The organism is Oscillospiraceae bacterium MB08-C2-2, assembly GCA_035621215.1.
Lineage (GTDB): Bacteria > Bacillota > Clostridia > Oscillospirales > Ruminococcaceae > WRAV01.
Map to the genome: position 1 here is coordinate 2,133,471 of CP141729.1, position 115,343 is coordinate 2,248,813.

General features: G+C 52.2%; 114 protein-coding genes and 1 tRNA gene (2 of these 115 cut by a window edge). 49 read left to right on the forward strand and 66 right to left on the reverse strand.

Annotated elements, in window-relative coordinates; translation table 11 throughout:
* Positions 1-141 carry the 5' end (the start) of a DUF4118 domain-containing protein gene (locus U6B65_09475; GenBank protein WRS26573.1) on the reverse strand. 1,416 nt of this gene lie to the left of the window's left edge, so only the first 141 of its 1,557 coding nucleotides appear in the window; it begins with the start codon at positions 139-141; its stop codon lies off the left edge, out of view.
* 231 nt (positions 142-372) lie between these two features.
* Here U6B65_09475 and atpB point away from each other — a divergent pair, with 231 nt between their 5' ends.
* From atpB to U6B65_09525, 10 genes are all read left to right on the forward strand, one after another.
* The gene (gene atpB / locus U6B65_09480) at positions 373-1,068 is read left to right on the forward strand and encodes a F0F1 ATP synthase subunit A (protein ID WRS26574.1); all 696 of its coding nucleotides are present in this window, start codon (positions 373-375) and stop codon (positions 1,066-1,068) included.
* Positions 1,069-1,141: 73 nt separating this feature from the next.
* Positions 1,142-1,399: an ATP synthase F0 subunit C gene (atpE, locus tag U6B65_09485; protein ID WRS26575.1), complete on the forward strand. Its 258-nt coding sequence runs from the start codon at positions 1,142-1,144 to the stop codon at positions 1,397-1,399.
* 50 nt (positions 1,400-1,449) lie between these two features.
* Complete coding sequence (locus U6B65_09490) at positions 1,450-2,013, forward strand: ATP synthase F0 subunit B (GenBank protein ID WRS26576.1); 564 nt, start codon at positions 1,450-1,452, stop codon at positions 2,011-2,013.
* Positions 2,013-2,480, forward strand: coding sequence for an ATP synthase F1 subunit delta (gene atpH / locus U6B65_09495; protein WRS26577.1), 468 nt, complete (start codon positions 2,013-2,015; stop codon positions 2,478-2,480). The genes U6B65_09490 and atpH overlap by 1 nt, the downstream gene beginning before the upstream one ends.
* Positions 2,477-3,985, forward strand: a complete 1,509-nt coding sequence (gene atpA, locus U6B65_09500) for a F0F1 ATP synthase subunit alpha (GenBank protein WRS26578.1) — start codon at positions 2,477-2,479, stop codon at positions 3,983-3,985. Before atpH ends, atpA begins: the two co-directional genes overlap by 4 nt.
* Positions 3,986-4,014: 29 nt before the next feature.
* Positions 4,015-4,860 carry an ATP synthase F1 subunit gamma gene (atpG, locus tag U6B65_09505; protein ID WRS26579.1) on the forward strand — a complete coding sequence of 282 codons (846 nt, stop codon included), beginning with the start codon at positions 4,015-4,017 and terminating at the stop codon, positions 4,858-4,860.
* A gap of 17 nt (positions 4,861-4,877) precedes the next feature.
* Positions 4,878-6,266 (forward strand): F0F1 ATP synthase subunit beta, encoded by a 1,389-nt coding sequence (gene atpD, locus U6B65_09510; GenBank protein ID WRS26580.1) that lies wholly within the window; start codon positions 4,878-4,880, stop codon positions 6,264-6,266.
* Between the two features lie 22 nt (positions 6,267-6,288).
* Positions 6,289-6,735, forward strand: coding sequence for an ATP synthase F1 subunit epsilon (gene atpC / locus U6B65_09515; protein WRS26581.1), 447 nt, complete (start codon positions 6,289-6,291; stop codon positions 6,733-6,735).
* Positions 6,732-6,956: an AtpZ/AtpI family protein gene (locus tag U6B65_09520; protein WRS26582.1), complete on the forward strand. Its 225-nt coding sequence runs from the start codon at positions 6,732-6,734 to the stop codon at positions 6,954-6,956. Before atpC ends, U6B65_09520 begins: the two co-directional genes overlap by 4 nt.
* Positions 6,953-7,372 (forward strand): ATP synthase subunit I, encoded by a 420-nt coding sequence (locus tag U6B65_09525; protein WRS26583.1) that lies wholly within the window; start codon positions 6,953-6,955, stop codon positions 7,370-7,372. The genes U6B65_09520 and U6B65_09525 overlap by 4 nt, the downstream gene beginning before the upstream one ends.
* Positions 7,373-7,562: 190 nt before the next feature.
* Here U6B65_09525 and hflX read toward each other — a convergent pair whose 3' ends face one another.
* The 5 genes from hflX to U6B65_09550 all read right to left on the reverse strand — a co-directional run bounded on the left by hflX (position 7,563) and on the right by U6B65_09550 (position 13,674).
* Positions 7,563-8,822: a GTPase HflX gene (gene hflX, locus U6B65_09530; protein ID WRS26584.1), complete on the reverse strand. Its 1,260-nt coding sequence runs from the start codon at positions 8,820-8,822 to the stop codon at positions 7,563-7,565.
* Between the two features lie 190 nt (positions 8,823-9,012).
* Positions 9,013-10,179, reverse strand: coding sequence for a phosphoglycerate dehydrogenase (locus tag U6B65_09535; protein WRS26585.1), 1,167 nt, complete (start codon positions 10,177-10,179; stop codon positions 9,013-9,015).
* Between the two features lie 43 nt (positions 10,180-10,222).
* Positions 10,223-11,305, reverse strand: coding sequence for a 3-phosphoserine/phosphohydroxythreonine transaminase (gene serC / locus U6B65_09540; GenBank protein ID WRS26586.1), 1,083 nt, complete (start codon positions 11,303-11,305; stop codon positions 10,223-10,225).
* 252 nt (positions 11,306-11,557) lie between these two features.
* Positions 11,558-13,021, reverse strand: a complete 1,464-nt coding sequence (locus U6B65_09545; protein WRS26587.1) for an ATP-binding cassette domain-containing protein — start codon at positions 13,019-13,021, stop codon at positions 11,558-11,560.
* Positions 13,022-13,041: 20 nt separating this feature from the next.
* Complete coding sequence (locus U6B65_09550; protein ID WRS26588.1) at positions 13,042-13,674, reverse strand: NERD domain-containing protein; 633 nt, start codon at positions 13,672-13,674, stop codon at positions 13,042-13,044.
* Positions 13,675-14,046: 372 nt separating this feature from the next.
* Here U6B65_09550 and U6B65_09555 point away from each other — a divergent pair, with 372 nt between their 5' ends.
* Both U6B65_09555 and U6B65_09560 read left to right on the forward strand, forming a co-directional pair.
* Positions 14,047-14,562, forward strand: a complete 516-nt coding sequence (locus U6B65_09555; GenBank protein ID WRS26589.1) for a DUF4358 domain-containing protein — start codon at positions 14,047-14,049, stop codon at positions 14,560-14,562.
* A 22-nt stretch (positions 14,563-14,584) separates the two neighbouring features.
* Positions 14,585-15,340 carry a heparan-alpha-glucosaminide N-acetyltransferase gene (locus U6B65_09560; protein ID WRS26590.1) on the forward strand — a complete coding sequence of 252 codons (756 nt, stop codon included), beginning with the start codon at positions 14,585-14,587 and terminating at the stop codon, positions 15,338-15,340.
* A gap of 12 nt (positions 15,341-15,352) precedes the next feature.
* Here the strand turns inward: U6B65_09560 and U6B65_09565 are convergent, their stop codons facing one another.
* Positions 15,353-15,550, reverse strand: coding sequence for a hypothetical protein (locus U6B65_09565; GenBank protein WRS26591.1), 198 nt, complete (start codon positions 15,548-15,550; stop codon positions 15,353-15,355).
* Positions 15,551-15,574: 24 nt separating this feature from the next.
* A complete protein-coding gene (locus tag U6B65_09570; protein WRS26592.1) occupies positions 15,575-16,285 on the reverse strand; it encodes a helix-turn-helix transcriptional regulator in 711 nt (236 codons plus the stop codon).
* 169 nt (positions 16,286-16,454) lie between these two features.
* Here U6B65_09570 and U6B65_09575 point away from each other — a divergent pair, with 169 nt between their 5' ends.
* Together U6B65_09575 and U6B65_09580 are read left to right on the forward strand one after the other, a co-directional pair.
* Positions 16,455-17,102: a histidine phosphatase family protein gene (locus U6B65_09575; GenBank protein WRS26593.1), complete on the forward strand. Its 648-nt coding sequence runs from the start codon at positions 16,455-16,457 to the stop codon at positions 17,100-17,102.
* 367 nt (positions 17,103-17,469) lie between these two features.
* On the forward strand, positions 17,470-18,549 hold the full coding sequence (locus tag U6B65_09580) for a DUF975 family protein (protein WRS26594.1): 1,080 nt from the start codon (positions 17,470-17,472) through the stop codon (positions 18,547-18,549).
* 208 nt (positions 18,550-18,757) lie between these two features.
* On the opposite strand, the gene U6B65_09585 is transcribed toward U6B65_09580, so the two are convergent.
* From U6B65_09585 to U6B65_09595, 3 genes are all read right to left on the reverse strand, one after another.
* Positions 18,758-18,922 carry a CopG family transcriptional regulator gene (locus U6B65_09585; GenBank protein WRS28934.1) on the reverse strand — a complete coding sequence of 55 codons (165 nt, stop codon included), beginning with the start codon at positions 18,920-18,922 and terminating at the stop codon, positions 18,758-18,760.
* A 116-nt stretch (positions 18,923-19,038) separates the two neighbouring features.
* Positions 19,039-19,563: a nucleoside recognition domain-containing protein gene (locus tag U6B65_09590; protein WRS26595.1), complete on the reverse strand. Its 525-nt coding sequence runs from the start codon at positions 19,561-19,563 to the stop codon at positions 19,039-19,041.
* A gap of 137 nt (positions 19,564-19,700) precedes the next feature.
* On the reverse strand, positions 19,701-20,276 hold the full coding sequence (locus tag U6B65_09595) for a nucleoside recognition domain-containing protein (protein WRS26596.1): 576 nt from the start codon (positions 20,274-20,276) through the stop codon (positions 19,701-19,703).
* 390 nt (positions 20,277-20,666) lie between these two features.
* Between U6B65_09595 and U6B65_09600 the strand changes: the two genes are divergently transcribed.
* Positions 20,667-20,918, forward strand: a complete 252-nt coding sequence (locus U6B65_09600; GenBank protein WRS26597.1) for an AbrB/MazE/SpoVT family DNA-binding domain-containing protein — start codon at positions 20,667-20,669, stop codon at positions 20,916-20,918.
* 124 nt (positions 20,919-21,042) lie between these two features.
* Here the strand turns inward: U6B65_09600 and upp are convergent, their stop codons facing one another.
* The 7 genes from upp to U6B65_09635 all read right to left on the reverse strand — a co-directional run bounded on the left by upp (position 21,043) and on the right by U6B65_09635 (position 27,966).
* Positions 21,043-21,675, reverse strand: coding sequence for a uracil phosphoribosyltransferase (gene upp, locus U6B65_09605; protein ID WRS26598.1), 633 nt, complete (start codon positions 21,673-21,675; stop codon positions 21,043-21,045).
* A gap of 34 nt (positions 21,676-21,709) precedes the next feature.
* Positions 21,710-22,153 (reverse strand): ribose 5-phosphate isomerase B, encoded by a 444-nt coding sequence (gene rpiB / locus U6B65_09610; protein ID WRS26599.1) that lies wholly within the window; start codon positions 22,151-22,153, stop codon positions 21,710-21,712.
* On the reverse strand, positions 22,150-22,842 hold the full coding sequence (gene tsaB / locus U6B65_09615) for a tRNA (adenosine(37)-N6)-threonylcarbamoyltransferase complex dimerization subunit type 1 TsaB (GenBank protein ID WRS28935.1): 693 nt from the start codon (positions 22,840-22,842) through the stop codon (positions 22,150-22,152). The genes rpiB and tsaB overlap by 4 nt, the downstream gene beginning before the upstream one ends.
* Complete coding sequence (gene tsaE, locus U6B65_09620) at positions 22,842-23,270, reverse strand: tRNA (adenosine(37)-N6)-threonylcarbamoyltransferase complex ATPase subunit type 1 TsaE (GenBank protein WRS26600.1); 429 nt, start codon at positions 23,268-23,270, stop codon at positions 22,842-22,844. Before tsaE ends, tsaB begins: the two co-directional genes overlap by 1 nt.
* Before the next feature lie 37 nt (positions 23,271-23,307).
* Positions 23,308-24,975: a formate--tetrahydrofolate ligase gene (locus tag U6B65_09625; GenBank protein WRS26601.1), complete on the reverse strand. Its 1,668-nt coding sequence runs from the start codon at positions 24,973-24,975 to the stop codon at positions 23,308-23,310.
* Between the two features lie 39 nt (positions 24,976-25,014).
* The gene (locus U6B65_09630) at positions 25,015-26,628 is read right to left on the reverse strand and encodes a CTP synthase (protein WRS26602.1); all 1,614 of its coding nucleotides are present in this window, start codon (positions 26,626-26,628) and stop codon (positions 25,015-25,017) included.
* 168 nt (positions 26,629-26,796) lie between these two features.
* Entirely contained in the window at positions 26,797-27,966 is a 1,170-nt protein-coding gene (locus U6B65_09635; GenBank protein ID WRS26603.1) for a HAMP domain-containing sensor histidine kinase, read from the reverse strand.
* Between the two features lie 486 nt (positions 27,967-28,452).
* Here U6B65_09635 and gap point away from each other — a divergent pair, with 486 nt between their 5' ends.
* The 4 genes from gap to U6B65_09655 all read left to right on the forward strand — a co-directional run bounded on the left by gap (position 28,453) and on the right by U6B65_09655 (position 31,306).
* Positions 28,453-29,472 (forward strand): type I glyceraldehyde-3-phosphate dehydrogenase, encoded by a 1,020-nt coding sequence (gene gap / locus U6B65_09640; GenBank protein ID WRS26604.1) that lies wholly within the window; start codon positions 28,453-28,455, stop codon positions 29,470-29,472.
* A 228-nt stretch (positions 29,473-29,700) separates the two neighbouring features.
* A complete protein-coding gene (locus U6B65_09645; protein ID WRS26605.1) occupies positions 29,701-30,069 on the forward strand; it encodes a sulfite exporter TauE/SafE family protein in 369 nt (122 codons plus the stop codon).
* Positions 30,066-30,440, forward strand: coding sequence for a sulfite exporter TauE/SafE family protein (locus tag U6B65_09650; protein WRS26606.1), 375 nt, complete (start codon positions 30,066-30,068; stop codon positions 30,438-30,440). The genes U6B65_09645 and U6B65_09650 overlap by 4 nt, the downstream gene beginning before the upstream one ends.
* A gap of 104 nt (positions 30,441-30,544) precedes the next feature.
* A complete protein-coding gene (locus U6B65_09655) occupies positions 30,545-31,306 on the forward strand; it encodes a M23 family metallopeptidase (protein ID WRS26607.1) in 762 nt (253 codons plus the stop codon).
* 84 nt (positions 31,307-31,390) lie between these two features.
* Here U6B65_09655 and U6B65_09660 read toward each other — a convergent pair whose 3' ends face one another.
* Positions 31,391-32,155: a 4Fe-4S binding protein gene (locus U6B65_09660; protein WRS26608.1), complete on the reverse strand. Its 765-nt coding sequence runs from the start codon at positions 32,153-32,155 to the stop codon at positions 31,391-31,393.
* A 512-nt stretch (positions 32,156-32,667) separates the two neighbouring features.
* On the opposite strand from U6B65_09660, the gene U6B65_09665 reads away from it, so the two are divergent.
* Positions 32,668-33,513 carry a CAP domain-containing protein gene (locus tag U6B65_09665; protein WRS26609.1) on the forward strand — a complete coding sequence of 282 codons (846 nt, stop codon included), beginning with the start codon at positions 32,668-32,670 and terminating at the stop codon, positions 33,511-33,513.
* Between the two features lie 188 nt (positions 33,514-33,701).
* Here the strand turns inward: U6B65_09665 and U6B65_09670 are convergent, their stop codons facing one another.
* From U6B65_09670 to U6B65_09705, 8 genes are all read right to left on the reverse strand, one after another.
* Complete coding sequence (locus tag U6B65_09670; protein WRS26610.1) at positions 33,702-36,785, reverse strand: tetratricopeptide repeat protein; 3,084 nt, start codon at positions 36,783-36,785, stop codon at positions 33,702-33,704.
* A gap of 89 nt (positions 36,786-36,874) precedes the next feature.
* Complete coding sequence (locus U6B65_09675; protein WRS26611.1) at positions 36,875-37,012, reverse strand: hypothetical protein; 138 nt, start codon at positions 37,010-37,012, stop codon at positions 36,875-36,877.
* Between the two features lie 44 nt (positions 37,013-37,056).
* Positions 37,057-37,638: a hypothetical protein gene (locus U6B65_09680; protein ID WRS26612.1), complete on the reverse strand. Its 582-nt coding sequence runs from the start codon at positions 37,636-37,638 to the stop codon at positions 37,057-37,059.
* A gap of 54 nt (positions 37,639-37,692) precedes the next feature.
* The gene (locus tag U6B65_09685; GenBank protein ID WRS26613.1) at positions 37,693-38,895 is read right to left on the reverse strand and encodes a homocysteine S-methyltransferase family protein; all 1,203 of its coding nucleotides are present in this window, start codon (positions 38,893-38,895) and stop codon (positions 37,693-37,695) included.
* A gap of 38 nt (positions 38,896-38,933) precedes the next feature.
* Positions 38,934-40,628: an arginine--tRNA ligase gene (gene argS, locus U6B65_09690; GenBank protein WRS28936.1), complete on the reverse strand. Its 1,695-nt coding sequence runs from the start codon at positions 40,626-40,628 to the stop codon at positions 38,934-38,936.
* 3 nt (positions 40,629-40,631) lie between these two features.
* The gene (locus U6B65_09695) at positions 40,632-41,066 is read right to left on the reverse strand and encodes a DUF1934 domain-containing protein (protein WRS26614.1); all 435 of its coding nucleotides are present in this window, start codon (positions 41,064-41,066) and stop codon (positions 40,632-40,634) included.
* Between the two features lie 22 nt (positions 41,067-41,088).
* A complete protein-coding gene (gene murI, locus U6B65_09700) occupies positions 41,089-41,919 on the reverse strand; it encodes a glutamate racemase (GenBank protein WRS26615.1) in 831 nt (276 codons plus the stop codon).
* A 66-nt stretch (positions 41,920-41,985) separates the two neighbouring features.
* The gene (locus U6B65_09705; protein ID WRS26616.1) at positions 41,986-43,044 is read right to left on the reverse strand and encodes a D-alanine--D-alanine ligase family protein; all 1,059 of its coding nucleotides are present in this window, start codon (positions 43,042-43,044) and stop codon (positions 41,986-41,988) included.
* A gap of 538 nt (positions 43,045-43,582) precedes the next feature.
* On the opposite strand from U6B65_09705, the gene rpmG reads away from it, so the two are divergent.
* The 5 genes from rpmG (at position 43,583) to rplA (ending at position 46,026) form a co-directional block, all read left to right on the forward strand.
* The gene (gene rpmG / locus U6B65_09710) at positions 43,583-43,732 is read left to right on the forward strand and encodes a 50S ribosomal protein L33 (protein WRS26617.1); all 150 of its coding nucleotides are present in this window, start codon (positions 43,583-43,585) and stop codon (positions 43,730-43,732) included.
* Positions 43,733-43,749: 17 nt separating this feature from the next.
* Positions 43,750-43,989, forward strand: coding sequence for a preprotein translocase subunit SecE (secE, locus tag U6B65_09715; protein ID WRS26618.1), 240 nt, complete (start codon positions 43,750-43,752; stop codon positions 43,987-43,989).
* A gap of 42 nt (positions 43,990-44,031) precedes the next feature.
* Positions 44,032-44,553 (forward strand): transcription termination/antitermination protein NusG, encoded by a 522-nt coding sequence (gene nusG, locus U6B65_09720; protein WRS26619.1) that lies wholly within the window; start codon positions 44,032-44,034, stop codon positions 44,551-44,553.
* 295 nt (positions 44,554-44,848) lie between these two features.
* A complete protein-coding gene (gene rplK, locus U6B65_09725) occupies positions 44,849-45,274 on the forward strand; it encodes a 50S ribosomal protein L11 (GenBank protein WRS26620.1) in 426 nt (141 codons plus the stop codon).
* A 59-nt stretch (positions 45,275-45,333) separates the two neighbouring features.
* Positions 45,334-46,026, forward strand: coding sequence for a 50S ribosomal protein L1 (gene rplA / locus U6B65_09730; protein ID WRS26621.1), 693 nt, complete (start codon positions 45,334-45,336; stop codon positions 46,024-46,026).
* A 106-nt stretch (positions 46,027-46,132) separates the two neighbouring features.
* Here the strand turns inward: rplA and U6B65_09735 are convergent, their stop codons facing one another.
* The 8 genes from U6B65_09735 to U6B65_09770 all read right to left on the reverse strand — a co-directional run bounded on the left by U6B65_09735 (position 46,133) and on the right by U6B65_09770 (position 57,609).
* Positions 46,133-47,170 carry an aldo/keto reductase gene (locus tag U6B65_09735; GenBank protein WRS26622.1) on the reverse strand — a complete coding sequence of 346 codons (1,038 nt, stop codon included), beginning with the start codon at positions 47,168-47,170 and terminating at the stop codon, positions 46,133-46,135.
* 524 nt (positions 47,171-47,694) lie between these two features.
* Positions 47,695-49,113, reverse strand: a complete 1,419-nt coding sequence (locus tag U6B65_09740; GenBank protein ID WRS26623.1) for a glycogen/starch synthase — start codon at positions 49,111-49,113, stop codon at positions 47,695-47,697.
* Between the two features lie 36 nt (positions 49,114-49,149).
* A complete protein-coding gene (gene glgD, locus U6B65_09745; protein WRS26624.1) occupies positions 49,150-50,271 on the reverse strand; it encodes a glucose-1-phosphate adenylyltransferase subunit GlgD in 1,122 nt (373 codons plus the stop codon).
* On the reverse strand, positions 50,268-51,485 hold the full coding sequence (locus U6B65_09750) for a glucose-1-phosphate adenylyltransferase (GenBank protein ID WRS26625.1): 1,218 nt from the start codon (positions 51,483-51,485) through the stop codon (positions 50,268-50,270). The genes glgD and U6B65_09750 overlap by 4 nt, the downstream gene beginning before the upstream one ends.
* Before the next feature lie 88 nt (positions 51,486-51,573).
* On the reverse strand, positions 51,574-53,493 hold the full coding sequence (gene glgB, locus U6B65_09755; protein ID WRS26626.1) for a 1,4-alpha-glucan branching protein GlgB: 1,920 nt from the start codon (positions 53,491-53,493) through the stop codon (positions 51,574-51,576).
* A gap of 153 nt (positions 53,494-53,646) precedes the next feature.
* A complete protein-coding gene (locus tag U6B65_09760) occupies positions 53,647-53,859 on the reverse strand; it encodes a hypothetical protein (protein WRS26627.1) in 213 nt (70 codons plus the stop codon).
* Positions 53,860-54,109: 250 nt separating this feature from the next.
* On the reverse strand, positions 54,110-55,882 hold the full coding sequence (locus U6B65_09765; protein ID WRS26628.1) for an ABC transporter ATP-binding protein: 1,773 nt from the start codon (positions 55,880-55,882) through the stop codon (positions 54,110-54,112).
* A complete protein-coding gene (locus U6B65_09770) occupies positions 55,879-57,609 on the reverse strand; it encodes an ABC transporter ATP-binding protein (GenBank protein ID WRS26629.1) in 1,731 nt (576 codons plus the stop codon). Before U6B65_09770 ends, U6B65_09765 begins: the two co-directional genes overlap by 4 nt.
* Before the next feature lie 329 nt (positions 57,610-57,938).
* On the opposite strand from U6B65_09770, the gene garR reads away from it, so the two are divergent.
* The gene (gene garR / locus U6B65_09775) at positions 57,939-58,823 is read left to right on the forward strand and encodes a 2-hydroxy-3-oxopropionate reductase (protein WRS26630.1); all 885 of its coding nucleotides are present in this window, start codon (positions 57,939-57,941) and stop codon (positions 58,821-58,823) included.
* Between the two features lie 113 nt (positions 58,824-58,936).
* Here garR and U6B65_09780 read toward each other — a convergent pair whose 3' ends face one another.
* Entirely contained in the window at positions 58,937-59,803 is an 867-nt protein-coding gene (locus U6B65_09780) for a pyridoxamine kinase (protein WRS26631.1), read from the reverse strand.
* A gap of 247 nt (positions 59,804-60,050) precedes the next feature.
* Here U6B65_09780 and U6B65_09785 point away from each other — a divergent pair, with 247 nt between their 5' ends.
* A complete protein-coding gene (locus tag U6B65_09785) occupies positions 60,051-60,242 on the forward strand; it encodes a hypothetical protein (protein ID WRS26632.1) in 192 nt (63 codons plus the stop codon).
* 175 nt (positions 60,243-60,417) lie between these two features.
* Here the strand turns inward: U6B65_09785 and U6B65_09790 are convergent, their stop codons facing one another.
* Positions 60,418-60,876, reverse strand: a complete 459-nt coding sequence (locus U6B65_09790) for an NUDIX domain-containing protein (GenBank protein WRS26633.1) — start codon at positions 60,874-60,876, stop codon at positions 60,418-60,420.
* 672 nt (positions 60,877-61,548) lie between these two features.
* Between U6B65_09790 and proS the strand changes: the two genes are divergently transcribed.
* The 3 genes from proS (at position 61,549) to U6B65_09805 (ending at position 65,285) form a co-directional block, all read left to right on the forward strand.
* Positions 61,549-62,985, forward strand: a complete 1,437-nt coding sequence (gene proS / locus U6B65_09795; protein WRS26634.1) for a proline--tRNA ligase — start codon at positions 61,549-61,551, stop codon at positions 62,983-62,985.
* A gap of 191 nt (positions 62,986-63,176) precedes the next feature.
* Positions 63,177-64,115 (forward strand): sugar kinase, encoded by a 939-nt coding sequence (locus U6B65_09800; GenBank protein WRS26635.1) that lies wholly within the window; start codon positions 63,177-63,179, stop codon positions 64,113-64,115.
* Between the two features lie 228 nt (positions 64,116-64,343).
* Complete coding sequence (locus U6B65_09805) at positions 64,344-65,285, forward strand: sugar kinase (GenBank protein ID WRS26636.1); 942 nt, start codon at positions 64,344-64,346, stop codon at positions 65,283-65,285.
* A 274-nt stretch (positions 65,286-65,559) separates the two neighbouring features.
* Here the strand turns inward: U6B65_09805 and U6B65_09810 are convergent, their stop codons facing one another.
* The gene (locus tag U6B65_09810; GenBank protein ID WRS26637.1) at positions 65,560-66,252 is read right to left on the reverse strand and encodes a hydrolase; all 693 of its coding nucleotides are present in this window, start codon (positions 66,250-66,252) and stop codon (positions 65,560-65,562) included.
* Positions 66,253-66,606: 354 nt separating this feature from the next.
* On the opposite strand from U6B65_09810, the gene U6B65_09815 reads away from it, so the two are divergent.
* From U6B65_09815 to U6B65_09830, 4 genes are all read left to right on the forward strand, one after another.
* Positions 66,607-67,119 carry a flavin reductase gene (locus U6B65_09815; GenBank protein ID WRS26638.1) on the forward strand — a complete coding sequence of 171 codons (513 nt, stop codon included), beginning with the start codon at positions 66,607-66,609 and terminating at the stop codon, positions 67,117-67,119.
* A gap of 70 nt (positions 67,120-67,189) precedes the next feature.
* On the forward strand, positions 67,190-67,957 hold the full coding sequence (locus U6B65_09820; protein ID WRS26639.1) for a Bax inhibitor-1/YccA family protein: 768 nt from the start codon (positions 67,190-67,192) through the stop codon (positions 67,955-67,957).
* 304 nt (positions 67,958-68,261) lie between these two features.
* Positions 68,262-73,523 (forward strand): alpha-2-macroglobulin family protein, encoded by a 5,262-nt coding sequence (locus tag U6B65_09825; protein ID WRS26640.1) that lies wholly within the window; start codon positions 68,262-68,264, stop codon positions 73,521-73,523.
* A gap of 43 nt (positions 73,524-73,566) precedes the next feature.
* On the forward strand, positions 73,567-74,055 hold the full coding sequence (locus tag U6B65_09830; GenBank protein WRS26641.1) for a DUF4352 domain-containing protein: 489 nt from the start codon (positions 73,567-73,569) through the stop codon (positions 74,053-74,055).
* 83 nt (positions 74,056-74,138) lie between these two features.
* On the opposite strand, the gene U6B65_09835 is transcribed toward U6B65_09830, so the two are convergent.
* The 3 genes from U6B65_09835 to U6B65_09845 all read right to left on the reverse strand — a co-directional run bounded on the left by U6B65_09835 (position 74,139) and on the right by U6B65_09845 (position 76,777).
* Positions 74,139-74,921 (reverse strand): amino acid ABC transporter ATP-binding protein, encoded by a 783-nt coding sequence (locus U6B65_09835; protein ID WRS26642.1) that lies wholly within the window; start codon positions 74,919-74,921, stop codon positions 74,139-74,141.
* A 57-nt stretch (positions 74,922-74,978) separates the two neighbouring features.
* The gene (locus tag U6B65_09840; protein WRS26643.1) at positions 74,979-75,644 is read right to left on the reverse strand and encodes an amino acid ABC transporter permease; all 666 of its coding nucleotides are present in this window, start codon (positions 75,642-75,644) and stop codon (positions 74,979-74,981) included.
* Positions 75,645-75,889: 245 nt separating this feature from the next.
* Complete coding sequence (locus tag U6B65_09845; GenBank protein WRS26644.1) at positions 75,890-76,777, reverse strand: amino acid ABC transporter substrate-binding protein; 888 nt, start codon at positions 76,775-76,777, stop codon at positions 75,890-75,892.
* A gap of 295 nt (positions 76,778-77,072) precedes the next feature.
* Here U6B65_09845 and U6B65_09850 point away from each other — a divergent pair, with 295 nt between their 5' ends.
* The 11 genes from U6B65_09850 (at position 77,073) to U6B65_09900 (ending at position 85,964) form a co-directional block, all read left to right on the forward strand.
* Positions 77,073-77,354, forward strand: coding sequence for a phage holin family protein (locus U6B65_09850; protein ID WRS26645.1), 282 nt, complete (start codon positions 77,073-77,075; stop codon positions 77,352-77,354).
* The gene (locus U6B65_09855) at positions 77,347-77,952 is read left to right on the forward strand and encodes a M23 family metallopeptidase (GenBank protein WRS26646.1); all 606 of its coding nucleotides are present in this window, start codon (positions 77,347-77,349) and stop codon (positions 77,950-77,952) included. Before U6B65_09850 ends, U6B65_09855 begins: the two co-directional genes overlap by 8 nt.
* Positions 77,953-78,241: 289 nt before the next feature.
* Positions 78,242-78,781, forward strand: coding sequence for a MarR family transcriptional regulator (locus tag U6B65_09860; protein ID WRS26647.1), 540 nt, complete (start codon positions 78,242-78,244; stop codon positions 78,779-78,781).
* Positions 78,735-79,490, forward strand: a complete 756-nt coding sequence (sufC, locus tag U6B65_09865; GenBank protein WRS26648.1) for a Fe-S cluster assembly ATPase SufC — start codon at positions 78,735-78,737, stop codon at positions 79,488-79,490. Before U6B65_09860 ends, sufC begins: the two co-directional genes overlap by 47 nt.
* 4 nt (positions 79,491-79,494) lie before the next feature.
* Positions 79,495-80,901 (forward strand): Fe-S cluster assembly protein SufB, encoded by a 1,407-nt coding sequence (gene sufB, locus U6B65_09870; protein ID WRS26649.1) that lies wholly within the window; start codon positions 79,495-79,497, stop codon positions 80,899-80,901.
* A 14-nt stretch (positions 80,902-80,915) separates the two neighbouring features.
* Positions 80,916-82,001, forward strand: a complete 1,086-nt coding sequence (locus tag U6B65_09875; protein WRS26650.1) for a SufD family Fe-S cluster assembly protein — start codon at positions 80,916-80,918, stop codon at positions 81,999-82,001.
* Entirely contained in the window at positions 81,988-83,223 is a 1,236-nt protein-coding gene (locus U6B65_09880) for a cysteine desulfurase (protein ID WRS26651.1), read from the forward strand. Before U6B65_09875 ends, U6B65_09880 begins: the two co-directional genes overlap by 14 nt.
* Positions 83,210-83,653 carry an SUF system NifU family Fe-S cluster assembly protein gene (locus U6B65_09885; GenBank protein ID WRS26652.1) on the forward strand — a complete coding sequence of 148 codons (444 nt, stop codon included), beginning with the start codon at positions 83,210-83,212 and terminating at the stop codon, positions 83,651-83,653. The genes U6B65_09880 and U6B65_09885 overlap by 14 nt, the downstream gene beginning before the upstream one ends.
* 42 nt (positions 83,654-83,695) lie before the next feature.
* Positions 83,696-84,271: a hypothetical protein gene (locus tag U6B65_09890; protein ID WRS26653.1), complete on the forward strand. Its 576-nt coding sequence runs from the start codon at positions 83,696-83,698 to the stop codon at positions 84,269-84,271.
* Between the two features lie 345 nt (positions 84,272-84,616).
* Complete coding sequence (locus U6B65_09895) at positions 84,617-85,081, forward strand: DUF6323 family protein (GenBank protein ID WRS26654.1); 465 nt, start codon at positions 84,617-84,619, stop codon at positions 85,079-85,081.
* Positions 85,071-85,964, forward strand: a complete 894-nt coding sequence (locus U6B65_09900; protein WRS26655.1) for a DUF6179 domain-containing protein — start codon at positions 85,071-85,073, stop codon at positions 85,962-85,964. Before U6B65_09895 ends, U6B65_09900 begins: the two co-directional genes overlap by 11 nt.
* Before the next feature lie 109 nt (positions 85,965-86,073).
* On the opposite strand, the gene U6B65_09905 is transcribed toward U6B65_09900, so the two are convergent.
* From U6B65_09905 to U6B65_09960, 12 genes are all read right to left on the reverse strand, one after another.
* Complete coding sequence (locus tag U6B65_09905; GenBank protein WRS26656.1) at positions 86,074-87,312, reverse strand: DEAD/DEAH box helicase; 1,239 nt, start codon at positions 87,310-87,312, stop codon at positions 86,074-86,076.
* A gap of 105 nt (positions 87,313-87,417) precedes the next feature.
* Positions 87,418-87,630 (reverse strand): cold-shock protein, encoded by a 213-nt coding sequence (locus tag U6B65_09910; GenBank protein ID WRS26657.1) that lies wholly within the window; start codon positions 87,628-87,630, stop codon positions 87,418-87,420.
* Positions 87,631-87,853: 223 nt separating this feature from the next.
* Positions 87,854-88,756, reverse strand: a complete 903-nt coding sequence (locus tag U6B65_09915) for a TIGR01212 family radical SAM protein (protein ID WRS26658.1) — start codon at positions 88,754-88,756, stop codon at positions 87,854-87,856.
* Positions 88,757-88,929: 173 nt separating this feature from the next.
* Positions 88,930-89,005: transfer RNA gene (locus U6B65_09920), tRNA-Ala, on the reverse strand.
* A 13-nt stretch (positions 89,006-89,018) separates the two neighbouring features.
* Positions 89,019-89,297: a carbon storage regulator gene (locus U6B65_09925; protein ID WRS26659.1), complete on the reverse strand. Its 279-nt coding sequence runs from the start codon at positions 89,295-89,297 to the stop codon at positions 89,019-89,021.
* A gap of 175 nt (positions 89,298-89,472) precedes the next feature.
* Complete coding sequence (locus U6B65_09930; GenBank protein ID WRS26660.1) at positions 89,473-89,889, reverse strand: cytidine deaminase; 417 nt, start codon at positions 89,887-89,889, stop codon at positions 89,473-89,475.
* A 33-nt stretch (positions 89,890-89,922) separates the two neighbouring features.
* Positions 89,923-91,092, reverse strand: a complete 1,170-nt coding sequence (locus tag U6B65_09935; protein WRS26661.1) for a phosphopentomutase — start codon at positions 91,090-91,092, stop codon at positions 89,923-89,925.
* A 313-nt stretch (positions 91,093-91,405) separates the two neighbouring features.
* Positions 91,406-92,611 (reverse strand): putative glycoside hydrolase, encoded by a 1,206-nt coding sequence (locus tag U6B65_09940; GenBank protein WRS26662.1) that lies wholly within the window; start codon positions 92,609-92,611, stop codon positions 91,406-91,408.
* A 72-nt stretch (positions 92,612-92,683) separates the two neighbouring features.
* Entirely contained in the window at positions 92,684-93,277 is a 594-nt protein-coding gene (locus tag U6B65_09945; GenBank protein WRS26663.1) for an Rnf-Nqr domain containing protein, read from the reverse strand.
* 143 nt (positions 93,278-93,420) lie between these two features.
* On the reverse strand, positions 93,421-94,077 hold the full coding sequence (locus U6B65_09950; GenBank protein WRS26664.1) for an Rnf-Nqr domain containing protein: 657 nt from the start codon (positions 94,075-94,077) through the stop codon (positions 93,421-93,423).
* Positions 94,031-95,044, reverse strand: a complete 1,014-nt coding sequence (locus tag U6B65_09955) for an RnfABCDGE type electron transport complex subunit D (GenBank protein WRS26665.1) — start codon at positions 95,042-95,044, stop codon at positions 94,031-94,033. The genes U6B65_09950 and U6B65_09955 overlap by 47 nt, the downstream gene beginning before the upstream one ends.
* On the reverse strand, positions 95,034-96,104 hold the full coding sequence (locus U6B65_09960; GenBank protein ID WRS28937.1) for a 4Fe-4S binding protein: 1,071 nt from the start codon (positions 96,102-96,104) through the stop codon (positions 95,034-95,036). The genes U6B65_09955 and U6B65_09960 overlap by 11 nt, the downstream gene beginning before the upstream one ends.
* A 93-nt stretch (positions 96,105-96,197) precedes the next feature.
* On the opposite strand from U6B65_09960, the gene U6B65_09965 reads away from it, so the two are divergent.
* The gene (locus U6B65_09965; GenBank protein ID WRS26666.1) at positions 96,198-96,776 is read left to right on the forward strand and encodes an adaptor protein MecA; all 579 of its coding nucleotides are present in this window, start codon (positions 96,198-96,200) and stop codon (positions 96,774-96,776) included.
* A gap of 2 nt (positions 96,777-96,778) precedes the next feature.
* On the opposite strand, the gene rpe is transcribed toward U6B65_09965, so the two are convergent.
* Positions 96,779-97,447, reverse strand: a complete 669-nt coding sequence (rpe, locus tag U6B65_09970) for a ribulose-phosphate 3-epimerase (GenBank protein WRS26667.1) — start codon at positions 97,445-97,447, stop codon at positions 96,779-96,781.
* A gap of 403 nt (positions 97,448-97,850) precedes the next feature.
* Here rpe and U6B65_09975 point away from each other — a divergent pair, with 403 nt between their 5' ends.
* Complete coding sequence (locus tag U6B65_09975) at positions 97,851-98,969, forward strand: aldo/keto reductase (GenBank protein ID WRS26668.1); 1,119 nt, start codon at positions 97,851-97,853, stop codon at positions 98,967-98,969.
* Positions 98,970-99,482: 513 nt separating this feature from the next.
* Here U6B65_09975 and U6B65_09980 read toward each other — a convergent pair.
* From U6B65_09980 to U6B65_09990, 3 genes are all read right to left on the reverse strand, one after another.
* On the reverse strand, positions 99,483-102,899 hold the full coding sequence (locus tag U6B65_09980) for a hypothetical protein (protein ID WRS26669.1): 3,417 nt from the start codon (positions 102,897-102,899) through the stop codon (positions 99,483-99,485).
* 260 nt (positions 102,900-103,159) lie between these two features.
* The gene (locus tag U6B65_09985) at positions 103,160-103,570 is read right to left on the reverse strand and encodes a late competence development ComFB family protein (GenBank protein ID WRS26670.1); all 411 of its coding nucleotides are present in this window, start codon (positions 103,568-103,570) and stop codon (positions 103,160-103,162) included.
* Positions 103,570-104,352 carry a ParA family protein gene (locus U6B65_09990; GenBank protein ID WRS26671.1) on the reverse strand — a complete coding sequence of 261 codons (783 nt, stop codon included), beginning with the start codon at positions 104,350-104,352 and terminating at the stop codon, positions 103,570-103,572. Before U6B65_09990 ends, U6B65_09985 begins: the two co-directional genes overlap by 1 nt.
* Before the next feature lie 570 nt (positions 104,353-104,922).
* Between U6B65_09990 and U6B65_09995 the strand changes: the two genes are divergently transcribed.
* Both U6B65_09995 and U6B65_10000 read left to right on the forward strand, forming a co-directional pair.
* Positions 104,923-105,540, forward strand: coding sequence for a chemotaxis protein CheC (locus U6B65_09995; protein WRS26672.1), 618 nt, complete (start codon positions 104,923-104,925; stop codon positions 105,538-105,540).
* Between the two features lies 1 nt (position 105,541).
* On the forward strand, positions 105,542-106,024 hold the full coding sequence (locus U6B65_10000; protein WRS26673.1) for a chemotaxis protein CheD: 483 nt from the start codon (positions 105,542-105,544) through the stop codon (positions 106,022-106,024).
* A 166-nt stretch (positions 106,025-106,190) separates the two neighbouring features.
* Here the strand turns inward: U6B65_10000 and U6B65_10005 are convergent, their stop codons facing one another.
* From U6B65_10005 to fliP, 9 genes are all read right to left on the reverse strand, one after another.
* The gene (locus U6B65_10005; protein WRS26674.1) at positions 106,191-107,654 is read right to left on the reverse strand and encodes a FapA family protein; all 1,464 of its coding nucleotides are present in this window, start codon (positions 107,652-107,654) and stop codon (positions 106,191-106,193) included.
* 386 nt (positions 107,655-108,040) lie between these two features.
* The gene (locus tag U6B65_10010; GenBank protein WRS26675.1) at positions 108,041-108,766 is read right to left on the reverse strand and encodes a flagellar hook-basal body protein; all 726 of its coding nucleotides are present in this window, start codon (positions 108,764-108,766) and stop codon (positions 108,041-108,043) included.
* Between the two features lie 35 nt (positions 108,767-108,801).
* The gene (locus U6B65_10015; protein ID WRS26676.1) at positions 108,802-109,575 is read right to left on the reverse strand and encodes a flagellar hook-basal body protein; all 774 of its coding nucleotides are present in this window, start codon (positions 109,573-109,575) and stop codon (positions 108,802-108,804) included.
* 31 nt (positions 109,576-109,606) lie between these two features.
* Positions 109,607-110,395, reverse strand: coding sequence for a FliA/WhiG family RNA polymerase sigma factor (locus U6B65_10020; GenBank protein ID WRS26677.1), 789 nt, complete (start codon positions 110,393-110,395; stop codon positions 109,607-109,609).
* A 214-nt stretch (positions 110,396-110,609) separates the two neighbouring features.
* Positions 110,610-112,679 (reverse strand): flagellar biosynthesis protein FlhA, encoded by a 2,070-nt coding sequence (gene flhA / locus U6B65_10025; protein ID WRS26678.1) that lies wholly within the window; start codon positions 112,677-112,679, stop codon positions 110,610-110,612.
* A complete protein-coding gene (gene flhB / locus U6B65_10030) occupies positions 112,676-113,755 on the reverse strand; it encodes a flagellar biosynthesis protein FlhB (protein ID WRS26679.1) in 1,080 nt (359 codons plus the stop codon). Before flhB ends, flhA begins: the two co-directional genes overlap by 4 nt.
* A 65-nt stretch (positions 113,756-113,820) precedes the next feature.
* Positions 113,821-114,588 (reverse strand): flagellar biosynthetic protein FliR, encoded by a 768-nt coding sequence (locus U6B65_10035; protein ID WRS26680.1) that lies wholly within the window; start codon positions 114,586-114,588, stop codon positions 113,821-113,823.
* A 12-nt stretch (positions 114,589-114,600) separates the two neighbouring features.
* Positions 114,601-114,867: a flagellar biosynthesis protein FliQ gene (gene fliQ, locus U6B65_10040; protein ID WRS28938.1), complete on the reverse strand. Its 267-nt coding sequence runs from the start codon at positions 114,865-114,867 to the stop codon at positions 114,601-114,603.
* 36 nt (positions 114,868-114,903) lie between these two features.
* Positions 114,904-115,343, reverse strand: the 3' portion of a protein-coding gene (gene fliP / locus U6B65_10045) for a flagellar type III secretion system pore protein FliP (GenBank protein ID WRS26681.1). 370 nt of this gene lie beyond the right edge of the window; 440 of the gene's 810 nt are visible here — the last part of the coding sequence; its start codon lies beyond the right edge, outside the window; it ends in the stop codon at positions 114,904-114,906.

Genomic DNA, 115,343 nt, shown 5'->3' on the forward strand with positions numbered 1-115,343 from the left:
AACCTGCCGCAGCAGCTCGGCCAGCAGGATGGTTGCCATTAAAAGGCCGATGGTTTTCAGTGTGTTATAAAAAACACCCCGCTGCCTGCCTCGGTCTTCTGCCATATCCACATTTAACTTTTCATAAAAATTCTTTTCCATGTGTATGATTCCTTCCATGCACTGTTTTTGCAAAAGGGCATTTTCTGCAAAAAAATCCTCCCGAACAAATCTTAACGGGTTCTTTATGGGAATTTTAGCAGAGAAACGTTACAATGTAAACAGAGCTTTTCATCCTCAAGCAGGCTTGGCTGAATACCCCCGGGTATTGGAGCGCCATATGGGAGCAACGCTATCTTTAATTCAACGAAAAGCTCCATTCAGCAAAAGGAGGTGGCCGATCTGGATTTTTCCGACAAGAACTTAGCCTTTCTGTTTCGCTGGGGCGATGTGGATATTTACCTGACCGATACACTGCTTTCCACCTGGATTGTCATGGGGGCGCTGGTGATATTCGCCATTGTTGTCCGCATCCGGCTGACACGTTTCAAAAGTGTGCCCAAGGGGTTCCAGAATGCAGTTGAGATTATGGTGGAGACCATGGCCAATTTTTCACGCAACACCATGGGCCCCGGAATGGATGCGCTGGGCGGGTATTTCTTTGGTGTTTTTGCCTTTATCCTGATTTCCAATTTCAGCGGGCTTGTGGGGCTTCGGCCGCCCACAGCGGATTTAGCCACCACCGGCGCTCTTGCCCTTTCTTCCTTTGTGCTGATTCACGGCGCAGGCCTTGCAAAGCGCAAGTGGAAATATTTCAAGGATTATCTGGCGCCAGTGCCGATCTTTCTCCCCCTCAACCTAGTGGGTGAAATTGCAAAGCCGGTTTCTTTAGGCTTCCGCCTTTTCGGCAATATTCTGGGCGGCACCATTATTATGGGTCTGGTTTATAATTCTTTGCCCATTCTGCTCCGCTTTATTTTGCCCGATTTGCTCCATGCTTACTTTGATTTGTTTGCAGGGGCCATTCAGGCTTTTATCTTTACGGTTCTCAGCATGACCTTTATCCAGCAAAAGGCTGCGGGTGAATAATTCGGGGGCTTTCTCCCCAAACCAAGAAACCCGCATACAGCCAGTCAACTTATTTTTCAGGAGGTAAAATTTTATGGATCCAAAGGCATTTGTATTGGGCTGCTCCGCTTTGGCGGCAGGGCTTGCTTCACTTTCCGGCTTAGGCTCCGGCCTTGGGCAGGGCATCGCCGCAGGCAAGGCCGCTTCTGCTGTGGGGCGCCAGCCCGAGGCAAGGGGCGAAATTATGAGCACCATGCTCATCGGCTGCGCCGTGGCAGAAACCTGCTCGGTTTATGGTCTGGTTATTGCTTTGATTCTGCTGATGGCTAACCCTCTGGTGGCTTTGCTGTAGCAGCCCCATATCCACGCATGCCTTTAAGAAATTGAGAGGAGGGATCGGATTTGTCCCATTATTTAACGCAATCCTTCCTGCTTGCCGCTGGGGCGGCACAGGAGCTTCCCCCGGGTACCATTCTCCATTTGGATAAAAAGCTGCTCATTGAGCTGGGGATTCAATGGGTTAATGTTTTGTTTCTCACAGGGCTGCTGATTTTTATTTTATACAAGCCGGTTCGTAAATTTATGTCGGAGCGCACCGCCCGCATCAAGACCGAAATTGAAGATGCCCGCCACGACCGGGAAGAAGCTATGCAGCTCAAGGAGCAGTATGGCGAGATGATCGCCAACATTGAGCGGGAGCGGGAGGAAATTCTGCGGCTGGCCCACAAAAAGGCCATGGAAAAAAGCGACCAGCTTTTGTTTGAAGCCCGCCGGGAGGCCGACGCTGCCTATGACCGGACCATGGATGAGCTGGAACGGCAGCGCAAAAGCATGGAAGACGAAATGAAAAAGCAGATGATTGAAATTTCCATGCTGGTTGCCAGCCGCTTTGTCACCGTTTCTCTGGATACCGAAACCCAAAACCGCTACATCGAAGAGGCCCTCTCCGATTGGGAGGCCAACTGATGCTGGCGTTAACTGGCCGTTATGCCTTGGCGCTCATGCATTATGCGGAGGAAAATGGTCTGGAGCTGGTCTACTGCCAGGCGCTGGATTATATTTTATCCATCAACGCCGGGCACCCTTCTCTGCCGGATGCAGAAACTGCACTGGGCCGCTTTTTGGAGCATGTTCCCGAAGAAGAAGTGGATGCGGTGCTCTACCGCTTTCTGGATATGGCGAGAAAGCGGATGGATATTATCACTGTTGAGGTTTTTTCCGCAGTTCCCCTGACACAGGAGCAGCTTTGCGCCCTTGAGCAGGAATTCATTCATGCTTACAGAAAGCAGGTGGATATTACAGCTACGGTGGACCCTTCCCTCATTGGAGGGCTGCGGGTTATTGTGGATGACAAGGTCATCGACGCCACCATTAAAAGGCAGCTGGAGGATATGAAACGCAGCATATACAAAGGAGTGTATTTCAAACAATGAATTTTAATTCTGCCGAAATAGGCTCCATTATCAAAGATGAAATTTTGGGCTTTGTGGCCTCTCCTTATATAGATGAATCCGGCCGGGTCTACCAAATCGGGGATGGCATTGCCCGTGTCATCGGCCTCAAGCAGGCCATGAGCGGCGAGCTGCTCCAGTTTGAAAACGGCGTGGTTGGCATTGCCATGAATCTGGAGGAAGATAACATAGGCGTTGTGCTCCTTGGCAACAGCGAAGGGGTAAACGCAGGCAGCCTTGTAACCCGAACCAACCGCATAGCGCAGGTCCCGGTGGGTGAAGCGCTGCTGGGCAGGGTTGTCAACGCACTGGGCCAGCCCATTGATCAGAAGGGGCTGATTTTGGCCCAAACCCTGCGCCCCATTGAGCAGGTAGCGCCGGGGGTGCTGGCCCGTCAAAAGGTGGATGTTCCCCTTTTAACCGGAATCAAGGCCATTGACGCCATGGTTCCCATTGGCCGGGGGCAGCGTCAGCTGATTATCGGCGACCGGCAGACCGGTAAAACCGCCATTGCGCTGGATACCATTCTTAACCAGCGGGATACCGGCGTTTACTGCGTGTATGTGGCCATTGGTCAAAAGAACTCAACGGTGGCCGATATTGTCAACACCCTGACCCAGTATGATGCCATGCGCTACACCACTGTGGTGGTGGCGGGCGCTTCGGAAGCCGCCTCTTTGCAATATCTGGCCCCTTACAGCGGCTGTGCCATGGCAGAGGCTTGGATGGCACAGGGCAAGGATGTGCTGATTGTATACGACGATCTTTCCAAGCATGCGGTGGCTTATCGGACCATGTCTCTGCTGCTTCGCAGGCCGCCGGGCCGTGAGGCCTATCCCGGCGATGTATTTTATCTCCATTCCCGGCTGCTGGAGCGGGCCGGGCGGCTTTCGCAGGAATACGGCGGCGGCTCTATTACCGCTTTGCCTATCGTGGAAACCCAAGGCGGCGATATGTCCGCCTATATCCCCACCAACGTGATTTCCATTACAGACGGGCAGATTTATCTGGAGGCGAATTCCTTTAATGCAGGCATTCGCCCCGCTATCAACCCGGGGCTTTCGGTTTCCCGTGTGGGAGGCTCGGCTCAGGTGAAGGCCATGAAAAAGATTGCAGCCCCCATCCGCATTGAACTGGCGCAGTACAGGGAGCTTGCCTCCTTTGCCCAGTTCAGCTCGGATTTGGATAAGGATACCCGCAGCCGCCTGCATCACGGCGACCGCATTGTGGAAACCCTCAAGCAATCCCAGTATAAGCCCTTTTCACTCGAGCACGAAATTCTGGTTCTTTTTGCGCTGACCCACCACTGTCTGGATGAAATTCAGGTGGAAAATGTGCTGGAGTTCCAGAGCAAAATGCTGGAGCACTTTGATACATGGCACCCCGATATCATCGAAGAAATTCGCAAAACCTACGAGATATCCCCCCAGCTGGAAGAGGATATTCTTGAGGCCATCAAACAATTTGCCTCCACCCTCACCCCGTGAGCCAAAATATTTAGAAGGAGGATGAAGAAGTGGAATCCATTCAGCGAATCAAGGCCCGCATTCACAGCATCGGCATAACCCGGCAGATCACCCAATCCATGCGCCTTGTTTCATCCTCCAAGGTGCAGAAGGCCCGCAACCGAATGGTGGATAACCAGCCTTTTCTGGCCAACGCCCGGCAGATGGCCTCTTCTGTTCTCCACAATCGGGAGCTGGATCGCCACCCTTATGTTGCGGCCCGCCCGGTGAAAACCTCGGCAGTCATTGTAATTAGCGGGGATCGGGGTCTTTGCGGCAGCTACAATGCGGCGGTGGGCAAAAGCGCCACCCAGCTGGTTAAAAGCTTGGGAGACTGCCGGATTATCACCATCGGCAGCAAAGCAAAGGAATATTGCCAGCGCCGCAGAGGGAGTGCTGTTGCCCAATCCTTTATCGGTATGTCGGAAAAGCCCTTTTTCGAGGATGCGCAGGAAATTGCTTCCCTTGCTTTGGATTGGTATAAAAAAGGCCAGGTGGATCAGATTTATATGGTCTACACGGAGTATGTTTCCGCCATTGAGCAAAACCCCAAGGCAGAAAAGCTGCTGCCGCTGGGGTCAGGTGAGCGGGAACCGGGGTCTGGCTTTATCGAATTTGAGCCGGACGTGGAATCTTTTGTGGAGCGGGCTGTTCCCTTTTATGTGGCAGGCTCCTTATATGGTGCTATGCTGGAGGCCTCGGCCTGTGAACAAAGCGCCCGCCTGACCAGCATGGATTCCGCTGTCAAAAATTCCGATGAAATGATTGCTTCGCTGACCCTGCTTTACAATCAGGCAAGGCAGGCGGCTATTACCCAAGAAATCATCGAAATCGTCAGCGGAGCGGAAACTCTCTAGGAGAAAGGAATGAGACTGTGGTAGTAAACGCAATCGGCGAGGTTATCCAGATTATAGGAGCCGTTTTGGATATCCGCTTTCCGGCAGGCTCTGTTCCTGCCATTCACAATGCCATTGAAATCCAAAACACCGAAGATATTTTGGTGGCCGAGGTTGCCCAGCAGCTGGGGGACGGTATCGTCCGCTGTGTTTCCATGGGGCCTACCGACGGCTTGGTTCGAGGGATGCAGGCGCTGGATACCGGCCGCCCTATCATCGCGCCGGTGGGCAATGCCACCTTAGGACGCATTTTTAATGTGTTGGGCGAGCCCTTGGACGGGCAGTCAATGCCGGATCATCAGGAATACCGTTCCATACACCGAATGGCCCCCGAATTTTCCGAGCAGGCTGAAACCACCGAAATTCTCGAAACCGGCATCAAAGCTATCGATCTGCTCTGCCCCTATGTAAAGGGCGGCAAAATCGGCCTTTTCGGCGGCGCAGGCGTGGGAAAAACCGTTCTGATTATGGAGCTGATTCACAACATCGCCACCGAGCATGGCGGCTACTCGGTTTTTGCCGGTGTGGGCGAGCGTACCCGTGAGGGCAACGACCTGTATCATGAGATGACTGAATCGGGGGTTATCAGCAAAACGGCTTTGGTTTTCGGCCAGATGAATGAGCCGCCGGGGGCCAGAATGCGGGTGGCCCTCACCGGGCTGACCATGGCGGAATACTTCCGGGATGTGCAGGAGCAGGATGTTCTGCTGTTTATCGATAACATTTTTCGGTTTGTGCAGGCAGGCTCGGAGGTTTCGGCCCTGCTGGGGCGTATGCCCAGCGCCGTGGGCTATCAGCCTACTCTTGCCACCGAAATGGGCATCTTGCAGGAGCGTATCACCTCCACCAAAAGCGGCTCCATCACCTCCATTCAGGCCGTTTATGTTCCGGCGGATGATCTCACCGATCCGGCCCCGGCCACAACCTTTGCCCATCTGGATGCCACCACCGTGCTTTCTCGCAGCATTGTGGAGCAGGGCATTTACCCGGCTATTAACCCGCTGGAATCCACCTCCCGCATTCTGGACCCTTTTGTGGTGGGCTCCGAGCACCATCAGGTTGCCCGGGATGTCCAAAGCATTCTCCAGCGCTATCAGGAGCTACAGGATATCATCGCCATTATGGGCATTGACGAGCTTTCGGAAAACGACAAGCTGATTGTGGGCCGTGCCCGAAAGGTTCAGCGCTTTCTCTCCCAGCCCTTTTCGGTGGCGGAGCCCTTCACCGGCATTCCCGGTGTGTATGTTCCTCTGGCCGATACCCTCAAGGGCTTCGAAGAAATACTGGATGGCAAGCACGATGGAATCCCCGAATCCCATTTTCTCAACGCAGGCTCCATTGAGGATGTCGTGCGGCGCAGCAAATAAGCTTAAGGGAGGGTGACGCATCATGGCTGAGCGACAGATTCTGCTGAAAGTATTGACCCCCAACCGAACGGTAACGGAGCAGGCGGTGGATTATGTAATTCTCCGCACCACCGGAGGGGATATGGGTGTTCTGCCCGGCCATGCGCCCTGCCTTGTGCAGCTGGATTATGGCATTCTCCGGGCTTTTTCGGATAAAAAGCAGGTTCTGACACTGGCGGTGCTGGAGGGCTTTGCCACAGTAAGCGGGACCGAGCTTGTGGTGCTTTCCTCCGTGGCCGATGATCCCGAACATATCGAGGCAGCGATCCAGAGCATTGCACAGGAGCGGGAAGAAAACCTCCGCCATGAGCAAACCGCCAATCTGGAAATGCACCGGCTGGAAACCGCTCTGCGGCATTCGCTTGTCAGCATGGATATCAGCTCTTATTCCATTATTAAGGGCCATGAGGGAAGCGGGTCTGAATCATGAAAGAGAGCGAGCACCGGGAAGTTTTGAGGGCTTTGGGCCTGTTTACCCAGCTTGGCCTGACCATGCTCTCCTGTGTTTTTGTGGGAGTATGGATCGGGCGCTTTCTCATTAACCGCTTTGGTGCAGGCCCTTGGGCGTTGCTGCTGTGTGTGGCGCTGGGGGTCTTGGCTTCTTTTAAGGTGCTTTATGATACGGTAATCAAGGAGTGGCTAAAGAAATGAACTGGCTTAAAAATCTTTCTCCCACCGCTGTGCTCATGTGCAAGGTGCTGTGCGGCCTTTTTGGGGTGTTTTTATTGGTGGGCCTTGCGGTCACCAGTCTTGTATATCCCTTTGAAAAGCCTCTCCCCTTTGCTATGGGGCTTTTGGCCGGTACCCTTTTATCCATGGCAAAGGTAATTCTGCTGGAAAAATCCCTCGGCCGCTCTATGGATATGAAGAAAAAACAGGCTCAAAACTACGCCGGTCTTCAAGCGGCCATGCGCTATCTGCTGACTATCCTTGTAGTGGTGGTGGTGGTTTTTCTGCCTGCTGTTTTCGGTGTCTTTGGCACCATCATCGGAATTTTATCCTTGCAGCTTTCGGCTTATATCTCGGAGTATCTGATACACAAAAAGGGGCTCTCCACAAAGGAATGATTTCAGGTATTTTGCCCTAAGCATCAAAATATACAGAATTAAGCGCCGACCCAAACCCTGCCACCTTTTGAAAAGGATGGACAAAAACGTTAGCTTTTGTATATTATTTCCCTCCGCCTAGATTTTGGGAACTAAAAAGGCTTGGAAGCGAACCGCAGCGTGCGGTTTTCTCCCAAGCCTTTTTTCAACCTTATTCCACTGCGAAATCGCTGACCCGGTGCAGAATGCGATAATCCACCAGCGCATCCACCAAGGTTCCCTCAGCCTCGTAGGTTTGGCTGAATATCTTGCCCTCCCGGCGGATTTCATCCAGCAGCCTGCCCTGATCAAAGGGAATCAGCAGCTTCATCCGCTTCTGGGTGGGGTTAAGCGCCTTGGCAATTTTGGCCAACAGGCCATCCAGCCCTTTGCCCTCTTTTGCGGAGATCACCGCTGTGTGGTCACTTTCCGGAACCGCCACATAGGGAACCAAATCTCGCTTGTTATAAATGGTGATCACCGGGGTATCGGTTACCCCCAGCTCAGCCAAAAGCTTTTGGGTAATCTCAATCTGAGCGGCGGCCTCCGGGTTGGAAAGATCGCACACATTCAGCAAAAGGTCTGCCCCCACAGCCTCTTCCAAGGTGGATTTAAAGGCTTCCACCAAATGGTGAGGCAGGCGGCTGACAAAGCCAACGGTATCGATGAGCATCACGGTGCGCCCATCGGGCAAAGTCAAGGCTCTGGCCGTGGGATCGAGAGTGGCAAACAGCTTATCCTCCGCCAGCACCCCCGCATCGGTGAGGGTGTTGAGCAGGGTGGATTTTCCCACATTGGTATAGCCCACAATGGCCACTGTGGTGACGCCATCCTTTTTGCGGCGAGACCGCATATTTTCCCGGCGAATCTCCAAGCTTTCCAGCTCATCCTCCAGCCGGGTGATGCTGCGGCGAATATGGCGACGATCCAGCTCCAGCTTGGTTTCACCCTTGCCTCGCCTTGCGCCACCCCCTGCACCGCCTCCACCGCCGCCCAGCCGGGAAAGGCTGATGCCCATACCCGCCAAGCGTGGCAGAAGATACCGCTGCTGCGCCAGTGCAACCTGAAGCCTGCCCTCACGGCTGCGGGCCCGCTGGGAGAAAATCTCCAGTATCAGCATGGTGCGGTCCAGAACCGGCAGGCCGCAGGCCTCCTCAATGTTTCGCAGCTGGGTGGAGGTCAGCTCATGGTCGAATATCAACAGGGTTACCTCATTGGCGGAGGCAAACTCCTTGATTTCTTCCAGCTTGCCAGCACCGATACAAGTGGCCCTATCCAGTGCATCCCTTTTCTGGGTGATACGGCCCACCACTTCCATATCAGCCGAACCGCTCAGCTCTTCCAGCTCATCCAGCGAGGCCTCCAGATCATACTGTTCCAGATCCACCCCCACTAAAAGGACAATATCCATGGTTTCGGCATTTTCGTGCATACAGTTCTCCTTCTATTTGTACTAAAGGGCAGACCCTGACCAGAACTTCTCTTTTATAGCTGCAGAGGTTTAAAGCCGCAGCGAAATTTTAGACATATGAGTATATTGTGCCGCTAAACGCTCTGTTCATGCCAATAAAGAAAAAAAGCCCGAACCGGTATCAAACCGGGTCGGGCATGCCATTTATCCTTTATTTCAGCAAGGTCACCCGAATGATTCCCTTGGCCTGTTCCAGCTGTTCCAGCACAGCGGGCGGAACATGGCCATCCAGATCCAAAACGGTATAGGCATATTCGCCCTTGGATTTATTGATCAGATTGCGAATGTTGATGTTGTGGGAGGCAAAAACCCCGGTATACTTGGCCAGCGTTTCCGGTATATTCTGGTGGAACAGGGTAACCCGCTCCCCGCCGGTGCGCTCCATATGCAGATCGGGAATGTTGACCGAGTTTTTGATGTTGCCGTTCTCGAGGAAATCCCGCAGCTGGCTGGCCGCCATGCTGGCACAGACATCCTCCGATTCGGGGGTAGAAGCGCCCAGGTGAGGGAGCGCCAGAACACCGGGATGCCCCAGCAGATCATCGTTGGGGAAATCGGTCACATAGCAGTAGACGTTCTTTTCATCCAGAGCAGCCAGAATATCTTGTGTTTCCACCAGCTCGCCCCGGGAGAAGTTCATAATCCGAACCCCGTGCTTCATGGTGGCGATGGATTGAGAATTGATCATTCCCTTTGTTTCCTTGCCCAGCGGCACATGAAGGGTGATGAAATCGCAGTTGGAATAAATCTCCTTGAGGCTGTTCACCCGGTGCACCGAGCGGGTCAGCTTGAGAGCCGAATCAATGGAAAGATAAGGGTCGTAGCCGTAAACCTCCATGCCAAAGTGGTGGGCCAGATTGCAAACCAACACACCGATGGCGCCAAGGCCAATCACACCCAGCTTTTTGCCCATAAGCTCAGGACCCACAAACTTGCCCTTGCCTTTTTCCACCAGCTTAGGAACCTCAGGCTGCCCTTTGAGGGTTTGCACCCACTGCATACCCGGGTAAACCTTGCGGGCTGAAAGGAGAAGGCCGGTCATAACCATTTCCTTAACGGCGTTGGCGTTGCCGCCGGGGGTGTTGAACACCACAATACCCTGCTGGCTGCACTTGTCAATGGGAATGTTGTTGACACCGGCCCCTGCCCGGGCAATGGCCCGGATGTGGGAGGGGATATCCATATCGTGCATGGAAGCAGAGCGCAGAATGATGCCCTGATCCTCGGTGGAGCCTTCCTCCGAGCAGGCATATTTGGTGCTGTCCAGCTGGGCAAGACCCTCCGGACTGATTTTATTGAGAAGACGAATGTTAACCATTGTCCTGATACCTCCTATATTCTCATATAAGCGCTGCCCGCTCTCAGTGAGCCGCCTCGAATTCCTTCATCAGCTCAACCAGCTTTTCGATACCCTCTCTGGGCATGGCATTGTAGATGGATGCACGCATACCGCCAACCGAACGGTGGCCCTTGATGTTGACAAAGCCACGCTTGGAAGCCTCTGCCACAAATGCCTTATCCAGCTCAGGATCACCGGTAACAAAGCAGACGTTCATCATGGAGCGGAAGGGCTTTTCTACAGTGGATTTAAACAGCTTGGAGCGATCCAGATAATCATAAAGAAGAGCGGCTTTTTCTTCGTTGCGTTTTTTCATAGCTGCAAGGCCGCCCACATCGTTCTTGATCCACTCCAGCACCAACTTGCAGATATAGATGGGATAGGTGGAGGGAGTGTTGTACATAGAATCGTTTTCAGCGTGCACCTTATAGCTGAACATGGTGGGTGTGCCCTTCTGGGGTTCACCGATCAAATCCTCCCGGATGATGACAACGGTCAGGCCGGCAGGAGCCATATTCTTCTGAGCGCCTGCATAGATCACGCCAAAGCGGCTCACATCCACCGGCTCGCTGAGAATGCAGGAGGACATATCCGCCACAAGGGGAACATCACCTGTATCGGGAACCTCTGCATAGCGGCTGCCGTAAATGGTGTTGTTGTAGCAGATGTGGACATAATCGGCATCCGGGCGGAAGCTCTCTTTTGAAAGCTCGGGGATATAAGAGAAATTTTTATCGGCACTGGAAGCCGCCTCTTTGGCATCACCAAAAAGCTTGGCTTCACCGAAAGCTTTCTTGGCAAACTGGCCGGTAACCACATAATCGGCCTTGCCGCTGCCGGTGCACAGGTTCATGGGAACCATAGCAAACTGACTGGAAGCGCCTCCCTGAAGCATCAGCACCTTATAGTTATCAGGGATTTCCATAATCTCCCGCAGCAGAGACTCGCATTCATTTATAATCTCTTCATACTCACGAGATCGATGGCTCATCTCCATAACAGATTGGCCGGATGCTCCATACTCCATCATTTCAGCCGCTGCTTTTGAAAGAACCGGCTCTGGCAGCATGGATGGTCCTGCAGAAAAGTTATAAACTCTTGCCATGTTCGCGCCTCCTAAATAGTTTAAATAAATATATGGTCAAGCAGAGGGGTTCTCCGCTCAGACTGTTAAACAATTGCAGTGTATGGCAGATAAAACCTAAGAATCCCTTCGTAATTCTTCCGAAATCGAATTGATTTCGAGGTCGGAATACCACTTGTTGCGCCGAAAGGGCGCAGCCCGGGGGGCTTATGGGGGGCATTGGATGCCCCCCATAGAGAGAGCAGAGGGGTTCTCCGCTCACCAGACCTTGATTTAATGAGCCCTCAGCTGATCCCACTGGGGGTCCTGCCGCTGGATTTGGCGGGTAATCCGCCCTTCTTCCATGAATACGATGCAGTCTGCCATGCCCTTGGCCTCCTCAAAATCGGAGGTTACCAGCAGCACAGAGGAGCCTTGCTGAATTTTATCGCCAAGCCGGGCATACACGCCCATTTTGGCGCTTACATCCAAGCCCGCTGTAGGCTCACATAGAATATACAGCTTTGCCCGGCGATCCAGTGCTTTGTTGGTCAGCTCCCGCTGGATATAACCGCCGGTGGCGTTGTTCCGCTCATTAAAGCGCATGAACCCTGCCATCATATTGCTCAGGGATTTGGCCGAAACCGCCCACCAAAGAGCAACCTGCGCCTTAACCTGCTGAGCCTTTGTCTGCACAGGGTGGCTTTCCATGTATCGATCCAGCCACGTAATCACCCAATCGTCACGGCTGGATTGAGAATAAGAAACCCCGGCCAGCATGGCTTCCATAATGGTTGGGGATGTGATGGGCTTTCCGTCAATGCGCATACTGCCTTTAGCGGATTCAAACCCGCCCAACAGCCTTGCAAGCTGCTGCTTGCCGCTGCTGTGCCGCCCCACCACAGCTACAATTTGCCCGGAAAGGATTTTAAGGCTGATGTCTGCAAAGCCCGGCCCGGAGACACCCTCCAGTTCCAGCACAGGCTCTCCCCACTCCACGGGGGGCTTGTGGTAAAGATCCTCCACCGAATAGCCGGTGATCAGCTCGGTTAAAAGGGCAAAGCTGAACTCGCTGACCGGGGCTGTGCGAATCACCGCCCCCCGTTCCATCACGCTGATCGCATCCGAAACCGCGAGGATTTGATCCAGCCGGTGAGAAACCAGCAAAAAGGTGATGCCCTTGGCCTTCATGGCGTTGATGGAATCGTTGAGAACCTCGCATTCCTCTTGGGATAAATGGGTGGAGGTCTCATCCAGCAGAATAATCTTGGAATCGCCCACCAGTGCCGAAGCAATCATCATCAGCTGCTTTTCACTGCGGCTCAGCTGGCTCACCGGGCTGTCGGGGTTGATGCTTACCCCCATATCCTGAAAAACACGGGCCGCTTTGGCCCGCATACCCTTGCGGTCAATAAGCCCCAGCTTGCCGGAGGTGAAATCCGGGGTATTCATAAACATGTTTTCACATACAGAGAGATTCTCAAACATCTCGCTGTTTTGGGCGATCAGAGTAATGCCCAAAGCCTTGGCCTCCACCGGGGAGGCAATTCTGGATTTCTTGCCAAAAACATAGAGGCTGCCCCGATCGGGCGGAAAAATGCCCACCAGTGTTTTGAAAAGGCTGCTTTTGCCTGCGGCATTTTTGCCCACAAAAGCATGCACCTGACCGGGTGCAATTTTCAGGTTGATATCGGTCAGATAAAATTCGCTGTTGATGCGTCGGCTGATGTTCTCAAATTCCAGCGCCCACTGCTCCAAATTCGTTCCCTCCGATATTTTTATCTGCCTTGATTCTCAGCCAGCAGGGCAGCCAGAGCCTCGATGTTCACGCCGTTATCCGCCTCAAAGCGATCCTTTTCCAAGTAGCGTGCCAGCTTGCCAATAGGCAGAACGGTGTGCTGCTCCTGCTTGCCAAGGCCATCCACAAAAACAGTGGTATCCTTCGATTTGTTGGTGTAAACCACCAGTGTTTCCACTCGGATGTTATACAGCTTGCTGGCGGCCAGATACTCCCGCAGCAGCATTGTTGCCTCACGCTGGGTTTTCAGAGGATTGGGGAGCACCGTGCGCTCATCGCCGCTGGTGAGAACCCACTGTTCGCTGGCCGCATCACCGTAGTAATTCCCCTTGCAGCCCAAGGTATCGGCAATCACAAGCCCCCAAGGCAGCAGCAGAACCGTTCCCAGAGAAGCGGTCTTGCCATCGTGGCGGATGGTGACCTCCCGCAGAACCCGGCCTCCCCGAGACCGGCCAAAGCGGGAAAAGACCCGGGCGGTTTTTTTATCGGCATTTTTGCCCTTGGTATCCCACACGTTGTTGGAAAGATAAGGAATGGCAAGCAAAAACAGCACCAGCGCCATCAATACAGCGGTGATTGCCCAATAATAAACGGATCCCATCCCCATGGCCATATAAAAACAAACCTCCATATTATAAAGCCTGTCAAAAACAGGCTATTTGTTTTAAATTCACCCCAAAAGACCCCAGACCCGGAGAACATGAAAATGTTTACCATTTTCGCCGTCCGCCCCGCAGCGGCAGTTGCCTTTTTTCCAAATACAATATAAAGAATATTATACCACTATTTTATAAAAAAGGAAATGCTCAGTTTAACAGAAACTCCCATAACCAGCCGTCTCAAAGCGTAAACTTTGACGAAAGTCCTTGACACAGCGACACATTCCGCTATACTTTAATGAGGACAACCTGTTGCCTCAGGCTGGTTGGATATTCGTTACCCCGGCGCTATGTCAAGCATACCGCCATGAAAATTGGTGATAAAAATGAAACAAGCACTGTTGGGATGCCTTTTGCTGAGCATCCTTTTTGCTCTTGCCGGTTGCGGCGATGAGCCTGTCTCTAAAGAAGCCCTGCTGAACCAGGAAGTCAGCATTCAGGAGGTTGTGGATAAAGCCGACCCGGATAAAGCGGTGGAGGAAATCTACAAATCGGTGGATGTGGGCGGAATCACGACAGGGAACCTGCAGTTTGTATCCGATACACTGGGCATTGATCCGGGCATTATAACCGGCTTCAGCCTGCGGTATTCCTCTGGCGATTACGGCCTTGCCGATGTTATCATCATCCGGCCGGATACTGGAAAGAAAGAAGATGTGCGCACAGCGCTGCTGAAATATCAGGAAAACCGCACCGCACAGTTTAAGAATTACGATATATTGGATGCTTATTCCATTGCCCAGAACGGCCTGCTGTATACACAGGGTGATTACATCGTTCTGCTGATGCTGGCGGATACTGCCTCTGCGCAGGAAATCATTGATCTTTACATTCCCCGGTAATGCCGGGCAGGAGGCGGAGCCAATGAAAACCACCACCGGCCTTGAGCACCCCCGGGTTTATCTGCTGGATGAACTGCGGGGAATCTGGCTGATTTTAATGATTGTTTATCATGCTCTTTACGACTTGGTATATCTGTTTGATATTCCGGTGCCCGGCTTTACCGGGCCTGCCTTTCGGGTATTCCAGCGAATCATTGTAGGCGGCTTTATTCTGCTTTCGGGTCTGGTGAGCCGCTATTCCCGCAGCAGCCTGCGCCGGGGGCTGCTGGTGCTGGTTTGCGGCATGGTGCTGACTGTGACCACCTCTTTTGCAATGCCCACGCAGGTGATCTATTTTGGTGTTTTGCATTTTATGGGAACAGCCATGATTCTCTTTGGGCTGCTGCGCCCTCTGCTGGATCGGGTTAAGCCCTCTTTAGGCGCCGTATTATCCCTGCTTCTCTTTGCCTTCACTTGGCGCCTCCCCTCGGGAACTGTCGGGTTTGGTGAAGCCTTTTCGGTCTCTCTGCCAACTCTGCTTTATCAGACTCCGTTTTTATTCCCTTTGGGCTTTCCCAATGATGCGTTTTTCTCCGCCGACTATGTGCCTATACTGCCATGGTTCTTCTTCTTTTTGGCGGGCAGCTATTTAAGTATCTTTTTGCAGAAGGGCAAGATGCCCGGCTTTTTCTACAAGCCACGGCTTCCACTTTTGAGCAAGATCGGCAGCAAGACCATCTGGATTTATATGATCCACCAGCCTGTTATTTATGGCCTGCTCTGGATTTTTCTTCATTAGCCTGTCGGCTTGTTATTTTTCAGCAAAATATATCAAAACAAAACGGCCACCCTCTTTCCGGTAACTCCCGGGAACAGGGCGGCCGCGTCTTTTCAAAGCTGTTTCTGCTGCTGAAAAAATTTTTTCGGGCAAATTGTTAAGTTTTGCCCGCTTGTTGCAGTTTTCTGCCAATAATGATAAAATGAAAGCTGGTACCATTTTCCTATACAACTATACCAGCCCCTGAAAACGCCGCTACTTTTTGGAGCCTCGGCTGGAATAATCCACACGGCTTTCGGCATTCTGGATAAGATTCAGGAGAGAAGAAGCAAACAGGGGGTAATCCCGGCTGAGAGATTCGGTATCCACACTGGGGGCCTCTGCCCGATCCAGCTTTTCCATTCCGTAAACAGGCTGCCCCTGTGCAACAGAGCCCGCATTGGCCTCGCTGATCTGCATAGCGGCATCCGCATACATGGGCGCAATGGCGGCAGGGAGCTGAAACATGCTTTGCTGGTTGCGGGGGTTGATGGAATAAACCACACGGAACATCCGGTAAACCGCCAGCATCAGAAAAGCGGAAACCTCACCGGTCAGGCTTTTACTGCCTGTTTTAGCAAGGAGATCAAACAGCACATTCATGGAATTGGCAATGAGCTTTTTATTCAGCACCGTGAGAATACTCCCGGCAGAGCGGTTTTCCTTCCCGGCGGCATCCGGCTCAGGGATATCATCCACTGTCAGCTGAGTGCCGGTTCGATCGGGAGTTCTGCCCAAAAGATAATCACAGGATACCTGGTAAAAATCCGCACAGCGCACCAGAAAATCCAGCCCGCACTCGCGTATTCCTTTTTCGTAATGAGAGAGAAGAGCTTGGGAAATGCCCAGCTCGGCCGACGCCTTTTTCTGGCTGATATTTTTTTCCTTTCGCAGCAGCGTCAGGATGCGTGGAAAATCTGAGCTCATGGATACAACCTCCGCAAGTTTCATAACATCGAGTATATTATATTATAGCAAAAACTGAATGTAAATAGTATTTCGACTTTTTATGCGAATTTCCCGGCTTTTTGGTCAAAAAACCACTTTTGCCGGTTTTATTTGTTTAACATTTTATGAGGAAAAGAGACTTTGGCCTATGATAAGCTATAAATTGCACCTAATCCGCACCGGCAGCACGGCTATGGATGCCCATCCCCGCTTGGTGGGTCAGCAGGATTTGCCCCTCAGCCCCCAGGGAGTGGCCGAGCTGAAGCAGCTGAAAAAGGATTTGATTTACCCCAAGGTGCAGGAGGTTTACACAAGCCCGCTGCGCCGCTGTGTGCAGACCGGCTATCAGCTTTTCCCCGATACCTTCACACAGGTGCTTCCCGGCTTGCAGGATTTAGGGCTGGGTGATTTTGAGGGACAAACCGTTGCCCAGTTGCAGGAGCAACCAGATTTCCGCTTGTGGCTGGAGGATGCCCGCCAGAATCCACCGCCGGGCGGTGAAGATTTGGATGCTTTTCTGGGTCGGATTGTGGCTTCGGTGGAAGAAATCTTTCATACCATGATGGATCAGCGGATTACCAGTGCAGCCCTGATTACCCATCGTGGGGTGATTATGACTTTGCTGGCCGCCATTTGCCTGCCCAAGCAGCCGGTCAGCCAGTGGGCGGTTGCCAACGGAACCGGTTTCACTCTGCTGGCCACTCCCCAGATGTGGATGCGAGACCATGCTATGGAGGTTTTCGCTCCCATCCCCAACCTGCCGGATGCCGCAGAAGAGGATGACTACTGGTTGTAAAGACAATGGATTTTACACAAATCGTATAATTTTGCCGCTTCATATCCGGTATAGTAGATTGTATGCTTGGCCCTTTTATTTAAGAACCGGCCCGGGGTATACCGGCAGTAAAATTTTTTCGGGTCATTTGCACAGGCTCTTGGGCCTGTTCAGTGTGTAGACAAAAGTCTCCACCCTCTATGGGGGCATCCAATTTCCCCCATAGTCCCCCCGGATTGCGCCGCTCCGGCGTAAAAAGTGGTATTTCGAACTCGAAATTAATTGGACTTCGGAAGAATTACCAATCGGAATCTAAGTGTCTGCCATTTAATGACCGTTATGTTTACAGTCTGCACAGGCCCTTGGGTCTGTTATAAGGAGGAACGTTATGTCATTGTTTCGGGTTTTCAAGAAAAATGCCAGATTGGCCTTGCAGGATAGCTGGGGCCGGGCTTTGGGGATTTTACTTCTGGTTATGGGAATCGGGGTTTTGCTGGGTACGATACAAGGGATTACCTCAGCGATTTTGGCTGTTTCCTCCATGCCTGCGCTGGATTCCTTTTCTTTTTCATTTTCCTCCCCCATGGAGCTTTTTGCCGTCATACCCTGGGTGTATCTGGCTGTTCCCGGCGCTTTTGGCCTGCTGAATTTTCTCTTGGTGGTTCCCCTGGGGCTGGGGCAGATCCGCTGGTATCATCAGCTAGTTCACGACCAATCCGAACCAATTAGTAATGTCTTTCATTATTACGAAGGAGCAGGAAAATATTTCCGCTGCCTTTGGTATTATATCAGCCTGACCATCCGCCAAAGCCTTTGGGCTGTTTTGTTTTTATGTATCCCCATGGGTGCTATGGCGCTTTCGGTTGTGCCCTTGATGAATGAAGAGGTCACCCGGATTCAGGCTTCCCTTTCCACCTTTGGCCTTCTGATTTCCTGTGTGCTGCTGATTCTGGCCACCATCCTTTATACGGTTCATATGATGAAGTATTTTCTCACCCCCTACCTAATGGCAGAGGACCCCAAGATGAGTGTGGGCAAGGCCATTCGAACCTCAATCCGCTTTACTAAGGGTTATCGTTTCAGTCTGTTTAGTTTCAGCCTTTCTTTTCTGGGCTGGATTCTGTTGTGTATATTCCTATTCCCTATTTTGTTTGTAGGGCCTTATCTGCAAACCTCTATGGCGCTGTATGCCCGGTATATCATTGAAAAGAACCAATCAGCCATCCCGGCGCCTACCAAGGAATTTAAGGCGGTGGAAATCATCCGGGACGAAGAGCCGGTTATGGATTTATGGCCTGCCCAGCCCCACCCTCCCACTGCGCCTTCACTGGAACCAGACCTTTTTGAAGAGGCACCCCTAGAGGCTTTTGCAGAAGAAGCAGCGCAGCCCACTCCGGAACCGGATGAGCCATCTGTGGAGGAGCTTGCCCCCCAAGAAGAGCCCCCTCACCCCGAAGAGGATGTTTAATCTTTTCGCCTTCTACAGCAGCCAAGGCCTGTCCTCCCTATGCCCCAGGGCAAAGGGGGATGGGTTTTCTGTTTTTATGGAGAAAGATTCCGAAAATGCCAAGTCATTTTTGTTTGGCTAAAGAAAAAAAGCACCCCGCCGAAATAAATGGCGGAATGCTTAGGCCATGAACACGAGCAGTTCCAACAGACCCTCGGGAATACTCTTTTTAGAGATTATTACCGGAAGAATTCTCAGGGTTTTCCAACTGCCTTCTAATTAAAACATTTATATATTTCGAAAACGAGCGGTCGTCCTTTTCGGCCAGTTCTTTTAACTTCTCAACAATATCCTGATCCAAAGTCACACTGACCTTTACTTTAAGCGGCTTCATCATTATCACCTCTAGTAAATAATAGCAGGATATCCTTTTTAATATTGACTTATGCGATAAAGTAGGATAAAGCGTGATTTATGAAAATGCCGCCGCTTATGTTTCAGCATAAAAGATCAGGCCATACCGAAAATAAGGCGCACCATGAATGCGCTTGCCACGAAACCCACCAAATCCGCTGTCAGGGAGGCAGGCAAAGTGTGGCGTGTTCGGGCAATTTTAGTGGCCCCGTAATATACAGCGATGGTGTAAAAGGTTGTTTCGGTGGAGCCCTCCATTACACTGGCAACCCGGCCTATGTAACTATCCGGCCCATAGGTTTTGAGCAGGTCGTTGAATAGAACCAATCCCCCGCTGCCCGAAATGGGTCGGAGCAGAGCAAAGGGAACCACCTCGGTGGGCAACTGCAAAAACTTCGCTATAGGGGTAATGGCGTAGGATAAAATATCCAATGCCCCTGAGGCCTTGAACATGCCGATACAGGTCATGAGAGCCACCATAGCTGGCAAAACCTTAACGGCCGTGTGGAAACCTTCTTTGGCCCCTTCCAAAAAAACCGAAAAAATATCCACCTTGTGCCACAGTCCCGCCCCCAAAATAACCACAATTACAATCGGAATGGACATATTGTTTAAAGTCATAGCATTTTCACCCGATATCAATATAGAGTAGAGTTTGGAATAAAGCTGAGAATCTAAAAAGGAAACATGGGTATATGTTTGTTAATTTTTTATTTTCTATTGCATTAATTTACAAATAATGGTAAAATGTAGAGGAATTAAGTGTATTTCGACAAAATTTTGGCCATAATGATTCCAGAGAGAACTGAAAGCAGTGAAGCTGCCCAAGCGGCGGGCATGATATCCAAAGGCTCTGCTGCGCCTGCATTGGCTCGGAGCAGTGCCGTGGTGGTGGGAATCAGTTGGAGACAAGCCGTATTGAGCACAACGAACATTGCCATATTGTTGGAGGCGGTTTTTGAATAACCTCCGTCTTTTTCCATCTGGCGCATAGCTGCAATCCCCAAAGGTGTGGCTGCGTTTCCAAGCCCCAAAAGGTTTGCAGAAATATTCAGGGTAATGGCTTGTGCCGCCGCACTATCCGGATTCATTTTTTCAAACAGCAGCCGAATCACCGGTGAAAATAACCGGCTTAGTTTCTTGGTAAGCCCTGCTTTCTCCGCGATTTTCATAAATCCGCTCCACATGCACATAGACCCCATCAGAGAGAGGGTCAGCTCAACAGCACCCCCGCATTCCCTTATGGCCGCCTGTGAGATTGCATCCATTCTGCCCTGTAAGATACCAAACACCACTGCCGCAAAAATCATCCCTGAAAAAATCCACTTCATCATAACAGCTGTCCTCCCCCGCCTATTTGCCGAAGCTCTAAGCCATTAACCCAGCCCACCGGGTGCAAAAAGGTCAGAAGCCTCCCCCTAGTAACACTGTTTTATTGTGTTTACCCAACTGTATCTTTGTTGTTTCTATGTTACATTCATATTACCCCATGCATACAAAATAGTACTAAAGGCTTTTAAATTCCGTAAAAATGCGCTCGGAATCGCTGGAATTTTTAAAAAATATTTTCACGTCCATTAATTTAATATTAATTTTTTTGTGAAAATTTACGTTTTGTTCATTTGCCAGAAATTTCTATAATTTGACATTTTCTTCAAAATCCCCTATACTGACAATGCTGAATGCAGTTTTACATATTGCCTGATAACAAGGAGGAAACCGGTATGAAATCGACAGGCATAGTTCGTAAAGTAGATGATCTCGGACGTATAGTTCTCCCTAAAGAGCTTCGTAACGTCCTGGATATTGCAGAAAGGGACCCTTTAGAAATTTTTGTGGAGGGCAACTCCATTATTTTGCAGAAATATGAGCCCAGCTGCTTTTTCTGCGGGAGCCAAGAGCATATCCATCAGTATAAAAACAAAAATATCTGCCAAGTTTGCCTGCATGAAATGAAAAACCTGATTATAGGCTAAGTCACCTCTTCTGAATAAGAAGGCGCCCTCTACAACGCAAAAAAAGAGACCTTGTCTTTCGACTTGGTCTCTTTTTATATTCCGAAGCATTTCTGCGCCTGATTTAAACTTTTAGAACCAATGCCTACTTTGTGCCGTAAATACGGTCGCCGGCATCTCCCAGCCCGGGAATGATGTAGGCGTGCTCATCCAGCTTCTTATCCAAAGAGGCACAATAGACCTGCACATCGGGGTGAGCAGCCAAAAGGGCAGCAAGACCCTCGGGAGCGGCGATCACACACATAAACTTAATGCTCAGGGCGCCTCTGTCCTTAATCAGGGAGATTGCATCCACAGCGGAACCGCCGGTAGCCAGCATGGGATCCAGCACAATAACATCACGCTCGCAGATATCGCTGGGCAGCTTGCAGTAATATTCCACAGGCTGATGGGTTACATGATCCCGGTAAATGCCGATGTGCCCCACCTTAGCGGCAGGAATCAAGGAAAGCATAGCATCCACCATGCCCATGCCCGCCCGCAGAATCGGCACCAAGGCCAGCTTGCGTCCCGCAATAACCTTAACGTTTGCCGTTGCCACAGGGGTTTCCACCTGGGCATCCATCAGGGGCAGATCACGGGTGGCCTCATAGCACATCAGCATGGCAATTTCGGAAATTAAATCCCGGAAATCCTGTGAATTGGTGTTTTTATCCCGAAGAAATGCCAGCTTGTGCTGAATCAGGGGATGATCAAAAATAATAGGCTCTTGACTCATAAAAATAGTCCCTCCATCCAATGGTTTGTTGATTTTAAAGCTCTTTGTTCTCCAGCTCGGTGATCATGGCCACACGGCGGGCATGGCGCTCGCCCAGATACTCGGAATTCAGAAAAGCATCCACCAGCTCACAAGCAAGCCCGGCTCCCACCACTCGTCCGCCCATGCAAAGAACATTGGCGTCGTTGTGAAGGCGGGTAAACCGGGCGCTGAATGTATCCGAGCAGCAAGCTGCACGAATCCCCTTCATTTTGTTGGCTGCAATAGAAATACCGATTCCGGTGCCGCAAAAAAGCAGTGCCTTTTCGCATTCCCCTGACTGGATAGAACGGCAGGCAGCTTCTGCAATAACCGGATAATCACAGGAGGTTTCGGTGTGGGTTCCGAAATCTTTATAGGGTACCTCCAGTTGATCCAGATAAAGCTTGACTTCCTCTTTGAGGGCAAAGCCCCCGTGGTCCGAACCGATGGCAATCATACAGATTCTCCTTTCAATTTTTCAAGATATTCTCGCTGCGCCTGAGGCAAGCGTAAATAAACAGGCAAAAGCTCTCCCGCCGGAACAGATGGCTCCTCTACGGCGGCTCTGGCCACACTGGCGGCCCGCTGGTGGCGCAGATGCTCCGGCGCCAGACGAAGGTTCTCCCCGCTCAGCTCACCGTAGCAGAGTGCGGCTCCATCCCCCACCAGCCAGATGGATTGGTCGGCATAGGCTGCCAGACGTTGGCTCAGCTCCTCTATGGAAAGAGCGGCATCCTCACACAGGCGGATCATTCCGCCGCCTCCGCTTTCAAAGAGGGCGGTATACACTTGCTGGCGGCGCGCATCCATCACCGGCACCACAATGCCCTCAAAGCCTTCCAGATTAAAGGCGAGCCCCTTGAGGGTAGAAACCCCCACACAGGGCTTTTCCAGCCCCATAGCAAGCCCCTTGACAGCGGCAATGCCAATCCGCAGGCCGGTAAAGGAACCGGGCCCCGCCGAAACAGCCAGCCGGTCCACAGCCGAAAGGGAAATCCTTGTTTGCTCCAGCAGTGCCTCCACCGCAGACATCAGGGTCTGGGAGTGGGTCAGGCCGGTGTTGAGAAAGGTTTCCCCCCGCAGCACGCCATCCTCCCACAAGGCACAGGAAGCGGCTTTGGCGGAGGAATCCAGCGCCAATATCATCAAAACCGGTCATCCCCCTCCACTGTTATGCGCCGGGTGGTGTCATCCACCCGCTGAATATCAATTGTAATGGTCTCAGGCGGCAGGGCCTCCAGAGCGTTTTCGCTCCATTCCACTGCCAGAATCCCCCCAGCCTCCAAATAGTCGAAATAGCCGGTGGATTCCAAATCCTCAAAGCCAGTGATCCGGTAAAGATCAAAGTGATACAAGGTAGGCCCTGTGCCCCGGTATTCATGCACCAGCGCAAAGGTAGGGCTGGAAACCTCATCCGGCAGGCCCAACCCCTTGGCAAGCCCACGGGTAAAGGCCGTTTTTCCCGCACCCAAGCCCCCCCGATAGGCCACCACATCGCCGGGGCGCAAAAGGCCGGCCAGCTTTTCTCCCAAAGCCCGGGTCTCGGCTTCGCTATAGGTGGTATATTCCTTCATGGGCTTCTCTCCTTTGAGGCTAAGGCGGTAAAATCCTTTAAAACAGGTTCAGAATATTGCCCTTCTCATCCACATCGATGGAAAGAGCCATGGGCTTTTTGGGCAGGCCGGGCATGGTCATAATCTCGCCGGTGAAAACCACCAGAAAGCCTGCCCCTGCTGAAAGGCGCACATCCCGCACACTGAGAGTGAAGCCGGAAGGCCTGCCCAGCAGAGCCGGATTATCCGAAAGGCTGTATTGGGTTTTGGCCATACACACCGGCAGGTTTCCTTTACCCAGCGCCTCAATGGCGGCCAGCGCCTTTTTGGCGGTGGTGGTGTATTCAACCCCGGCGGCCCCGTAAATCCGGGTAGCAAGGGTATGTATTTTCTCCTGAGCCGACTGCTCCAAGGCATAAATGGGCTGAAAATCAGAGGGCTTTTCGCAGGCAGCTACGACTTGACGAGCCAGCTCAAGGCCGCCCTCGCCGCCCTTGGCAAACACCTGTGAAAGGGCGAAATCCGCACCCAGCTCCTTGCAGTAAGAGGCGATGGCCTCCAGCTCCTCGACACTGTCAGTGGCAAATTGGTTGATGGCAACCACAACGGGCAGGCCATATTTCTGCATGTTTTCCACATGGGCACCTAAATTGCACAGGCCGGCTTTGAGAGCCTCCAGATTGGGCTGAGGAGTTTCCTTGGCGGGAACGCCGCCGTTGTATTTCAGCGCCCGGGCCGTGGCAACCACCACCACAGCGGAAGGGGTCAGCCCACCACAGCGGCACTTGATATCCAAAAACTTCTCAGCACCCAGATCGGAGCCGAAGCCCGCCTCGGTGACGGTATAATCCGCCAGCTTGAGAGCCAGCCGGGTTGCCCGAATAGAGTTGCAGCCGTGGGCAATGTTGGCAAAAGGCCCGCCATGCATAAGAGCGGGGGTATTTTCCAGCGTCTGCACCAAATTGGGCTTGATAGCCTCCTTGAGCAAGGCGGTCATGGAGCCTTCCACACCCAAATCCCGCGCATAAACCGGCCGGTTATCCAAGGTGTAGCCAACCAGAATATCCCCAAGGCGCTTTTTGAGATCAGCCAAATCCGAGGCAAGACATAAAATGGCCATAACCTCGCTGGCTACTGTGATCTGAAAGCTATCCTCACGGGGGAACCCGTTGATTTTGCCGCCCAGCCCCACAACTGTTTCACGCAGCGCACGGTCATTCATATCCATGCACCGGCGGAACAAAATGCGCCGGCAGTCAATGCCCAGCTCATTCCCTTGATGCAGGTGGTTATCCACCACGGCACAGAGCAGGTTGTTGGCGGCAGTAATGGCGTGCATATCACCGGTAAAGTGAAGGTTAATATCCTCCATAGGCACAACCTGTGAATAGCCGCCTCCTGCGGCGCCTCCCTTAACCCCGAAAACAGGGCCAAGGCTTGGCTCACGCAGTGCAATAATGGCTTTTTTGCCCAGCTTATTCATGGCCATTCCCAAGCCAACGGTGGTGGTGGTTTTTCCTTCCCCGGCGGGGGTAGGGTTAATGGCTGTAACCAATATCAGCTTGCCGTCGGTTCGATCGGAAAGCCGCTCAAAAATCCCCTCGGAAAGCTTGGCCTTATAACGGCCGTAAAGCTCCAGCTCCTCCGGCAAAACCCCTGCATTCCGCGCAATTTCCTCAATGGGCAAAAGGGATGTACTCTGGGCAATTTCAATATCGCTACGCATAGCTGCTGCCTCCTTTTTATGACTGCGTGGGTAACAGTGTTACTTGTCGGATTGCTGCAGCTGGAGTGCTGCGCCCACCAGACCGGAGAACAGGGGGTGAGGGCGGTTGGGCCGGGATTTGAATTCCGGGTGGAACTGAACACCGACAAACCAGGGGTGATCGGGAATTTCCACAATCTCCACCAGCTTTTCATCGGGGGAAATGCCCACAATATTCATGCCGTTTTGCTCAAAAATATCCCGGTAATGGTTGTTGAATTCATAGCGGTGGCGGTGACGCTCATAGATCAGGTCACTGCCATAAAGCTCACGGGAACGGCTGTTTTCCTTGAGCTTGCAGGGATACAGCCCCAAACGCATGGTGCCGCCCTTATCGGTAATATCCCGCTGTTCCGGCATAATATGAATGACAGGGTAGGGGGTCTCTTCATCAAACTCGGTGGAGGTAGCGCCTTCATAACCCAGCACATGGCGGGCATATTCAGCCACAGCCATCTGCATGCCAAGGCAGATCCCCAAATAGGGAACCTGCTTTTCACGGGCATAGCGAACAGCGCAGATCTTGCCTTCAATGCCACGGTCGCCGAAGCCGCCGGGCACAATAATAGCATCACAATCCCGCAGAGTTTCTTCCACATTCTCGGGGGTGATTTCTTCCGAATCCATCAGGATAACCTGCACCCGGGCATCGTGGTTGATCCCGGCGTGTTTGAGGCTCTCGGTGATGGAGATATAAGCATCGGGGAGGGCAACGTATTTGCCCACAACGCCCACCCGCACTTCTCTTTTGGGGGAACGCATTCTTTCCACCATCGCAGTCCATTCATTGAGGGTGGGGGTAGGATTTTCCAGCCGAAGATGATGGCAGACAGCATCGGCCAGGCCTTCTCTTTCCAGCATGAGGGGCGCCTCATACAAAATGGGAAGAGTCAGGTTCTGAATAATATCCTCGGGGCGGGTGTTGCAGAAAAGAGCCAGCTTGGCCCGCATATCAGCGGGGATTTCCTGCTCGGTGCGGCAAACAATGATGTTGGGCTGAATGCCGAGAGAAAGCAGCTCTTTGACCGAGTGCTGGGTGGGCTTGGATTTCAGCTCGTTGGAGCCGGAAATAAAAGGAAGCAGGGTTACATGAATGCAGATCACATTCTCACGGCCCACCTCGGTGAATACCTGACGGATTGCCTCCAAAAAGGGCTGGCTTTCGATATCGCCCACAGTGCCGCCGATTTCGGTAATGACAATATCAGCGGCGCTGCTGGAGGCCACCCGATAAAGGCGTTCCTTAATTTCGTTGGTGATGTGGGGAATGACCTGAACAGTTCCGCCCAGATAGTCGCCCCGGCGCTCCTTATTCAGTACAGTCCAATAAATTTTGCCGGTGGTGATGTTGGAGTTGATGGAAAGATTCTCATCAATAAACCGCTCGTAGTGACCCAGATCCAGATCGGTCTCGGCTCCGTCGTCCGTAACGAAGACCTCACCGTGCTGATAAGGGCTCATGGTTCCCGGATCCACATTGATGTAAGGATCGAACTTCTGAATGGTGACCTTATAGCCTCGTTCCTTGAGCAACCTCCCCAGAGATGCGGCTGTAATGCCCTTACCAAGGCCGGAAACCACTCCTCCTGTGACAAAAATATACTTGACTGCCATAGCTTTTTTTTAACCCCCGATAGTTGTATTAAACGTACCGCTTGTCCGCAAGCACTAACATGTAATTTTACCACCTAACAGGGTATAAGTCAAACGAACGGCGGCGTTTTCGTCATTTTATCCATTAAAAAAACGAGACAGCCCCGGCCATTGCCGAGGCTGCACAGCTTAGTCATCTTTTTGCCGGTATGGGCTTAGGGCAGCATCCGAAAGACACACATAAACCGGGGAAAATCGGTTCATAGCTTGAGAAAGCGTAGTATCCTCCTGATGAAGCGGAATCTGCATATCAAAGGTATTCTCCGAAACCGGAACCGAAATATCCACCGAAGTGCCTTCCTCCTCACGGGAAGAAATAGAAATAGTGCCCCCATGATTTTCCACAATCAGCTTCGAAAGTGTCAGCCCCAATCCAATCCCGGAATTGAAGGTAACACCGCCTTTGTTATAGCTGTAATAAGGTAAAAACACATCCGGCAGCACATCTGCCGGAATACCGATGCCTCGATCCCGAATGGTGATAAGTATTTTATTTTCCTGCTGCCTGACATAAATATCCACCCGATTGCCGGGCCGGGTATAATACAGGCTGTTGTGAACCACATTAAAAAGCGCTCTCTCGAAAGACTGCATATCCATTTGCACAAGCAGCTCCGGCTGCACCGGCCAGTGAATGCTCACCGGAACTCCGGCTTCCTCCGCTAAAGCCTTTAATGTTTCGCTGACAACATGAAAGGAGCTGGTGAAATCCAGCACTCGTTTTTCCATATGAATCAGGCCGCTGCGGTATTTGGCATATTCCGAAACATTGTTGCTGATGCGCAAAATGCGGTAGGAACTGAAGGTGATTCGGTTAAAGCTGTTTTTTATCCAATCGGCACCCATCATTTCAGCCTTGAGGCTGGCAATATCCATTACCGAGAAGATGGTATCAATGGAATCCCGTATCCCATTGGAAAGCGAACTGGCTGTCTGGCCAGAAAGATAAATCTGCCGGGAATCGGGCAGAACCTCATCCCCCAGAACCATGCAGATAATGCCGCTGAGCTCCTTTTCCTGCCAAACAGGAGAAAAGCTCAGGCGCACATCGCTCAAAGGAAAAAGACCGCTGATGGTATAGTTGCCATCCCGGCTCAGTTTTTCACGCAGAATATCCATGTTGATTTCTGCAAAAACCTGACCCATCCCTTCGGTGTGCGTTAGGTGGGGATAAAATTCATCCGCCTTATGATTGTTCCAGCGTACCGCCAAGCGGGTATCCACCAACACCACTGGCAGAGGAAAGTGCTGGTACATCTCCGTGTATTGTTTGGCACTCTGTAGTAAATCCAATTCCATGTACATGGTTCCTTTTTCTTTTTCTCCACGCCGCTTTCAACACAGAAGCAGCATCGGCAGGCGGCCTCTTACCGCCTTTCCATTTCTGAAAAAAGGAACGCGGCAACAGCAATAGTATGCCACAAAAAAGCATCTTCTATTGCCGACTTATGCGATATACAGCCCCAATTTAAAACGCCAAGCGCTCTAATGGATAAACTCGCTGGTTTTTTTATATCATTCTAATAGACTCGCTCCAATGAGGTAAAATATAAAAAATGGCTTTTTTCAGCCAAAATAAAAGGAAAATTTTTATAGCAGAAGCGACTTCGTTTCTTACAACACAATATTATATATAATTTTGTACATAATGTAAATACGCAACCGCGGCGCCTTGCACGGCTTTGGAGAATTTCTTAAAAATATGTAAATATCCCCCAGAGTCCTTGTAGTTTGTCCGGTTTTGGTATAAAATGAATCCAGAATATAAAGTAGGAGGAACATGCAATGGCAATAAAAATTGGTATTAATGGTTTTGGACGCATCGGCCGTCTGGTTTTTCGTGCAGCTGTCGCCCAGCCCGACGTTTTTGAGGTAGTTGGTATCAACGACCCCTTCGTGGATGTTGATTATATGGTTTACATGACCAAATACGATACCATCCATGGCAGATTCGACGGTGACGTTTGCGTTAAGGATGGCAAATTCACTGTGAATGGCAAGGCGATCGAATACTATGCCTCCATGAAGCCCGAAGAAATCCCGTGGGGCGCTTGCGGCGCTGAATATGTTGTTGAATCCACCGGTGTTTTCACCGCTCAGGATCAGGCCAGCCTGCACCTGAAGGGCGGCGCCAAGAAGGTTGTTATTTCCGCTCCTGCCAAGAGCGCTGAAACCCCCACCTTTGTTATGGGCGTTAACAACGACAAATACACCAAGGATATGACCGTTGTATCCAACGCTTCCTGCACCACCAACTGCCTTGCTCCTCTGACCAAGGTCATCAACGATAACTTTGGCATTGTGGAAGGCCTTATGACCACTGTTCACTCCACCACTGCTACCCAGAAGACCGTTGACGGTCCCTCCAAGAAGGATTGGAGAGGCGGACGTGCTGCTGCCGGCAACATCATCCCTTCTTCCACCGGTGCTGCCAAGGCTTGCGCTCTGGTTATTCCCGAAGTGAAGGGCAAACTGACCGGTATGGCTTTCCGTGTTCCCACTCTGGATGTCTCTGTGGTTGACTTGACTGTCCGCCTTGAGAAAGCCACCACCTACGAAGAAATCTGCGCCAAGATCAAGGAAGCTTCCGAAGGCTCCATGAAGGGCATTCTGGGCTACACCGAGGACGAAGTGGTTTCCTCTGACTTCCTCACCGATCCCCGCACCTCTATCTTCGATGCCAAGGCCGGTATCATGCTCAACTCCAACTTTGTCAAGCTGGTTAGCTGGTATGACAACGAGTGGGGCTATTCCAACAAGGTTCTTGAGCTGATCAAGCACATGAACAAAGTGGACCACAACTAATCTCTTTTCGTTTTTGGGTCCGGTGTCTCCCTGAATGGGGTGACACCGGACTTTTTTTGTTTGCAGGCGGCTGTCTTTTCATCCTCTCATGAAAAGACAGCCGCCTTTTTTCTTTTGTGGCAAAAGCCCAAAAAAGAGGCGGAGAAATGTTCCACCGGCGGTATAAATCATTTTTTTCCAACAATACTACCTAATAACCGGTGAGACATCCGAAAAGGAGGGCTGCCCATGAAAAACCAAATGGGCCGAAGCAAATGGCTGTTTTATCCATTGGGGCTGGCAGTGGGTTTTTTAAACGGCCTTTTTTGTTCAGGCGGCGGAATGGTGGCAGTACCTATGCTGAAAGGGTTGGGGGTAAAGGGCCAGCAGGCCCACGCAACATCCTTAGCCATTATTCTGCCGCTCAGTCTCCTTTCCGGGTTTTTATACTGGCGGGCAGGCAATCTGGAGCTAGGCAATGCGCTGGTTTATCTGCCGGGAGGCCTGTTGGGAGCTGTGGTGGGGTCATGGCTGCTGCCCCGCCTGAAAACCGATTGGCTTCGCCGTGCGTTTGGTGTGGTCATTCTCTTTTCTGCCGGAAGGCTGCTGCTTAAATGAGCGGTTGGATCTGGATTTTTGTGGTCTCTTTTATCGGTGCGGTGCTCAGCTCCTTGGGGATGGGCGGAGGCGGCATTTTGCTGATTTATCTCACCGCTTATGCCGGAGTGAATCAGCTCACCGCCCAAGGCATCAATCTGGTTTTCTTTTTCCCCATTGCCGCAGTTGCCATTTTCCTTCACGCCAGAAACCACCTGATTCGCTGGCGGCTGGTGCTCCCCATTGTGCTGACCGGTCTGGTTGGTGTTTGGGGCGGTGCCCTGCTGGCGCAGAAAATTGGTTCCCAGCTTCTTTCCAAAGCCTTTGCCTGCCTGCTGCTGGTGATTGGGCTACGGGAACTGTTTGGGAAATCCCAGCAAAAGGAGGAATAGTCGGCCGCCTAACTCGCCATCAGGAATAATTTTGAAAATCATGCAGCAACTGGAATAAACAGGATTGCAACGGTTCAAACTACTATCGGAGGTGCAACGACACTATGAGCAAAATGAATTTTTCAAAGGGTAAATTCAGCAGGTTCATTTCTTCTAAAGGATTTTATGTGGCATTGGCGGTCTGCCTGATGGGCGCCGGTGTTGCTACATGGCTGGCAGTGGATCGGACGCTGAACGGAATTGAACAAAACAATCAACAAATGCTGGAGAACGACTATTTTTTAGAGCAATCCGTCCCACTGCAACCGGCGGAAAAAAAAGACGAGAATCAGCAGCAGCCCTCGTCAAAACCTTCTGCTTCCTCACCGGAGGTTTCTTCTCAGCCCGAAGCTTCTTCAGAGCCTGCAAAACCCTCCGCACAACCGGCCGCATCGCCCGTATCGCCCTCGCTACCTGCAACGGTTTACGCCTTGCCCGTAAAGGGTGATATTATCAACCCCTACAGCAACGGCGAGCTGGTCAAAAACATATCCCTCAACGATTGGCGCACCCATGACGGAGTGGATATTCGTGCCGAAAAGGGCACACAGGTTATGTCCGCTGCCGATGGCACTGTCAAAAGCGTGGCCAGTGATCCCCTTTGGGGAACGGTTGTTACCATTTCTCATAAAGATGGCCACGAAACCATTTACGCAGGTCTTGGCCGTGAAGTCATGGTTGCTACCGGCGATAATGTAATGGTTCGGCAGGTGATCGGTTCTATTGACAGTATTCCCTGTGAAGTCAACGACCCAAGCCATCTGCATTTTGCCATGAAAAAGGATAGCGCTTGGTGTGACCCTCTGAGTGTGATTTCCCGGGCATAATACTTTCCCTTAAACTCCCCCCAACTCAAACAAAAAGGCCATCCCTCACCACTGAGGGATGGCCTTTTTGTCTTTTCAAAGAGCTTATACTCTCTGTGCAAGGGCTCCATCCGTTGTAACGATGGCGTATCCCCACGGAATCGTCTTGCCCGAAAGCTTGAGCGCCTCCTGAACCGCATGCACTATCCCACCGCAGCAGGGAACCTCCATCCGCAGAACTGTGACACTCTGAATATCATTCTGCGCTAAAATCGCACCCAGCTTTTCAGCGTAATTGGCCGCATCCAGCTTGGGGCAACCAATCAGGGTAATTTTGCCCTTCATGAACTCTTCGTGTATGTTTGCATACGCAAAGGCTGTGCAGTCTGCGGCAATCAGCAGGTGTGCGCCATCAAAGTAAGGGGCGTTAACGGGCACAAGTTGAATCTGAATGGGCCAAGAGCGCAGCTCCGATTGAGCCGTGGCCGGATTGGGCTGGAGCTGTGCCATTTTCGCCGGAAAACCTTCCCGCAAAATTGTTTTCACCTGAGCGGAAGGGCAGCCTCCGCCGATATGCAGGGTTTTTGCCTGAACCGAAGGGCACCCGCCCGGCGCTTTTTGTTTGTTTTCTTTCTCTTTCATACGCTCCTGCACCAGCTCCTCATCATAAGCCTGTGCCTCACGCTCGATCAAATGAATGGCATCCACCGGACACTGAGGCAGGCAGTGGCCCAGCCCATCGCAGTAGCTATCGGAAACCAGCATAGCCTTGCCATCCACCATGGCCAAGGCCCCTTCGTGGCAGGCATCCACACACAGACCGCAGCCGTTGCATTTATCCCGATCTATCTCAATAATGGTTCTTTTCATATTCATGCTCCCTCTCATCTATGATTGTTTACCCTTTTACAGTTGAATTTTTATCCATCAGGCTTTCATCATTTGCCTTTGACCATAGTATAGCGCAAAAAGCGTTTACTTTCCGTCACAAATGTTACAAAAATTACGGCTGTCTTTATTTTTTGCTGTCAGATTCCTTGCTTCAACCTTTTATTGCGTATCAAAATCCCTGAAAATTTGGATGTCCAGCATCTTAAACGGTTAATTAGGGATCAGTATACAGCAACAATCACCAAAATGGTGGTTTTTTTGCGCTTCTCGGCTAAATTCTATTTACAAAGATTTGCTTATCTTGTAGAATGAAGTGCGGAATTCAGGCTCTTTTTTAAGATACTCCAAAAATTTACAAAAGGAATCGCTTATGTATAAAAGGGTATAATAACTATAATTCGATTGCTATACGCTCTACCTTTATGCCCGGCCGATAATCCCTACCGTTGGAAATAATTTTAAACGACCTTGTTTAACAGAGGGAAATCCATATGAAAATCCGTAAACTTTTAGCTATTGTACTTTGTCTGGTGCTGTGCTTTACTGCAGGGGGCTGCTATTCCCTGAGCGGGCAGAAGCTTTCTGCACCGGATGAGCCAGCTTCCGAACTGCCGGAGGAGAGCGCTTCCGCCCTCCCCCCTGAGCAGGAGGAAAGCGGCTCCTCCCTGTTCCCTGAGCCCGTTCCTCTGGAGGCGGAATCTTCGGCAGAGGTGTTGTCTTCCCGGGTAGGGGAACCGCTGCCCCAGGCAGAAGCGCAGTCGCAGCAAATGGAGGTTGCCAGAACCGGTGAAGAGATTTTGCTGGCGGAAAACTCCACACCCCGCACCAGCGCCCCCCCATCCCAACAGCCTTTAACCGGTGAGGAAGTGCTTCAATCTTTGACAGTTCAGGGAATTGAGGCTGAAATGGTCCGCCTGATCAACGAGGAGCGGTCAATCCGCAGCATTGCCATTTTAGAGCCGGATGAAAAGCTTGCGCAAGCGGCCTCTATTCGTGCGGCGGAAATATTTCAGGAATTCGGGCACACCCGCCCGGATGGAACCGCCTACCCTACGGTTTTTGATCAGGTCGGGTACCCTTATGAGGGTCGGTGGCACGGAGAAAATCTGAGCCGCTATACCTTTTCCCCGGTTCGCTTCACCGATGCACAGGTAGCCAAGATTCTTTATGATCAATTCAAGGAAAGCCCGGGCCACTACGCCAACATGGTTCGCAGCGATTATGAATATGTGGGGGTAGGGGTTTCTCTCGGAATCGAAAACGGTTCGGCCTATTCCATGACTGTTCAGCTTTTCACCGGAGCCGCTCCGGCTGACCACGCCGGCAATGAAGTGTAATCATCAGCATTATAGTTGTATAGGTTTAAAACCGCAGTGCGGTTTTAAACAGCGGCGATCTGCCGCTAACCGCCACGTGAGTATAAAACACGCCTTATCCCGGATAACAGGGATAGGGCGTGTTTTCAGTTCGTGGCGAAAGGCTTTATCCTCTAAACAGGCAGTGCAGTACCTTGTGTTTCCACACTTCAATCAATGGGAAAGCGCCCGGCATTGCTCAGCAAAGAGGAGGCTTGCAGAGTGGAAACCACCCTGACCTGGCGGCGCTGCCAAAGGACTCTCTGCCGCTCAAAAAACAGGAGCAGACGGGAGCCTTTACGCTCCAACAGCTTGACATATCGCTCACGAAAAGCTAAGCTTCTCGGCCTGCGGCGAACAGCGGCTGCGATATCCGCCAGTGCACCGTCAAGGTCATCTGCCAGTGCAAGACGCATTTCCGAGCGAATCGCTAGGATATCAGAGCTGCGTGGAGCGGCCAAAACAGCCCTATCCATTTTGCCCAGGCTGGCGGCATCCCCAAAGCTGTAAAGCAGTTTAGCCGCTGACACCATAGGTCGGGGGTCTGCCCCATATTTCTGGGCCAGCTTTTCAAAAAGAGCAAGAGCCTCCTCGCTGCGGCCCATAGCACCCAAAATCTCACCTTTTTTCAGCAGATATTCCGGGTTCTTTGTATCCTCCACCAAGGCTCGTTCAATATGCTCCAACGCCGCTTGGGGGGCAACCTCCGCCAAAAGCGAAGCAATCTCGCAGCGTGTTTCCGGGGTATCCCCTCTAATTTCCAGCACATGGGTATAATAGGCCTGCGCACCTGCGCTATCTCCCAGCCGGTCCATAGCCCGGGCCGCCCAAAGGGAATAATCAATGTTTTCCCGCTCCAGCTCGATGGCCTTTTGGAGATGCTCCAAAGCGTTTTCCGGCTGAAAGGAGGTCATAAGATAACCCAGCCGCCCGCTGGCAGGCGCACATTTATCGTTGACCAAAACCGCCCGGCGGTAAAACTCCATGGCTTCCTGAAGATTTCCCAGCTTTTCCAGCAGCTGGGCTTTATACAGCAGAAGATTGGGGTCGGCAGGCAAAATATCCAGCGCCGCCTCGTAGCACGCCATGGCCTTTTCAAAATCCGGCGGTTCACACAGCAGAGCCTCCGCCTTGCGGGCCGGGTATTCCGCTACATGGGGAGCCAACGCAATGGCCCTATCATAAAGAGGCAGGGCTTTATCCCGGTATTTTTGTGAAACCAGCTGAGCCGTACCAAAATAAGCCATATGGTTGCGGGAATTGAGCCGCAGGGCCTTGCGGTATTGCTCCAGCGCCCGGCGATTGCTGCCCAAGCTGGCAAAAATAGTGCCCCGAGCCCGGTAATAATCGCTGTTTTTCGGTGAGAGCCGCACAGCCTTATCCAGATAACGGAGCACATCCTCCGGGTTGGCTTCAGCCAGCAGACGGGTGGGATCACCCTCATCCATCAGCATGGGGGTATGCTCCTGCTCCACTGCCTTTTTCGCCCGGATGGCTCCCGTTCGAACTCCGGTAGCAAAAAGCAGGTTGGCCTTGAGAAAATAATATTCGCTGTTGGCCGGTTCCAGCTCAAGGGCTGTATCGATATAATCCAGTGCCGCTGTGGGCTCACTCTGAAACAGCAGCAGAGCCAGGCTGGAGCAGGCAACGGCATTGGGGCCTCCCATACGGAGAGCTTCTTTATAATTTTCCACCGCACTGGCGGGTCTGCCTGCCGCATCCAGACTCATGGCCAGATGCAGGCGGAACTGCGCACTGTTGGGGTCCATTTGGGCGGCCGTATCAAAGCATTCCAGCGCCGCCTCAGGTTCCTTTTTCCATTCCAGCAGAAGCAGTCCCCGCTGAAAAATATAAAGAGCTCTAGCCGGATCAAGGGAACTGGCTTTTTCAAAGCATTCGAGCGCCTGCTGGGGGTTCTTTTTAACCAGAAGGCTCCCCCAGAAATACCATGCCTCGTCGTTTACAGGGTCAAGCTGAACAGCCCGCTCAAAGGCCCTAGCCGCATCTCCCTCTCGCCCGGTCTCCATCAATGCCCGGGCGTAGTGCATCTGGTAAACCCCATCCTCCGGGACAAGAGCAGCGGCCTTGCCAAAGCTAACCGATGCCTCCAGCGGGTTTTCCTGCCTGAGCAGAAAGCCCCTTTGGAAATGCGCCTGATGGTGAGAAGGCTCCAAGGCCACAACCTTGGCGTATTCCTCCACCGCCTCAGCGGTTTCGCCCAGAAGCTCCAGCAGCGCCGCCCGCCTATAGAGCATTTCCACATCCTCAGGGCAAAGCTTAACCGCCTCGTTCATATAAACCAGCGCCCAATCGGGCTGGCTCTGCTCCAAAAGCCCGGCCAAGGCATAATAGGCACCACTGAGCTTGGCATCCAGCTGGATAGCCCGGCGATAATGGCTGACCGCCTCTGCGGGCTGGCCGGTTTTTTCCAGAAGCTGCGCCTTTTCGTAGATATAAAAGGCATTGTCGGAAGAAACCCGGATTGCCTCCTCAAAAAGCTCCACTGCTTTTTGGTATTCCCGCATTTCCCGATAGATACGGGCCTTGGTGGCGATGATGGCGGCGCTGGCCGGATGAATATCCAGTGCCCGGTCTATGTAGGTCATGGCGATTTCGGGGCTTTTCTCGGTAAAGCGAATGGCCAGCCGGTGATAGGCGCTGTAGTTGCTGTCATCCAGCTCAATGGCTCTTTTATAGGAATCCCCGGCCGCATCGAATTCCTCCAGATTTTCCAGCACACGCCCTTTGATCAGATAAGCCTGGCTGCTTTGCCCCCCCACCCGGAGCATTAAATCGCAGTAATCCAGCGCTTCTTGCAGCTGGCCTTTTTTCTCACTGGCAAGGGCTCGGTTTTTGAAAAACTCGCCGTTCCAGATCAGGCGCTCGGTCTCCCCGGTCATGGCGGCAAAAACCCCCGGCACCTTGGCGGCCCGCAGCCGCTGGGCAAGATATTCCTCATAATCCCCTGAAAGGCGCAGGGTCGTGAAGCAGCGCCGGTGCAAGAGAAGCTTCTCAAAAAAATCCTCCACAAACCGTTCTTTGTAGTAGAGGATTTTCAGGTGTTCTTCAATGGCGGCCAACAGTTCCCTCCACTGCCCGGCTTCCTCCAAATCTTGGAGATAGCTTCTGACTTCAAAAAAATTCTCACTGTCAGGCGGATGGATGGTCTTTTGGTCCTTATCGTGGCTTTTTTTCGCCCGGGCACTGGTTTTGTGCCTGCTGCGCTTCTGTTCTTCCGCTGTTTTGGGGGCCAAAGAGCATCTCCTCCTTTTTGGGGAATTTTGCAATCAGGGCTCACCAAGCAAGGCGGCTCAATGCCGCCAGTAAGGCAGAATCCATATAATTAGGCCGCCTCGTCGGAGCCTGCGGAAAGATAGCGGCCCTTTTTGCGGTAATAAAGCCATCCGATCAATTGCTGGACAGCCAGCACACTGGCAACCGCCGCCAGCAGAAAAGCCAGTACCTTGCCAAAATATTTCATTTGCAGGCTACCTCCTTTGTTTTAATCCTTCCTGCTCAAAGACCTCAATAATCCACCACCAAAAAATCCCCCATAGAAGCAGGTCCATAAGGGTTGCCGGCAAAATCCGCCGGATAAAAGCAGCCGTAATGGGGGCTGGGCGGCTGCTGGCTGAGCTTATAAAAATTCCCTTTGAACTGATTCCCAGCCTCAAAGGAGAAGCCGCCATATACACCCTGAATCAGCTCTTTGGTGATGGTTATAGTATTGCCCCAATAGACCCCCTGCAAATCCTCCCCACCAAAGGGATGCACAGAAAAGGCCTCCCGCACCTCGGCCGGGAGAGGGAAAAAGCTGCCATCCCGGAGCAGCTCCACCTGCACCTTTTCGGTGCTCAGAGCTGTAACCGAAAGATAAACCTCACTTTCCTGGGGGAAAAGCCCAAACACACCCCGCAGGGCGCTATCCTCCTGGGGGCTCACCTCAAAGGCCCACATCTGGAGCACCAGACCCTTGGGGGTCAGGCAGATGCGGTTTTGGGCATAGGGGCGGTAATCCCGCTGTTCCAGCGGATACGAAGTGATTTTGGCAACAGGCAGCGATTCCATTTGGGGCGGATCGGGCTGAAAGCTGATTTTAAAAGCCAAGGTTTTTCACATCCTTAATTGTTTGGTTCAATACAGCCATTTGGATCAAAAAGGCTACCGCACCAATGCGCCATAGCCTGCGGCAATGCGATCCAGTTCTTCGCCAGGCAGATCGGAGCGGCGATCCACCATGAGGCGCCCGGTGGTATGGAACAAGGCGGATTCCAGAGCCTCGGCACTATCCGCCAGCAGGCAGATGGGCATACGGAAAAGATAGCCGTTTTCCCCCAGCATAATGCCATCGGCAGCAGTGGAAACCCGCACCAGCAAAGCATCACAGCCGCAATCCTCCGCTTCCAGCACAGCCTCGGACATATCCAGATGGCAGGTCAGAGGCTGGGAAAAGGTGAAATCCTCATCCAGATAATAAACACCCTTCTCACCGGCCAGCACCAAGGGGGCAGGCTGGCGGTCATGGGAGCCGGCAGCCCCGGCCGATGGGCTGGATAGTGCCCGAATATGCTCGGGCGTGCTTCCCACGCCGCCGCCCAGTAAAACCGCACCGGACTGAATAAGGCCCTGTGCCATGGCGGCAAAAGCCCCGGGAGAAAGCAAGGTGGCTCTGCCCATTTCATCGGAGTAGGCGGCGGCAGGCTTCGCAATCAGCGGCACCTTGGCCAGACCCTCCAGCCTTTGCAGAATGGGCTCCATCACGGCCGGCGGGGCATTGCCCTCTAAGCCGAAGCCCTCTACTCCCAGCTCCTGCAAAACCACCAAAGCGGCCAATACTGCTTCTTCCTCCATAGGCAGGCGAGAATCACAAGGTTCCATAGCCACCAAAATGGGAAGCTCTGTCTGCCGGGCACCCAGCACAGCGGCTCGTGCCTCGGGCAGCCAAGTCATTTTGCGAATCACCAGCAGTACGGCTCCCGCCTCTTTCAGGCAAAGGGCCTGCTGGGCATAAGAATCCACCCGGCGGCCAAAGGGAATCTCCTCCCAATGCCCAAGCCCTGTGGATTCCAGCACACCCGCCGCCAACCCGGTTTTGCCGGCGGCCTCCACAGCCGCCTCCATCAGTGAGCGGTTGAAGGCCTCCATCTGGTCGAAAAGCCCTTTTGCCTCCAAGGAAAGGGGATCGGCCCCTCCGGTTGGGGCGCAGATTACACCGGCTCCCACTCCGGCATAGGCGGCGAGCAGCTCCTTAAGCGGCTCCAAATGAGCGCAGAACCACTGGGGGGCGCAGAAATCCCGGGGCACCGCCGGCGGATACAGCTGCAAAACGCTTCCATCCAGCAGCCGGGGCAAAGGGACTTTCATCAAGGCATTCTCCTTTAACAAAATGTTGGGGCAGTTTGCTACATCAGCTCAGGGGCGCTGATTTTCAGCAGTTCCAGCAGGTTGCGCAGGGTCCCTCCCATGCACAGGCAGAGCCGCAGGCGGGCCTGCATCAGGGCTTCATCCTCGCCCTTAACCTTGCAGGTGTTATAAAACTTATGGAACAAGGTGGCGGTCTCCATGGCATAACGGGTCAGGCCCGCCGGGTCATAGTATTTAGCCGCCTTGACAATCTCATCGGGATACTGGGCCAGCTTGCGGATCAGCTCACGCTCTTCGGGCTGGCTGAGCAGCTCCAGCTCCTCACGGGTGCAGGGGCGGGTGTAGATGCCCTCCTTTTCCAGATTGCGCTGAATGCTGCAAATCCGGGCGTGGGCATACTGGACATAATAAACCGGGTTGTGAGAGCTTTCTTCCACAGCCAAATCCAAGTCAAAATCCATGGGAGAGCCGGGCTCCCGCATATTGAAGAAGAACCGGGCGGCATCGATGGGCACCAGATCGGTGAGATCGGAAAGGGTTACACTGCGGCCGGTACGCTTGCTCATCTTATAAGGCTGGCCGTCCTTCATGAGGCGCACCAGCTGCATGAGAATAATATCCAGCTTGGAGCCATCCAGACCCACGGCATCCATAGCACCTTTAAGGCGGGCCACATGGCCGTGGTGGTCTGCACCCCATACATTAATAACCCGGTTATAGCCCCGGACCGAAAACTTGTTGTAATGGTAGGCAATATCCGCCGCAAAATAGGTGGGGCTTCCGCCCTGCCGGATGAGAACCTCATCCTTTTCACCGCCGAATTCGGTGGCTTTATACCAAAGGGCGCCATCCTTTTCATAGGTCAGGCCCTTTTCGCCCAGAATACCCACAACCTTTTCCACTGTACCGTCTGCATAGAGGCCGCTTTCCCGGAACCACAGGTCATAATCAATGCGGTAGGTGTGCAGATCCTCCTCCAGCTTGGCGATGTTGCGGGGCAGAGCGTAATCCACCAAGGCCTGACGGCGTGCGGCACTTTCCACATCCAGCAGCTTTGCGCCGCCCTGTGCAATGTATTCCTTCACACGGTCACGGATATCCTCGCCGTGGTAGCCATCCTCCGGGAAGGCAAAGGAATCCTCACCCTGAAGCTCCTGCATATACCGGGCCTCCAGTGAAAGACCAAACTTGGCGATCTGGTTGCCTGCATCGTTGACATAAAATTCCCGCTGCACCTGATAGCCTGCCGCATCCATAGCGGCGGCCAGACAGTCGCCAATGGCGCCGCCCCGGGCGTTGCCCATATGCATAGGGCCGGTGGGGTTGGCGGAAACAAATTCCACCATAATTTTTTCGTTCTTGCCGTAGTCGCTGCGGCCATATTCGCCGCCCAGCTTTTCAATCAGCTCCACCGACTGAGCAAACCATGAGGGATTCACGGCAAAATTGATAAAGCCCGGGCCTGCAACCTGAGCCGACTGGAAGAAGGTTCCCTCCAGCTCCATATTGCCGCACAAGGCCTCGGCAATCTTCCGGGGTGCCATCGAAAAGCTCTTAGCACCCACCATAGCGGCATTGACAGCAAAATCCCCATGGGAGGTATCCCCGGGGATTTCGATGGAATAAGAAGGCAACTCCCCGTGAGGCAAAAGCCCCTGTGCTGCCGCTTTCCCGGCGGCTGCCTCAAGAATGCTGTTGATCTGCTGCCGGGCAGCCTCCACGATATTGTTCATCATTTAATTGGCACTCTCCTTGATGTTTATATACATTTCATGCTCACTGGCCAGCTGGGAGTTCACATCCAGCGAATATTTAAAGGTCAGGTTTCCGCCCTGCTCAGTGAGAGAAGATTTGATTTTTTCCCCGGAAATACCGATCATCAGATCGCCGTAGCCCATATCATAATGGCACTGGTGGCGCACACCCTTTTCAATCACCAGCTGGGCCTGGGAGCTGCCACTGCGCTCCATGGTCACCCGGCGGCTGTCCTCCACCTTGAGGGTGGTTCGGGAACCTTCAAAGCCGGTGGCCTCGGTTTCATCGTAGCTGATGTAGTAATTGCCTCCCCGGGCATAAAAATCCCCGGTGGTAAAGAGCTCAATGGTATCCGAATCCTCGTAGTTGGTATAAACCCCTTTGATGCTGATCAGGAACTTTTTATTTTGTTTCATGGCTTTTTATTACCGGAGGGCGTCAGTCGCCGGTGTTTTCCTCCAATTGTACGAATTTTACCTGTCCCAATACATTCTTCCCCAAAAAGATGGCTGCTACTTCCGCAAATCGTTCCACTGTATCGGTCACACAGTAGCGGGCGGTGCCTTCTTCTTTCCGGGAGGTCAGCAGGTCATGCTGCTCCAGCAAGCGGCGGGTCTCCCGGGCCGCTTCTGCCCCGGAATCAATGAGGGTGACCGCCGGGCCCATGATCTCGGCGATGGCTTCATAAAACAAGGGATAATGGGTGCAGCCCAAAATCAGGGTATCGATATCCGCCTGGGCCAAGGGTTTTAAATACATTTCCAGTGTCAGGCGGGAAATGGGGTTATCCTTTTCCACCAGACCATTTTCGGCCAACGGCACCAGCAGAGGGCAGGCCTGACTGATCACTTGAATCTCAGGGGCGATCTGCCTTGCATTTTTTTCGTAGGCTCCGCTGCGCACGGTGGCAGGGGTGGCAATCAGCCCCACACGCCCGTTGCGGGTGGTGCGGCAGGCTGTTCGGGTAGCTGGAACCACCACACCAGTCCATGGAATGGCAAGACCGATCTCTTCCAGATGCGCTTCATCCAGATTGGAGCTGACTGTTCCGCAGGCCACCACCAGCAGCTTCACATCCTGCCGCCGCAGATAGGCAATATCCTGCTTCGCATAACGGATAATGGTTTCCCGTGAGCGGGTTCCATAAGGGACCCTTCCGGTATCCCCCAAATAGACTATTTCTTCGGAGGGGAGAAGCTTTTGCAGCTCCTTGACCGCTGTAAGGCCCCCCACCCCGGAATCAAACACACCAATAGGCCGGCTGTCCACGGGCACAGCCCCCTTTCATAAGTTCATTCCGCACAAGGCACCATGGGCTTGGCGGTGGTTTTCGGTCTAACCTTTAAGGGCATATTCAATGAGCCGGTCAATCAAATCGGAATAAGCAACACCGCTGGCTGTGAACAGCTTGGGATACATGCTGATGCTGGTAAAGCCCGGCAGGGTGTTGATTTCGTTGAGAATGATCTTGCCATCCGCCTGCACAAAAAAATCCACCCGGGCAAGACCGGCGCATTCCAATGCCTGATAAGCCTGCACCGCTGTTTTGCGAACCCGCTGGGCAGTTACTTCATCAATGCGGGCGGGGATATGCAGCTCGGTGGTGCCATCCACATATTTTGCTTCGTAGTCATAAAACTCTTTAACCGGAGCAATCTCGCCCAGCACCTGTGCAGCAACGGGAGAACGGTTGCCCATAATGGCACACTCCACCTCTTTGCCTGCAATAGCCTCTTCGGCCACAATCTTGCGGTCGTGGACAAAGGCAGCCTTCAAAGCGGCTTCCAGCTCCGCCGGGTTATGGGCCTTTGTGATGCCCACCGAAGAACCGGCATTGGCCGGCTTGATAAACAGTGGATACCCAAGCTCCCGGGCAAAGCGAGCCTCCACCGCCTGCATATCCTGAGCTTCGTCCTCATAAAGGGCAAGGAGCTTTGCCTTGGGAACACCCGCCGCCTGCAAAACCGAGTGGGCAATGGCTTTATCCATACACATCGCGCTGGAGAGCACGCCGCAGCCTACGCAGGGAATGCCGCTCAAGGCCAAAAGACCCTGTATGGTGCCATCCTCTCCATTTTTGCCATGAAGCACCGGGAACACAACATCCACCGAGAGATTTTCCCAGCCGGTTTCTTTTTTCACCAACAGGCCGCCGTGAGAGCGGTCGGGGGAAAGAATGGCAGGAGCGGTATATTCAGGGGCCTCCCATTTATCTTCAGCAATCAGCTGAGCCGGGCCGGTATAGTGCAGCCAGCGGCCATCCCGGGTGATGCCCAAAACAGTCAGTTCATAACGGTCACGGTGAAGATTTTCCAGCACCGAAGCCGCTGATATGCGGGAAACCTCATGCTCGCTGGATACCCCGCCAAATAGTACACACAATTTAACAGACAAAGCAGCTCATCTCCATTTCTATGGGCAGTTGCTCAAAACCGGGCCAACACTATATTCCCACCAAGAAAAACAGCGGGCTTGGCTCCCTATTTTCTGACAGCAACTACCATCGTAATAATAGCACAATGACGGCCTTAACACAAACATTTCCTGCCGTTTTTTTGCGCCTCGGGCTGAAAAACCGGCAAAATTTCATCTTCACTTTCTATCACAAAAGAAAAGCGTTCTAATAAAATGGCGCATTTGGGGCGGTGGTGCGCAAAGTGAGCAGTTTGCCCTGCACACAGTGCACTCTACTATCATATACCACCGACCTTAGCTTTTAGAATAAAAAATCCCTTTATATCGTTGACTATCAGGCCAAATTATGATATAGTGTCATTACCTCTAAAAGGGTTCTTTTTTTGTGTGCAAAAATCTGTTCAGAATTGTTTGAAGACGGACAGGCTTAAAAGCCGCAAACCAGGCCATTTGGAGATATTCAAATGTGTCCCCTTGTGAGGGAGGCAAAAAAATCCATGAATCAGGAGGTGCCGCAATGAGAGTAAAGGTCACTTTGGCTTGCACCGAATGCAAGCAACGCAACTACAATACCCAGAAAAACAAAAAAAACGATCCTGACAGGCTTGAGATGAACAAGTATTGCAGATTCTGCAGGAAGCACACGCCTCATCGGGAAACCAAGTAGAAAGGCGGGACTTTGAATTGGCAGCAAACGTAAAAAAAGAAGAAAAGAGCAAGTCCGGCCCTGGATTTTTCGGCAAAATTTCCCGGTTTTTCCGCGATATTCTCGGAGAAATGAAGCGGGTTGTGTGGCCCAGCAAGAAACAGGTTATGAACAACACTGTTATTGTTATCGGCTTTATGATTGTAGCTTCGATTCTCATCGGTGGGTTCGACATTCTTTTATCCCAGCTTGTCAAGCTGCTTATGTCCCTGTTTTAATGGCCGTAGCGCCTGAACTAGAGCTGAAAAGGGAGTGTAAGTATGTCTGAAACACCCAGATGGTATGTGGTGCATACCTATTCCGGTTACGAGAATAAAGTGGCAACCAATATCGAAAAAGCTGTGGAGAACCGTAAGCTGCATGATTTGATCTGCGAGGTTAAGGTTCCCACCGAAACCGTTGTGGAAATTAAAGACAACAAGAAAAAAGAAGTTGAGCGCAAGATTTTCCCTGGTTATGTTATGGTCAAAATGATTATGACAGACGACAGCTGGTATGTTGTGCGCAACATACGTGGTGTTACCGGATTTGTGGGCCCTGGCTCCAAGCCGGTTCCCCTCACCGAGGAGGAAGTAAGCCGCCTTGGTGTTGAGGTTCGGGAAATTGTTGTCAACTTTAAGGTGGGCGATTCGGTTAAGGTTGTAGACAGCTACCTGGAAGGCTTTATCGGCGTTGTGGATTCCATTGAGCCGGAAAACAATCTGGTTCGGGTTACCGTTTCCATGATGGGTAAGGATGTTCCGGTTGAGCTGGAGCTGGATCAGGTGGAAACACTGGATTAGCCTTATCCTTTTCCCAAGGGAAGCCACAATGTGTTTTTTGTGCATTTTTTCTGAAAAAGAGCAAGGGTGTTTTCTTTTGCTTACTTTTCTTTTTCTAAAAGAAAAGTAAGGGGTTTTCTTTTGTATGTTTTAGAGGGAAGGCGCAAATGGTTTTCTTTTACATATTTTTCTTTTTTCTAAAAGAAAAATATGGGGTTTCTTTTGCTTGTTTTCTTTTAGAGAAAAGAAAACAAGGTGGGAGAGAAATCAAAAGGATTTCTCGGCATAAACCACTATTTTTGGAGGTGCAATTAAAATGGCAAACAAGGTTACGGGCTATATCAAGTTGCAGATTCCCGCTGGTAAAGCAACTCCGGCCCCGCCGGTAGGCCCTGCTCTGGGTCAGCACGGCGTGAATATCATGGCGTTTACCAAGGAATTCAACGAGCGCACAAAGGGTGACGTGGGCCTGATTATTCCTGTGGTTATCACTGTTTACGCAGACCGCTCTTTCAGCTTTATCACAAAGACTCCTCCGGCTCCGGTGCTTATTAAAAAGGCACTTGGTCTCAATAAGGCCTCGGGTGTCCCCAACAAGACCAAAGTGGGCAAGCTCACAAAAGAGCAGGTCCAAAAGATCGCTGAGACAAAGTTGCCCGATTTGAATGCTGCCGATCTGGAAGCAGCCATGAGCATGGTGGCTGGTACCGCCCGCAGCATGGGCATCACGGTGGAGGAATAGCTCCCCGGGTGGGAGGAAAAAATCCGATTATACCACTCAATTAGGAGGAGAATTACGCAATGAAACGTGGAAAAAAATACGCGGACAGCGTAAAGCTGTTCGATAAAGCGGCTCTGCATGACACAACCGAGGCTCTCGATGTCTGCCTGAAAACCGCAAAGGCTAAATTTGATGAAACTGTGGAAATTCATGTGCGCCTTGGTGTTGACTCCCGTCACGCCGACCAGCAGGTTCGCGGCGCTGTGGTTCTGCCCAATGGTACCGGCAAAAAGGTTCGTGTTCTTGTTTTCTGCAAGGGCGATAACGTGGCCGCCGCTCAGGCAGCCGGTGCTGAGTATGTTGGCGCAGAGGATATGATGACCAAGATTCAGACCGAAGGCTGGATGGATTTTGATGTAGTTATCGCATCCCCCGATATGATGGGCATTGTTGGTCGCCTCGGTAAGGTTCTCGGACCCCGCGGCCTGATGCCTAACCCCAAGGCCGGTACTGTTACCCCTGATGTTGCCAAGGCTGTTCAAGAAGCCAAGGCCGGTAAGATCGAGTATCGTCTTGACAAAACCAACATCATCCATTGCCCTCTTGGCAAGGCCTCTTTCGGCGTTGAGAAGCTCCAGGAAAACCTGGATACTCTTATGGGCGCCATTGTGAAAGCAAAGCCTTCCGCCGCCAAGGGCCAGTATGTCCGCTCCTGCGTGGTTGCTACCACCATGGGACCTGGCGTCAAGATCAACCCTTCTAAATTTATCTAACATTTTTTCGATTAAAATAAGGCTCCATGGGATTTTAAATCTCATGGAGCCTTATTTGTATTGTCACAAGAAATTGGCTATCTGGGTTCGGTCCGTTTTTCTCTTATTAAACAGAGGGTATCTCGTCCCTGTGCTCTTCCAAAAAGGCCACATACTGCTTGTGCATAGTTTTCAGCAGCTGGGGTGTGTTAAGAGAATATGGGCACTTAGAGGCGCAGGAACCACACTCGATGCAATCCTCAATGTGAGCCATTTCTTTTTGCCACGCAGGGGTCAGGAATCTCAGATAGGGGGAGCGATGCAGCAAAAAGGTCATTCTGGCCGCCATGTTGATGGGAATTTCCACCGGGCAGGGCAAGCAATAGCCGCAGCCCCGGCAAAAGTCACCGCTCAGCTCTTCCCTTTCCTTTGCTACAAGTGCCTGAATCTCGGCATCGTATACCGGTGGATTGGCATCCAGCTCCAGTATCTCCTCCAGCTCTTCCATACGCTGAATGCCCCAGATGGGAACAACTGCCTGAAAGCGGCGCAGATAGGCAAAGGCAGTTCGGGCATTGGTAAGCAGCCCACCGCATAAGGCTTTCATGGCGATAAAGCCCATTCCATGCTCCTCACAAAGAGCCACCAAGTCTTTATCCCGCTGAATGGAAAGAAGAGAGAAGGGGAACTGCATGGTTTCGTAGATGCCGGATTTTACCGCCGCTACGGCTCGATCCACACTGTGGTTGCTGATGCCGATGTGCCGGACCATCCCCTGGCGTTTCGCTTCCATCAGAGCATAAAGGGTGCTGTTTTTATCCTCCGGGTCAGGCAGCTGTGTGGGGTTATGCAGCTGATAAATATCAATATAATCGGTCTTCATATTGTTTAGGCTGATTTCCAAATGCTTTTTCAGTTCATCGCCATTGGTGGCCATGGATTTACTGGCGACGATGATATTCTTTCGCACATCTGAAAGGGCCAGCCCCATTTTCTCTTCACTGTCGCTGTAGGATCGGGCAGTATCATAAAAGTTAATGCCTGCTTCATAGGCTGTGCGAAGAATCTGCACAGCGGTTTCAGCATCCACCCGTTGAAGCGGCAGCATGCCAAAGGCGGTTCTGGTTACCTCAAGGCCTGTTTTTCCCAATAGAATCTTTTCCATCCTGAACACCCTAACCCTTTCTTTTACCGGAAACCCTTGCTTTTCTCATCAATTGCCAGCGCTGCTCTCCGGTTGGGATACCCCAATCATCACCCGGAAAGCCCGCAAGCCAAAGCAGCCCCGGCAAAGAGGCCGGAGCTGCCTTTTACTTACCCATTCTATTTTAGCACAAAACAGAAGCCGTGCAAACCTTGTGGAAACCGTGCGGCCCAAAATCTCAACCCGTATTACCCATAGGGATAAAACGCTTTGCCGGCTGCCAAGGGAGGCTTTTTTCTTTGATAACTTTCTTTTTCAGCCAAAAAGAAAGTCATTGCCCGCACGGCATGAGTGCGACCGAGAGGCAGGAATTTTTATGACGCTCCATTTCGGCTCTGGGGGGTACCAAGGGGGAGCGCCCCCTTGGCGATTCTTTGCATCCTTTCTCATCGTGGAGAAAGGATGTGCCAGCCGCACGGCATGAGTGCGGAAGTGAAAAATATAAGCTCTATTAAACCATATATAACGCTCTATCACCAAGCGCCTTACCCCTCAACAATCTGCTGATACAACCGGATGTATTCCCCGGCGGAGGCCTCCCAGCTGAAATCGCAGGCCATGGCCTTTTTCACAAGCCCTACCCATTTTTTCGGCTGGGCATAATCGGCCAAGCCCCGCTGGATTGCACCCAGCATATCCTCGGCGTTGTAGCTCTGGAAGGTATAGCCATAGCCATCATCCCCCACGTCTATGATGGAATCCGCAAGCCCGCCGGTGCTGCGCACCACAGGCAGGGTACCATACCGCAGGGCGATCATCTGGGCCAGCCCGCAGGGCTCACTTTTACTGGGCATGAGGAACAAATCCGCCCCTGCATAGATTTTGCGGGCCAAAGGCGGCTCAAAACCAAGGGTTACCGAGACTCTGCCCGGATACTGGGCAACCATCTCCCGGAAAAACTTTTCCAGCTGCCAATCTCCTGAGCCAAGCAGAACAAACTGCACGCCCTCATCCATGATGCGGCCAAAAATATACTGCACCAAATCCAGCCCCTTGTGGGAGGCCAACCGGGTTACCATGGCAAGCATAGGCGCTTTGGAATCGGGGGAAAGGCCCAGCTCCAATTGAAGCTTTTTTTTGCTTCGCTGTTTGCCTTTAAGCGCCGATAAGCTATAGTTTTCCAGCAGGCTCAAATCCGCGGCAGGGTCATAGCTGACCGTATCAATGCCATTGAGAATACCGTGGAGCTTATAGCTTTTTGTCTGCAAAAAGCCTTCCAGCCCATGGGCATAATAAGGATCAAGAATCTCCTTGGCATAGGTGGGGCTGACTGTGGTGAGCAAATCGCACTGATCGATGCCACCCTTCATCAGGTTAAGGCTGCCGCCGTATTCCAGCATCGCTACAGCCGGCTCCGGCAGGCCCAGCACATCCCCCGCTATTTCCAGATCATACTGCCCTTGATACTGGATGTTATGGATGGTATAAACCGTTTTAACCTCCCGCAGCTTGGGGCTGGCCCGATACAGGGTATTGAGATACACTGGAATCAGCCCGGTCTGCCAGTCGTTGCAGTGGATGATTTCCGGTTCAAAATCCACCTGCTCCAGCATATCCAGCACAGCCTTGGAGAAAAACGCAAACCGCTCGGCATCATCGTAAAAGCTGTAAAGGCCCTGCCGCTTGAAATAGTATTCGTTGTCAAGAAAATAATACCAAACTCCATCCCGCTGGGCTTCAAACACCCCGCAGTATTGGTTTCGCCACCCCAACACCACGGTAAAGGAGGCCACAAACCGCATAGACTGCCGATGCTCCTCCGAGATATCCCCATAAAGGGGCAGCACAACCCGGCAACCGTGGCCCCGGCCGCATATGCTCTTGGTCAGTGAACCGGCTACATCCGCCAGCCCTCCTGAGGCAGCATAAGGCACCGCTTCGCTGGCTGCAAATAATATTTTCACTTTGCTCCCTCCAATCCTACACAAGCGCCTTGGCTCTTAAACCGTGGCACCCTTCTCAATAAAAACGGGGTAGGTCTCAAAGCCCCGCATAACCCGGCCCTCCTGAATGATCACATCCTTATCGGTGATAACACAATCCAGCGAGGAATACTCCCCGGCGCAGGTGTTCTGCATCACAATGCTGTTGCGGATTTTGGCTCCCTTGGCCACCTGAACGCCCCGGAACAGTATGCTGTTCTCCACAATGCCCTCTATGCGGCAGCCATCGGCAATGAGAGAGTTGCTCACCTGCGCATCCAGACCGTAAAGGGTGGGCGGATCATCCCGCACCTTGGTGTAAATCGGCTGGCTCATGGGGAAAAGGGCGTGGCGCACCTCCGGCTCCAGCAGACTCAGGTTTGCATCGTAATAGCTTTTCATACAGCCGATGCGGAAGAAGAACCCGGAATAAGGGTGGGCGTAGATGGCGGTTTCTTCCACACCGGCCTGCAAAATGGCCTCATCAAAATTAAAGCAGCTGCGGCTGAAGCTCTCAAACACCCGGCGCTCCAGATAGCGGCGGGAAACCAGGCAGACATTCATAAAAATATTCTGCTGCCCCCGGGCATGGGGATGAAGCTGTACCCCGGTGACCATGGAGCGGTCGTTTACCTCCAGCACGGTGGTATCCTGAGCATGCTCGGGCCACAGGTTCGCTCTGGCATAGAGCACCGAAAGCTCCACACCCCTTTCCATATGGGCATCGATAAAGGGGCCAAGATCAATGTTGGCCAGCATATCACAGTCGGTCAGCAGCAAATATTCCGGGTCATGGAACCGAATATAGGTTTCGATGTTGGCCAGTGCTTCCACCTTGCCCCGGTAGATGCCGGAGCCTGCACTTCCAAAGGGCGGCAGGATGCTCAGACCCCCCCTTTTGCGGGCCAAATCCCACTCCCGGCCACTGCCCAGATGATCCATCAGGGATTGGTAATTGCTTTTGGTGATCACACCCACATCCTCAATACCGGCGTTAACCAGATTGGAAAGGGCAAAATCAATAAGACGATACCGCCCCCCAACCGGGATCGAAGCCATACTCCGGTGGGTGGTCAGGCTGCGGACCGTATCATCGTGCATATTGGAAAAGACAATGCCCAATATATTGCGGTTTCTCACACCCGCACCTCCTCTGCTCTTGCATCCACAATGGCTTTCGCCGGAATTACACTGCCGGGGGCAACGCTTACGTTGTTGGCCACCACGGCAATCCCCCACTGCTCTTTATCGGGTGTATTCTCCGGGCGAACCCCCACCTGGGCTCCCATACCGATGGTACAGCCCTCGCCCACGATGGCATACTGCACCAGCGCACCTTCTTTGATGACACTGCCCGGCATTACGATGCTATCCCGCACGATGGCGTTCTTTTCCACCGTAACCCCGGCAAACAGAACCGAGGAATCGGCTGTTCCGTAAATTTCAACCCCGCCGGTGATAAGACACCCCTGCACCCGGGCACCCCGGGCGATGAAATGGGGAGGACGGCAGGCGTTGCGGGCGTAAATCTTCCAATCACTGCTGTGAAGGTCCATAGCCACATGAACATCCAGCAGATCCATGTTGGCCTCCCAGAGGCTGTCGATGGTGCCTACATCCTTCCAGTAGCCGTCAAAGCGGTAGGCATACAGCCGCCTTTCATCCTCCAGCATGGCGGGAATCACATCCTTGCCAAAATCCTTGGAGGAAAAGGCATCCTGATCGTCCCGCTCCAGATACTGCCGAAGGATAGATGCGGAAAATATGTAGATACCCATAGAGGCCAGCCGGCTTTTGGGATAGGCTGGCTTTTCCACAAATTCCTCAATCCGGCCCTCTTCATCGGTGTTCATGATGCCAAAGCGGGAGGCCTCCTCCCACGGCACCTCCACCACCGCAATGGTGCAGTCGGCCCCTGTTTCTTTGTGCTGCTCCAGCATGAGGGCATAATCCATTTTGTAAATGTGATCGCCGGAAAGGATAAGCACATATTCCGGGTCATAGCGGTCGATGAAATTCATATTTTGGTATATGGCGTTGGCTGTGCCGATATACCAGTTGGAGCCGGTGCTTTTCTGGTAGGGGGGCAAGACAAAAACCCCGCCGCCCATACGGTCCAAATCCCATGGCTGGCCGTTGCCGATGTATTCGTTGAGCACCAGCGGCTGATACTGGGTGAGCACCCCCACTGTATCCACACCGGAATTCACACAATTGGATAAAGGGAAATCGATGATTCTGTATTTGCCCCCAAAGGGAACAGCAGGCTTGGCTAAATCTCTGGTCAGGGCATAGAGGCGGCTTCCCTGGCCGCCGGCCAGCAGCATAGCGATCATTTCTTTTTTGTTGGCCATCCCGATTACCTCTCTTTTTTTATATATGAGTATATACTGATACAATGAGCGGTTTACGCATATAGCATTTTTTAAAAGGCTATGCCTGTTATTCTGCGGGGAGCGCCTTGGTTCTTTCCGGCTCCTGTGGGCACAAAAAGAAAGTGCACATAGGTGGAATCGTAACCACAATAGAATGCTCGAAGCCATGGGAGGCGATGGGCTGGCAAGGAACCAACGGTTCTCCTGATTCTCCATCCCCGCCGAAGCTTTCTTCATTGGAGCTGAACACCTTTATGTAGCTTTTAGCCGCTGGAACGCCGAACCGGTATTCCTCTCTGCGGATAGGGGAAAAATTGCAAACTGCAATGAGGCGGTTTTCTTTTTCATCGGTGCGCATAAACACCACAATATTCTGGGTGTTGTCATCCTGCACAATCCACCTAAAGCCCTCCCATGAATCCTCAATCTGCCACAGGGGCGGGTTTTCTTTATAGAAATGGTTCAGATGCCGCACATACTCCTTGAGCTGGCGGTGGCTTTCGTATTCCAGCAGCAGCCAATCCAGCTCCTGGTTGTAGTTCCACTCGATGAACTGCCCAAACTCACAGCCCATGAACAAAAGCTTTTTCCCCGGGTGAGCCATCATATAACCTAAGAAGGTCCGCACACCTGCGAATTTCAATTGGTATTCCCCGGGAAATTTATCAAGCAGCGAATGCTTGCCATGGACTACCTCATCGTGGGAGATGGGCAAAATATAGTTTTCACTGAAGGCATAGTAAAGACTGAAGGTAATACGGTCGTGATTATAGGAGCGGAAGAGCGGGTCCATGGCAACATAACTGAGGGTGTCGTTCATCCAGCCCATATTCCATTTGTAGTTGAACCCAAGCCCCCCACTCTGGGGCGGCTTTGTAACCAGCGGCCACGCTGTGGATTCCTCCGCAATGAGCATAACGTCGGGGTGCCGGGTTAAAACAGCTTCGTTAAGCCTGCGGAGGAACGCCACTGCCTCCAGATTTTCACGCCCGCCGTGGATGTTGGGGGTCCATTGACTGGGGCTTCGGTCATAATCCAGATACAGCATGGAAGCCACCGCATCCATGCGGATGCCGTCAATATGAAACGCCTCAATCCACAGAAACAGGCTGGCCGTTAAAAAGGAGACTACCTCCTTTTTTCCATAATCAAAAACCCTTGTTCCCCAAGCGGCATGCTCCTGCTTTTGCGCATCCGCATATTCATAGCAGGGGGTGCCATCAAATTCATAGAGCCCACATTCATCCTTGGGGAAATGGGCCGGAACCCAATCCAGAATTACCCCGATTCCCGCTTTGTGGCACCGGTTGACAAAATAACAAAAATCATCGGGGGTGCCGTATCGGGAGGTGGGTGCAAAATATCCGGTGGCCTGATAGCCCCACGAACCGTCAAAGGGGAATTCGGTAACCGGCAGAATTTCGATGTGGGTATAACCCATCTTCACCACATAATCCACCAGCTCCCGGGCCAATCTGCGGTATTCAAAGCAGTTGCCATCGGGATACCGGCGCCATGAGCCCAAATGCACCTCGTAAATATTCATGGGGCTGTGGCGGTGATCCCATTTTTTCCGCTGGGTCATCCAAGCCTTATCCCCCCAGCGGTAGGGCTTTTCCTCCAAAAACTTGGAAGCATTGCCCGGCGGGCTTTCATAGTGGCGGGCAAAAGGATCGGATTTCAGATGGGTTTTTCCATCCCGCCCGATGATGCTGTATTTATAGGCGGCAAAGCTCTTAACTCCCGGAACAAAAGCCTGCCAGATTCCGGTCTGGGGCAGTTTTTCCATGGGAGCCGCTTCGGGGTTCCAATCGCCAAAATCCCCCACCACCGAAACCGACCGGGCGGCTGGCGCCCAGACTCTAAAAATGGCGCCTTCTATTTCTCCCTGAAAGTGGCGGTGTGAGCCGAAATAGCGGTAGGCGTAGATCCCCTGACCCTGTCTGAACAGTTCGGGCATATTCTCCAGCTGCATTTTCATGTCCATCGCAAAACCCCTCCCAACCTATATTCAGAGTACCAGAGAACCAGTATTATTTCAAGGAATTTTTGGAACATTTGTAGTAAAAATTTATTTTTTGAATGAATATTAGTAGAATATAACGAATATTTTACAAACAAAAAGAATCCCTGCTCTTTTTTAGATAAAAGAGGCAGGGATTTTTCTTGCTATGGATTGAGAAACAGGTTCTTGCTTGTTGGCCACAATTGGCTTTTGGCTTGCCCTGACTTTGGGCGGGGGTAAAGAACAAGAGCCTGCCGCCAGAGGATGCTTTTTTCTTTGATGACTTTCTTTTTCAGCTAAAAAGAAAGTCATTGCCTGTGCGGCATAAGCACGGTGTAAGCTGAACAAAATATTACCCGCTCTCTTTCGACTGTGGGGGGTACCAAGGGGGAGCGCCCCCTTGGCGATTCTTTGCATCCTTTCTCATCGTGGAGAAAGGATGTGCCTGCCGCACGGCATGAGTGCGGAAGTGATCGGCCGGATGCTGTTAACAATAAGAAAAAAAGCCTTTGCCCACAGGCCCCCTCCAGCCTCCGGCAGGGATAAGGGAAAGAGAATAGGTTTTTTTGCAACCTTTTCTTTTATCAAAAAAAACAGATTACTCCTCAGCAAACTGGCTGTTATAAAGTCGCCAGTACTGCCCCTGCTGGGCCAGCAGCTCCTCGTGGGTGCCCCGCTCCACAATATCGCCCTGCTCCATCACCAGAATCAAATCCGCATCCCGGATGGTGGAGAGCCGATGGGCAATTACAAAGCTGGTGCGCCCCTTCATAACTCTTTTCATGGTCTTTTGAATGAGAATTTCCAGCCGGGTATCCACCGAGCTGGTGGCCTCATCCAAAATCAGGATTTTAGGATCGGCCAGCACCACACGGGCAATGGTCAAAAGCTGCTTCTGCCCAAGGGAGATGCCTTCTCCCTCCTGATCCAGCACCATATCGTAGCCGCCGGAAAGAGTGCGGATAAAATGATCCACATTGGCGGTCTTAGCCGCTTCCTCCACCTGCTCCATGGTTGCATCCAACCGGCCGAAGCGGATGTTATCCGCTATGCTGCCGTGGAACAGCCATGCATCCTGCAGCACCATTCCGAAAAGGGAACGGAGCTGCCACCGGGGCATCTCCCGGATATCCACGCCATCGATGCAGATGGCGCCGCCATCCACATCGTAAAAACGCATCAGCAGGTTGATGAGGGTGGTTTTGCCCGCACCGGTCTGGCCCACAATGGCAACGGTCTGGCCGCTTTTCACATCAAAGCTGATATCCTTCATCAAGGGGCTTTCATGGTGATAACCAAAGCGGACATGCTGGAAGGAAACCTCCCCCCGGCAGGACTGGGGCAGTTCCACCGGCGCAGGCTCGGGGGATTGCTCTGGTTCATCCAGAATTTCAAACACACGAACGGTGGATGCCGCCGCACTTTGCAGGGAGCCAGAAAGTTGGCTGACCTGCCCCAAAGGCTGGTTAATCAGCCAGATATACTGGACAAAGGCTTGCAAGCTGCCCACAGGAAAACCCGCCGTAATCACAAAATAGCCGCCGATCACTGTCATGAGGATATAGCTCAGGTGAACCACCAGCCCCACCAGAGGCTGCATCAGGCTGGAGATAAAATTGGCTTTAAAGCTGAAATAGCTCAAACGGTGGTTGATGCGCCAAAAGCGGTCCGCCATTTGGTTTTCCTGCCCATAAAGCTTGATCACCGAAAAGCCGCTGTAGCTTTCCTGCACATGGCCGCTGAGATCACCCAGCGAGTTTTGCAGGTTTTGATAATCGTTTTGGGATTTTTTTATAATTACCTTGGAAACCAGCATAGAGCCGGGAATCAGCACCAGCGCCACCAAGGTCATGGGAACCGAAAGCACCGCCATCATAACCACAGTGAAGGTGATGCTGAGCACAGCACCGATAATACGGATCAGGCTTTGCTGGAGCGCCGAGCCGATGGCATCCACATCATTGGTAACCCGGCTCAGAGTGTTGCCTAACTGGTTGCGGTCAAAATAAGATACCGGCAGGCGATTGATCTTTTGGCTGATATCCCGCCGCAAATCCCGCATACTTAGTTGCACCACATGGGAAAGGAGATAATCCGAGGCATATTCCGCCAGCACACCCAGCAGGCCGCTGCCCACCAGCAGGGCGATCACCCATAGGATATAGGGGAAGTTGACCCCTGCGCCGGGTGTTCCCGCCAAAATAGCCATGGTGTTGTTGGCCAGCTCGGTGAGAGCCAGCCCAATAATAAAGGGTCCCAGTGAATTGGCCGCCGAATACACCACGGTCAGCAGCACCGAAAGAATAAACCGCCCCTTATAGGGCTTGATATAGGCTCCCAGCCGCTTGGCCGGAGCAAGAAAGGTATTCAATTCAATTCCTCCTTGGAAAGCTGGGAGGCAGCTATCTCATAATAAAGGGGGCAATCCCGCAGAAGCCGTTGGTGCGTGCCTTGGGCAACGACCTGCCCCTCGCTGAGCACCACAATTTTATCCGCATGGCGGATGGTGCTGACCCGCTGGGCCACAATCAGCACCGTTGCCCCGGAAATTTCTTTTTTCAGCCGGGCGCGGAGTTTGGTATCGGTCTGGTAATCCAAAGCGGAAAAGCTGTCGTCAAAGATATAGATCGGCGGACGCTTAACCAGCGCCCGGGCAATGGAAAGCCGCTGCTTCTGACCACCGGACATATTGGCTCCGCCCTCGGCCAGATGCTCCTCAAAGCCATCCTCCTTGGCGGAAATAAAGGCGGCAGCCTGGGCAATATCCGCAGCCTCCTCAATCTCCTTCCGGGTGGCCTCGGGCTTGCCAAAGCGGAGGTTTTCTGCAATGGTTCCGGTAAATAGCAGTGCCTTCTGGGGAATAAAACCAATTTTATCCCGCAGGCTGGGAAGCCGGTAATCCCGCACATCCACACCATCCACCAGCACCCGGCCGCCGGTTACATCATAAAACCGGGGGATCAGCTGAATAAGAGTGGATTTGCCGCTGCCGGTGCTGCCGATAAAGGCCACGGTCTGCCCCGGCTCTGCTGTAAAGCTCACATCCTTGAGCACCGGCTCCCCGGCATTATCCGGGTATGCAAAGGTCACCCGGTCAAACTCAATATAACCGCTGCTTTCGCTTTGGGTGGCACCATTCCAGTTGTCATCCACCGAAGGCTGGGTTGCAAGAATTTTTTCCAGCCGCTTGGCCGAAACCGAAGCCCGGGGATACATGACAAACACAATGGCAAACATCAGGAAGGAAAACAGGGCGTGGAACAGATACTCAATAAAAGCGGCCAGCGTTCCCACCTGCAAGGTGGAATCCGCCACGCCTGCCGCACCGAGCCACAGCACGGTCGCCATCATACCGGTAAAAATCAGGGAAAAGGCGGGTAGGGCAATGGCCATCAACTGGAACAGCCGGCGGGAAATTTGGGCATACCGCTCGTTGACCTTGGCAAAGCGCTCCTGCTGGTTATCCTCGTTACAGAAAGCCCGGATCACACGCAGGCCGGAAAGACTTTCCCGCATGCTCAGGTTGATGCTGTCCAGAGAGGTCTGCTGCTCCTGCGAAAGTGGCTCAGAAGCCCGCCCGATGAGCAGCACCCCCACCAGCAGCAGCGGGATGGCAATCAGCACAATCAGGGCAATGCTACCCCCCTGAATCCAGATCATGCCAATACTGGCTATAAACATCAGCGGTGCCACCAGCCCTGTGCGCATAGCAGTCTGCAAAAAGAGCATGATCTGGTAGGCATCGTTGGTTGTGCTGGTAATCAGGGAAGATGCCCCAAACTGCTCGTATTCATAATGGGAAAAGCCCATGGTTTTGGCAAAGATATCGCCACGGATATCCCGGACAATATTGGAGGTGACCCGGCTCACCGAATAAGCCTGTGCAATTAGCCCCACCAAGCCCACCAAAGCACACAGCAGCATAAGCAGGCCTGTCCGCACAACATAGGCAAAATCCTGCTGGAGAAACCCTATGTCGATAATTCGGGCAAGCAATGTAGGAAGCCCCAGTTCAATGAGGATAAACCCGAAAGCGCTCAGCAGATTCAGCAGCAGATAGCCCTTGTATCGCCACAGGTATCGCCACATCAGCTTCAAATAAAAACCACCTTTCAAAAATGGAAGAAGTTGCGCCTGAAAAGTACGCTGTAACGGGAGATTGTAGCACAAAACAAGAAAAAAGTCAAAGCCCCTTACTCAGAGAATTCCCTAAACCAAACAGGATTTGCGCTGCTAGCGCAGCCTTTGTCAGAAAGTGGATTGAAAACATTTGTGTGCCATGCTATACTATTACAAGAAAAAACCGTGGGGCATTGTCTCCCCGGAGGCTTTCGCCGCTCAGGAATATCCCCCTGCCATTTTGGCAGCCGGGAGATTCTTCTTTTAACAAGCGACCATTTTCCACACAAACAACAGGAGGAAAAATTATGAATATTGGATTTATCGGATTGGGTATCATGGGCAAGCCTATGTCCAAAAACTTGATTAAGGCCGGATACTCTCTGACCGTTTTTGACATCTACGCCCCCTCGGTGGAAGATGTAGTGGCTGCCGGTGCCAAAGCGGCTTCCAGTGTTAAGGAGCTTGCCGCTTCCAGCGATCTTGTTATTACCATGCTGCCCAACTCTCCTCAGGTTAAAGCCATTGTTCTGGGCGAGGGCGGTGTTCTGGAAGGCGCTCATGCAGGCATGACCCTCATTGATATGAGCTCCATTTCCCCCATTGCCTCCAAGGAGGTTGCTGCTGCTCTGAAAGAAAAGGGCGTGGACATGCTGGATGCCCCTGTCAGCGGCGGAGAACCCAAAGCTGTGGATGGCACCCTTTCCATCATGGTTGGCGGCGATGCAGCTGTTTTTGAAAAATTCCGTGACCTGCTTCTGAAAATGGGCTCCTCCGCTGTGCTCTGCGGTGATATCGGCGCCGGCAACACCACCAAGCTGGCCAACCAGATTGTGGTTGCCCTGAACATTGCTGCTGTTGCCGAAGCCTTTACTCTGGGCAACAAGGCCGGTGTTGATCCTCAGCTGATCTACAACGCCATCCGGGGCGGCCTCGCCGGCAGCACCGTTATGGATGCCAAAGGCCCCATGATGATTGAGCACAACTTCAAGCCCGGCTTTAAAATTGATCTGCACCACAAGGATCTGGCCAACGCTCTGGATACCGCCCGTGAGCTGGATGCCTATCTGCCCCTGACCAGCCAGGCTTTTGAAATTCTCAAGGTTCTGCGCAACGAGGGCATGGGCCAGAACGATCATTCCGGTATACTGGCTTACTACGAGAAGCTTTCCCACACCACTTTGGGTGAATAAGACCCTTATGTGAGCATCCAATGCCCACATAGAATTACAGACGTTAAACGGGCCTGCTTTCCATATGGAAAGCAGGCCCGTTTTTTTCTTACAGGGCTTTTATCGTCAAGCAATTAGAGTGTATGATAATTCTTCGGCAGGGAATCGCTGGAAAGCCAGCGCAGGGATTTTTCCAGCATAACACCCCAACGGGGGTCCGTGCCGTAGCTATAGGTAGTTTTAATGGCTGCCTCGAGAAAATAGGTAGCCCTTGCCATGGCCATGGGGAGGCTGTCTCCCATCAGAAAGCCGCCGGTGAGAACACTGGCGTAAATATCGCCGGTGCCGGGGTAAGAAACCGGCACATAATCGCAATCCACACACCAGAAAGCGCCCCGCTCCCGGTCGTAGCCAATGTTGCACATGCCCCGGCTCACCAGCTCCACCCCGGTGATTACAACCTGCCTCGGCCCCAGCTCACTGAGGCGGGCCAACAGGCTCTTGGCTTTGGATTGGGTCAGGGGATGATGGTCATAGGGCTGATCCAGCAGGATGGAAACTTCGGTTAGGTTGGGTGTGATGATGTGGGCCACACTGGTCAGCTCGTGCATCCGGCGGAGCATGGGCTGGGTGCAGGTGCGATAGGGCTTTCCGTGATCCCCCATAACCGGGTCAACCACTGCTAAAGCCTGGGGGTAAGCCCTGAAAAAATCCAAGCAGTGGTCAATTTGATCCACACTGCCCAAAAAACCGCTGTAAATGCAGGTGAACTCCAGCTCCAGCCGCTTATAATGGGCAAGGGCAGGCTCCAGATAATCGGTGAGATCCCGCATAGCCACCTCCCCGAAGCCCCCGGTATGGGTGGAGAGAACAGCGGTGGGAATAGGGCACACCTGCGCCCCCATAGCCGAAAGCACCGGCAGAATCACCGCCAGCGAGCACCGCCCAAAGCCGGATAAATCGTGGATAGCCGCCACCCGGTGAAAGCGCTGTGTTTCCATAGTTTTCCTCCTGCATTAATCCGCCGCTTTGCGTACGGTTTGCAAAAAATGCATCTCTTTTTTAAAATTTTGCAGTCAAATTAAATGGCAGCTTAACCCAACAATGTGAAAAGCTTCTTTAATAGAGGAGCTTTTCCATTTCTGCCAAATTCTTTTTGGTGTTATTGCCTGCTCCGGCGGTCAAACTAATGATGCGACCTAAGGTAAGAATTTGCAACCCATTATCAATCAACAGGAGGCCACCTAAATGAATCGCAGAACAACCACCGCTATCACCACCGCCGCCGTTGGCATGGCAGTCGGAACCGCCGCCTACATGCTGGTTTCTGGCGATAAAGCCAACGCCAAGGCCCGCACCCGCAGAATTAAGCGAACAACCGGCAAGGCTCTTCGCCAAGTGGGGGATTTTATCGATAACGTTTCCTACATGATGCGCTAAGCTTTTTCACCGTTTGAGAAAGCAAGCCCAGCCATGTTTGAGCAAAAGCACCACTCTGAAGCTGTGCCGCCCCTGCAAGTGCAGCGGCCAAAGCACAGGATCTCTGCCGCCTCAGGCTCACACCTTGGGCCAAGCCCCCGCCGGGAGCTTGCCGCCCAAAGGAGCCGGCGCAGGATCAGTTCAGGGTGGTGCTTTTCTTTGCGGCCAAAGGGGAATCCCCCGAAGCCCTGCGGGCAATGTGCCGCTTTGCATTGCGAATCAGGATACGGTCGTTATCATAGGTAAGATACCGGTTCACTTTTTCAAGATCAACCCAGCGAATCTCGCTGATTTCTTCTTCCTGACGCTTGGTTCGGCTATCTTGGGCAAAGCCCAGAAAATAGATAACCTCCTTGCTCACATGGGGGCGAGGCGAATAGGTAACCCGCTCCCGAAAGCCCTCTTGCAGCTCAATGGTCAGCCCGGTTTCCTCCTTGACCTCCCGAAGTGCTGTTTCCGGCTCGGTTTCTCCCTCTTCCACATGGCCCTTGGGAAAAGACCAGTGCCCTCCCAGCTTATGCTTTAAAATCAAAAGCTGTATTTTATCATCGGCCTTCCGGTAAACCAGCGCGCCGCATGATTTTTCCTTAATCAAAACAAAAAAACCTCCCAAACGCTGCCTTTTAGTATAGTGGGACTGTTTTGCCCGGCAAGAACCCCCGGGCGATTGAACAATATTAAGGTATATTATAACATTTTGCCCTTAAAAAGAAAAGCCCGCCCTTCTATCCCGCTGGAAATATTTCGTAAAGAACAACATTTTCATGCGGAAATTCGGGTTAGCGGTTGAAAACCACTAAATATTTGGATATAATTACACCAAGGGGGCATGGCTATCCCCCGCAAACCACGAAGCAAGTGTACCCGCTTGCTTAAAAGAATGCTGTTTAATAAAGAATCCCGGAGCTTCGGCTAACAAGGGATAGGGCGTTTGCCCTGTTCTTCCCGCTCCGGTTATTTTTTAGCGCTCCATATCTAGTGTAATCTTTAAAAGGCATTCAATGCCTCGCTGGCTATGGAAAATACATCCGCAGAAAAATTAGGAGGCACCTTCATGGGGGTATCCAATACCCCCATGTACCCCCGGACTGCGCCTCAAAGGCGCAGAAGGCGGTATTCCGCCGTCGAAATGAATTCGACTGTGGAAGAATTACGAACTAAAAATTGCGGCTATTTAAAAAACTCAAGTTATTCCTATAGGCACGGGCATTCAATGCCCCAAGACTATAGAAAATACATCCGCAGAAAAATTAGGAGGCAAAAAACAATGGCGGAACAAAAGAAAATGGTCGAGGCCATCACCCCCATGGAAGAAGATTTTGCACGGTGGTATACCGATGTAGTGAAGCAGGCGGAGCTGATTGATTATTCGTCTGTCCGGGGATGTGTGATTCTGCGACCTTATGGCTACGCCATCTGGGAAAACATCCAAAAAATTATGGACGCCAAATTCAAGGCCACCGGCCACGAAAATGTCTATATGCCGATGCTGATTCCCGAAAGCCTTCTGCAAAAAGAAAAAGATCATGTGGAGGGCTTTGCCCCCGAGGTTGCATGGGTTACCCATGGCGGCAGCACAAAGCTCACCGAGCGTTTGTGTGTTCGCCCCACTTCTGAGACTCTCTTCTGTGAGCATTATGCCCACATCATCAATTCCTATCGTGATCTGCCTAAGCTTTACAACCAGTGGTGCTCGGTTGTGCGGTGGGAAAAAACCACCCGTCCTTTCCTGCGCACCCTTGAATTTTTGTGGCAGGAAGGCCACACCATGCATGAAACCAAGGATGAGGCTGTGGCGGAAACCCTGCAAATGCTGGATATTTACGCCGACGTGTGCGAAACCCATCTTTCCATCCCGGTGCTCAAAGGCCGCAAAACCGACAAGGAAAAATTTGCCGGAGCCGAGGCTACCTATACCATCGAGGCCATGATGCATGATGGCAAGGCCTTGCAGAGCGGCACCAGCCATTTCTTCGGCGATGGCTTCTCCCGTGCCTTCGGTATCACCTATCAGGGCCGGGATAACACCCAGCAGTATCCCTTCCAAACCTCTTGGGGTGTTTCCACCCGCATCATCGGTGCTATCATCATGACCCACGGCGATGACAGCGGCTTGGTTCTGCCTCCCGCCATTGCCCCCATTCAGGTGGTCATTGTGCCGGTTGCCCAGCATAAGGAGGGCGTTCTGGATACAGCCCGCCAGCTGGCTGAGCGTTTGAGCAAATTCTGCCGTGTCAAGCTGGATGACTCCGATAACTCCGCCGGTTGGAAATACGCCGAATACGAAGTCAAGGGCGTTCCCCTGCGCTTGGAAATCGGCCCCCGGGATATTGCAGAGGGCAAATGTGTGCTGGTTCGCCGGGATAATCGTGAAAAAACCTTTGTGCCTCTTGACCAGTTGGAAACCGCTATCCCCCAGATGCTGGAGGAGCTGGCCAAGGCACTCTTTGAAAAGGCGGCTCAGAACCGTGAAAACCGCACCTACAGCGCCGCTACTCTGGAGAAACTGATCAAGCTGAGCAACGAGAAAAGCGGCTATATCAAGGCCATGTGGTGCGGCGAAGAAGCCTGCGAAATGCGCTTGAAGGAAGAGGCCGGTGTTACCTCCCGCTGCATGCCCTTTGAGCAGGAAACTGTGGGTGAAACCTGTGTCTGCTGCGGAAAACCTGCCAAGAGCATGGTGGTCTGGGGCAAAGCCTATTAATTGAGCCGCGACTGGATTCGACATTTTCTTACACCACCTTATGCTATGGTTTACCCGGTAATCCAAAGGCAGATTATAACTGATTAACTTAAAAATATTTTAAGTTTAATGACAATATCCTTCATTCGTGTTTTGAATCGAAATTGCACAGCAGGCAACTGCCGGCATCAATAGAAAAGGGAGTATTAGCCATGAAAACCTTGGATGTAGTCAGTTTTGGTGTTACAGTAGCAGACCTTTTGGTAAAAGGAGTTCCCGATACCCTGCTTCAAGAGGATGTTTCCCGGGCGGAGGATATGATTCTGAGTGTGGGAGGCGATGCTCTCAACCAAGCCTCCACTCTTGCACAGCTGGGTCATTCTGTCACACTGGTGGCCCGTTTAGGCAAAGATATTATCGGCCAGCATATTATCAACACCTGTGTTGAAAGAGGCATCACGCCCGGTTTTGCTGTCAAGGAAGGGCTGATCTCTCCTATTTCCATCGTTCTGATCAAGCCGGATGGTGACCGTTATTTTCTGGGCCGCAAGCTGGATAAGCTCAATGCCCGTGTCTGCTTTGAGGATATCGATCTGGAGCTGATCAAGCAGGCTCGTGCTGTCACACAGGGCAGTATGTTCACCAGCATGGATCTGGTTGGCGAAAACCTGAAAACTGTTTTCAAAACCGCTAAGGATTCCGGGGCTTTCACCATCAGTGACTTCCTCAACAAGCCCGGTGTCTCTTTGGAGGATGTGCGTGTGGCGATGCCCTACATAGATTACCTCCTGCCCAGTCTGGAAGAAGGCACCTTCTATACTGGCGAAACAGACCCGGCCCGCATTGCCGATATCTTCCTGAATATGGGTGTGGGTACTGTAGGCGTTAAGCAAGGCGGCGATGGTGTCTATCTCAAAAATGCCGATCTGGAAGTAACCGTTCCCTCTTACAAGGTGCCGGTGGTGGATACCACAGGTGCAGGCGATAACTTTGTAGCCGGCTTTATTTCCGGCCTGCTGGATGGCGAAGACCTGCTGAGCTGCGCCCGTCGGGGCAGTGCCTGCGGCGCCATCAATGTGGGTGAAGTGGGAGCCTCCGGTGCTGTGAAAAGCAAGCAGCAGGTTCTGGATTTCATGACTGCTCATGCATAAGCGCTTCTGAATATTGTTTTACAGCCGGTGCTGCGGGATGCTTTCTGCGGGCCGGCTGTTTTTATTCCCTTATCGCCAAATAACGCTTTGCGTTTCGGGTCAGATGTCTCAATTCCGGGGGAGAAATCTGTGCTCTATGCCCATTGTTCCTGTCGTTGAGGCTATGCTATACTGAAATTAACAGCTTTTTCCGACGGCAAATTAACCTCAGAAAAGGAAGTGGCTTAGATGAAAAAGATCGATGCGGTTTGCTTTGGGCTGGCGGTTACCGATTTGCTCATTACCGGCTTTAACTCGGAGGTGGTGTTTTCAGGCGACCTGACCCGCATGGAGGGCATGGAACTGAGCGTGGGCGGAGATGCTCTCAACGAGGCCAGCGTGCTGGCAAGCCTTGGCTACGGTGTTTCGCTTATGTCCCGGCTGGGGGATGATTTGTTTGCCCGCCATGTTGTGGAAACCATAGAGAAGCGGGGCGTTCAGAACGGCATGGCAATACAGCCGGGGCAGCATACCGGCTTGAGCATTGTGCTCATCCGCCCCGATGGCCAGCGGCATTTTGCGGTTCGCAAGTGGGATGAAACGCTGGCAGTTACCCATGCTGAGGATTTGGATATGGAGCTGATTGAGCAGGCAAAGGTGGTTTCTTACGGCAGCCTGTTTACCTCCGGCGATTTGGATAGCGAAAAGCTGGTGCCCATTTTACGCAAAGCACAGCAGGCCGGGACCATAACCTGTGCGGATATAATGATGGAGCTGGGGGCCTCATTGGAGCAGGTTGAAAAGGCTCTGCCCTATTTGGATTACATGCTGCCCAGCCTTGAGGAGGCGGCTTATTATACCGGGCAAGAAACGCCCTCCCAAATGGCGCAGGTTCTGCTGGAAAAGGGCGTGGGCACTGTGATCATCAAAATGGGCGGCGAGGGCGTGTTTGTTAAAAATACCGAGTTGGAGGTTACTCTGCCTGCCTTTGCGGTTCCTGTGGTGGATACCACTGGTGCCGGGGATAACTTTGTGGCGGGCTTTATTTCCGGCCTCATTGATGATCTCCCCCTGCTGGAATGTGTGCGCCGGGGCAATGGATGCGGTGCCATTTCGGTGCAGCAGGTGGGGGCTTCGGCGGCGGTGAAGAGCAAACAGCAGCTGCTGGATTTTCTGGCTGCTCATGCATAGCCGCTCCATATACGCCGATTTCCCCCATTAAAAAGCGATCTCCCGGCAATCAGTATGCCGGGAAACCGCACTTTCATGGTTTGATTATTACTTTCTGCGGAGCAGGTATTTGAGAAAGGCAAGGCTCCCTAAGAGATAAAACGCCGCCTCAAATAGAGCGGATGCAACAGAAAACACATAGGCCGCATTCCCATTCAGCATAAGCATCCCCCATTCGTTTGGCTCCCACACCATAGGCGGGTAAGCTGGTAAGAAGCGGAAACGCCTTCCTCCACTATTTCTCCGGTGAGGGCTCGGGCTTTGTAATATCCCGGTAGCGGGCCATCATAGATTTAAACAGATCCCCTGTGGAGGGTGGTGTCCAAGTGATGGCATTGGCCCCGGCATTGACAGTATCCGCAATGGATTGCTCGGTTGGCCCGCCGGTGGCAATGATAATGGCACCTGGGTGCTGGCGGCGTATTTGATCCACCAGCCAAGGGGTTCTGGCAGCAGCCGACACATTGAGAATGCTGGCACCAGACTTGAGCCGATCCCCTACATTTTCGTATTCGCTGACTACTGTGACCACAATGGGGATATCCACCACCTCTTTGATCTGCTCAAGGGTGCTGTTAGGAGTGGGAGAGTTCACTACAATGCCCATAGCGCCCTGAAATTCGGCATCGGAAGCAAGCTGCACCACACGGGAGCCGGTGGTGGTTCCGCCGCCCACCCCGCAAAATACAGGAATATCCGCCGCCAGCATGAGGGCATGGGTAATGATGGGCTGCGGGGTAAAGGGATACACTGCAATCACAGCATCGGCGTTGCAGTTGCGGATAATCGCCACATCTGTGGAAAACACGATGGATTTCAGCCGCTTTCCAAAAATACGGATTCCGCCGCATTTATAGATTGCTTCCGGCATTTTTATCATGTGGCTGCGCAAAACGCCGCTGTATTCGGGAACAAATTTTTCCTGCATGATCGCTCACCAGCCCTTCCTAAAATTTTTGATATCAGTATATCAGCTTATTATCGGCCTTGTCCAGTAAAAAGGAAGGTGGGCTTTTTTAAATCTTTGTAACAAATTTTCAGAAAACTCCACTTTTCCCAAAATTTGTGGTATACTGAATAAAATCTTACGCTTTAAAAAATCAGCGCTCTAAACAATGTATCCCACAGCCTTATAGGCTAAACTTTTATTGTTTTGGCTGCTTTTGCCCCCTGCCTGTTTTCTTATATCTACCCACGGGCTCAGGTTGGTAAGGCCTACCCACCTTCCCACTTTTTTTAGGCCTTTGAATACTATAATTCTGGAGAAGGAGTGATTGCTGCTATGAAGGAATTCCAAAAAATAGATCCAAAAGAAATGCCGGGAAATGCAATCCAGCGCATTGGGGATGATTGGATGCTCATCACCACCAAGCGAGGGGAAGAGATCAACACCATGACAGCCAATTGGGGCGGAATGGGCTTTTTATGGCATAAACCAGTGGTGTTTTTATTTGTGCGCCCCCAGCGCTATACCCGTGAGTTTTTGGATGCCGGTGAGGAGTTTACCCTATCCTTTTATGATCGGAGCTTCCGCCCGCAGATGACCCTTTGCGGCAAACAATCCGGCCGCGATATCAACAAAGTGGAAGCCTGCCATTTTACCCCTCGCATGTTTGAGAATGCGCCTGCCTTTGAAGAAGCTGAAACGGTTATTGCCTGCCGCAAGCTTTTCTGCCAGGTTCAAACAGAGGAAAACTTTTTGGACCCAAGCCTGCTCACCAGCTTTTATCCCGATAAGGACTATCACCATTTTTATGTGGCTGAAATTACCGGGGTTTATGTGGAGAAAAAATAATTTTTATTTGCCTTTTAAACCGGGCAAAAAATCTGTGTTATATATTCGTTTAAAAAGGAGCTTGTAAAGAATGTACGAAAATCAAAATCAACCCATGCAGCAAAATACACCTCAGCCTGAATTTGTTCAGTCCCCTGTGCAGGAAGTGGATCAAAGCCGGATGGTGGCCTATCTTTCCCGTGTGTTCGGGTGGATGTTCGTCGGATTGCTGGTTACCTCTGTGGTTGCCTTTGCCACCGCCACAAGCCGCTCTGCCATGTCCCTGATTTTTTCCAGTGAATACACCTTCTATGGTATCTTCATTGCACAGATCGGCGTTGCGCTGGGCTTTAGTGTCGGGCTGCAGAAGATGAATTCCGCCGTTGCCACAATCCTGTTTATGCTCTATTCCGCTCTAACCGGCGTAACCTTCTCGGTTTTGTTTTATGCCTTTGAAATGAACAGCCTGATCTTTGTCTTTGGTCTGACCAGCCTGATTTTTGCCGCTATGGCCATTTACGGTTCGGTTACCAAGCGTGATCTCACCAGCATCGGCCGTTTGGCTATATTCGGTTTGTTGGGGCTGATCGGAGCCAACCTGCTGAATGTTCTGCTTTTTAAAAGCAGCCCGGCGGATATGGTTATCACCAGCATCGGCGTGGTGGTGTTTATCGTCCTCATTGCCTATGATACCCAAAAAATCAAGAATTTCTACCTCTTCGCCGTGGCAGAAAGAGATGCCGACGAGCACAGTGACCCTATCAACAAAATTGCCATTTATGGCGCTTTCTGCTTGTATCTGGATTTCATCAACCTGTTCCTTAAGCTGCTTCGCCTGTTGGGCAAGCGCAAAAACTAATCCACTGCTATAGCAACAAATCTCAGCTCCCGGCTCCCGGTTTCTCGGGGGCGGGAGCTTTCCTGCATATAGACGCATATGTGAATCAAAGTGTGAACCCGCTTGGTGCACATTCTACGATATATTCATATAATGGCCGCTGAACAAAGACAAGCGAACAGTCAATCAATGCATCTGAAGCGACAAAACACACCTGTTTTGTCGCCCCCAAAGGCACAATATGCCTTTGGGGCAACTGCGCTTCGCAAAGTGCGGTTGTTCAGTGGACATTATATAGAGCCGGTATAGAGGAGGTAACCCTTTTATGAAACGCTCGCATAAGCTGATTTCTCTCTTGCTTGCCGCCCTGCTTTTACTCACCGCCTGCGGTGATGCTTTGCCCCAGACAGATTCCGATGCCGCTCCCTCCGGAACCCGCTACAGTCTGGATGCGGCGCTGGAAGGCCTGCGCATTGAAGCAGAGCAAGCCGATGATACCGGCGTTGCCTTAGAAAGCGCCTTTATCCTGACTCCTGGGGGGGAACTCTCCCAGAAGGCCTTATCCGATGCCTTAGAGCTGGAGCCCGCCCTTCCTTTCTCCATTAGCCAGCTCAAAGGGGGCAAGTCGCTTCTTACCCTGTTGGAGCCAATGGAGCCGGATAAAATCTATACCTTCTTTGCCAAGACCCCAGCCGGAACCAAGGGGCGCACGTGGGCTTTTCAGTCCCGGAAGCAATTGAGGGTTGTGTATACCACCCCGGATTCCGATCGGTATGAAAGCTTGCCGGATACCGGCATCGAGGTGGTTTTTAACTATACCGATGTGGATATTTCCCAGCACTTTGAGATCACACCGCCGGTTCGGGGGAGCTTTCTCACCAATGAGGAGCGCTCCGCCTTTGTTCCTGACCGGGATTTGCCCCGCAACACCCGCTTTCGGGTCACCATCAAGGCCGGGCTGCCTGCCGGAAATGGCGTAACTCTGGCAGAGGATTATTCCTTTGCGTTTGTTACCGGTGAGCCCAGCACCTACGAAGCCAAATCCCGGGAGCTGGAATTTTTCATGACCGGCAGCGATCAGGAAACTTTTTTAACCACCGATTCGCCTCTCTTGGAAATTTCCGGCTATAACCTGTTGCCCTCGCTGGAGTTTAAAGTGGAGGCTTTTCCCCTTACCCCCAGCCGCTATAAGGACGAGCTGCTGGCCTTTAACCGCCGCCATTACGATGAAGCCTACAAGCCCGACAGCGATTACACCGCCTCCACAGCTTCCTTGGAGCCGGCTGTCAGCTTTGAAACAGCGGCTGTGCAGGTGGTCTCCCGCTATGGGTACGGCAACTATCCCCGGTATCTGCCTTTTCCCGAGCCTTTGCCTGCGGGGCACTATCTGGTCAGCGTCTCGGCGCAAGACCCCTTTAACGGCAAGACTGTCACCCGGCAGAAGCTGATTCAAATCAGCGACACCTCCCTTTTTGTTCAGTCTCTCAATGGGGATGGCCTTGCTTGGCTCAACGATGCCGCCAACGGTCAGCTCCTTGCAAAAGCGCCGGTGGAGCTGCTGGCTCCTTTGAAGGAAACCTCCATTGCCTCTGTTTCCACCGATGATGCGGGCATTGCCCGGTTTCAAAGCGGCGAAAACACCACCGCACTCATCCACATCCCTTCTGTGGGGGAGCAGCCGGAATACTGGGATTTCCTGTTTTTGCAGGAAACCACCCCTCTGACCGTGGCGGAGAGCTATACAGCCTTCACCTATACCGACCGCCTTCTCTATAAGCCCACCGATACAGCTCAGTTCTGGGGAATCCTCCGGGGCCGCCGGGAGGCCATTGCCGCCGGTACAGCCGTGACGATCCAGTTGCGCTCCGGCAACTACTACAACTGGAGCGGCTATGATTACGGCTTCTATGATAATCAGGCCTTTCTTCAATCCACCGAGGCGGTTTTGGAGCCGGATGGCACCTACATCGGCTCCATGAAGCTGGAAAACCTCATGAGCGGCAACTACTATCTGGCGGTTATGGCCCCGGATGGCCGCCAAGTGGATTATGCCAACTTTGAGGTGCGCAACTACGAAAAGCCGGTTTACAAAACCAGCACCAGCAGCGATAAGCTGTTTTATCTGCCCGGTGAGCAGGCGGATATCAACGCCCATGTTTCCTTTTTTGAGGGCACCCCGGTTTGGGGGCTTCCCCTGTGGGTGCAGGGAGATTTCCAGTCCTCCCAGCCGGTGACACTGGATGCAACCGGCACCGCCCGGATGATGGTTGACCCAACCTCCGGCCCTGTTGTTGCTCACTGGGCCCCCACTCACCTAAGCTACCAGTTTATCCAAACGGGCGAGGGAAATGTAATCCCCTCCATTTACGGCTCCTTCCTTTATTTCCCTAGCGACCTGATTTTGCAGGTCAAGCAGGAGGGAACATCCCGTGAGCCAAAGATTACCGTTTCCACCAACCGGCTGGATACCTCCCGCATTGAGAGCTATGGCGACATCTACCAGAGCTACCCGGATAATTTTGTGGGAGAAGCCGCCGACACCGAGGTCGAGGTGAAAATCACCCGCTACCGGTCGGTGAAAAAGCCGCTGGGTTCCTATTACGACTGGGCATCCAAGCGGAATGTGACCACCTATACCTACGAAAGCTCCGAGAGCCTTTACAGCAGCTATACCGCCCGCACTCAAAACGGCACCCTTTCTTTAAGCGATCTGCCTGCGCCCAACAAGGAAGAAAGCTATGAGGTTATGGTGACCGCCGAGGACAGCCGTGGCCTTTCCATCAGCGAAACAACCTACCTCTTGGCCGGGTGGGATACCCGCCGGAGCTACTACGAAGAAACCTCTAACCTGCGGAAGTTCTATTTCTCCCCTGCCAAAGACAATGATTCGCCCTACTATTCCTATTATGACCAACCCTCTGTCACCTATCAGGCAGGGGAACCCATTGAATTTGCCCTGACCGAACGGCAGGCCAAGGATGACGGCTTCACCGGCCGAGTGCTCTATACCGCTGTGCAGGATAAAATCTTAGAGGCCGGTATTTCCCAGCAGGCCACCCTTTCTCTTGAGCAGGCGGCGGATTTTATCCCCAATGTGAACATCAGCGGTGCCTATTTTGATGGCCGCTACATTTACCCGGTTTCCTCCTTCACCGCCGCCTACGATACGGCGGCCGAAGAGCTGGAAATCTTGGTTCGGCCAGGTGCCTCCCGCTATCTGCCGGGGGAAAAGGCCAGCCTTTCCGTTGAGGTCAAGGATAAAACCGGCTCACCGGTAGAAGCTAGGGTGAGCCTGAGCATTGTGGACGAGGCGATGTTCGCTTTGGGCGAGCAATCCCTTGCCCCCTTAGACAGCCTCTATGCCCGGTGCTATTACCGCGCCCCCGTTACCCATGAATCCTACCGCCAGCACCTGCTTTATATTGAGGAAATCGGCGGCAAGGGCGGCGGTGGCGGCGATGATATGCCCCGCAGCGACTTCCCGGATACGGCTCAATTTCTGAGCCTTGCCACCGATAACAAAGGCCTTGCTTCTCTGGAATTTGAGCTGCCCGATTCCATCACCTCGTGGCGCATCACCGCCGTGGCGGTGGAACAGGAGGCATTGCGGGCGGGGGCAGGTGTTTCCAACATTGATTGCTCTCTGCCTCTGTTTGTTCAGCCGGTGTTCAACGAAGCTTATCTGTCGGGGGATGATGTGGCAATCAGCGCCAGCTGCTTCGGCACCTCCCTAACCCGGAGCACTCCTGTGCGCTACACCGCCACACTGGAGCCCTTGGAAACTGTGGAGGCGGGGGAGATCGCTTTCCCGCTTACACTGGAAATCAAAGGCCGCACAGACCGGCAAACCACTCTAAACTTCGGCAAACTGCCCGCCGGGCGGTATACCCTGACCCTGAAAGCCGCCACCAACGATGGAAGCGATGCGGTTCAGCATGAGATCGAGGTGGTGGAATCCACCCTTGCCCTGCCCATTGTGCAGGAATTCACGCTGGGTGAGAAAAGCACCGGTCTTGGCATCACACCGGCCCAATATCCTATACTCATGGGCTTTGCCGACTCTCAATATCAAACCTTTTTCAGGGTTTCCAAAAAGCTGGTAAGCGACTATGGCAACCGGGGCGATCAGCGGGTTGCCGCCATTGCCGCCAAACGCTCTATGCTTCGCTTTATGAGCGAAGAGGATTCAAAATATCTCGACTTTATCAGTGAGGAGCTGGGTGACTATCTGCTCCCTGACCGGGATTTTCTGAGCTATGCCGGGATGCGGCTTTACCCTTATGATGCGCCGGATATTGCCCTCACTGCCAAAACCTTGGCTTTGCTGGGGCCGGATTATCCCAGCGCCCCCTCCATGCGGGAATTCCTGCTCAGTGAGCTGAGCGCCGCCGAATATATGGAGTATCTCCCGGAGCAAATTGCACCCGCTTATGTGGGGCTTGCCACTGTCGGGGAGCCAGTTCTGCTGAAAATCCGCTCTTTGCTGGCTGACCCTGCCTATAACGGGGATGTATCGCAGCTTTATCTCATTGCCGCTTTAGCGCTGACTGGCGATCAGGACGGTGCCCGAGAGGCCTTTGACACACGCTTTGCCCCCCGGCTTAACGAAGTGGGAAGTAACCTCTATTACCGGGATCAGAGCCTTTCCGATGAGGATAACTACCGTCTGACCGCTCTTTCGCTGCTGGCCTGTGCTGCTATGAACCACCCGGATACCGAGGGCTTGGCCCGCTATCTGGCCGAAACCCCTTCCGCCTCCTATTCCCCCAATCTGGAGCTGGGGCTGTATATCAGCCGGTTCCAGCCGGTTCATTCCGGGAGCGCCGCTTTGGAGTATCAGAAAAATGGCAAGGCGGTCAAGGTTGGTCTAAAGGAAGACGGCATTCACTATGCCAGCTTTATGGCCCCCGATCTGGCCGGGGAAAGCTTCAGGGCCACCCGGGGTGAAATACTGGCTACCGCCTACTACATGGGCAGCTTGGAGGAGTATAGACAGACGCAAAACCCGGATTCCGCACCAGAACAATCCTCGGAGGGGGATACCTCCCAAAGCTCTCCGAAAGATTCTGCCCGCCAACCCGAGATTGCCAGTATTTCCCGCAGCATCCGGGAGGCCTCCCCCAGCGAAATCACCCGGTTTATTCCCGGCGGCGAGGGCTGGGACCCCAGCTCCATGAAGGGGATGGTTTTGGTGGAAATCACAGTGGAGTTCACCGATCAGGCGCCTTTAGGAACCTATGAAATCACCCAAAGCATTCCTTCTCCCCTGCGCTTTGAGGCCTATGAGCCCTATAACGATCAGGAGGGTATCCCCGGGCAGCCCCGCCACTGGAGCTGGTATACCCGGGAAAAGCAAAGCATGCCCATTACCCTTTACCGTTACCTGGATTATGACCCCAGCATGGGGCCATCCTCTGCCACACCTGCGGATACTGTCACACTCCAGTATTTGACCCGCCGGGTGTATGCGGCTGATTTTGCGGCCGAGGATGTGTTTCTGCTGCACCCTGAAAGCGGCCTGACTGTCTCCGGCGCGACCCGTGCCGAGAGCAGCTCCGGCACCGGAAAGGGCAAGCGCACCTTCTGACCCTTTGTCAGGCATCTGAATGAAACATGGAGGGCTTTCTATCATGCTGACTAAAAAGCTTTTGGCGGTTTCCCTGAGTTTTTGCCTGCTGCTGGCCGGGTGCACCTCAAAGAAGACCGAATCTCCCGGCGGCACCGGCGCTTTGCCGGGGGAAACGGTGGAAACCAAGCTGCTTTCCTTTTCCGCCACGGAATTCTCCTTCACCGATACCCCTGTAGGTGAAATCAGCCCCGGCAAGGATCAGCGCCTGCTTGTGGTGAAGGTGGAGGTAAAAAACACCTCCGGGCAGGAAATCACCGTTTATTTCGATGACTTTGAGCTGGAGGCTGGGGAAGAAAAGCGCTTCCCGGAATTCCCCCAGACACCGGAAAATATTGCCGAGGAAACAATCCTCAAGAATCGGGATACTCTCAGCGGCACTCTGCTGTTTTTGGTGCCTGCCAAAACCAAGGAGGCCCGCCTGCTTTACGACGAATACTTTGAGGGCGACCTTAAAGGGGAGAGTTACTGGGTTACACTGAATTTGGAGTAACCGGGTTCTTTCCACACAAAAAGAGCACCTGCCAAGAACGGATTATCCGCCGGGCAGGTGCTCTCTATTTTCGCTTTATTTCTTTATGAATTGTATAGATTATCCTCGGTATAGGCCTTGAGAAATTCCTGAAGCCGCTTACTCTGAGGCCGGTCAAAAATTTCCTCCGGGGTTCCTTCTTCGATGATTTTACCCTCATCCATAAAGATCACCCGGGTGGCGGCGCTGCGGGCAAACCGCATATCGTGGGTGACAATCAGCATGGTGATCTTCTGGGAGACCAACTTGAGGATTACATTGGTCACCTCGTTGGTAATTTCCGGATCAAGGGCGCTGGTGGGCTCATCAAACAGCATAATCTGGGGGTTCATAGCCAAAGCCCGTGCAATAGCTACCCGCTGTTTTTGCCCCCCCGAAAGCTGATCGGGGTAGCTCTCCGCCTTGGAGGCAAGCCCCACCACCTCAAGCAGCTCGTGGGCCTTCTGGACCGAGGCCTCTCGATCCCGGCGCAGAATCTTAACCGGGGCAATGGTGATGTTCTCCAAGCAGCTTAAATGGGGGAACAGGTTGAAGTGCTGAAAAACCATACCGGTTTTGGTGCAGATGCGGCGGATTTCCTTATCAGGGGGATAGGAAACACTGCCATCGGAGCCGGTTTTGACCAGCTCGTCTCCATCGATGGTGATGTTGCCTTGTGTGACCCGCTCCAGATTGTTGACACAGCGCAGCAGCGTGGATTTCCCGCTGCCGGAGGAACCAATAATGGCCACGGCCTCACCCTGCTCAACGGTCAGGGATACATCGTCCAGCGCCTTGAGGGAACCACCATAGGTTTTATTTACATTGCGAATGCTGAGAATCGGCATATTCTTTTACCCCTTTGCAGAATCGTATCAATGGCCTTACAGCCTGTCATCGTAGCATCAAACTGCATCCTGCCGCTCATGGCGGGAGAAGCGTCTTTCCATATTCTGTGAAAACAGGGTGAGCAGAAAGGTCAGGCCCAGATAAATCAGCGCCGCAACAAAATAAGCGGTGGGGTCTACATCCCGGTTGTTGGCATCCTTGGCGGCTTTCAGCAGCTCCGGCACCCCAATGACATAAACAAGGGCGGTATCCTTGATCAGGGTAATCACCTCGTTGCTGATGGGGGGAATAACCCGGCGGAGAGCTTGGGGGATCACAATCATTTTCATGGTCTGCCACGGCGAAAACCCAAGGCTTTTGGCAGCTTCCCGCTGGCCCCGGTCAATGGACTGAATACCCGCCCGGTAAATCTCTGCAAAATAGGCGGCATAATTGAGCATAAAGGTGACCACCGCTGTGGAAAGGCGATCCAGCTTGAGGCCGGTAAAAAGCGGCAGGCAATAAAAGAAAAAGAATATTTGCAGCATCAGGGGCGTTCCTCTGAAAACCCACACATACAGCTTGGATATCGCCTTAATCGGCCAAAACCGGGACATAGTGCCAAAGGATATGGGCAGCCCCAGCGGCAGTGCAAATATCAGGGTCAGTGCAAATATTTTCAGGGTTTGCACCGTTCCCTGAAGCAGAGCCGGCAAAATGCTTTGTATATAACCAATGTCCATAAAAAGTCCATTCCTTTCACATACGTTCAGGCGCTAAAAGGCGGTTAGTAGCAACTTTATACTCATAATACACGCAGTGTGTGTTTGCGGGCAAAGCCCGCAATTTCAAAATTGCAACAAAATTTTGAAATTATATGAGTAGATGATAAGGCAATCCCCATGTCCATCCGAAAAGAAGCCCAAAAGGCAGACAGGGGAATCCTTCCCCAATCTGCCTTGAATTATTGGATAAATTGAAGCCTTGGTTATTTCACCACAATATCCTTGCCAAACCATTTGTTACTGATTTCGGCGGCTTTGCCATTGGCAATCAGGGTTTCCATGGCAGTATCCACAGCACCGGTCAGTTCGGTATCTCCCTTGCGGAAACCAACGGCATAGAGGTCATCGCCAAAATCGAATTCAGCAGTTCCGAATTTGCCCCCCAGCTTGGTGTTCTTGTAGTTGCCGTAAACCTCGTCGATGACCATGCAGTCCAGACGGCCGGTGCCCATGTCCAGAATAACTTCGTCATAGGTGGCGAATTCCACAATCTTACCCTTAATGGAATCATAGATCGGGTCGGCCTGCACAGCCTCCAGAGCGGCGGAGCCGGCCTGAATGCCGATGTTGAAGTTGGCCAAATCTTCTTTGGAGGCAATGGTCACACCGGTGTTGGTCATGACCACGATTTTGTTGTTCAGGTAGCTTTTGCTCAGGCTCATGCTCTGCTGACGCTCAGGAGTGGCGGACATGCCGTTCCAGATGCAGTCAATGTTGCCGGTGGAAAGCTCCATTTCCTTGGCGTTCCAGTCAATGGGCTGGAATGTGGGGGTTACACCCAGCTCCTCGCAGACTGCGGTGGCCAGATCGATGTCAAAGCCAACCAAAGTGCCGTCTGTTTCACGGAAGCCCATGGGAGCAAAGGTATCATCCAAGCCGATCACCAGCTCACCCTTGGTCTTGATATCCTCCAGAGAGGTGGCATATGCGGGAGCGGACTGCGCGCTGCTTCCCTCGGCAGATGCAGCAGGCTCTGCTGCGGATTCCGGGGCGGGCTGAGCTGCACTGCTGCTGGCGCCTGCACCGCCACAGCCGGCCAGCATGGTCAGAGCAAACGTTAGCACCAACAAAAAGGAAATGGATTTTTTCATAATAAACAGTCCTTTGCTTATGTAATAATTTTGTTTTTTCAGAAGCTTTCCGCCGCCTGATCCGGGGTGCTTCCTGTCTCTGTAATGTATTATAGCACACCACTCTACCAAAGTAAAGCAATGAAGCCGCGTAAAATATACTTTTCTCTTTTGCCTCAATTTTAAGGGGATAAAGCTTGTTTTCTTTGTGTACTTTACCCAGTTATTCTGATAAATCAGTGCAGGCAAGCTAAATGCAGGTTGGCACACCTGCAGAAAAAGCCACATATACTGAACTGCGGAAAGGAGAAACAAAATGAATTTGCCGGATAATTTTGTGGCAATCCCTTCTATCACAATTTTATGCTATCTCTTTGGAGAGCTTTATAAAAGCCTTGTATCGGAAACACTGTACAAGCATATACCCGCACTTTGTGCGGCGCTGGGCGTTTTGCTCAGCGTTTTGAGCTTTTATACTCTGCCGGGCTATATTCCGGCAGAGAACTGGCTGGTGGCAGGCAGTATCGGCGCAGTTAGCGGATGGGCTGCTACCGGCGTGCATCAGATAATCAAACAGGAGGGACACAAAAATGAGTAGTCAACGGCTGATTTTACCCATCAACAAATGCCGGTTGACCGCAAGCTGGAAAACCGATGCTTATTATAACCGCTTTGGCTTTATCCATTATGGAGTGGACCTGATCAGCACCACCGGCGCTGTGGATGGCAACCGTACGGTTTATGCCTCCGGTGAGGGTGTTGTGCTGGAACGGGGCTACGACAACGTTGTGGGCAATATGCTGGCTGTTCTTTATCTGGATGCCTACAACCGGGTCACCGGGCGAATTGAGGATGTGGTGCTGCGGTATTTTCATTTAGGCAGCATGAACGTTTCCAAATGGCAAAAGGTAACCAAGGATACGGTTTTGGGCATATATGGAGCCACCGGCTCTTTAAAAGTTTCACCCCATTTGCACATCGAATCGGATACAGACATTGCCTACCCTCTTTACAGCCCCACTGTTTACAGCTCCAACCTGCTTAAAGGGCGCAAGCTGGGTGCCAATGACAAAACTATGCAGAATACACTGGAATGGCTGCACTGCAAAACTTCTCCGCCAGATTGGCAAAGCTACAGCACCGCGCAGAATTCCTTTGTGAATACCAAGGATTGGAAAACCGAGTATATTAACTAGGTAAAAATCAAGGCACACTGAGTGATTGAAAAAACAGATACTAAACTGTCGTTTTCAAATGGCACAGCGCAGGGGGATTTTTCCTCTTCGCTGTGCTTTTGTTGCGTATACTCCTATAGCTTTAAAATCGAAGCCGCTGGGAGGCTTTGGGTAAAAATTCAACCAAAAATCGGGGCATTGAGGGCCCCGGCCATTGACAAGGCGAAAAAACAGGAGTACAATAAATGAAAATTGTTTAGCAGCTAAATAAAATCTTTTTTTTGCTGTATTGCTGTGAAAGGTGGATTCTATGGAATATTGCCGAGTGACAAACCAATTCTTTGACATCATCCGCCTTTTGGAGGAGGAAAAGAAAAAACCAAAGGATTATGGCGTGGGTGCTTCTCTTTATTATGCAGAAGTGATGTTCTTGGAATCCATTGCCCAATATCCCAATGAAAATGTCAGCGATCTTTCCAAACGCTTGGGAATCACAAAGGGTGCGGTTACACAAATGTCGGCCAAGCTGCTTCAAAAAAACGTTATTGAAGCAGTTAAACGTGCAGATAATAAAAAAGAAAAGTCTTTTCGTCTAACAGAAGGCGGAAAACTAGCCATAAAAGGACACCAGCAGTTTCACGAGCAGGCCAATCAAAAGCTCTGTGATTTTTTTGCTACACTTGACCGGGATGAAATGGCTGTGATTTTTCGCTTTTTGGGGTGTCTCAGAGAGTGCATACCCTTCTGCGAATTTCCCTGCCACTGCGGTGAAGAAAAGAGGAACAATAAGGAGGCAGCCTACCATGAACCAGCCACTACTGAATGTGCACAATTTACAGGCGACGCTTGAAACAGGTAAGGAAATTCTCCGGGGTGTGGATTTAACCATTCAGCCGGGGGAAATCCATGTCATTATGGGGCCAAACGGCTCGGGAAAATCCACTTTGGCCAACACCATTATGGGCAGCCCCGCTTATCAGGTCAGCGGCGGTGAAATTTTGCTGGAGGGCGAAGATATTTCGCAGGCCAGCGTTGATCTGCGGGCCAAAAAAGGCATTTTTATGGCCTTTCAGGCTCCGGAGGAAATCGACGGCATCACAGTCAGCGATTTTTTGAAAACAGCAAAAACCGCCTCTTCTGAAAAGCCTCTGCGGTTTTTTCAATTCCAAAAGCAGCTTCAGGAAACCATGGATACCCTTCAGTTTGACCGGGCCTATGCACAGCGGTATCTAAACGTTGGCTTTTCCGGCGGGGAAAAAAAGAAAAGCGAAATTTTGCAGCTCCTTATGCTGGGCCCCAAGCTGGCCATTCTGGATGAAGTGGATTCCGGGCTGGATGTGGATGCAGTGCGTGTGGTTACCGAGGGGATTCTCCGCTATAAAAACGAAAACAACGCTCTGCTGATTATATCCCACAGCACCCGTTTGCTGGATGCACTCCCGGTGGATTTTGTGCACATTCTTTCGCACGGAAAAATTGTCACCACAGGCGACCGGAGCCTGATCGATGAAATCAACGTAAACGGCTTTGCCCGTTTTACCCAAGCAGGTACGAGGTGAAACCATGGAACGAAAAAAAACACTGCTGGGCGAAATTGAGCGCAGCATTTATGACATAAAGGATACCGGCCACACCAGCTATCAGGTGAGCCGGGGCCTGACCGAAGAAATTGTGCGGGAGATTTCCGCTGGGAAGAACGAACCCGACTGGATGCTGGAGTTGCGCCTCCAGAGCCTTGCCACCTTTGAAAGGCTGGAAATGCCCCCATGGGGGCCTTCTCTCCATGAGCTGGATATGAGCCAGATTGTCACCTATGTAAAGCCCGAAACCCGCATGACCGACGATTGGCAGGAGCTTCCCGAGGATATTCGCCTTACCTTTGACCGTCTAGGCATCCCCAAGGCGGAGCAGGAGTCTCTTTCCGGCGTAGGCGCTCAGTATGATTCTGAGGTGGTCTACCACAGCATGCAGGCGGAGCTGGAGGAACAGGGTGTCATCTATACCGATATGGAAACTGCCCTGCGGGAGCATGAGGATATCGTTAAAGCCCACTTTATGAAGCTGCTCCCACCCAGTGACCACAAGTTTATGGCTCTGCACGGGGCGGTATGGTCCGGCGGCTCCTTTGTCTATGTCCCGCCAGGGGTAGAAGTGGAAATGCCCCTTCAATCCTACTTCCGGCTTAACGCACCTGGTGCAGGCCAGTTTGAACATACTCTCATTGTCTGTGAAAAGGGCTCCAAGCTCCATTTTATTGAGGGCTGCTCCGCTCCCCGCTACAATGTGCTCAACCTCCATGCAGGCGGTGTGGAGCTTTATGTGGGCGAAGGGGCTACCCTGCGCTACTCCACCATCGAAAATTGGTCCAAAAATATGCTGAATCTGAACTCCAAGCGGGCGGTTGTGGAAAAGAACGGTGCTATTGAATGGATTTCCGGCACTTTCGGCTCCCACATCACCATGCTGTATCCCAGCAGCATTCTCAAGGGCGAATACGCCCGCAGTGAATACATCGGCGTCAGCTTTGCCAGCACCGGGCAGTTTTTGGATACCGGCAACAAGGTGATTCACGCCGCACCCAATACTTCTTCTACCATGTCCTCCAAGTCCATCTCCAAGGCGGGGGGAAACACCACCACCCGAACAAGCGTATCGGTGCTGCCAAAGGCCACTAACAGCAAATCCAGCGTGATCTGCGAGGCCTTGATGCTGGATAGCCTCTCCCGCTCGGATACCATCCCGGCTATGGACATCCGCAGCGATGCGGTAGATATCGGCCACGAGGCCAAAATCGGGCGTATCAGCGAGGAATCTATTTTTTATCTGATGAGCCGGGGGCTGAGCGAGGAAGAAGCCAAGGCACTGATTGTCCGGGGCTTTGTAGAACCGGTCACCAAAGAGCTTCCGCTGGAATATGCCGTTGAAATGAATCGGCTCATCGGGCTGGAGCTGGAAGGCACCATTGGATAAAAGGGGGCAAAATCATGAAACTGACACAGCTGAACCAGCTGCAAATGCCAACATGGCGTTGGCTTAAATTAAACGAAGCGGAACTGGATTTAGGCCCGGATTTTGAGCTTGATCTTCCCTATGAGGGTGGCATTCTTTCCGGTTCCTTGGCGCAGATACAAACTCAGCCTGCGGTTACCCCGCAGGAGAGCCTTTCCATTCCGGCTGATATGGAGCGAATGCGGCAGTTTGTAAGCACCCACGCCAACCACAGCCTGACCATTATCATCCCGGAGGGGGTTCAGCTTTCCGAGCCAATCTCTCTGGATTTTGTTCTGGATGAGGCATCCCCGGTGCTGGTGGATTTTCTCCACATCCGGGCGGAAAAGAACAGCCGGGCGGATATTTTGGTTAATTATCGTTCTTCCGGTGACAGCTCTTATTTCCACAGTGGGTTTGCCCTGATGGAGGCGGAAACCGGCTCACAGGTGCGTTTGATCAAATCCCAGCTGCTTTCTAAGCGGGATATCCACGTGGATACCACCGCTGTGGTTGCAGAGGCTGGGGGGCAAGGCGATGTTCTCTTCTGCGAGCTGGGCGGCAAGCACACTGTAACCGCCTGCAACCTGACACTGGCTGGGGCCGAAAGCCGCGGCATATTGGATAGCCTCTATCTGGGCAGCGGCTCCCAGAAGCAGGATTTCAACTACCGGCTGGATATACAAGGGGCCGCCTCTGAGGGTGAAATTACTGTCAAGGGAGTATTGGCAGGCACCGCAAAAAAGGTGCTTAAAAGCACACTGGATTTTGTTTCCGGTGCGGCGGGGGCCAAGGGCCGGGAATCCGAAACGGTGCTGGCTCTCAGCAACAAGGCCGTGAACCTTTCGGTGCCGCTTCTGCTCTGCGGAGAAGAAAATGTGGAGGGTGCCCACGCCACCTCCACCGGCAAGCCGGATGAACAGAAGCTTTATTATCTGATGAGCCGGGGTTTTTCCCGGCAGGATGCAAAGCGCCTGCTGGTGGAGGCCTCCTTTACACCCATTCTAAACAAGATTCCATCTCAAGAGCTCCAAAACACAATTTATGAGCGGATACATGAGGTTATCTATGATGAAAACTGATTACAAACAGGATTTTCCCCTGCTCCTTCAAAAAGAAGCGGATGGCCGTATACTGGCCTATCTGGATAACGCCGCCACCACCCAAAAGCCCCGGCAGGTGATTGATGCGGTTTCGGATTACTATAAATCCTACAACGCCAACACCCACCGGGGGGCTTATTCCATCAGTGTCAAGGCCACAGAGGCCTTTGAGCAGGTGCGGGAAAAGGCGGCCCGCTTTATCGGTGCGGCCAGCCCGGAAGAAATTGTTTTCACCGCCGGAGCCACCGATGCCATCAATCTGGCGGCGCTGAGCTATGAGGCCGCCCATGTGGGCAAGGGTGATGAAATTCTCATCTCGGTGACAGAGCACCACAGCAACCTGCTGCCGTGGCAAAGGCTGGCCCATCAGGCTGGCGCGGAGCTGCGCTATCTTCTCCCGGATGAAAGCGGGCGCATCTCCCCCGAGGAGGTTGCCGATAAGCTGACCCCCCGGACCAAAATCGTGGCCATCACCCACATATCCAATGTGCTGGGTGTTGTAAACCCCATCAAAGAAATTACCGCTTTGGCTCACGAAAAGGGAGCGGTGGTTCTGCTGGATGGTGCCCAAAGCGCCCCCCACATTCCGGTGAATGTGCAGGATTTGGATGTGGACTTTATGGCTTTTTCCGGCCACAAGATGCTGGCTCCCGCCGGAATTGGCGTTTTATACGGCAAGAAAAAGCTCTTGCAGGAAATGGAGCCGGTGCGTCTGGGTGGTGGAATCGTGGAAGAGGTCACCCAGCAAAGTGTCCGGTATCTGGACCCACCTCTGCGCTTCGAAGCCGGCACCCAAAATGCCGAAGGGGTGATCGGCCTTGGCGCCGCCATCGATTATTTGGAGGATATCGGCCTTGCCACTGTTCAGCAAGTCGAGCACCGCCTGACCGAATATGCCCTCCAGAGGCTTTCTGGCCTTCCCGGTGTGGTGCTGTACGGCGGGCAAAGCGCCCAAAACAAAACCGGCATCATTTCCTTTAATGTTGCCGATGTTCACCCCCACGATACCGCCACCATTCTGGCCACCCACGGGGTAGCTGTCCGGGCGGGGCACCACTGCGCACAGCCTCTGATGGCCCATTTGGGCGTAAATGCCACCTGCCGTATGAGCCTGTATTTTTACAACACGCAAGAGGATATTGACCGCCTTGCCGAGGCCCTTAAAACAGTGAGAGGGGTGCTGGGCTTTGGAGCTGAATGAGCTGTATTCCCAAATCATCAAAGATCATAACCTTTCCCGGCACAACAAGCACGAGCTGGCAGAGCCCAGTGTGGTGGTTCCCGGCCATAACCCCAGCTGCGGTGACGAAATCCAGCTGTTCTTACAATTCAAGGATGGTATAATCGCCGATGCTTCCTACACCGGGGTTGGCTGTGCCATTTCACAGGCCTCGGTTTCGATTATGCTGGATATGGTAAAGGGCAAAACCTTTGAAGAAGCCAAGAGCCTCTGCGGCCTGTTTTTGAATATGATCCGCCGCACACCTCTTACCGAAGAGGAGGAGCAGGAATTGGAAGAGGCCATTGCTTTTGCCAACATCTCCAACATGCCTGCACGGGTCAAGTGCGCCACCATGCCATGGCATACACTGGAGGCCGCTTTGGAGGCGGCGAGCCCGGCGGAGAATTAATGCTTTGCAGCTGTATAAAACGATGAGGGATGGATGAGGGAAATGAAACAAAAGATACTGTTTGTCAGCAGCTGTGTGCTCAACACAGCCGCAAAGGTTGTTATGTATAACAAAGAGCAAATGGCGGCAGAAGAAAGCCTGCGCAAGCGCTTTTTGCATCAGGCCGTGGATGCGGGCATCCAACTGGTGCAGCTGCCCTGCCCGGAATTCACTTTATACGGCAGCCGCCGTTGGGGGCACACCAAAAGTCAGTTCAACAACCCGTTTTTCCGGGCTCACTGCAAAAAGCAGCTGGAACCTATTTTTATGGAGCTGGAGGAATATCTCTCCGATCCTGAGCGCTTTGAGATTCTGGGCTTTGTGGGCATTGACGGCAGCCCAAGCTGCGGCGTGGATTACACCGGCCAAGGCCCTTCCGGCGGCAGCCTGCGGGGCAGAGATGACTTGGACGAGGTGATCGCAAAGGGCCATCTGGCAAAGGAGCCGGGTGTGCTGTTTGATGTAATCGGTGAAATGCTTGCAGAGCGAGGCATGGATATAAAGCTGACCGGCCTGTTTGCTCCCGAAGAAGAAAAGGTGCTTTCCTTAATCGGATCGGAGCCTTCTGAATCTGCTTAACAAAACTTTTTGAGATACAAAAACGCTGGGGTGCCAAGGGGCATCCAATGCCCCCCATATCCCCCCCCGGATTGTGCCGCTTCGGCACAAAGTGTGGTATTCCTACGTCGAAATCAATTCGACTCCGGAAGAATTACTAAGCCAAAAGACAGTTTGTTTTAGCAGTGTAAAACGCTGGGGTGCCAAAGGGCATCCCAGCGTTTAATTTCGCCTTATTTTCTACTATAATCATACCACAAAAACGCCTAAATTTCAAGACTTGTAATGCGTTGCCCAAGGGTGTATATATAGTCATATGAAAACGAAACAGTAAGTATAGGGGGTGATCGTATCGAGCAAAATTTTTTGCCAATTCCTATTCAGGTACAGCTGGCTGCCGCCATGCAGGAGCTGGATGTGTGCAATTCCCTATCCCGCCACTACGGGCTGCTCCTGACAGAGAAGCAGATGCTCCAGCTGACCGAGCATCGGTTTCAGACACTGAAAGCCACCGGGCGGACCGAGTTTGGCGAGGGCATACTGAAAAAACTGGTCACTGCCTTCTGCGATTCTCCCTATATCACCCAGCGAAATTACGAAGAAACGCTGGGTGAGCTGCAAAGCATCTTTTATTACTTCAAGAACGAATCGGAAGATACTCTCTCCGACGATGAGCTGATCGAGGCTATGAAATCGGTGTTTGGCGGCAAAGCCCAAGGCTCACTGGACTATCTGGAGGGAACTGCGCTGGAGAATCTATGCCGCATCATTCGGGGCGGCGAGGCCGAGGAAGATGAGGAATCGCAGGAGGAAGAAGAATATGAAGAATGATCTGATCCCCGCTGACTCTTTTTCGCATCAGGAGCCTGGAAACGCCGACATATTGGCCGCACAGATCAAGCTATGGGAGTTTCTGGGCCGGCGGGTTCGTTCCTATACCATGGGGGACAGCAGCTCAGTGCGAACGGAAACCGCACAGGAGCTTTTAAATTCTGCCTGCTATCTGCTGGGAATTCATCTGGACGGTGATCCCTCGGCACTGAAAGCGGTGCTGGACTGGGATTTAGACATCCGCTTTAACGACGGTATTAAAACTGTCGAAGAAAAAATTAAAACCGCTCAAGACCTGTGGGAAGCGGCCTGTATCAGCCTCCCGCAGCTTGAAAACCTCTCTCTTACCAGCACCTTGCGCAGCATCGGCAGTTTTTCGAGGCGGTATCATTACCGCTATTTTGCCCACGAAATCCCCTGTGATATTGACTATCAATTGTGCCAGCCGGTTCCGGAAACGCTTTTGGGAGTGGATTATATACTGGAATATCTGCGCCGCATTGTAATAGAGCAAGACTTCCTCAGCCGCCTTGACCCGGCTTTGTGCGTGGGCGTGCTCAGTGCCTATTGCCCCGATTACAGGGGGCTGCTTATTAATCTTTACGAGCCGGTGGCAACCAACGCCATCGGGTTGGCGCTGATTGGGGGCGATATCCACAGGCTGAATGTTTTGCCCCAGGAACGTGAGCGCATGGAAGCATTGCTTAGGCCCCTGTCTAAAAAGCAGTCGGTGAGCTCACTGCGCTGCGCCGCTTCTGGGGTTTGTGAAGCATTGAATATCCGGCAGCCAGCGGCGCAGCGATATCTTAAAAAGTTAGCGGAGGATTTGTATCCCCGCATTCATGCTGCCCTTTCTGCGGGCAGTCTGGAAGGAATATTTTAACCTGCCAACTGTGAATGTTATATTGCTCAAAGAAAACAGCGCAGCTTTGCCTAAGCAAAAGTGCGCTGTTTTGTTGAATCCAGCTTATGTGGGTCATGGGGTTCCAGCCTTATGCACCTTTTCGATCAAAGGTGTTGTTGCGCTTCCAGGAACGGTTGCTGGCTCTGTGTTTTGAGGATTTATTATTCAAGGGTTTATTGCCTTTCACCGGAAACGAATATGCCTCCAGAGTGGTTGGCAATATGGTGGCTCTGGTGCTTGCCATAATTCCTTGAAGCTTGCTGCGTTCTCTGGGATAAATAAAGGTATAGGCCACTCCGCTGTTGTTTGCTCTGCCGGTTCGACCAATACGGTGGACATAGCTATCCGAATCGCTGGGAATGTCATAATTGACTACCACATCGATCCCGCTAACGTCAATCCCACGGGCAGCTACATCGGTGGCAACCAAAACCCTCACTTTTTTGTCACGGTAACGGCGCATCACCTTATCACGCTGGCTTTGGCGCAGATCACCATGAATGGCATCCGAGGGGTAACCTGCCTCAGTAAGCTGGCGGGCCAGTGTATCTGCCATAATTTTGGTGGCAACAAAAATCAGGGATAGACCGAACTTCTTTTCGCCCAACAAATGAATAAGCGCTGGGGTTTTCGCATTGCCTCTGATTTCCGAATAAAACTGCTCCACCTTATCAATGGTAAGCGTGTTCTGCCGAATGCCGATATACTGGGCATCCACTTGGTGGGTTGCAGCAATGTTTTTGATTTCGCTGGACAATGTGGCAGAAAACAATACAGTTTGCCGTTTATTGGGAATGCTTTGCAGAATGGTTCCAATATCATCCCGAAATCCCATATCCAGCATACGGTCTGCCTCATCCAGAACAATACACTGGATATGATTTAACCGAATGGTGCGCCTTTGCATATGATCCATCAGACGGCCGGGGGTGGCCACAATAATCTGTGGACGCCGCCGCAATGCCACAATCTGCCGTTGAATCGGATCCCCGCCATACAGTGCGAGAATTCCAACACCCGGTTTAAAGGCAGCTAACTGCTTTATTACATTTGTGGTTTGTGCAGCAAGTTCTCTTGTGGGGCATAAGATAACTGTTTGAATATTTCGGTTGGCAGGGTCGGTGTTTTCCACCACAGGAATTCCAAATGCAGCGGTTTTGCCGGTGCCGGTGGGAGCCTGCACCAATAAATCGCTGTGGCCAAGCATAGGCCCAATGGCCGCTTCCTGTACCGGGGAAGGAGTCTGAAAGTTCATTTTAGCAAGGCTGCGCATCAGCTCAGGGGAAAGATCAAATTTGTTAAACTGTGTAATAATAGTATTCTCCATTTCAATTATGTGGTTCTTATACGTTACATTCTTCTGGTCCATGGTATCTTAACGCAAGAAAAGCCGCCAAACCCAGTGGAGTTGGCGGCTTTTGGCATCGCTTTGTTACGCCACTCTGACGTTGACAGCACGCAGCTTGCGGCTATCCTTAGGATCCTGTTCGGTCTCAAAGGTGACCTTGTCGCCTTCATTCAGAGATTTGTAGCCATCACTCTGGATTGCAGAGAAATGCACAAACACATCATCACTGCCGTCATTATTTGTGATAAAGCCAAAGCCCTTTTCGGAATTAAACCATTTTACTGTACCGTTATTCATAACTGGTACCTCCAATAAATTATTTTGCATCCACCTCTGCACAAAAAATCACATGCTTTAGTAAATCATTAAACGAATCAATGACTTACAAAAACATGTGAGACAATGCTACATTTAGAATACTTTTTAAGTATAGCACGCATTCCATCAAATGTCAACCCCTTTTATGAAAAACATGCTATTGGAACGTTACATCTGTTGACAAAATGTTTAGCAATTCACGTTATTCCCTTGCTGGATGGATTTCTCTTGCACGGAGCACCCGATTTATGTCTGCGAGGACACGTTTCTTGTCGCCACTCCATTTGGGCGCAATCAGATCCCGCTTTGCGCCATCACCAGTGAGGCGATGAATAACCACATTTTCCGGCAATAGTCCCAATGCGTCAGCCAGCAATTCGTAATATTCGGCCGGTTCTAACGTTTGGAACTCGCCCCGGCGGTAGCTTTCCGCCAACTTCGTCCCCTCCAGCACATGAAGCAGCTGGAGCTTGATTCCATCGGTAAACTGCCCCACGTATTTCACGGTCGCCAGTGTATTGGCCCGGCTTTCATTGGGCAGGCCGAGGATAATATGGGTGATTCGATGGACGTTCAGCGCTTTCAAATCCGCCATTGCCTTTTCATAGACCGAGAGCGGATAACCGCGGTTGATGCGTTTTGCCATCTCCTCGTTTGAGGTCTGCAAACCCAGCTCCACCCAGAGGGGCTTTTTCGCCGCCAGCCGCTCCAGCATTGCCAATGCCTCTCCACCAAGACAGTCGGGCCTTGTTGCAATAGAAAGCCCAGCAATATCCGGATGCTCCGCCGCTTGGGTGTAGATGCGCTCAAGGTGCTCAAGATCACCGTAGGTACCGGTATAGCCTTGAAAGTATGCGATATACTTGAGTCCCTCGCCCTTAGCGCCGAGTATCCGCTTCGCCTGGTCGATTTGCTGTGAAACGGGCAGCCCGGCTGATGCGGCAAAATCCCCAGAGCCACCCGTGGAACAAAACACACAGCCACCCACGCCCACCGTACCGTCCCGGTTGGGGCAGCTAGTCGAGGCGGAGAGCGCTAGCTTATAGACTTTGCCCCCGAATAGCCGACGGCAATAGACGTTTGCGGTGAGGTAGGTATGCGGCATAGAGGACCTCCGAAAATTGCAACGATATTGGCATAAACACAATGGGAAGTTCTATTCATATGATTTATGTGGGCACAAGGAAAGGTGCTGGAAGTCAATTACGAGCCTATTGAGTATCATAAAGGTAAAAATAAAAACGGCAGTGGAATCATGAAAATTCCAGTGCCGTTTTTTGGTGGAGACGATCGGGATCGAACCGACTACCTCTTGAATGCCATTCAAGCGCTCTCCCAGGTGAGCTACGCCCCCAAAACAATTAATGCTATTTTCCAGAAGCAATCTCTCGCTTCTTACGAAGCATCTCAGACATAATTTCAGCTGATACAACCTGAACCGATTTGCTGGCTTCCAGATTTTCTTCCGCTGTTTGAAGAAGTTCCTTGCGCACAATGCGAATATCCCTTGGCGCAGAAATTCCAATCGACACCGCCTTGGATTTTTTGCTTTCACTGGCATCCGAAGCAAAGACATCCAAAATTTTGATCTCGATATTATCGCCAATAACAATGGCTTCTTCAATTTTTCGGCTTAAGATCAGCATGGCAGGCATCCTCTCTTTAAAGACCCTCGCTATACTTCAAGCTCTTGCCGCTGCGGGATGGCTCTTGCGGGCTGAACCGAAATTTATTATAGCATACCCGAGGCAAAAAAGCTAGTCCTATTTTCAACTTTTTTTGCAAATTCTGCAATTTTTATTTTTCGGCGCAAAATGCGGGTCACTCCATATTCTGAGGACCAAAACCATCGGGCAAAAGCTGTTCAAGCGTGGTTTCCTCCCAAGTATCCGGGCCTGTCACCAGCAAAAGACGAAGCTGGGGTTCAAATTCATAGAGAGCCTGCCTGCATACTCCACAGGGAGATACCCGGGCTGTGATCATCTCGGCCGGGTTATTCATGGGGCCGCCCACAATGGCCAAGGCAGAAAAGTGCCTCTCCCCCGCACTGACTGCCGCAAAAAGGGCGCTTCTCTCCCCGCAGCTGCTCACCGGATAGGCTGCGTTTTCCACATTGCAGCCCTGATAGACCCGGCCGCTTTCCGCCAGCAGTGCAGCACCTACCCCATAACCGGAATAGGGGCAATAGGCCCGCTCTCTGGCCTGCCATGCCAGCCTGACCAGCTCATAATCCCCCATACAAACTCTCCTTTCCCAATGCCTGCGTGCATTCTATTTCAGTATCTCTGCCAGAAAAGATTTTCCGGCTGTACGCACCGGCAAATCCAGATATTCCTGCACCGTTGCGGCGATATCGGCAAAGCTTTGGCGTGTGCCCAGATTCACCCCGCCTCGAATGGTATCCCCAAAGGCAAGCATGGGGACATACTCCCGGGAGTGATCGGTGGAAGGCGTGGAGGGGTCGCACCCGTGATCCGCCGTTATAATCGCCAGATCATCGCGATAAAGCTCCTTCATAAAGGGAACAAGCTGGCTGTCAAACTGGCTGATAGCCCGGGCATAGCCCTCGGTATCGTTGCGGTGGCCATACTGCATATCAAAATCCACCAGATTCACAAAGCAAAGCCCATGAAATTCCTGCTGTGCCATAGCCGTTGCCTGACGCATCCCCTCAGTGTTGTTGCGGGTGCGCAGAGCCCGTGAAATCCCCCGGCCCGCAAAAATATCAAATATTTTGCCCACTGCAACGGTATCCAGCCCCGCTTGGTTCAAATGATCCAGCAACGTGAAGGCTGGCGGTTCAAGGGAATAATCGTGGCGGTCGGCGGTGCGCAAAAAGTTGGGATACTCCCCCCGAAAGGGTCTGGCTATGATACGGCCCACGCCATGCTCCCCGGTCATGATTTCCCGGGCAATGCCACAGCAGCGGTAAAGCTCCTCCAGCGGCACCACATCGGTGTGAGCGGCAATTTGCAGCACACTATCCGCCGAGGTATACAGGAGCAGGGCACCGGTTTCCATGTGCTCCTTGCCGTACTCCGCCAGAAGCTGGGTGCCGGAATAGGGGCGGTTGCAAATGTATTCATGGCCTGTCTTTTCCCGCAGCAGGTTTAATATTTTAGGCGGAAAGCCGCCGGGATAGGTGGGAAGAGGCTTTGGCGAAACGACACCGGCAATCTCCCAATGGCCAATGGTGGTGTCTTTCCCCTTGCTGGCTTCTGCCATACGGGCAAAGGAAGCCTGCGGCTCCACCGCCGCCTGCCCCGCTGTTACGCCCTCTATGTTAAACAGCCCCAGCTTTTGCAGGTTGGGGGCACAAAAAGCAGCATGCCCCGCCACAGCCGCCAATGTATCACTTCCCTCATCTCCATACTGCTCTGCATCGGGCAAAGCGCCAACGCCAAAGCTATCCAGCACAATAACAAACACACGCTTTTTCATACTGATCTCCTCACGCCGGCCTGCTCTCCGGCAGGCATTAGACTGTAAAAACTGAACTTGAAAGAATAAAGGAGCCGCGGCCCCTTTATGGGTGTGCAGACAAAATTCTGCACGCTTTATGGGGGGCATCCAATGCCCCCCATATTCCCCCCGGATTGTGCCGCTCGGCGCAAAATGCAGAATTCCTTCGTCGAAATGAATTCGACTTCGGAAGAATTACCAACAAAAACTAGTATATTCCCAAGCTAAAGGCTGTTATGTCCACAATCGAATCACGGAATCGCAGCCCCTTTATTCAATGCATTTTCTGCGTTTATCCTAGGGCTAGGGTATAGCTGCCCTGCTCATTGTATAGGATATAGCCCTCTGCACCAGTGGGAGCAGCCTCCACCATAGGCAGAAGCTCCACCTCACCCGCAGGGCGCTGAGCGGCTTCCAGCTGCTGTTGGGCATAAGCCAGCCCCGCCTGCGCCAAGGGCTTACCTGAACTGGTAAGCGTGTTGATAAGAGCCATGCTCATCTGTCCCGGCAAAAGCCCGATTACCGCTGACCGGCCCACAACCGCCGCCGGTGAGCCGCCATACAGGGAAAGTGTATCCCCGCCTTCAAAGACTCCGGCTCCAAACGCCACCGAAAGGCCGGAGCCCTTGGTTTTCAGAGAGCCTTCCAGCTCATCCACAAAAGCCCGAAGCACTTGTGCCCGGGTAAGGTTCCCGGTATCGGTTCCAAAATTGGCATTAACCCCGGTGCTGTAAGCCGGGAACTGAACTGCCTCAAAGATGATATGTGACACACCGCTTTCAGCCGCTTCCAACGCCAACCCGCTCAAATAGTCTCTGGCAGCGGAGGAATAAGGGTTCATCCATGGCTTACCGCCGTCCTCTTTGGCCGCATCCAGCCAAAGCCACGCCGTATCCCGATAGGTTATGGCATACTGCCGGTCAACCAGACAGGCCAGCGGGTCCTGAAAAGCAGTCATCTTGCCGATCAGAGTCAGGTTTTTCTCCTTAAGCTGGGCTGAAAGAGCGGCTAGATCCAAGGTGGTTTCGTTTTTGCTGTTCAACTGGCTGACCTGCGGCAGAGCGGAATCAAACAAAACCTTGCCCTGCTCATCCTTGAGCTCCACCATAACCGCATTGATGGAAGTATTCCCCAGCTTATCCAGAAATGCTTCCAGCTGCTGGGGCTCCGCCGCAATCCCATGGGGGAGATAAACCGCACGCAAAGTGCCAAGGCTTACGGCTGCCGGGGCCTGGGGCTGGGAAGGCTCTGACGGCTCAGGCACCGAGGATTCAGCCGGCTGGGGCTGAGAGGCAGGCTCCGATTCCCGCGGTTCCCAAATAATGGAGGGGGTGCTCATAATCCAGTTATAGAACGGCTTATAAACACTCATTCCTACAAAGAACAACGCCACCAAGCCCACCACCGTTAAAACCACAGCGAAAGGGTGCGGCCTTGCCTTATAGGTATCCCTGCCGATACGGAGGCGATTTCGTTTAATTTTAAATTCTTTTGCCATATCCAGTTCTCCCGGTTTCGTATACTGGTAACCACTCACAAAGGGGAATTACTTTTAACAAAGGAACCATGCTTAGGTGGGAAGCTCATGACCCACCAGGCTGAAAATCGCCAGTGAAAGCAGGCCGATATAAAGCAGAACAATGGGCAACCCCCGAAAGGCCCGGGGCACATGACTGATGGAAAGCCGCTTGCGTGCCAGATAAACGATTAACATCGCAGCAGTAAAGCCCATCCCTGTGCCAAAGGCATAGCCTATAGTCTGGGCCAGAGTATGCCGCTGGCTCAAGGACATATAAATAGCGCCAAACAAAGCCGAATTAAAAGAGGCCAGCGGCAAAAGAGTCTCCACGCTCTTAAAATAAGCGGGCAGATATTTTTTGCACAGCAGGTATACCCCCGCATAAACAAGGCCCACCATCAAAGCAAAGCAGATCGGCCGAATATAAGGAGCGTAAGGCCTGCCCTGAAAAAACAGCCCCACCAAATAGGTCAAAAAAGAAGATACGGTGGAAACCGTTGTCATCAGCCCGCCATATAGTATACCCATTTTAATGGAATTGATGGAAAGAGGTGCCTTGCTCAAACCCAACCCACGGGAAAGAAGTGCATTCTCCCCGGCGGCAGCCGCCAAAGCCATCAAGAAAAACTGTACAATCGCTTCCATAATAAAGAGTGTTCCTTTCACATGCGTTTGCGTATAAAAAGACCATGAAGAGAAATGGCCTTTCGTGTACCGATCGCTGTTTGACCATAGGCAAAGAGCGATCACCACATTGAGCCGGTGTAATTATTCACCTTAATTCCAAGCTAAATGCGGTTGCGGTTGGTCAGCAGCAAAAGCCCCAGAACCCTTCTGTTGAGAGATCGGAAAAACGCCACCATAACACCAACCAATATAAACCCAGAAAAAGGGGTTAACAAACCCCGCAGCTTAAAGCCCCACGGCACGGCTACACCCCAAATGGTTCCGTTGCCCGCCACTTCCCGGAAAAAGGAAAGGGAGCAGACCACAAGGGCAAAGCCCATAGCGCTGGCAAAAGAAGCCGCCAACGCTGCTTCAACCGGGGTTTTGCGATCCATGGTATCCGCTTGCAGCAGGGTCATGGAGTTGATGGACAGCAGATACAGATACGCCCCCATGGAGTTGGGAATATCCTGAAAAAGCCGCACAATCACGGCCCGGGCCAGAACCATAAACACCGTGGAAATCATGACATTGGCCAGTATACGCAGCCAGCGGGGCATGGGTAGATTCTTTTTAATGAGCAAAGCCAGCAGCATGGTGGGCAGATGAATCATCATCATTTCCAGAGCCATAGATACACCATTTTTCATGCTGGTTGTGGCCACCACAGCAAAGGGCAGCGCAAGCCCCATGGTGAGCACCGGGTTGTTCCGAAGCAGATAGCCGCTGTATTTATGCTTTTTTCGGTAATTTTTTGCCGCTTGCAGATTCAGATTCAAACCGTTTCCTCCTCACTTTGCTGCTGATTCTTTCAATGAGCATATCAATGGGCCAAACCGCCGCATTCAGCAGCAGCAGGGCAAAGGCAAATTCCTCTTCATAGCCGCCATACCGGCGGAACAGCATCACCACAATGCCGGCCGATACCCCATAAACCAGCTTGGAGACATTCCGCTTGGGGGTGGTCACCGGATCACCCAGCAAAAATACACCGCCAAACAGCAGGATGCCGGAGGTCATCTCATAAACCACCGAAAGGCTGCGTCCCCCAATTAATCGGGGAAACAGCCATGAATAAGCCGCCACCGTGCTCAAAAAAGAGATGGGCAGAGTCCAGTGAACGGTATTTCGGAATACCAGGTATAAAAGACAGGCAAGGATTACTAGAATATTAGTGGCGCCCATAGGCCCGGGGAAATTCCCCAGCAGCATGCTCAGGGCCTCATACTGAGGGCGGCCTCCCAGCCCCAATGTGTAAGCCGGGGAGGAGGAAAAAATCTTTCCGCTCAGATCGGCAAGCACATCCATCCGCTCCAGCGGCAGTGGATACTGGAACAGCTTATCGCCAAAGCTGACCACCACAAAGGCAAAACCACCGGCCGCCGGGTTGAACACATTCTGGCCGGTTCCGCCAAAAGGATGCTTGACCACCGCTATGGCAAAAATCCCGGCCACCACCACAATGTGGTAGGCGATGGAGGCGGGCATCATCAGGGGCAGCACCATACCGGTGATGATGCTGGAATAATCCCGGATGTTGATTTTCTTTCTGGCCAGCAGCAGGCAGAGCAGCTCGGTAATCACGCAGGTTACCACCGAAACCACACCCAGCGCAACCGCCCGGGGCCCATAAAAGAACAGGGCCATGGCATAAACAAAGCTCAGCGCCAGCATGGTATTCACCGAAAGGGTACGGGTGCTTTCCCCGTGGCGGATATGAGGCGGCATAATACTTTTAGTCTTCAAAGCCCTCCACCTCCTCTTCTGTGGTCATGCGGCTGCTTTTCACCAGACGCCCGGCCTTTTCCACCGCCAGCGATACATCCAGCTTAGAGGGGCAGATATAGCTGCAGGTGCCGCAGCCGATGCACAGATCCGGGTCAAAGGTTTCCAGATCCCGGTAATAGCTGTGCTCCACAAATTTATAAATGTACATGGGGTTAAGCCCCGCCGGGCAAACCTGCTCACACCGGCCGCAGCCAATGCACCGGTAATGGCCGTCCCGGCTGTTTTCGGCAAAGGCCAGAATGGCCCGGGTGCTGCTGGTGATGGTGGTGCGGTCGCAATCGATAACAGCAACGCCGGTCATGGGGCCGCCGCACACAATGCGGCTGGGCTGGCCCACCAAACCCACACGCTCCAGAAGCTGGGTCACTGTCATACCGATGGAAACCTCATAATTAGCGGCATTGGCTACACAGTTGCCCGCAACGGTAACAAATACGCTGGTCTGCCGCTTGGCCTGATGAACCGCCCTGTGCAGATGGATCAAGGCACAGCTGCCCACCAAAAGCTTGCGCTGCTGCGCCAGCCCGCTGAGCTTGACATACCGGGGCTCAGCCGGATAGCCTCCCCGCAGGCGCAGAACCGGCACCGGGCCAATAAAGGCCGGAATGCGAACCTCTAAATCGGTGAGCATTTTATAAACAGCGATAATGCTTTCAGTGCTGCCCACCGCTTTCTGGCAGAGCTGCAAGCCGCTTAGAACCTCATCCGAGCATTTGAGCAAAGGCCCCAGCTGGCTGGAAACATAAGGCTCATCATCTACGGCATCCACAATGATAATTTCCGCTTTGTTGCGGATCGCCTTCATCAGCTTGCGGAACAGAGGCTTTCCATCCCGCTCGTCCACAATCTGGGCCAACCGGGCGGCTTGAATGATTTCCTCCCCTGTTATGTGATCAGGGTCGGCCGCAGGCCTTTCCTCCAGACGCAGCGCATCGGTCTGGGGATTGACAAATCGTATAATCGGCCGGGAAAGCGCAGGCTCCTTATGCTGGAGCAGCACGGTCCCTTTGGTAAACATGGCTGACACTGAGTGGGTGCCCTCCTAACTATTTTAAGAGTAATATGCGTTTAAGACGGTTGCTGAGCAAATCCTTTTGAGAGGCGGGATCGAGTGGAGATTATACTGGTCAGCCCGGAAAAGCTGAAAATCATTCTCACCCGGCAGGATATGAATAATCTCTCGCTGGAGTATGAAGATATGGATTACACCGATCTTCAAACCAAGGAGGTCATTGTGAGCCTGCTGGAGCAAGCCAAAGAGCAGGCAGGCTTTAACCCCAAAAACACCAAGCTTTTCATTGAGGTTTACCCCACGCAGGAAGGCGGCTGTGTGCTCTATTTCACCTCTCACAGCTCAGGGAGCTGGTATGGGGGGCCAAAAAAAGGCTATCAGGTGGGCCCCATTATTTTTGAGTTTGAAGATTCAGAAACCCTGATTCAGGCGGCAATCCGGCTTTTTTCCCGGTATTCCCATCGCATCTACAAAAGCTCTCTTTACCTTTACGGCCAGCGCTACCGGCTGATTCTCTATCCGCTGGATTACAGTGACCGGCTCAGTGTATTCTTTTTGGGGGAATACGCCAAAAGAGTGGGGGAGGGGGAAATTCTCGCTGCCTTTATTCAGGAGCACGGCAAGGAACTGGCCGTCGACAATGCCATTGATCTGCTGGCACGGTATTTTTCCCAGTAGACTTAGGCTTGCACAGCCTCCTGCGCTTTTTGGCGCAGAGCGCTGACTGCTGCCTTATAGTCCGGCTTGGAAAACAGGGCAGAACCTGCCACCAGCACATTGGCGCCCGCTTCTGCTACCAGAGGAGCGGTCTTTTCGTCAATGCCGCCATCCACCTGGATATCAAGGGCAAGACCCCGCCGGTTGGCTTCTTCCCGGATCGCCCGGATTTTGGGCAGCATATCCGCCATAAAGCTCTGCCCGCCAAAGCCGGGCTCCACGGTCATAACCAGCACCATCTTCAGCCGTTCCAGATAGGGGAATACCGCCTCAGCTGGGGTACCCGGTTTCAGGGAAATGCCGGCCTCCACACCCAGACGATCCAGCTCATCCAGAACAGCAGCTGTTTCATCCTCGGCTTCCAGATGAAAGGTGACCCGGTCGGCTCCTGCCTTTACAAAATCCGCCCCATAGGTCAGGGGACGGGAAATCATAAGATGCACATCAAAAAAAGCATCGGATTTTTTGCGCAGAGCTGCAATCACCGGCATGCCAAAGGAAATATTGGGCACAAAATGCCCATCCATAACGTCCAAATGAATCATATCCGCTCCGCCTGCCGCCATCAGGGCGGTTTCTTCCCCAAGACGGGAAAAATCACAGGCCAGCACCGAAGGTGAAATTTGAATCATAAGTTCTCCTCAACTCCGGAAGGCGGTTCCCTTCCGGACATTTTATTTTTGCCAAAGTCTGTACCGCAGGTTGGAAATGCCGAAAGCAAATCCCGGCAAATCGATACAGTTTCCCATATACATTGTAAACTAACAGCCTTTAAAGGTCAACCGCGCAGTTGTTAAAAAATATTTTGCTCCCCTTATTTGACAGCTTTTTTAGCCCTTGGATATTATTTACAGAACCCGACGCCCTAAAATGGAAAATATCCTGATAAATTAAAGCCCACCTGTTTTGGAGGCTATATTAAATTGCCTGTGGCTCTAATTTGTGTTATCCTGAATTCAGAGAAGTTTTTGCTCTCTGCCGTGCCCGGCAGCGGGGGTTTGCGGGGCATAATTTTGATGCGGGATGTGTGATGAAATGGTAACAAATAAAATGGATAAGCTGGGGGTCACCACCTCTCGGCTGGGCTTTGGCTGCATGCGCTTTCCTATCCTGCCGGATGGAAAAATCGACCGCCCCAAAGCACAGGGAATGCTGGACTATGCCTATGATCACGGTGTTAACTATTACGACACCGCTTATGTCTACCACAATCAGGAATCCGAATCCTTTCTGGGGGAGGCTTTGGCCAAATATCCCCGGGAAAGCTTTTATCTGGCCACCAAGCTGCCAGTGTGGCTCTGCGAAACACGGGAGGATGCCGACCGGATTTTCCACGAGCAGCTGAACCGCTGCAAAACCGAATACTTTGACTTTTATCTGCTCCATTCCCTTGATGGCGAGAGATGGCCCCACTGCGAAGAGCACAAGTTCTATGACTACTTGCTGGAACAGAAGGCACAAGGCAAAATCCGGCATCTGGGCTTTTCCTTCCACGGTGCCTATGAGGATTTTGTAACCATCGTGGATGCCCACCCATGGGATTTTGTGCAGATTCAGATCAACTATATGGATGAAGAGGTTCAGGATGCCCGAGCCTTCTATGACAAGCTGTTGGAAAAGGACATTCCCTGCCTTGCCATGGAACCCATCCGAGGCGGCTTCCTTTCCCGCCTTTCGGAGGATGTGGCTCAGGTTTTCACCGACTATGATCCTTCCATGAGCCAAGCGCAGTGGGCTCTGCGCTGGTGCCTCAGCCAGAAAAACATTAAGGTCATCCTTTCCGGTATGAGCACACTGGAACAGGTTCAGGAAAATGTAGCCACCTTCACTCCCGGGGATACCCTGAACGAAGAACAGCTCGAGTGTATCACGCTGGTGCGGGAAAAGATTTTGGCTGTTAAGGCGGTTCCCTGCACCGGCTGCCGCTACTGCATGGATTGCGGCTTCGGGGTGGATATCCCCGGTGTTTTCGATGCCTACAACCAATATATGATGTTTAAGAACTCCATTCAGGGTTACAATCAATATTCAGCTCTGGGCAGCGGACAGGGCAGCGCCTGTGTTGCCTGCGGCGTCTGCTCCCCTCAATGCCCGCAGGGTATCGATATCCCCGCAACCATTGAGAAGGCACACGCCAAGCTGTCGGTGCTTTAGAGGCTTCGCCTCTTTCGTCGGGCATTGGTGAAGGAATGCCCTTACCCTTGTGCTCGATGGCAATGCTTATGGCAGCTTCCCCCACAATGAAGGAGAACCCTTTTCTTTGTTACTTTTCTTTTCTTAAAAGAAAGGGTGCCCATGCGGCACAAGCACGACTTACTTTTCTTTTAAGAAAATTAAGCAAAAGAAAACCGTGTTTTTATTTCCGCCGGAGGCTGGAGGGGGTTCATGGGGGAACTAGTTCCCCCATGAGGTGCTTTGTGGCTGAAGCTTTGCGAAAGCCACTCCCGTATTTCCCGCAGGAAATGCAAGCACCTTAGCCTCCCTTGGCGATTCTTTGCAACCTTTCTCATCGTAGAGAAAGGCTGTGCCAGTCCGCGCGGCATGGGCGCGGGAGGCTTCGCATGTAGACGAAAATCTCCATCTCCATTGCACTCGGTGGCAAACCTTCATGAAACCCAAAAGGCCCCTGCTGAATCAGCAGGGGCCTTTGCTTATATCTATGCGATTTTAACCGCCAACAGCGGCGCTTCCAGCTTGCTCCCCTGTGGTTTTATGGGGAACGCTGAGAATTGGGAACTCATAGCTGCCGGAACCGGCCCGCCACGGTGCATCCGACCGGCCCACGCTCAGCTCCGCCACCAGCAGAGCGTTGCGCATTTCCTCGTCGGTGCGGAAGCTGGCAGAGCCTTCCCCACTGCCGATGGCCAAGGCGGCAGTCCCTTCCTGTGCATAGCAGTTGGTGATCACCGAGCCATCGTTGGTGCCTGCAATGGCACCGGCATCGGTTCCGGTAACCTGCCCCACGTTGTAGCCGCTTACAATGGAGCCGCCATCCCGGTTAACGCCAGCAAGGCCGCCGATGTCTATATCCGCTCCGGTTACCTGCGCCGTGTTGTAGCTGTCACCGATTTTTCCACCGAAATTGTAGCCCACCAGCCCGCCGATATAGCTCCCGGCAACACCGCTGACTCTTGCTCCATTGGAACAGCTGGCGATAGTGCCGCCGCTGTAGTTCATACCCGCCACAGCGCCCACACTGGCTCCTGTTCCGGTGGCCTTGATTTCACCCGAAAGGATGGTTATCCCTTGAATCAAACCTGTATTCTGCCCGAAAAGCCCCACATGTTGGGTGGCTGTGGTGATTTTCAGATTGCGGATGCGGTAGCCGTTGCCGTTGTAGCTGCCGGAAAAAGGTGCTCCCTCTCCGGCAATCACCGGGAAGCTGGAAGCAAAGGCACTGTCTTCCGCCAAATTGAGGTCGGCTGTCTGGATGAAATGACTGGTGAGATGTTTGCTGATGTGGGCAAGCTGAGCAGGCGTGGAAACCTCAAAGGGGGTTTCTTTGGAGCCATCCCCTCGGGTAAAGCCGCCCTCTTCCCGGGTATGCCCACAGGTGGTGGCCACCGAATCACCGGTCACATCCACCAAGCCTCCGGTCTGGTTGAGGCTGTAATCCAGATTGGGATTATCCGCTGTGGTTTCCGGCGGGCGAACCCCATCCTTCACGGTAATGCGGTCGGGCTGGGTTTCATAGATCACCTGCGGTGCGTTGACCATCAGGTTGTTGACCTTTGTGCCCAGCAGATAGGTGGATTCATTGGCCGTTACATTGTTCACCCTTGCACCACTGCCGGTAAAAAGCCGGGTGGGGCCGTTGGCTGTTAAGTTATGTACATTCACCCCTGCCAAATCCACCAGAACACGGTTGCCGGCGGTATCGGGGTTTACAGTCAGGCTATCCACCGTTCCGCCGCCGCTCACCGACAGCGAGGAGGCCGCTATGAGGCCGCCAATATCACCGGTAACGGTCAGTTCAGCAGGCCCTCGCAGGGTCAGGTTTTCAACCCGTGGGCCGCCGATGTGCACCACCAGCTTTGTGGCCTCAGCAGAAGAGCCGGTATCCAGCCGCAGGATTTTGCCCTTTCCGCTGAGTGAAACATTGCCTTCGCCGCTCATGCTGGCAATTTCGCTGTTTTCAAGCTGGATCACCGCATCCCCGGAAATGGCCACCGTTTCGGCAGAAAGATTGGTCAGTATCAGGTTGGCGGCGCCTTCGCCCGCCTTGACCTGCACGTTGCGTATTCCGGCGCCGGTCATATCCACAGGATCGTGGAGCAGATTGACCGGGCTTTTCACCTCCACCGTATCCACCTGAGACTGCCCCTGCAAATGGAGAGTCACCTTGGATTGGGGATTAGTAATAATCACCCGCTCGGCCTGCACATTGCGCAGGCTCAGGGTATCAATGGCGCTGTCCTTGATATAGATAGCCCCATCCACCTGCACATCCTCCAGCTCAATGGTGCCGGGGGAGGTGATGTTTTCAATAACAAGATAGTTGCCTACCCGCATATTTTTCAGCAGAATCCCTGCTTTTTTGATGAATACATCGTTATAGGCCACCTGCTGGGGGAAAATACGGGTTTCATAGGCATTGAGAGTTTCTTCTCCCTCCACCACACTGACTGTGCTGTCTTGGTCACCGCTTTCACGGCCAGCCAGCCACAGCCCCACCGGAACCAGCACAAGGGTAAGCAGCATCAGCACCACCAGCACCGGAATCATCGTCATATACCAAGGGCGGTGGGGGGAATCCTCTGGGGTTTCGCTTTTCTTGCGGGTCACCACGGCGGCGGCTTTCGCATTCGCATCGGATTTTACCGGAACAAAACCACCCTTTTTCGCCTGCCTGCGGCCGCCATTTTTCCCCAGCTCCAGCAGCAGCTCCTCGCTGGTCTTTTTAGCAGGAGCAGGTGGTGCTTCCCGGTCTTTGCCCAAGGTGCTCAGCACATCCGGGCCGGTTATGGTAAACATAGGCTTGTTGGGGAAATCACGAGAATAGCCGCCAATGGGCTGAACCGGCGCCTTCTCGCCCTGAGCCATGTGCATTTCAGGCTGAACCTCCACATTCAGGCGGCGGGGCGGCGAGGGAGGAGAGGCTTGCTCCTCACTGGGTGTAAGGTTCTGATCCAGGTCGATTTCCTTGAGCATACGCTGGCGCTCACGCATATATTTTTCGGTGAGAGCATCCTTAAAGCTTTGAGTTTTGGCCTCAACCGCCTTTTCCACTTCCAGACCAAAATCCCGGAGGAAATCATCCACCATGGGGTCTTCCCCGGCAGAGGCCTCTCGAGCGGGCTCTTCCACCTTGGTGTATTCCAAAGGGGGTGGCTCAGGCTGGGGGGTATTGGCGGCCTTGGGCGCCTTTTCCTGAATGGGGCGCTTGGCCCGCAGACGGCGCTCTCCCCCGGAATCGGCCTCGTGCACCCGCCGGGGCTGCACCGGAAGACCGGCAGACAGCTCCTGGGAGGAGCCTTTTCTTTCCGGCTGGGGCTGTGGCTCCGGCTCGGGTTCAGGCATTGGCTGGGGCTGTGGAACAGGAGGGCGTTCCAGAGGCTGAATCACACGGGGGCCACCCTTGGGCACATCCCCAAAGGCACTGCTGATTTGCTCATCAAAGGCGCTGGAAAGCCTGTTTAGAAGTGCCTGATATTCAGAAGCCGCACCATCGGCAGGGGCAAAAGCAGATGGCCGAGCTTCGGTTTCCAAAGGCTCCGGCTCCTGATCAAACACGGGGAACTCATATTGCTGGATATCCACCGCAGGCGGCGGAGCGTTCTCCTCCGGCAAGGCCGCGGCCGCAGGCTTTTGTTCCTTTACCGGCTTTTCCAATGTGGGCAGCTGGTATTTACCAAAATCCAGAGGATGCCGGTCCTCTTTTTCCTCAGAAGGCTCCTCAAAGGCTTCCAATGCAGCCAAACCCTCCTCAGGGGTTTCCCCATCCGAAAGCATGGCCTCCGGAGCCATTGGGGCGACCTCCTCTAAAGGATTCTGCTGGGCGGCATCACCCAACAGCACCGGTGCCGCCATCCGCTTTTTGCGATTGATGCTCTGAAAAATCTCACTGCTTTCCTTTAAGCTCATGGGCAGTTACCTCTTTAACACATAGGCGGAAGCCTCCGCCCTCGGATTTTTTCACAACAACTGTGGAAAATATGCGAAAAGATCGAGGACAGGCCTCTGCCTTGATCTAAGGGGCATCCACCCCCCATATTCCCCCCGGACGATGCCGCCCCGGCACCAAAGATGGTATTTGTGCGCCGAAATCAATTCGACTTCGGAAGAATTACCAATAAAAATCACAATATCCTCAAGATAAAGTCAATTGCAGCTACAGTTTGAGATCAATGGCAGGCCTCTGCTTTGATCTTTTGGGCCGCCTTAATCAGGGCTGCGGTAATCTGTATTTCCTTTTCTTTGGAGAGTCTCTCTATAATCAGGCCTTCTTCCCCGGGTTCCGCCACATAATAAGCACAGGGCAGAGCGTTGAGAGCGGCCGCCATCACATTCTTTTTGCACCGCTCACAGCGGCAGCAGCGCAGCATTTCCATTACACGATCCAGCTTGCGCAAAAGCATATCCTCCATAAAATTGTGGAGGATGAGCTTCCCCTCTGCCTCGGCAACAGGCCCTTCCGGGGCAGATGACGCTGCGCCTGCACTTTCGCCTTTGGGAGCAGCCTGCGCAAAGGTTGGCATGATTTTCAGATACATCTGCTCTTTATCAAAATCTTTTTTTATACGCTTGGCCGACACTATATACCCTCCTCCAGCAATTCGGCCACAAAACTCATATAGTCCCGAGCCGCCTCACTGCTGCGCGCATATTCAAAGATGCTTGTCTGATTTGTCTGTGATTCAGGGATTGCAATGCTGTTTCGGATTTTGCAGCGATAAACCTTGGTTCCGATCTGCTCGGCCACCATAGTCGCTGTTTCGAGAATCCGTTTGCTCAAAACCTTGCGGCCATCGTATTTGCAAAGCAGGATTCCACCCACCTCAATCTGGCTGTTGCAATAGGCCCGCATCCGCTCAATGGTATCGCTGAGCTGTGCGATGCCCTGGAGGCTGAAAATATCCGCCAGCATGGGGATAATCACATAATCCGCACAGGCAAAGGCATTGACCGTTAAAAAGCCCAGAGCCGGCGGTGTATCGATTATAATGTAATCGTATTTTCCCATAAGAGGCAGCAGCATCCGCTTGAGCAAAAACTCACGCCCCAGTTGGGTGAATTCCAATTCCGCTCCGCTGAGCAAGATGTTGGAGGTGATAAAATCCACACCGTTTCCCCTCTGCACCGCATACTGAGGCCGAATCTCCCGCTTAAGAAGCTCATAAACGGTGGGGGCTTCTTCCATATCGCCGCCAAGGCTGAAGCTCAGGTTTGCCTGTGGGTCTAAATCCACCACCAAAACCCTGAAGCCCTTTTTCATAAGCCCAGCTCCCACTGCCAGAGTGGTTGTGGTCTTGCCCACGCCGCCTTTTTGATTGGTCACTGTGATGACTCTGGCCAATGCACCCACGCCCTTCTTCATATTCCACTCCCATTGCAATCGCTGCACCTGTTCAGCCCTTGGATTCCCAGCCAAAAAATCTCCCCAAAAGGCTTTTAGCCCCTGTTGAGCGGAGCTTTTGCAAACTAAACCTATTTTATTATAGTGGTAAAAACCTTATTTGTAAAGTTCCGCCGCCAGAATCCGCTGCGGCACAAAATCCTTAAAATTATAAGGGAAACACTGTTGGTTTTTTGCCTATGAAATGGTATAATAATCACTAAGTGGTTATTATACCATTTCATCTCTATGCCCCGCCTCCGGTCACGGATATGATAATGTTTCACTTTGTTTTGAAAATATCATGACCGCAGAGCGGGTATTATACCAGAACGCTTTGCTTTTATGGTATAATTGCGCATGACCCCACCTGCAAGCCGTGGGAGATAATACCATCTTATGCGCCGAGCGGCCTGCTTATTCTGTTCACTGCCGCTCGAAATGCGCAGCTATACCAAAGCACATGTTGTGCAGCTTAATACTAAAGCTGATCTCAGGCTGGGATTTCCTCCGGAATGCCTATTCTGATTCGGCAGAAAGAAGGGGATCAAGATGACGGGTTCTTATGAAGATTTAAATGCAATACATATGGATGTGCTCAAGGAAATCGGCAACATCGGCGCCGGTAATGCGGCAACTTCGCTTTCTCAGCTTTTGAATCAGCCCATTGATATGACTCTTCCCCAAGTGAATCTGGTGGGCTTTAATGAATGTGCCGAGGCTGTGGGTGGGGCAGAGGCCCTGACCTACGGTGTGCTGGTCAGTCTGGATGGCGATATTTCAGGCATGATCATGTTTTTGCTGGATGTGAGCTTCGCCCATCTGATGCTGAATATTCTATTGGGTGAAAGCTTTGTTAACTTTGAAGATATGAATGAAATGTCGCTCTCTGCTATCAAAGAGGTGGGGAACATTCTTTCAGCGGCTTATGTCCGTTCCATATCCGAGTTAACCGGGCTGCATATTGATATGTCGATCCCGGATGTTTCCATCGATATGGCGGGTGCTCTGCTCAGTGTGCCGATCATTAAATTCGGCAGCATTGGCGATAAGGTGCTCTTTATTGAAGAAAGCTTTGAGAGCGGTCAGGAAAGTGTTCAATGCAATATGATTCTATTTGCGGAGATGGAATCGCTGAATTTAATACTGCAAAAACTGGGGCTTATGTAGTATGGCTACATTGGTGGTAGGTATATCGGATCTGAAGGTAGCAGCCGCTCCCGATATATTGGTAACATATGCTTTGGGCTCTTGTGTTGGCACCTGCCTGTTGGACCCCGCAACCCGGGTAGGTGGTCTCAGCCATATCATGCTTCCTCAATCCTCTGCTTCCCCCAGTGACCCCAATGTAATGAAATTTGCCGATACTGCTATTCCCGAGCTGATTCGCCAGATGGAGCTGAAGGGTGCCAGACGCAACCGTTTGGTTGCAAAAATCGCTGGCGGCGCTCAGATGTTTGATTTGCAGAACAAAAATCCTATGTGGCAGATCGGCCAGCGCAATGTGCAGGCTGTTCTTCAGATTCTGGGGCAGCTCCGAATTCCCGTTGCCGCACAGGATGTGTTGGCAAACTATGGCCGGACAACCTTTTTCGATCCCTCTACCGGCATTATGACAGTGAAATCGATTAATAAAAACATCAAAGAGCTTTAATTTTGAAAGCCCCTCGCCATAAGGTGAGGGGCTTTCTCTTTTTAGGAAAGAAGACTATTCTTTGCGTACTTTCTTTTTTAGAAAAGTGGTTTTTCTTTGCGCGCTTTCTTTTTTTAGAAGAGTGGTTTTTCTTTGTGTACTTTCTTTTTTTCAAAAAGAAAGTACGTTACAGGGTGCCTGTTTTAATTTCGCCCTCGGATACATACAGCATAGAATGAACGATATGGGAGGAAACCGCCATCGCATAAGGCCCAAAGGCGATTTTAACCCCCGGATAGATGGTGTTGGAGCACTGAATGGCGTTTTCCTTCCGGCCTTCTGCTTCCTTCTGATTGATCACTATTCTGAGTTTTGCCTCCAAGCCCTCCAGTTGGGCCGCTCTGGCCCCGCTGGCCTTTTCCAAAGCCTGCAGCTTTTGGCGGGTTGCATCGTCTATGGGCATAATCCCACGCCGGGAACCGGGGGAGGAGCGATACTGGCCCAGCACCTGAGCCACCTTGGATTGCTCCTCCTGCAGCTCCAGAATGGCTTGGCGCAGCTCCACTACCTCGGGATCATTTTCATCGTACATGCCCTTCATGGACACCTCAGTGGTTGTGCCGAAATCCGCCCCGATGTTTTTAACTATAGCCTTTTTACCCACAGTGGTGCGGCCTCCAATCAAGCTGCCCCGCTTTCCGGTAAGTTCCAGATTCCCCCCTATGTTCAACTGGCAATAGAGGATGGAATCTGCATAAAGATTTCCTTTAACCTCCACGGTTGCAGCCTGCAAATAAGGGCACCGAATATCACCGCCTGCAATCAGCCTGCCCCGGTTGGCTCCGTTGACCCCTTGGGATATGGTAATACTTTCTGCCGCATTTAGAGTGGCTCCCTCCACACTGCCCCGCACGGTGATGTTTTGAGCGGTAACGGTAAAGCCCGGACGCACATCCCCACCAATGATCACATTGCCGGTAAAGGTAATATCGCCGGTGGAGTTATCCACATTTTCGGCAATGCGCAGCACATCTAAAACCACGATCTTGCCGTCTAACACCTCGGCGCTGCCGTCACAATCCGCAATGACTGCTGTGCCTTCTTCATTGAGGGATACATTTTTCCCTGTTCTGGGGGCTACTGCACGGCCTGCCTGCCCGGGGACAACTTCCCCTAAAACACTGGTGCCTTCCTCCCCGATAGTGGGGGGAATAATACGGCAAAGCTCCTGCCCGGCCTTTACATTCTGCACCACACCCAAATCCTTGAAATCCGCCGTTCCGTCCTCCCGAATTTTGGGGGCAAGGTTTTTTTCTTCCCGAATCAGGTATTCCAGTCGGCCATCCTCGCCGACCTGGTTCTTTTTGCCCTCTGCAACGGGGATAGCGCGATCATAAATAGGGAGAATGCAAAGCTGCTTGACCGCTTCCTCCTTGATGCCAAACACCACGCGGTTTTCGGCCAATGCCGCCCGAATATCTTCCTCTTGTGGATCGGATGTAAACACACTCGTTTTTGTCAGCTTCACCGCTGCCATCATCTGATCGTAGGAAATATTTACAGAAATAGCCGGTTTCTCATAAACGATCTCTTCTTCCTGCGTTTCTGCAGCCACATCAAGGCTTACATGATCCAATAACTCGTTATTCATGGCGTATCCTCCTGTCTTGCACCCCTCACCTATGGTGTTGTGGTTTTTATCCTCTCGCTTTCAAGCAGAGTTTCTGTTTTTACGTAGCTTGATCGCTGAAAGCCCTTCAGCGATGCATCTTATACTCATCTTATACTATTTTCAGTCTTAAAACAATGATAAAAATGAAAATAATTACAATTTTATGACTATTTCTCTTTATTTTATATTTTTTTGAAGATTCTGGAGCTTAAAAACAAAAAGACCTTGCAGCGAAAGCGCACCGAAGGTCCTTTCTTTATAGTTTGTATAGGTTTAAAACCGCCGTGTGGTTTTAAACAGCGGCAATCCGCCGCTAACCGCTAAAGGCGGTCTATACCGACTTTATCCTCTGTGGGTAATGCTGACTAACGCAGAGAGTTAACCACCTGCTCAACCTCATCGGCCACCTGAACCATGCGGGAATTAAAGCTGAAAGCTTTGGAAGCCTCGATCATTTTAACCATTTCGTCCGAAACAGCCACACTGGAGCCTTCCAGATAGCCTTGCTTATACTCCGGATCTTCCACAGCCACGGCCTCACCGGCCAGCTCGGGCGCTCTAAAGGAATTGGAGCCTGCCAGTTCCAAGGCATAAGGATTGGCAAAGTGGAAAACGCCCAGATTGAACTCGGAAAAATCCAGCTGCCCTTCTTCATTGTATTGCAGCTCAATATCCGAACCATCTTCATCCAGCACACGATCGCCGGAAGCAGTGGCCAGATAGAGCGTATCGCTGTCGTTGCTGATAATAAAATTGCCTGCATGGGTATAGCGGATTTCATCCGATTCCGGGTTGCGCACAGCAAAAAACTGGCCGCTGTTGGTCAGAGCAAAATCCAGCTTACGCTCAGTGGGCTGGAGCGGACCCTGCTCCATGACAACATCGCTTTTGGCTATTTTAACGCCGTGGCCCACCTGCGCCTCCGGAAGCCCCTCCACCCGCTCAAGGCTCTGGTAAACCAAATCCTGAAAGCTGGCATTCATGGCTTTAAAGCCCACGGTGTTGGCGTTGGATATATTGTTGGCCACAATGTTCAAATGATTCTGGTGAGTGGAAAGGCCAGTGGCGGCGGTGTGAAAGCCTCTTATCATAGGTGGTTCCTCCCTTTATAACGGTTTAGGTTCGGCTATACCCGGCCGATCTGGCTGTTGGTCTTTTCGTTGAGCTGATCATACATTTTTACAATCTGGCTGGCGGATTGCAGGCTCCGCTGGCTGGAAATCAAGCGGGTCATTTCCTCACCCAAATCCACGTTGGATTTTTCCCGGCTGAACTGGAGGATATCGGTGGGATACCCCTCCTCAAGCTGGGCAAACTCAGGGGAAATATAGGTGCCGTCGGTGGTTTTGCGCATGGCATCGTAATCCACAGGCAGAACCAGCCGCAGGCGGCCTACCTCTGTGTAATCGTCGCCTTCTTCTTCGGGAGGCAAAAAGACGGTTCCATCCCGGGAAATGGTGATTTCACCGCTGGTCAGCTGGATATCCCCGGATTCTCCCTGCACCCGGCCAAGGCCTTGCAGGGCAAGATAGCCTTCTTCATCCAAGGTAAACTGGCCGTTGCGGGTAAGGCGCTCCTCATCCCCCACATTCACCACAAAGAAGCCTGCCCCACTGATGGCCGCATCCAAATGGCGCCCGGTGGATTCAAGGCTCCCTTGGGTATAATCGGTGTAGCTATCCGCCACGTTCTGGCCATAAACACTGGGGCCGATGGGGTGCAGGGTGGAGGTGCTGTAGCTGTTCATCCGGTTCATCAGGTGCTCGCCAAAGGTTCCGGTAACCAGATTATCCTTTTTGTAACCGGCGGTTCCCACATTGGCGATGTTATCTGAATAGGTATTGAGCCGTTTTTGCTGTGTCAGCAAGCCGGATGCCGCTGTATAAAAGCCTCTTACCATGATTCGACCTCTTTTCCTCAGAATTTCGGGGTTATTCGGTGATATAATCCCGCATACGTTTTCTCATTTTGTTGATAGCAGCCGAATGGATTTGGCAGACACGGGATTCGCTGACCCCCAGCACCTCGGCGATTTCTTTCAGTTTCAAGCGTTCGTAATAATAAAGGGAGATAACGGTTCTTTCCCGGTCGTTGAGGCTATCAACTGCCTCACCAAGCTGCTGGCGCAGCTCTTCTTCCATCAGGTTGCCCTCCGGGGATTCGGCGGAGGTGCTATCCTCCAGCCGGTCGCCGCCTACAGAGGACATTCTCTGCCAGACTACATCTTCATAAGAAAGAAGGTTAAAATTATAGGTTTGTTCCAAAATACGGTCAATTTGCTCCACAGTGATGCCCATATGGTGAGCCAGCTCATGATTGGTGGGCTGCCGCCCCATCTGGGAATAAAGGGTGTCTGTAGCTGCATCCAAATCCTTGGACATTTTGCGCAGCTTGCGGGGTATCCAATCCTGCGCCCGGATAAAATCAATGATCGAGCCCCGAACCTTGATGGAGGCAAAGGTTTCAAACTTAATGTTGCGGCCGGGGTCGTATTTTTCCACAGCGTCGATGAGAGCGATGATGCCTTGGTTCACCACATCATCCAGCTGGGCGTAATTTTTATAAATGCCTCGCATTTGGAGAGCAATCACCTTGACCAAATTGGAGTAATGCAAAACAATGTCGTTGCGCAGGCTGGTATCGCCTGTCTGCATAAACCGCTCCCACATTTCCAGGGTTACGCCTGTTTTTTCCTGCTCCACGGCGGTCTGTACAGCCACTGTCTTTCCACTCCTTTCGAGCTTTGCCCCTGCTTCGGGCGCAAGCCCTTTTATATTTTCACCTTTGTTCCCAATGGGTTCTCTTTTGCCATTGGCAGAAAACAGCCCTTTTCTGCTCTTCTATTCCCAGCCGGAAAGGGGAAGCTGGCGCCATTGGGCGCAAAAGCAATCGCTTTTAATGAGCCTACGCCCGAAGAAAGGGGCGAAGCCCCCCTTAGATTTGCACGTTGGCAAGAGCCTGAATCTGCACATTGGGATCAATCTCGCTAAAGCTGAGAACCACGATGTTGGGGTTGAACTGATCCAGCATCTTTTTCAGATAAATCCGCACCACCGGGGAGGTGAGCACAACCGGCACCGATACAATATCCTTGATGCGGTTAATATCATCCATCAGGTTGCTGACAATAGCCTGCACCTTTTCCGGTTCCAAGGCCATATAGGTGCCCTGCTCATTTTTCTTGATGCTGGAAAGAATGGTCTGCTCCACATCCTGATCCACCGTGATCACCTTGAGCACATTGCCGTTGACATACTGGCGGGTAATGGTGCGCTTGAGGCGCTGGCGGACATATTCGGTGAGCAGGTCGGTATCCTTCACAGTCATGCCATAATCCCCGATGGTTTCCAAAATGGTTTCCATATCCCGGATGGAGACATTCTCCCGAAGAAGATTGCCCAGTACCTTTTGCAGGTCGGAAATCCCGATCACGCCGGGAATCACATCGGAAACAATAGCTGGGTTGGTCTTGGCGGTGTTTTCTAAAAGCTGATTCACATCCTGACGGCTGAGCAGCTCATGAGCATAGCGCCGGATCACCTCGGACATATGGGTGACAATAACCGAAAGAGGATCAATAACGGTATAGCCGTAAACCTCGGCGGCCTCCCGGGATTCCTCCAGAATCCACTTGCCGGGGATGCCGTAGGCGGGCTCCACCGTATCAATGCCCTCTACCTCGCCGGTGGTGCCGCCAGGGTCAAGAGCCAGATAGTAATCCACCAACACCTCACCCCGGCCCACTTCCTCACCCTTGAGCTTGATGACATACTGGTTGGGGTTGAGCAGGCCGTTATCCCGCAGGCGAACGGTGGGGATAACCACGCCATATTCAGAGGCGAACTGCTTGCGGAACATGACGATACGGTCGATAAAGCTTCCGCCGGAGCTTTCATCCACCAGCGGCACAAGGGAATAGCCAAACTCCATTTCGATAGGGTCTACATTGAGAAGGCCATAGACATTGTCGATATTTTTGTAAAAGGCGGCCTCGTTAAAAATCTCCGAAAGTGGTTCTTCCCCTTCCAGAGGGGCTGCATCGGCGGCAGGCCCGGCCCCGGCCATAACCGGCTTGCGCTGGAGCATCAGCCCAAAACCCACCAGCATAGTGCCCAGTATAATAACCTGCGCCTTGGGGGAGCCGGGAATCAGCAGCATGGCTGTTATAACGCCGCCCGCAATCATCAGAACGTTGGGCTGAGCCAACAGCTGGCGGCTGACATCGATGTTCAGGTTGTTTTCGGCGGAAGAACGGGTCACCAGCATACCGGTGGCAACCGAAATCAGCAGGGAGGGTATCTGCGAAACCAGCCCATCACCGATGGTGGCAACGGTATACACCTGCACCACTTCGCCGAAGCTCATATCCGAAGTGACCATACCGATGATAATACCGCCAATGAAATTGATTACTGTAATCACAATGGAGGCAATGGCATCCCCTTTAACGAACTTGGTGGCACCATCCATGGAGCCGTAAAAATCCGCCTCCCGCTGAATCTTGGAGCGGCGGATTCTGGCCTGTGCTTCATCAATCAGGCCAGAGTTGAGGTCGGCGTCGATGGCCATCTGCTTACCGGGCATGGCATCCAAGGTGAAACGGGCGGAAACTTCTGCCACACGCTCGGCGCCCTTGGTGATAACCAAAAAGTTAACCAACACAATAATGGCAAAGATAATAAAACCCACCACGGCGTTGCCTTGAATAACAAAATCGCCAAAGGTTTTGATCACCTGCCCGGCACTGCCTCCTTTGGAAAGAATCAACCGGGAGGATGAAACGTTCAGCGCCAGCCGAATCAGGGTGGTCAGGAGCATCATGGAGGGAAATACTGAAAACTCAAGGGTTTCTTTTATATACATGGTGATCAGCATAATCACCAGCGAAAGAGCAATGTTCAGCAGGAACATAAAGTCGAGAAAAAAAGGAGCCAAAGGAATAATGATCATCACAATGATCAATATGACAAAGATTGAGACCATGTTGTTAATAAAAAGCTTCATCTTTTCACTGATTCCTTATCCTTCGAATTGTATAGCCAAGCCAGCAGCTCCGCTACCGCCTGAAAGAACTCTGCGGGGATCGTTTCATCCACCTCGGCCGATTCATAGAGCCCCCGGGCCAAGGGTTTATTTTCCACCGCCGGAATGTTGTATTTAGCTGCCTCCTCCACTATGCGCAGGGCCACAATATCCTGCCCTTTGGCCAGCACACGGGGGGCAATGTCGGTTTCAATGCTATATTTCAGCGCCACAGCAAAGTGGGTGGGGTTACGGACAATGACATCCGCCTCCTTGACCTGCTGCATCATGCGCTTGTTTGCAAATTCACGCTGTTTTTCACGAATTTTCCCTTTAATCTGGGGATCACCTTCCATTTGCTTGTATTCCATTTTCACTTCGTGCTTGGTCATCATAATGCCTTTTTCGTATTCCCACCGCTGGTAAAGATAATCCAGAACCGCAATGGCACCAAAGGCAATTGCTGCCGAAATCACCATGGAAAGAATCTGCTGCCCGGTGTAGCTCATCCCCTGAAGCACTTCCCAATCCATCATGGCGGGCAAAATCTCGATAACCTGCTGTACACTTCCATACAGGAGCCAAGCCAGAACCATGATCTTGATCAGGGATTTGAGCAGCTCCACCACCCCTTTGAGAGAAATCATCCGTTTGATGCCTTGCAAAGGGTTGAGCCGATCCATCTTAAACTTCATGGTCTCGCCGGAAAAAATAAACTTTGTCTGAGCGCCCACCGAAAGAACCGCCACCACCATAATCACCAGCATAGCCGGCAGCAGAGTGGTTCCAATGAGCAGCGCTACCTCCCGGCCCATCAGGCCCACCGTTTCAATATCCAGAAACTCCATCTCAGCGGCCCGGCGAATTTGCCGGATATACTGATCCTGAAGCTGATCAAAAAAGGAGCCAAAAAAAGCCTTCATCATATAAAAGGAAATGAGAATGCCAACCACTGCGGGAATATCCTTGCTCATAAAGATATTACCCTTTTTGCGTTCGTCCTGCCGCTTTTTGGGGCTGGCTTTTTCGGTTTTTTCACCGCCCTCGTTGTTTGGCACCCTTCTCCCCCCTTTGTTTTACCGATTCAGTCGTGTTTCTCCCAAGGGGTCAAAAGCAAAGGACCTTATGCCAGATAGCCCCATGCCAGCTGAATTTTCTCCATACAGACAGCCATCATATTTTCAATAAAAGCGCTGAAAGCGGGAACCAAGAAAATCATAGAATAAAAGCCCACCAGCAGCTTGAGCTGGATGTTGACTACAAACACGTTGATCTGCGGCACAACCCGCATCATAATGCCCACTGCCATGGTCACAATGACCTCCAGCACCACCATGGGCATGCAAAGCTGAATGGCAAAAAGCAGCACCGTGGAAAGCAGCTCCGCCAGATACTGCCCCACCTCCCAATTGATGCCGGTGATGCCGATGGGAATAACCCGAAAAGTCAGGGCTGTCATGTGAATTAAGGTCAGGTGACTGTTGCTGGTAAAAAAGCCAAGGATAAACAGGATGTTCAGCATCGTGGCGCTGAGAGAAACCGAGCTGTTGCTGCTGGGGTCAAACACCTTGGACATGGATACACCAATCTGCATATCCAGAATTTCGCCGCCCACAATCAGCACCGAAAGGAACATCCGCAGCACAAAGCCGGCAAGCAGTCCCACAGCCAATTCCTTGACCACCAGCAAAAAGAATTCCAGCAGGTTGGGGTCACCCAGATTGGGCATCGCCACCACATTTACCAGCAGCAACCCCAGAAAAAAACTGGCTCCCGCTGTAACCATGGTGGGAACATTGGTACGCCCGAAGATGGGGCTGAAAACAAACATCCCCAACATTCGGATGGTAATAAGCACAAACAGAAGAACCAGATCAAGATTGATATTCACACCGATTCCCCTTTACATAGAGGAGGCAATTGCCTCGAATATACGCAAAGTAAGATCGTTCATCTGCTCCATCATCCAATTGGAAAGCAGCAGCAGCACCAGCCCGATTGCAACCAGCTTGGGGGCAAAGGTCAGGGTCTGCTCGTGAACCTGTGTGGCTGCCTGCAAAATGGAAATCACAAGCCCCACCAGCACACTCACAATCAGCACCGGGGCGCAGAGCTTGAGAGCTGTAAAAAGCACATCCCGGAATATTTCGGTTATAGCGGTGTTGGTCATATTCAAGGATCACTCTCCTTTATCGAAAGTAGCTGGTCAGGGGTTGTAGCTGGAAACAAGGGCCTTGATCAGAAGCCCCCACCCATCCACCGTGATAAACAGCAGCAGCTTAAAAGGCAAAGAGATGGAAACCGGCGGAAGCATAACCATACCCATGGACATCAGTGCACTGGAAACCACAATATCAATCACCAAAAAGGGTATGAAGAGAAGGAACCCGATAATAAAGGCCCGCTTGATCTCACTGGTAATAAAGGCTGGTATGACCACATCCATGCCATATTCCTCCACGGTGCCGGGGCGATCCCGGCCCGCCAGATTGAGGAACATGTTCATATCCTTGGTATCGGTTTGTTTAAGCATAAAATCACGCAGGGGGCCTTTGGCCGTATCCAGAAACTCCTGGGTGGTCAATTCCCCTGCATTGTAGGGCTGGAAGGCGGTTTCATTCACCTGGGAGATAACAGGGTTCATAA

Coding starts and splice junctions, on each gene's coding strand:
- atpE (WRS26575.1), top strand. CDS start 1,142: ATGGATCCAAAGGCATTTGTATTGGGCTGCTCCGCTTTGGCGGCAGGG.
- atpH (WRS26577.1), top strand. CDS start 2,013: ATGCTGGCGTTAACTGGCCGTTATGCCTTGGCGCTCATGCATTATGCG.
- atpA (WRS26578.1), top strand. CDS start 2,477: ATGAATTTTAATTCTGCCGAAATAGGCTCCATTATCAAAGATGAAATT.
- atpC (WRS26581.1), top strand. CDS start 6,289: ATGGCTGAGCGACAGATTCTGCTGAAAGTATTGACCCCCAACCGAACG.
- U6B65_09520 (WRS26582.1), top strand. CDS start 6,732: ATGAAAGAGAGCGAGCACCGGGAAGTTTTGAGGGCTTTGGGCCTGTTT.
- U6B65_09525 (WRS26583.1), top strand. CDS start 6,953: ATGAACTGGCTTAAAAATCTTTCTCCCACCGCTGTGCTCATGTGCAAG.
- hflX (WRS26584.1), bottom strand. CDS start 8,822: ATGCACGAAAATGCCGAAACCATGGATATTGTCCTTTTAGTGGGGGTG.
- U6B65_09535 (WRS26585.1), bottom strand. CDS start 10,179: ATGGTTAACATTCGTCTTCTCAATAAAATCAGTCCGGAGGGTCTTGCC.
- serC (WRS26586.1), bottom strand. CDS start 11,305: ATGGCAAGAGTTTATAACTTTTCTGCAGGACCATCCATGCTGCCAGAG.
- U6B65_09550 (WRS26588.1), bottom strand. CDS start 13,674: ATGGCCATGGGGATGGGATCCGTTTATTATTGGGCAATCACCGCTGTA.
- U6B65_09555 (WRS26589.1), top strand. CDS start 14,047: ATGAAACAAGCACTGTTGGGATGCCTTTTGCTGAGCATCCTTTTTGCT.
- U6B65_09560 (WRS26590.1), top strand. CDS start 14,585: ATGAAAACCACCACCGGCCTTGAGCACCCCCGGGTTTATCTGCTGGAT.
- U6B65_09570 (WRS26592.1), bottom strand. CDS start 16,285: ATGAGCTCAGATTTTCCACGCATCCTGACGCTGCTGCGAAAGGAAAAA.
- U6B65_09575 (WRS26593.1), top strand. CDS start 16,455: ATGATAAGCTATAAATTGCACCTAATCCGCACCGGCAGCACGGCTATG.
- U6B65_09580 (WRS26594.1), top strand. CDS start 17,470: ATGTCATTGTTTCGGGTTTTCAAGAAAAATGCCAGATTGGCCTTGCAG.
- U6B65_09585 (WRS28934.1), bottom strand. CDS start 18,922: ATGAAGCCGCTTAAAGTAAAGGTCAGTGTGACTTTGGATCAGGATATT.
- U6B65_09590 (WRS26595.1), bottom strand. CDS start 19,563: ATGACTTTAAACAATATGTCCATTCCGATTGTAATTGTGGTTATTTTG.
- U6B65_09595 (WRS26596.1), bottom strand. CDS start 20,276: ATGATGAAGTGGATTTTTTCAGGGATGATTTTTGCGGCAGTGGTGTTT.
- U6B65_09600 (WRS26597.1), top strand. CDS start 20,667: ATGAAATCGACAGGCATAGTTCGTAAAGTAGATGATCTCGGACGTATA.
- upp (WRS26598.1), bottom strand. CDS start 21,675: ATGAGTCAAGAGCCTATTATTTTTGATCATCCCCTGATTCAGCACAAG.
- rpiB (WRS26599.1), bottom strand. CDS start 22,153: ATGATTGCCATCGGTTCGGACCACGGGGGCTTTGCCCTCAAAGAGGAA.
- tsaB (WRS28935.1), bottom strand. CDS start 22,842: ATGATATTGGCGCTGGATTCCTCCGCCAAAGCCGCTTCCTGTGCCTTG.
- tsaE (WRS26600.1), bottom strand. CDS start 23,270: ATGAAGGAATATACCACCTATAGCGAAGCCGAGACCCGGGCTTTGGGA.
- U6B65_09625 (WRS26601.1), bottom strand. CDS start 24,975: ATGCGTAGCGATATTGAAATTGCCCAGAGTACATCCCTTTTGCCCATT.
- U6B65_09630 (WRS26602.1), bottom strand. CDS start 26,628: ATGGCAGTCAAGTATATTTTTGTCACAGGAGGAGTGGTTTCCGGCCTT.
- U6B65_09635 (WRS26603.1), bottom strand. CDS start 27,966: ATGGAATTGGATTTACTACAGAGTGCCAAACAATACACGGAGATGTAC.
- gap (WRS26604.1), top strand. CDS start 28,453: ATGGCAATAAAAATTGGTATTAATGGTTTTGGACGCATCGGCCGTCTG.
- U6B65_09645 (WRS26605.1), top strand. CDS start 29,701: ATGAAAAACCAAATGGGCCGAAGCAAATGGCTGTTTTATCCATTGGGG.
- U6B65_09650 (WRS26606.1), top strand. CDS start 30,066: ATGAGCGGTTGGATCTGGATTTTTGTGGTCTCTTTTATCGGTGCGGTG.
- U6B65_09655 (WRS26607.1), top strand. CDS start 30,545: ATGAGCAAAATGAATTTTTCAAAGGGTAAATTCAGCAGGTTCATTTCT.
- U6B65_09660 (WRS26608.1), bottom strand. CDS start 32,155: ATGAAAAGAACCATTATTGAGATAGATCGGGATAAATGCAACGGCTGC.
- U6B65_09665 (WRS26609.1), top strand. CDS start 32,668: ATGAAAATCCGTAAACTTTTAGCTATTGTACTTTGTCTGGTGCTGTGC.
- U6B65_09675 (WRS26611.1), bottom strand. CDS start 37,012: ATGAAATATTTTGGCAAGGTACTGGCTTTTCTGCTGGCGGCGGTTGCC.
- U6B65_09685 (WRS26613.1), bottom strand. CDS start 38,895: ATGAAAGTCCCTTTGCCCCGGCTGCTGGATGGAAGCGTTTTGCAGCTG.
- argS (WRS28936.1), bottom strand. CDS start 40,628: ATGAACAATATCGTGGAGGCTGCCCGGCAGCAGATCAACAGCATTCTT.
- U6B65_09695 (WRS26614.1), bottom strand. CDS start 41,066: ATGAAACAAAATAAAAAGTTCCTGATCAGCATCAAAGGGGTTTATACC.
- rpmG (WRS26617.1), top strand. CDS start 43,583: ATGAGAGTAAAGGTCACTTTGGCTTGCACCGAATGCAAGCAACGCAAC.
- nusG (WRS26619.1), top strand. CDS start 44,032: ATGTCTGAAACACCCAGATGGTATGTGGTGCATACCTATTCCGGTTAC.
- rplK (WRS26620.1), top strand. CDS start 44,849: ATGGCAAACAAGGTTACGGGCTATATCAAGTTGCAGATTCCCGCTGGT.
- rplA (WRS26621.1), top strand. CDS start 45,334: ATGAAACGTGGAAAAAAATACGCGGACAGCGTAAAGCTGTTCGATAAA.
- U6B65_09735 (WRS26622.1), bottom strand. CDS start 47,170: ATGGAAAAGATTCTATTGGGAAAAACAGGCCTTGAGGTAACCAGAACC.
- U6B65_09750 (WRS26625.1), bottom strand. CDS start 51,485: ATGGCCAACAAAAAAGAAATGATCGCTATGCTGCTGGCCGGCGGCCAG.
- glgB (WRS26626.1), bottom strand. CDS start 53,493: ATGGACATGAAAATGCAGCTGGAGAATATGCCCGAACTGTTCAGACAG.
- garR (WRS26630.1), top strand. CDS start 57,939: ATGAATATTGGATTTATCGGATTGGGTATCATGGGCAAGCCTATGTCC.
- U6B65_09780 (WRS26631.1), bottom strand. CDS start 59,803: ATGGAAACACAGCGCTTTCACCGGGTGGCGGCTATCCACGATTTATCC.
- U6B65_09785 (WRS26632.1), top strand. CDS start 60,051: ATGAATCGCAGAACAACCACCGCTATCACCACCGCCGCCGTTGGCATG.
- proS (WRS26634.1), top strand. CDS start 61,549: ATGGCGGAACAAAAGAAAATGGTCGAGGCCATCACCCCCATGGAAGAA.
- U6B65_09800 (WRS26635.1), top strand. CDS start 63,177: ATGAAAACCTTGGATGTAGTCAGTTTTGGTGTTACAGTAGCAGACCTT.
- U6B65_09805 (WRS26636.1), top strand. CDS start 64,344: ATGAAAAAGATCGATGCGGTTTGCTTTGGGCTGGCGGTTACCGATTTG.
- U6B65_09810 (WRS26637.1), bottom strand. CDS start 66,252: ATGCAGGAAAAATTTGTTCCCGAATACAGCGGCGTTTTGCGCAGCCAC.
- U6B65_09815 (WRS26638.1), top strand. CDS start 66,607: ATGAAGGAATTCCAAAAAATAGATCCAAAAGAAATGCCGGGAAATGCA.
- U6B65_09820 (WRS26639.1), top strand. CDS start 67,190: ATGTACGAAAATCAAAATCAACCCATGCAGCAAAATACACCTCAGCCT.
- U6B65_09825 (WRS26640.1), top strand. CDS start 68,262: ATGAAACGCTCGCATAAGCTGATTTCTCTCTTGCTTGCCGCCCTGCTT.
- U6B65_09830 (WRS26641.1), top strand. CDS start 73,567: ATGCTGACTAAAAAGCTTTTGGCGGTTTCCCTGAGTTTTTGCCTGCTG.
- U6B65_09835 (WRS26642.1), bottom strand. CDS start 74,921: ATGCCGATTCTCAGCATTCGCAATGTAAATAAAACCTATGGTGGTTCC.
- U6B65_09840 (WRS26643.1), bottom strand. CDS start 75,644: ATGGACATTGGTTATATACAAAGCATTTTGCCGGCTCTGCTTCAGGGA.
- U6B65_09845 (WRS26644.1), bottom strand. CDS start 76,777: ATGAAAAAATCCATTTCCTTTTTGTTGGTGCTAACGTTTGCTCTGACC.
- U6B65_09850 (WRS26645.1), top strand. CDS start 77,073: ATGAATTTGCCGGATAATTTTGTGGCAATCCCTTCTATCACAATTTTA.
- U6B65_09855 (WRS26646.1), top strand. CDS start 77,347: ATGAGTAGTCAACGGCTGATTTTACCCATCAACAAATGCCGGTTGACC.
- U6B65_09860 (WRS26647.1), top strand. CDS start 78,242: ATGGAATATTGCCGAGTGACAAACCAATTCTTTGACATCATCCGCCTT.
- sufC (WRS26648.1), top strand. CDS start 78,735: ATGAACCAGCCACTACTGAATGTGCACAATTTACAGGCGACGCTTGAA.
- sufB (WRS26649.1), top strand. CDS start 79,495: ATGGAACGAAAAAAAACACTGCTGGGCGAAATTGAGCGCAGCATTTAT.
- U6B65_09875 (WRS26650.1), top strand. CDS start 80,916: ATGAAACTGACACAGCTGAACCAGCTGCAAATGCCAACATGGCGTTGG.
- U6B65_09880 (WRS26651.1), top strand. CDS start 81,988: ATGATGAAAACTGATTACAAACAGGATTTTCCCCTGCTCCTTCAAAAA.
- U6B65_09890 (WRS26653.1), top strand. CDS start 83,696: ATGAAACAAAAGATACTGTTTGTCAGCAGCTGTGTGCTCAACACAGCC.
- U6B65_09900 (WRS26655.1), top strand. CDS start 85,071: ATGAAGAATGATCTGATCCCCGCTGACTCTTTTTCGCATCAGGAGCCT.
- U6B65_09905 (WRS26656.1), bottom strand. CDS start 87,312: ATGGAGAATACTATTATTACACAGTTTAACAAATTTGATCTTTCCCCT.
- U6B65_09910 (WRS26657.1), bottom strand. CDS start 87,630: ATGAATAACGGTACAGTAAAATGGTTTAATTCCGAAAAGGGCTTTGGC.
- U6B65_09915 (WRS26658.1), bottom strand. CDS start 88,756: ATGCCGCATACCTACCTCACCGCAAACGTCTATTGCCGTCGGCTATTC.
- U6B65_09925 (WRS26659.1), bottom strand. CDS start 89,297: ATGCTGATCTTAAGCCGAAAAATTGAAGAAGCCATTGTTATTGGCGAT.
- U6B65_09930 (WRS26660.1), bottom strand. CDS start 89,889: ATGGGGGATTATGAGCTGGTCAGGCTGGCATGGCAGGCCAGAGAGCGG.
- U6B65_09935 (WRS26661.1), bottom strand. CDS start 91,092: ATGAAAAAGCGTGTGTTTGTTATTGTGCTGGATAGCTTTGGCGTTGGC.
- U6B65_09940 (WRS26662.1), bottom strand. CDS start 92,611: ATGGCAAAAGAATTTAAAATTAAACGAAATCGCCTCCGTATCGGCAGG.
- U6B65_09945 (WRS26663.1), bottom strand. CDS start 93,277: ATGGAAGCGATTGTACAGTTTTTCTTGATGGCTTTGGCGGCTGCCGCC.
- U6B65_09960 (WRS28937.1), bottom strand. CDS start 96,104: ATGTTTACCAAAGGGACCGTGCTGCTCCAGCATAAGGAGCCTGCGCTT.
- rpe (WRS26667.1), bottom strand. CDS start 97,447: ATGATTCAAATTTCACCTTCGGTGCTGGCCTGTGATTTTTCCCGTCTT.
- U6B65_09975 (WRS26668.1), top strand. CDS start 97,851: ATGGTAACAAATAAAATGGATAAGCTGGGGGTCACCACCTCTCGGCTG.
- U6B65_09980 (WRS26669.1), bottom strand. CDS start 102,899: ATGAGCTTAAAGGAAAGCAGTGAGATTTTTCAGAGCATCAATCGCAAA.
- U6B65_09990 (WRS26671.1), bottom strand. CDS start 104,352: ATGAAGAAGGGCGTGGGTGCATTGGCCAGAGTCATCACAGTGACCAAT.
- U6B65_09995 (WRS26672.1), top strand. CDS start 104,923: ATGACGGGTTCTTATGAAGATTTAAATGCAATACATATGGATGTGCTC.
- U6B65_10000 (WRS26673.1), top strand. CDS start 105,542: ATGGCTACATTGGTGGTAGGTATATCGGATCTGAAGGTAGCAGCCGCT.
- U6B65_10005 (WRS26674.1), bottom strand. CDS start 107,654: ATGAATAACGAGTTATTGGATCATGTAAGCCTTGATGTGGCTGCAGAA.
- U6B65_10010 (WRS26675.1), bottom strand. CDS start 108,766: ATGATAAGAGGCTTTCACACCGCCGCCACTGGCCTTTCCACTCACCAG.
- U6B65_10015 (WRS26676.1), bottom strand. CDS start 109,575: ATGGTAAGAGGCTTTTATACAGCGGCATCCGGCTTGCTGACACAGCAA.
- flhA (WRS26678.1), bottom strand. CDS start 112,679: ATGAAGCTTTTTATTAACAACATGGTCTCAATCTTTGTCATATTGATC.
- fliQ (WRS28938.1), bottom strand. CDS start 114,867: ATGACCAACACCGCTATAACCGAAATATTCCGGGATGTGCTTTTTACA.